The organism is Candidatus Poribacteria bacterium (assembly GCA_028820845.1).
Classification (GTDB): domain Bacteria; phylum Poribacteria; class WGA-4E; order WGA-4E; family WGA-3G; genus WGA-3G.
Genome location: JAPPII010000122.1, coordinates 1 through 105,974 on the forward strand (window position 1 = coordinate 1; position 105,974 = coordinate 105,974).

At 47.1% G+C, this 105,974-nt stretch carries 82 protein-coding genes and 1 pseudogene; 43 read left to right on the plus strand and 40 right to left on the minus strand.

What is annotated here, in order from left to right:
* The first annotated feature begins 80 nt into the window (after positions 1–80).
* The 11 genes from OXN25_23135 (at position 81) to OXN25_23185 (ending at position 17,233) form a co-directional block, all read left to right on the plus strand.
* Positions 81–536, plus strand: coding sequence for a hypothetical protein (locus tag OXN25_23135; GenBank protein ID MDE0427762.1), 456 nt, complete (start codon positions 81–83; stop codon positions 534–536).
* A gap of 299 nt (positions 537–835) precedes the next feature.
* Positions 836–3,559: a sigma-70 family RNA polymerase sigma factor gene (locus OXN25_23140; protein MDE0427763.1), complete on the plus strand. Its 2,724-nt coding sequence runs from the start codon at positions 836–838 to the stop codon at positions 3,557–3,559.
* Positions 3,560–3,561: 2 nt separating this feature from the next.
* On the plus strand, positions 3,562–5,403 hold the full coding sequence (locus tag OXN25_23145; GenBank protein ID MDE0427764.1) for an ABC transporter ATP-binding protein: 1,842 nt from the start codon (positions 3,562–3,564) through the stop codon (positions 5,401–5,403).
* A gap of 15 nt (positions 5,404–5,418) precedes the next feature.
* Complete coding sequence (locus OXN25_23150; protein MDE0427765.1) at positions 5,419–7,260, plus strand: ABC transporter ATP-binding protein; 1,842 nt, start codon at positions 5,419–5,421, stop codon at positions 7,258–7,260.
* Positions 7,261–7,301: 41 nt separating this feature from the next.
* Positions 7,302–8,555, plus strand: a complete 1,254-nt coding sequence (locus tag OXN25_23155) for an ABC transporter permease (protein ID MDE0427766.1) — start codon at positions 7,302–7,304, stop codon at positions 8,553–8,555.
* A gap of 103 nt (positions 8,556–8,658) precedes the next feature.
* Positions 8,659–9,438, plus strand: coding sequence for a hypothetical protein (locus OXN25_23160; protein ID MDE0427767.1), 780 nt, complete (start codon positions 8,659–8,661; stop codon positions 9,436–9,438).
* 190 nt (positions 9,439–9,628) lie between these two features.
* Positions 9,629–11,878, plus strand: coding sequence for a BamA/TamA family outer membrane protein (locus OXN25_23165; GenBank protein MDE0427768.1), 2,250 nt, complete (start codon positions 9,629–9,631; stop codon positions 11,876–11,878).
* 15 nt (positions 11,879–11,893) lie between these two features.
* On the plus strand, positions 11,894–13,069 hold the full coding sequence (locus tag OXN25_23170; protein MDE0427769.1) for a PA14 domain-containing protein: 1,176 nt from the start codon (positions 11,894–11,896) through the stop codon (positions 13,067–13,069).
* On the plus strand, positions 13,070–15,529 hold the full coding sequence (locus OXN25_23175; GenBank protein MDE0427770.1) for a BamA/TamA family outer membrane protein: 2,460 nt from the start codon (positions 13,070–13,072) through the stop codon (positions 15,527–15,529).
* 135 nt (positions 15,530–15,664) lie between these two features.
* Complete coding sequence (locus OXN25_23180) at positions 15,665–16,339, plus strand: DUF4159 domain-containing protein (GenBank protein MDE0427771.1); 675 nt, start codon at positions 15,665–15,667, stop codon at positions 16,337–16,339.
* Positions 16,340–16,459: 120 nt separating this feature from the next.
* Positions 16,460–17,233, plus strand: coding sequence for a phytanoyl-CoA dioxygenase family protein (locus OXN25_23185; protein MDE0427772.1), 774 nt, complete (start codon positions 16,460–16,462; stop codon positions 17,231–17,233).
* A gap of 59 nt (positions 17,234–17,292) precedes the next feature.
* Here OXN25_23185 and OXN25_23190 read toward each other — a convergent pair whose 3' ends face one another.
* From OXN25_23190 to OXN25_23225, 8 genes are all read right to left on the minus strand, one after another.
* The gene (locus OXN25_23190; GenBank protein ID MDE0427773.1) at positions 17,293–18,111 is read right to left on the minus strand and encodes a LamG domain-containing protein; all 819 of its coding nucleotides are present in this window, start codon (positions 18,109–18,111) and stop codon (positions 17,293–17,295) included.
* Positions 18,112–18,172: 61 nt separating this feature from the next.
* The gene (locus OXN25_23195) at positions 18,173–19,003 is read right to left on the minus strand and encodes a LamG domain-containing protein (protein MDE0427774.1); all 831 of its coding nucleotides are present in this window, start codon (positions 19,001–19,003) and stop codon (positions 18,173–18,175) included.
* A 535-nt stretch (positions 19,004–19,538) separates the two neighbouring features.
* Complete coding sequence (locus tag OXN25_23200) at positions 19,539–20,051, minus strand: GNAT family N-acetyltransferase (GenBank protein ID MDE0427775.1); 513 nt, start codon at positions 20,049–20,051, stop codon at positions 19,539–19,541.
* 2 nt (positions 20,052–20,053) lie between these two features.
* A complete protein-coding gene (locus OXN25_23205; protein ID MDE0427776.1) occupies positions 20,054–20,800 on the minus strand; it encodes a LamG domain-containing protein in 747 nt (248 codons plus the stop codon).
* Between the two features lie 26 nt (positions 20,801–20,826).
* Entirely contained in the window at positions 20,827–21,663 is an 837-nt protein-coding gene (locus tag OXN25_23210) for a phytanoyl-CoA dioxygenase family protein (GenBank protein ID MDE0427777.1), read from the minus strand.
* A 38-nt stretch (positions 21,664–21,701) separates the two neighbouring features.
* Complete coding sequence (locus OXN25_23215; GenBank protein ID MDE0427778.1) at positions 21,702–22,097, minus strand: NUDIX domain-containing protein; 396 nt, start codon at positions 22,095–22,097, stop codon at positions 21,702–21,704.
* A gap of 12 nt (positions 22,098–22,109) precedes the next feature.
* Positions 22,110–22,865, minus strand: coding sequence for an SDR family oxidoreductase (locus OXN25_23220; GenBank protein MDE0427779.1), 756 nt, complete (start codon positions 22,863–22,865; stop codon positions 22,110–22,112).
* Positions 22,866–22,880: 15 nt separating this feature from the next.
* Positions 22,881–23,669, minus strand: coding sequence for a phytanoyl-CoA dioxygenase family protein (locus OXN25_23225; protein ID MDE0427780.1), 789 nt, complete (start codon positions 23,667–23,669; stop codon positions 22,881–22,883).
* 244 nt (positions 23,670–23,913) lie between these two features.
* Here OXN25_23225 and OXN25_23230 point away from each other — a divergent pair, with 244 nt between their 5' ends.
* Positions 23,914–24,732: a phytanoyl-CoA dioxygenase family protein gene (locus tag OXN25_23230; protein MDE0427781.1), complete on the plus strand. Its 819-nt coding sequence runs from the start codon at positions 23,914–23,916 to the stop codon at positions 24,730–24,732.
* A gap of 8 nt (positions 24,733–24,740) precedes the next feature.
* Positions 24,741–25,634, plus strand: a complete 894-nt coding sequence (locus OXN25_23235) for a hypothetical protein (protein ID MDE0427782.1) — start codon at positions 24,741–24,743, stop codon at positions 25,632–25,634.
* Between the two features lie 24 nt (positions 25,635–25,658).
* Here OXN25_23235 and OXN25_23240 read toward each other — a convergent pair whose 3' ends face one another.
* The 4 genes from OXN25_23240 to OXN25_23255 form a co-directional block, all read right to left on the minus strand.
* Positions 25,659–26,135, minus strand: coding sequence for a hypothetical protein (locus OXN25_23240; GenBank protein MDE0427783.1), 477 nt, complete (start codon positions 26,133–26,135; stop codon positions 25,659–25,661).
* Positions 26,136–26,385: 250 nt separating this feature from the next.
* Positions 26,386–27,120 carry a Uma2 family endonuclease gene (locus OXN25_23245; GenBank protein MDE0427784.1) on the minus strand — a complete coding sequence of 245 codons (735 nt, stop codon included), beginning with the start codon at positions 27,118–27,120 and terminating at the stop codon, positions 26,386–26,388.
* 27 nt (positions 27,121–27,147) lie between these two features.
* Entirely contained in the window at positions 27,148–27,330 is a 183-nt protein-coding gene (locus tag OXN25_23250; protein MDE0427785.1) for a hypothetical protein, read from the minus strand.
* A gap of 77 nt (positions 27,331–27,407) precedes the next feature.
* Positions 27,408–28,118, minus strand: a complete 711-nt coding sequence (locus OXN25_23255; GenBank protein ID MDE0427786.1) for a hypothetical protein — start codon at positions 28,116–28,118, stop codon at positions 27,408–27,410.
* A 711-nt stretch (positions 28,119–28,829) separates the two neighbouring features.
* On the opposite strand from OXN25_23255, the pseudogene ftsH reads away from it, so the two are divergent.
* From ftsH to OXN25_23290, 7 genes and pseudogenes are all read left to right on the plus strand, one after another.
* Positions 28,830–30,422, plus strand: a pseudogene (gene ftsH, locus OXN25_23260) (ATP-dependent zinc metalloprotease FtsH).
* Positions 30,419–31,243 (plus strand): dihydropteroate synthase, encoded by an 825-nt coding sequence (gene folP / locus OXN25_23265; protein ID MDE0427787.1) that lies wholly within the window; start codon positions 30,419–30,421, stop codon positions 31,241–31,243. The pseudogene ftsH and the gene folP overlap by 4 nt, the downstream one beginning before the upstream one ends.
* Positions 31,244–31,247: 4 nt before the next feature.
* Entirely contained in the window at positions 31,248–31,640 is a 393-nt protein-coding gene (gene acpS, locus OXN25_23270) for a holo-ACP synthase (GenBank protein ID MDE0427788.1), read from the plus strand.
* A gap of 67 nt (positions 31,641–31,707) precedes the next feature.
* Complete coding sequence (locus tag OXN25_23275) at positions 31,708–32,805, plus strand: hypothetical protein (GenBank protein MDE0427789.1); 1,098 nt, start codon at positions 31,708–31,710, stop codon at positions 32,803–32,805.
* A gap of 53 nt (positions 32,806–32,858) precedes the next feature.
* Positions 32,859–33,299 carry a glycine cleavage system protein H gene (locus tag OXN25_23280; protein MDE0427790.1) on the plus strand — a complete coding sequence of 147 codons (441 nt, stop codon included), beginning with the start codon at positions 32,859–32,861 and terminating at the stop codon, positions 33,297–33,299.
* 28 nt (positions 33,300–33,327) lie between these two features.
* Positions 33,328–34,167, plus strand: a complete 840-nt coding sequence (locus tag OXN25_23285; GenBank protein MDE0427791.1) for an ABC transporter substrate-binding protein — start codon at positions 33,328–33,330, stop codon at positions 34,165–34,167.
* 66 nt (positions 34,168–34,233) lie between these two features.
* Positions 34,234–34,365, plus strand: a complete 132-nt coding sequence (locus OXN25_23290; protein ID MDE0427792.1) for a hypothetical protein — start codon at positions 34,234–34,236, stop codon at positions 34,363–34,365.
* A 115-nt stretch (positions 34,366–34,480) separates the two neighbouring features.
* Here the strand turns inward: OXN25_23290 and OXN25_23295 are convergent, their stop codons facing one another.
* Complete coding sequence (locus tag OXN25_23295; protein MDE0427793.1) at positions 34,481–35,353, minus strand: SdiA-regulated domain-containing protein; 873 nt, start codon at positions 35,351–35,353, stop codon at positions 34,481–34,483.
* Between the two features lie 377 nt (positions 35,354–35,730).
* Here OXN25_23295 and OXN25_23300 point away from each other — a divergent pair, with 377 nt between their 5' ends.
* The 5 genes from OXN25_23300 to OXN25_23320 all read left to right on the plus strand — a co-directional run bounded on the left by OXN25_23300 (position 35,731) and on the right by OXN25_23320 (position 44,559).
* Positions 35,731–37,146: a beta/gamma crystallin-related protein gene (locus tag OXN25_23300; GenBank protein MDE0427794.1), complete on the plus strand. Its 1,416-nt coding sequence runs from the start codon at positions 35,731–35,733 to the stop codon at positions 37,144–37,146.
* Positions 37,147–37,217: 71 nt separating this feature from the next.
* A complete protein-coding gene (locus OXN25_23305) occupies positions 37,218–39,782 on the plus strand; it encodes an SPFH domain-containing protein (GenBank protein MDE0427795.1) in 2,565 nt (854 codons plus the stop codon).
* Between the two features lie 54 nt (positions 39,783–39,836).
* Positions 39,837–41,141 (plus strand): hypothetical protein, encoded by a 1,305-nt coding sequence (locus tag OXN25_23310; GenBank protein ID MDE0427796.1) that lies wholly within the window; start codon positions 39,837–39,839, stop codon positions 41,139–41,141.
* Entirely contained in the window at positions 41,077–43,287 is a 2,211-nt protein-coding gene (locus OXN25_23315) for a M6 family metalloprotease domain-containing protein (GenBank protein MDE0427797.1), read from the plus strand. The genes OXN25_23310 and OXN25_23315 overlap by 65 nt, the downstream gene beginning before the upstream one ends.
* A gap of 219 nt (positions 43,288–43,506) precedes the next feature.
* Complete coding sequence (locus tag OXN25_23320; GenBank protein ID MDE0427798.1) at positions 43,507–44,559, plus strand: hypothetical protein; 1,053 nt, start codon at positions 43,507–43,509, stop codon at positions 44,557–44,559.
* Positions 44,560–44,635: 76 nt separating this feature from the next.
* Here OXN25_23320 and OXN25_23325 read toward each other — a convergent pair whose 3' ends face one another.
* The 3 genes from OXN25_23325 to OXN25_23335 form a co-directional block, all read right to left on the minus strand.
* Positions 44,636–46,600, minus strand: coding sequence for a DEAD/DEAH box helicase (locus tag OXN25_23325; protein MDE0427799.1), 1,965 nt, complete (start codon positions 46,598–46,600; stop codon positions 44,636–44,638).
* A gap of 98 nt (positions 46,601–46,698) precedes the next feature.
* Positions 46,699–48,039 carry a trypsin-like peptidase domain-containing protein gene (locus tag OXN25_23330; GenBank protein ID MDE0427800.1) on the minus strand — a complete coding sequence of 447 codons (1,341 nt, stop codon included), beginning with the start codon at positions 48,037–48,039 and terminating at the stop codon, positions 46,699–46,701.
* Between the two features lie 75 nt (positions 48,040–48,114).
* Positions 48,115–49,608, minus strand: coding sequence for a M28 family metallopeptidase (locus tag OXN25_23335; GenBank protein MDE0427801.1), 1,494 nt, complete (start codon positions 49,606–49,608; stop codon positions 48,115–48,117).
* Positions 49,609–49,860: 252 nt separating this feature from the next.
* Between OXN25_23335 and OXN25_23340 the strand changes: the two genes are divergently transcribed.
* From OXN25_23340 to OXN25_23375, 8 genes are all read left to right on the plus strand, one after another.
* A complete protein-coding gene (locus tag OXN25_23340) occupies positions 49,861–50,814 on the plus strand; it encodes a 50S ribosome-binding GTPase (GenBank protein MDE0427802.1) in 954 nt (317 codons plus the stop codon).
* A 17-nt stretch (positions 50,815–50,831) separates the two neighbouring features.
* A complete protein-coding gene (locus tag OXN25_23345; GenBank protein MDE0427803.1) occupies positions 50,832–52,376 on the plus strand; it encodes a VWA domain-containing protein in 1,545 nt (514 codons plus the stop codon).
* A 237-nt stretch (positions 52,377–52,613) separates the two neighbouring features.
* Positions 52,614–53,810 (plus strand): amidohydrolase, encoded by a 1,197-nt coding sequence (locus tag OXN25_23350; protein ID MDE0427804.1) that lies wholly within the window; start codon positions 52,614–52,616, stop codon positions 53,808–53,810.
* A 91-nt stretch (positions 53,811–53,901) separates the two neighbouring features.
* Positions 53,902–56,202 carry a tetratricopeptide repeat protein gene (locus tag OXN25_23355; GenBank protein MDE0427805.1) on the plus strand — a complete coding sequence of 767 codons (2,301 nt, stop codon included), beginning with the start codon at positions 53,902–53,904 and terminating at the stop codon, positions 56,200–56,202.
* Between the two features lie 346 nt (positions 56,203–56,548).
* Positions 56,549–57,838: an anaerobic sulfatase maturase gene (locus tag OXN25_23360; protein MDE0427806.1), complete on the plus strand. Its 1,290-nt coding sequence runs from the start codon at positions 56,549–56,551 to the stop codon at positions 57,836–57,838.
* A 285-nt stretch (positions 57,839–58,123) separates the two neighbouring features.
* The gene (locus tag OXN25_23365) at positions 58,124–58,354 is read left to right on the plus strand and encodes a hypothetical protein (protein MDE0427807.1); all 231 of its coding nucleotides are present in this window, start codon (positions 58,124–58,126) and stop codon (positions 58,352–58,354) included.
* Positions 58,348–59,121 (plus strand): sugar phosphate isomerase/epimerase, encoded by a 774-nt coding sequence (locus tag OXN25_23370; protein MDE0427808.1) that lies wholly within the window; start codon positions 58,348–58,350, stop codon positions 59,119–59,121. The genes OXN25_23365 and OXN25_23370 overlap by 7 nt, the downstream gene beginning before the upstream one ends.
* Before the next feature lie 15 nt (positions 59,122–59,136).
* Entirely contained in the window at positions 59,137–60,246 is a 1,110-nt protein-coding gene (locus OXN25_23375; protein MDE0427809.1) for a hypothetical protein, read from the plus strand.
* A gap of 21 nt (positions 60,247–60,267) precedes the next feature.
* On the opposite strand, the gene OXN25_23380 is transcribed toward OXN25_23375, so the two are convergent.
* The 4 genes from OXN25_23380 to OXN25_23395 form a co-directional block, all read right to left on the minus strand.
* Complete coding sequence (locus OXN25_23380; protein MDE0427810.1) at positions 60,268–60,927, minus strand: Uma2 family endonuclease; 660 nt, start codon at positions 60,925–60,927, stop codon at positions 60,268–60,270.
* Positions 60,928–61,134: 207 nt separating this feature from the next.
* Positions 61,135–62,382: a dockerin type I domain-containing protein gene (locus OXN25_23385; protein MDE0427811.1), complete on the minus strand. Its 1,248-nt coding sequence runs from the start codon at positions 62,380–62,382 to the stop codon at positions 61,135–61,137.
* Between the two features lie 125 nt (positions 62,383–62,507).
* A complete protein-coding gene (locus OXN25_23390) occupies positions 62,508–64,139 on the minus strand; it encodes a hypothetical protein (GenBank protein ID MDE0427812.1) in 1,632 nt (543 codons plus the stop codon).
* A 158-nt stretch (positions 64,140–64,297) separates the two neighbouring features.
* Entirely contained in the window at positions 64,298–64,468 is a 171-nt protein-coding gene (locus OXN25_23395; protein MDE0427813.1) for a hypothetical protein, read from the minus strand.
* Between the two features lie 103 nt (positions 64,469–64,571).
* On the opposite strand from OXN25_23395, the gene OXN25_23400 reads away from it, so the two are divergent.
* From OXN25_23400 to OXN25_23415, 4 genes are read left to right on the plus strand one after another with little or no spacing between them, the layout of a single operon-like run.
* Complete coding sequence (locus tag OXN25_23400) at positions 64,572–66,008, plus strand: ATP phosphoribosyltransferase regulatory subunit (protein ID MDE0427814.1); 1,437 nt, start codon at positions 64,572–64,574, stop codon at positions 66,006–66,008.
* A gap of 26 nt (positions 66,009–66,034) precedes the next feature.
* Positions 66,035–66,814, plus strand: a complete 780-nt coding sequence (gene hisG / locus OXN25_23405) for an ATP phosphoribosyltransferase (protein ID MDE0427815.1) — start codon at positions 66,035–66,037, stop codon at positions 66,812–66,814.
* A gap of 13 nt (positions 66,815–66,827) precedes the next feature.
* On the plus strand, positions 66,828–68,159 hold the full coding sequence (gene hisS / locus OXN25_23410) for a histidine--tRNA ligase (protein ID MDE0427816.1): 1,332 nt from the start codon (positions 66,828–66,830) through the stop codon (positions 68,157–68,159).
* Positions 68,160–68,181: 22 nt separating this feature from the next.
* Complete coding sequence (locus tag OXN25_23415; protein ID MDE0427817.1) at positions 68,182–69,366, plus strand: metallophosphoesterase; 1,185 nt, start codon at positions 68,182–68,184, stop codon at positions 69,364–69,366.
* 202 nt (positions 69,367–69,568) lie between these two features.
* Here the strand turns inward: OXN25_23415 and OXN25_23420 are convergent, their stop codons facing one another.
* The 7 genes from OXN25_23420 to OXN25_23450 form a co-directional block, all read right to left on the minus strand.
* On the minus strand, positions 69,569–69,967 hold the full coding sequence (locus tag OXN25_23420) for a hypothetical protein (GenBank protein MDE0427818.1): 399 nt from the start codon (positions 69,965–69,967) through the stop codon (positions 69,569–69,571).
* A gap of 20 nt (positions 69,968–69,987) precedes the next feature.
* Positions 69,988–70,224, minus strand: coding sequence for a hypothetical protein (locus OXN25_23425; protein MDE0427819.1), 237 nt, complete (start codon positions 70,222–70,224; stop codon positions 69,988–69,990).
* 235 nt (positions 70,225–70,459) lie between these two features.
* Positions 70,460–71,227, minus strand: coding sequence for a site-specific integrase (locus OXN25_23430; protein MDE0427820.1), 768 nt, complete (start codon positions 71,225–71,227; stop codon positions 70,460–70,462).
* Between the two features lie 123 nt (positions 71,228–71,350).
* The gene (gene holA / locus OXN25_23435) at positions 71,351–72,766 is read right to left on the minus strand and encodes a DNA polymerase III subunit delta (GenBank protein ID MDE0427821.1); all 1,416 of its coding nucleotides are present in this window, start codon (positions 72,764–72,766) and stop codon (positions 71,351–71,353) included.
* A gap of 29 nt (positions 72,767–72,795) precedes the next feature.
* Positions 72,796–72,981, minus strand: coding sequence for a zinc ribbon domain-containing protein (locus tag OXN25_23440; protein MDE0427822.1), 186 nt, complete (start codon positions 72,979–72,981; stop codon positions 72,796–72,798).
* Between the two features lie 16 nt (positions 72,982–72,997).
* Positions 72,998–75,433: a YdjY domain-containing protein gene (locus tag OXN25_23445; GenBank protein MDE0427823.1), complete on the minus strand. Its 2,436-nt coding sequence runs from the start codon at positions 75,431–75,433 to the stop codon at positions 72,998–73,000.
* An 80-nt stretch (positions 75,434–75,513) separates the two neighbouring features.
* Positions 75,514–76,443, minus strand: coding sequence for a hypothetical protein (locus OXN25_23450; protein MDE0427824.1), 930 nt, complete (start codon positions 76,441–76,443; stop codon positions 75,514–75,516).
* Between the two features lie 510 nt (positions 76,444–76,953).
* Between OXN25_23450 and OXN25_23455 the strand changes: the two genes are divergently transcribed.
* The gene (locus OXN25_23455; protein ID MDE0427825.1) at positions 76,954–77,691 is read left to right on the plus strand and encodes a hypothetical protein; all 738 of its coding nucleotides are present in this window, start codon (positions 76,954–76,956) and stop codon (positions 77,689–77,691) included.
* 21 nt (positions 77,692–77,712) lie between these two features.
* Here the strand turns inward: OXN25_23455 and OXN25_23460 are convergent, their stop codons facing one another.
* The 5 genes from OXN25_23460 to OXN25_23480 form a co-directional block, all read right to left on the minus strand.
* A complete protein-coding gene (locus tag OXN25_23460; GenBank protein MDE0427826.1) occupies positions 77,713–78,870 on the minus strand; it encodes a threonine synthase in 1,158 nt (385 codons plus the stop codon).
* A gap of 17 nt (positions 78,871–78,887) precedes the next feature.
* Entirely contained in the window at positions 78,888–79,826 is a 939-nt protein-coding gene (locus OXN25_23465) for an ornithine carbamoyltransferase (protein ID MDE0427827.1), read from the minus strand.
* Between the two features lie 1,045 nt (positions 79,827–80,871).
* Positions 80,872–85,452 carry an NACHT domain-containing protein gene (locus OXN25_23470; GenBank protein ID MDE0427828.1) on the minus strand — a complete coding sequence of 1,527 codons (4,581 nt, stop codon included), beginning with the start codon at positions 85,450–85,452 and terminating at the stop codon, positions 80,872–80,874.
* Positions 85,436–85,723, minus strand: a complete 288-nt coding sequence (locus tag OXN25_23475; GenBank protein ID MDE0427829.1) for a BrnT family toxin — start codon at positions 85,721–85,723, stop codon at positions 85,436–85,438. The genes OXN25_23470 and OXN25_23475 overlap by 17 nt, the downstream gene beginning before the upstream one ends.
* A gap of 373 nt (positions 85,724–86,096) precedes the next feature.
* A complete protein-coding gene (locus OXN25_23480) occupies positions 86,097–87,167 on the minus strand; it encodes an Ldh family oxidoreductase (GenBank protein ID MDE0427830.1) in 1,071 nt (356 codons plus the stop codon).
* Between the two features lie 285 nt (positions 87,168–87,452).
* On the opposite strand from OXN25_23480, the gene OXN25_23485 reads away from it, so the two are divergent.
* The 4 genes from OXN25_23485 to OXN25_23500 all read left to right on the plus strand — a co-directional run bounded on the left by OXN25_23485 (position 87,453) and on the right by OXN25_23500 (position 93,467).
* Complete coding sequence (locus OXN25_23485; GenBank protein ID MDE0427831.1) at positions 87,453–89,894, plus strand: DUF1592 domain-containing protein; 2,442 nt, start codon at positions 87,453–87,455, stop codon at positions 89,892–89,894.
* Positions 89,894–90,922: a hypothetical protein gene (locus OXN25_23490; GenBank protein MDE0427832.1), complete on the plus strand. Its 1,029-nt coding sequence runs from the start codon at positions 89,894–89,896 to the stop codon at positions 90,920–90,922. The genes OXN25_23485 and OXN25_23490 overlap by 1 nt, the downstream gene beginning before the upstream one ends.
* 15 nt (positions 90,923–90,937) lie before the next feature.
* A complete protein-coding gene (locus tag OXN25_23495) occupies positions 90,938–91,987 on the plus strand; it encodes an SMP-30/gluconolactonase/LRE family protein (GenBank protein MDE0427833.1) in 1,050 nt (349 codons plus the stop codon).
* Positions 91,988–92,126: 139 nt separating this feature from the next.
* On the plus strand, positions 92,127–93,467 hold the full coding sequence (locus OXN25_23500; GenBank protein ID MDE0427834.1) for a DUF1552 domain-containing protein: 1,341 nt from the start codon (positions 92,127–92,129) through the stop codon (positions 93,465–93,467).
* A gap of 264 nt (positions 93,468–93,731) precedes the next feature.
* Here the strand turns inward: OXN25_23500 and OXN25_23505 are convergent, their stop codons facing one another.
* The 8 genes from OXN25_23505 to OXN25_23540 form a co-directional block, all read right to left on the minus strand.
* Entirely contained in the window at positions 93,732–94,871 is a 1,140-nt protein-coding gene (locus tag OXN25_23505) for a hypothetical protein (protein MDE0427835.1), read from the minus strand.
* A 400-nt stretch (positions 94,872–95,271) separates the two neighbouring features.
* Positions 95,272–96,213, minus strand: a complete 942-nt coding sequence (locus OXN25_23510) for a Uma2 family endonuclease (protein ID MDE0427836.1) — start codon at positions 96,211–96,213, stop codon at positions 95,272–95,274.
* A gap of 175 nt (positions 96,214–96,388) precedes the next feature.
* A complete protein-coding gene (locus tag OXN25_23515; GenBank protein MDE0427837.1) occupies positions 96,389–98,299 on the minus strand; it encodes a hypothetical protein in 1,911 nt (636 codons plus the stop codon).
* Between the two features lie 137 nt (positions 98,300–98,436).
* Complete coding sequence (locus OXN25_23520) at positions 98,437–100,569, minus strand: FG-GAP-like repeat-containing protein (protein ID MDE0427838.1); 2,133 nt, start codon at positions 100,567–100,569, stop codon at positions 98,437–98,439.
* Positions 100,559–101,392 (minus strand): formylglycine-generating enzyme family protein, encoded by an 834-nt coding sequence (locus tag OXN25_23525; protein ID MDE0427839.1) that lies wholly within the window; start codon positions 101,390–101,392, stop codon positions 100,559–100,561. Before OXN25_23525 ends, OXN25_23520 begins: the two co-directional genes overlap by 11 nt.
* Positions 101,364–102,488: a tetratricopeptide repeat protein gene (locus OXN25_23530; protein MDE0427840.1), complete on the minus strand. Its 1,125-nt coding sequence runs from the start codon at positions 102,486–102,488 to the stop codon at positions 101,364–101,366. Before OXN25_23530 ends, OXN25_23525 begins: the two co-directional genes overlap by 29 nt.
* 103 nt (positions 102,489–102,591) lie before the next feature.
* Complete coding sequence (locus tag OXN25_23535) at positions 102,592–103,398, minus strand: LamG domain-containing protein (GenBank protein MDE0427841.1); 807 nt, start codon at positions 103,396–103,398, stop codon at positions 102,592–102,594.
* A 159-nt stretch (positions 103,399–103,557) separates the two neighbouring features.
* A complete protein-coding gene (locus OXN25_23540; protein ID MDE0427842.1) occupies positions 103,558–104,343 on the minus strand; it encodes a LamG domain-containing protein in 786 nt (261 codons plus the stop codon).
* Between the two features lie 306 nt (positions 104,344–104,649).
* On the opposite strand from OXN25_23540, the gene OXN25_23545 reads away from it, so the two are divergent.
* Positions 104,650–105,870 carry an ABC transporter permease subunit gene (locus OXN25_23545; GenBank protein MDE0427843.1) on the plus strand — a complete coding sequence of 407 codons (1,221 nt, stop codon included), beginning with the start codon at positions 104,650–104,652 and terminating at the stop codon, positions 105,868–105,870.
* Positions 105,871–105,974 lie beyond the last annotated feature (104 nt).

A 105,974-nucleotide genomic window follows, 5' to 3' on the forward strand; every position in this document is an offset into this window, starting at 1 on the left:
CCATAGGATCGGTGCGGTTAGAAACCGCACCTACCGGTGGAGTGCGTAAGTCCTATTTAATATAATGAAAGGAGTTTTCCATGCGATTCACTGGCATTCTCACACTGCTCTTTCTGCTCCCCTTTTCTGCCGCGGCGGGGACATTTATAGAAACTTTTGATGGTAAAGATATGGAGGAGTGGCGAGAGCTCGTTCAATTGAATAAGGTTCCTGGTCTTTGGGAGACCGTTAATGGTGAACTTGAGGTCGTCAATCGTGAAACCTCTCTGTACTTTCTGATAACTGGAGATGAGACGTGGGAAGACTATACCGTCGAATTTGATGTCAAGCCGACCAAAAAACACGGTATTGGCGGCATCGCGGTTGCTGCACGGGTGAACGGATCTTCGGTAGTTTACTGCAGTGTTCGCGATGTAGTGGTTCTATTTGATAACATTATTGTCACCGGTGATAGCATTCCAAACAAGGGTAGGAGGTTGTCGGTAACATCCAGAGGAAAACTCGCGACAACATGGGGGAATTTAAAGCGGTTTTAGGAAGTGGCATTGGACAAAAATTCAGAATATTTTTATTTTTTTTAAATTATGCAACCTTTTTGCCTTAAGATGGTATCTTAAGGAGTAACAGGTCACCTTTATGTTGGAGCGCGATGCACATCGCATCTGGGCGAGTACGCCGCAAAACTTTTAGTTTGCGACACACGGAGGCATAGCCTAACGGGCTATGCTACGGAAGAGCGTAAGGTGAAAAAGGTTTCGCAGATTGTCGCAGTCATGCTAAAATTAGGGGAATATAGCCACAATCGAATCTATTCGTTAAACCATGGAGTCTTCTGATGGAAAGAGAAAACGATGTTCAACTGATTTATAAAATTTTGTCCGGAAACGATGAGGCGTTCGCGACTTTAGTGCGTAGACATCAGAAGGGTGTTCATGCGCTTGCGTGGCGGAAAGTCGGTGATTTTCATGCTGCTGAGGAGATTACACAAGACACATTCCTTCAGGTCTATAGGAAACTCACGCAGCTCAAGAATCCCAAGCAGTTTTCGGGATGGATGTATGTCATTGCCAGTCGATTGTGCCTTAAATGGATTCGCAAGAACAAAGTTGTCACGCAATCGTTCGACGACACGCACACCGGAGAAATGGAGAGAGCCTCTTATAACCGTTATGTATCCGATCAACGTGAAATGGAGGATAGAGAACATCGCCGCGAAGTTGTCAAAACACTTTTGTCAAAGCTGCCGGAGAGTGAACGCACAGTGGTTACGCTCCATTATCTCAGCGAAATGAAGGTAAAGGAAATTGGGAAGTTCTTGGGTGTATCGGCAAACACGATTAAAAGTCGGCTGCGCCGTGGGCGCAAACGCTTGCAGGAACAAGGGGAAGAAGTCCTGGTTCGCGAAACACTGCAAGGTATCCAATTCCCCACCGATGTAACCGCGCGCATTATGCGTCAAGTCGCTGACATGAAACCGGCTCCCGTTCCGGTTGGAAAGCCGTTGTTGCCGTGGGCAGCTCTCGGTACGGCTGCGGTTCTGGTACTGTTGATATTCGGGGCAAGCCATCAATATCTAACTCGATTTCAGAAACCTTACAGTTTCGAGGCGGAAGCTGAACCGACGATCGAAATTATTGATACACTGATTGTTCTTGATACGCCAGCGAAACCGGCTGTGCGAAATCAGGTCGGACACGATGCGACCCCCGGTAAAGACAGTAGCACGGGTACGCAAGCCGCTGATACAACCACGACATCTGCTGCATCAACGGATGCCAATACGTTTTCCAAGGCGCAGTGGACGCAGAGCAATGCACCACCAGCGGGTTATGTCCGTAATATCTTCGCCGCATCTGATGGGAATCTCTATACCGTTTCTCCCACAGGTATTTACAGAGCGTCAGTAGACGAAACGCGATGGACGCGCGTCAATACGAGTGTCCCATACACTTACGATCCGATGCCGATAGTAGAATATAATGGAGCCCTTTATATTGTTTCTGAGGATGAGATATTTACGTCAGTGGACAGAGGTGACACATGGCAGACTTTGGGGCCCCGACCAAAGGGCCGTACCGTTGGATTTGTAATCACTGATGCTTCTGAACAGCAAGGCGTTCCTATAGGTATGATAATGTATCTTGCTGTGAGAGATACGGGGATTTTTCGATCGACAGACAGAGGAACGCAATGGGATCCTCTTAACAGTGGCTTGGCAGACAGAATCATCACTGCAGCGGCGAATATTGACAAAACGGTGTTTGTTGGGACAGAGAGCGGTCTCTACCGTATTGAGTCAGAGACTTGGAAAAAACTACCTCTCGGCACTTCGGATGCTGTCTGTTCTTTGACGGTATCTGGTAAGAATCTTTATGCTGGTACATCTCCTGAAATTTTGGTTAGATACCCGCTCCCAATGGACGTATACGAGGCGGTGCAGGAGAAGGAGGATAGGGCGGTATATTCGGTTCGGAGTTTCCGCTCCGCGGATATGGGTGCCTCGTGGACTGAAATCATGCATGCCCATACATCTCGACCGATGATACTACCCTCGGGTGTAATGGTTTTGGATGTTGGCGAAACGCTTTTGGTGTTAAGTGCCTTCCCATCTCGATCAACAGATGGTGGGCAAACGTGGACAGAACTCAAAACCGATACGCATTTTATGACCGTTAGTAGTCTGGGAGTTGCGGCGATCAACGAACGAACGTTTTACAAAGTCGGGGTCTTTGGAATTCAGCGCACTACCGATGCCGGTGAGTCGTGGCACCTATTTATGGACGGGATGCTGGGAACGAGAATGAGGGAATTGGTTGCCTTCAACGACAAGTTATACGCATTTACGGGGTATGAGGTACATGAATCAACCGATAGCGGTGTATCTTGGAGGAAGGTTCGGATTGATGGCGAGAATAACTCTGGTATTGGGCACAAGCATAATTCAAAACTGTTGGTCGATGGTAACACATTGTATTTTGCTTTCCTCGTAGAAGATGCGTTGCGAGTTTGCCGTTTATCTGAAGATGGTAGGACGCTGACCCCAATTCAGGGTGTTCCTGCTTTTGATGAAACCTTGTCTCTTAAGTTGTGGGAAAACGATGAAAAAGTGAAGGATGCTCAGTCATCTGACGGCGTTGACATGAGACATATCGTTTTTGAAGAAGAGGTAAGAGGTCAAACGACTACTATCAGTGATGGGACGTTTTATGTGGAATACAGACGCAGGCTTTTCAAATGGAAACCCGGCGATCCACAGTGGACCAATATGGGATTAATCGACACCAGTCGACTGCTCGGTGACGATTTCAGAAACGGGTTCAAATTGGCGGTTTTGGGTGAAACCGTAGCACGTCCGGTCATCGTTAAATTCACTGTGGATGCGACTACGGTTTATGGTATAAGCGATGAAGGTACTTATCGTTTGGATGCACAGAATCAATGGGAAAAAATTTCTTCAGGAACGTTAGGCGAAGTTGCTGCGCTTGTTGTGATGAACGATAGGCTCTATAGTGCCAGCGCAAATGAGGGGATATTTCATATTTCGCTGGCAGAAGAATAGTAATGGACTCCAATTCTTCCGACTCCCCCAACACAGCATCCGTATCCCGTCCATCGGCGGTAAAGACGCTCCGTCGGTTCTGCTTCGTCGCGTGGCACGCCAGCCCGTTCGGCGCGATTATGCAGGCAATCATAACGCTCATATACGGGTGTATTCCTGTTGGCATACTCTGGGCAAGTCGAGGGCTCGTGAACCTCATTGCGGCGATTCTTGCCAACGAAACAGTACCGAGTTTACGTACCGCAGCACCGTGGGTGATCGCATTGGCACTTCTGGCGATCCTCAGAAATGTTACTGGCACTTATGATAGCTACTTGCGCTGGAAGATGCAGGGACGCATTAAACTCCACCAGCAGCGCGCCCTGATAGAAGCCGCGACGCATATCAATTTCGCGCTTTTTGATCAACCGCAGACCTATGATTTGATACAACGGGCGCGGCAAGCACTCGGCCATCGCCTCACCAATGTCTTGCGATTCGTCACAGAGATCGGACAACTCCTTGTAACCCTTGTCGGATATGGTGTGCTTTTGTGGATCGCGGATCCCCTGCTGGTGCTTGTGGTCGTGTTACCCGCCATTCCTTCCGCATGGCTCAAAGTCAGATCCGCCGAGAGCGGATATATTCACGATTACGATGCGACACCGATCCGTCGCATGATGGCGTATACGCTCAGTTTATTGCTCGGTTCATCCTCTGGACAAGAAGTGCGGCTCTATGGACTGAAGGATCACTTTTTTGGACGCTGGCAAACGAATCACCAAAAATGGCGAAAAGAATCGCTTGCCAAAGCCTGGCTACAAGCAAGAGCTTCCATCGGTACAACCGTTGCTGAAGTGCTTGCCTATTCAGTCGCGATTTTCATACTTGCAGCTCGAATTGTGGATGGACAGTTAACCATCGGCGATTATGTCGTCCTTATCGGTGCAGCAGCGACTTTTCAAGGAAATCTTGAAAGTTTGCTTTCAGCGATAGAAGATACCCTGCAAGATTTGCCGTTGCTCCGAGATTTGCAGGCCTTCCTCGAACGCGCAAAGACCGATCGCAGTCAGTCAGGAGATGAGACGTTTCCACAGGCCCTAAAACACGGACTGGAGGTGCGCAACCTTCGGTTCCGATACCCAGAAGGGGACGAGGACGTGTTAGAGGACATAAACTTTCAAGTGCGTCCGGGTGAGATCGTCAGCATCGTTGGTGTCAACGGTGCGGGAAAGTCAACGCTCATCAAATTATTGCTCGGTTTGTATCAGCCCGATGCGGGGACTGTCCACTATGATGGCGTGAACGTTACTTCGATAAACCCTGAACAGGTCGCACGGAACTGTGCCGCTGTTTTTCAGGATTTCGCACGATTCCATAGACCCCTTCGGGAAGAATTGAATCCAGGGCCCCCGAACTTTCACATTGACGACGAAACGCTCCGGCGCGTTATCTATGAAGTCGGACTTGCGGATCGTTTTCAAACCTTTTCACGCGGTTTGGATACGTTTCTGAATCCGTCACTCGGTGAAGAAGGGACAGGTGTCGAGCTCTCTGGCGGTGAATGGCAGAAAGTCGCGCTCGCGCGCGCTTTGGTCCGAAACCCACAAGTCCTTGTGCTTGACGAACCGACTGCCGCCTTGGACCCACAAGCTGAGGTCGAACTCTACCAACGTTTCATTAAACTCGCAGCAGGACGCATGACATTCCTGATTTCGCATCGTATCGGATCCGCACGGCTTGCAGACCGTATCTTGGTATTAGATGCGGGTAAAATTGTTGAAGACGGCACACACGATGTCCTGCTTGCCAGAAATGGACGCTATGCCCAATTTTTCAGAGCACAGGCACAATGGTACCAATAAAAAGAGGATGCCCCAATGCAAAACACGAATGGGAAACTGAAAACTTGGGGATTAGCTGCTAAAGAAAGTTTCCTCGCTTATGTCCGAACGCTGGTTATTATTTGGCAAAGCGGACCTTTCGCCGTCTTGGGCATGACGCTTCTTACCTTATCGCTTGGGGTTGTCCCGGCGTGCCAGTTCTTTGTAACAGAGCATCTCGTGAATGCAATAACTGCTGCGATAGGCGACGCAAACTGGTGGCGAATGGTCCTACCGTGGCTCATCGGATTGCTAAGTTTACGCATTCTTAGCGTCGCTGTTGACTTACTTCGCGAACCGTTGTATATCCACTTAGGCGAAAACATTGAAATCTGGATTAATGAGAGCGTTACTCGGAAAGTGGATACGACAGAACTTATCGACTTACAGACCGGAGAATTTCAGAATGCCCTTGAGCGGGCGCGTGGTGTCTCCGGGCTTGCGCTTCAGGAAATCCTCTGGTATTTCGTTGACAGTCTTCAACAATTCATCAGTATTGTTACACTTGGGATTCTGCTCTGGCGGTACCATCCGTTGTTGGCACTGCTGCCCGCTTTAACGGGTATGGCTTCTTGGTGGAGCGATGCGCGTTTCACGGTAGACCTTTACGATTTTGATGTAGAGCAGACACCACAACGCCGAGAACGAGATGCGTTAGAAGGAACGCTGACCGACCGTGGCACCGGTAAAGAAGTTCGATTATACCAAGCGCAGGACTTATGGATAGAACGGTGGCATAAATTAGGACAGGGATTGATAGACGGACAAATGGGAATCCGACGACGTAAATTTTCAGTCTGTCTCTCCCTTGACATGACTCGCGGGTTGTTATATGCCGCCTCACTTATCCTTTTGTTGTTTGAGGTCTTTCGTGGCGATTTGACGGTTGGCACTTATATCGCTGCTGCCGCTGCTCTGGTTCAATTGGATGGTATTTGGAACGAGATAGCGGGTCGATTTCAAGGGATTGTAGAATTGATGCGTCCATTGTTTGGGGACCTGTATCAGTTTTTAGATAGAAAGTCCGCGAAGATGACTCAGGAGCGTAAGGACCCATCGGACACGAATGGCAATGAATTAATTGGAAACAGGGCGGTTCAAGATATTGGGATAGAAAACGTTTCATTTTCGTACCCAAATTCGCAAGAACTTGTGCTAAACCATGTAAACTTAACATTGAAAAAAGGGGAGCGCGTCGCACTTGTTGGACCTAACGGTGCTGGGAAGACCACATTGGCACGCCTACTCTTAGGACTCTACCATCCGCGCACAGGCACGATTCATATAGGGAATGTCCCTTTAAACGAAGAAAATCGTCAGGAGTGGTTGATGCAGTGCAGTGCTGTCTTTCAAGACTTCACGCAGTACCATCTCACCGCACGTGAGAATATTATCTTTGGTGACTTGGAACACCCCGAACGCATGGAAACGGCATCTGTTGCTGGTGGTGCCGCTACAGTTGTTGACGGGCTTACAGAAAGCTATGAGACTGTCCTCGGCCCTACCTTTGGCGGACGCGATCTTTCTGGCGGTGAATGGCAACGTCTCGCAACAGCGCGGAGTTTTATGCGCGAAACACCTTGGCTGGTTGTCCTTGACGAACCGACTGCTGCCCTTGATCCGCTCGCGGAACAGGCGGTTTATGAACGGTTTATTGAGCGGAGTGCCGGACGGACATCGGTGCTTATCTCGCACCGCCTCTCTTCTGTCCGCACCTGTGACAGGATCCTCGTCCTGGATAACGGCAGAATTGTGGAAGACGGGGACCATGAAACATTATTGGCAGAAGATGGACTGTATGCACAGTTTTTTAAAGCACAGGCGCAGTGGTATGTTTGAGGATATGTTCCCCAACAGGTGCGGCAAGGAGGAACAGAACATTGAAATTCTACGAAGGATTTTCAACAGGACTCTCTGTTATTCGGCAGGAGAAATTGCGCTCAGCACTCACAATGCTCGGCATCGTCATTGGCGTTGCTGCCGTCCTCGCCATGCTCGCTATCGGTGATGGCGCGAAACGCATCGTCATGCAAGAATTTGAAAAATTTGGCGGTCACTTTACGGTGAGACGGAATCCTTGGATTTGGCGTGGTGACCGCGTCTTCCCAAACCGTAGTGGTGAGTATATCAAATACGAAGACATCCTTGCAATCGAGGCTGAATGCCCGTCTGTCGAATTTGTCAACCCCAGTGTGTCTTCTGAAATCCTTGCACAAACCAGTGATGGTGCCTCGAAATGGACAGAATGCGAGGGCGTTAGTTCCCACTTCCCAACTGGGATGAAGTGGGAAATTAAACACGGGCGTTTCTTCTCCGAAAATGAGTTCAATAACCGCAGAAAAGTCTGTTTGCTTGGTTTAGAAGTCGCAACGGAACTTTTTGGAGATCAGAACCCCGCTGGCAAAGAGATCAAACTCTCGCTTCAAGGTGGCAGACCTAATCGTTTTCTCATCTTGGGCGTAATGGCTGAACGCGGCACAAGCCTCCAATACGGCTTCAGCTGGGACGACATCGTTTTCGTCCCTTTGACGACTGCACAAGACAGGTTTAAAGGAAAGCACTATGTCAACTATATCAACGTCAGGGCAATAGACGCTAATTCTATCGAGAAAGCCGCTGAAGAGGTCAAAGCCGTTCTCAGAAAACGCCATCGCAACCAAGACAACTTTTTCGATATTAGTTTCGCGACCGCAGCCGTCCAAGAACTCGATAAGATTAGTCGCATTATCAAAATTATGCTGAGCAGTATTGCTGCGTTTTCGTTGTTTGTTGGAAGCGTCGGCATTATGAACATGATGCTGGTATCAGTAAATCAACGCACCCGTGAAATCGGCATCCGTCGCGCCATTGGGGCAAAACGGAGAGACCTTTTCCTGCAGTTTTTGATTGAGGCGGTTGTGATGTGCGGTATCGGGGGTTTATTGGGTATAGGATTCGGCATCGGTATCGGATATGCTTGTTCACACATCGCTGTCAAAATCGTTAAAGTGATTCCACACTGGCCCGTTGCGCTTTCACTTGAATGGATGGCGGTTTCTGTTGGCATATCAACCTTCATCGGTATTGCCTTTGGACTCTATCCGGCAGTAAGAGCCTCACAAATCTCGCCTATTGAGGCATTGAGAACGGAATGAGTTATTCGGCAACTGCCTCTTTTCCCTCTTAATGTAAACGCGCTTCCCTAAAAATTCGTTATACTCTACATAACAAGAATTTGATGAGGGAGCAAGAAAATATATGTATCCTATGAAGATTGATTTCAAAGCGAGGCGTAATGCCAACAAGCGCGGTTTCTGCGTAAAGAAACCGCGCTTCGTCGTTGCTATGGTTGTTGTTTTAAGTTTCATTTGCGTACAGAGCGTGCCAGCTCAGAAAATACTCATAGAAACAGGGTTCGAGGACCATGTGCAACCCAATGCGGAGAGTCCATTTCAGCCCTCTACGAAGACTGTTAAAAATGGGGAAAAATCACTCGAAATTTTCTCCGAGGTGGAGCATGAACTTCATATATCAGGGCACCCTTTGGAAACTAATGAATCTATCGTCTCATTTGAATTCTGGGTCTATATTGAGAGAGGCGAGCAGTCTTTTGCTGTCAGCATGCATGCTGCTGACAAATCGTTTGACAATAATGCTGGCGGTCCTTATATTGAATGGTATGACGGTGATATCCGCTACCACGTCCATCAGGGGGATCCGTGGCGCGAAATTGTCGCCTACCCCGTCAATAAATGGCATTACGTTCGGATTGTTGCCAATTTTAGGGAAGATGTATTTGATTTTTACACGGGCAGGGACAGAGACGCGGCTTTGGCTTCGCGACTGAAAAGAAATCTTGAATTTCAGGACCCTGCGACCGCACCCCGACCAAAATGGTTTCTTATTTTCGCATGGGCGATGGATGCTCGCGGTTATATGGATGATTTGCTCATCTATGAGGGCGATGAACCCATAAGTCTTGCTGTTGAACCGACTACAAAACTGACAACGCTCTGGGGACGACTTAAAAAAGAATAAATTGGAAATTATTCAATATGGCATTCCCCGGGAGTGTGGTCGCTTGCGGCACATTTTTCAGACATCTGCCAAAATATTTACACATCCAATCCTTCCGTAACGTTTGACAGGAAAAACCTTCATCTGTTAAAATAGACAGGACCAGAGAAAGCGATTGCAAGTCGTTTCTACCCGTGAATAGGAGACCTCGGTGAAAGAGAATATATTCATTTTACTTCTGCTACTTTTAACCACGCTTCCACTCGCAGCAGCTGAATCTCCAAATGGAACAATCCCTTTCGATTGTCCTGATGTACCAAATCCCAAATTCCAATTCCATTTCACGCGTGAACTGATCTCACTTGCCGTTACGACCTTTCCGTTCAACACAGTCGAAAACATCTACATCCATATTTACGACGATAAAGCGGATATTTTTCACAAATTCGTTCAGTATTACGTAGAAACTTTGGAAGCAGAAAACTGGCATAATTCGCATGAAGACAGTACGACGCGCCTCTATATTCTGGAGCGACCGACCACAGTCGAAAACCAACAGGCGGATAACGCCGTTTTAGGGCTCTTCGCGCTTGTCCAAAGCGACAATGATGTATATCTCCTAAACATTGTTGGCAATGTTCCACTGAGACAGGCGCGGAAACTCTTGACGGATTTGGGGGACATCGGTATTGATATTTCTGCACTGAAGTCGATCGGCGAACTCTCACTCCCGAAACCTGAAGAGCCATCAGCAGGGATGCCGTTGCCTACGTTGTTTCGGATGCGTAAAGACTCCGCCGGTGCCAACAAAACTGACAGTGCTCTGTTTTCTACTTCCTTTGAAGAGAATCATCAGGGGCATTGGACCTATCGTGGGCATCCAATAGAGCGTATTCAAATTCGATCAAGCGACATAAAACACGTTACTGTGGTAAGTAGTGGGTTGAAAAATGGACCCGAAGACATCACCGGATTACTGGATGGTTTGTCGTCAAATACCGACTCCCGTGAAATACCGAAGTTCATTGTGCTGCCATCAGAAAAAACGATCACAATTACGGCAGGCAACATGTCAGATGAAACGCAACCCACAACGCTTACGAAGGTATTTCAGACAGGAGACGGAGACCCAATCCATGAGATCGTAATTCGAGGGAACCAGTACACCGAGGCTAACACGGTTAGGGCAGCACTTGAAAAGGGACCTGCAAAAATTGGGGCAGCGGTTGACGCACTCTCTGACGCAGTGCCAACTTTTGAAAGGGTAGAATTCCTAATTGAAGAGGTAGATTCGCAACGGACAGCGATAATTACGGCAATCGAGAAACCACCTGCCTTGCGATTTTATACGGACGGAGCACCGCACCTTGGATTCAATCGCGTTACGGGATGGGAACTTGGCGCAAGCATCGAATCCGGTTTTCGGGTGAGGAAAGAACACAGTTCAGCCTTTACGTTCGGTTTTTCTTCTGAATCCGCTGGAGAGGATAACTCGAAATTGTTCGGACGGATCGGGTACGGACTCAGCGACAAACAACCCTACTACCGGGTTGGGGGCAGAGCTGTTTGGGAAGAACCCTATTCATGGCAGCTCGGGTTAACCGCCCAATTCCAGCGTGCGACGAGCATCACCGCTCCCGATCTTTTCTCTCACTATAACGATACAGCGACATTGCTTCTCCGAATGTTCGGAGTCCCAGATCATCAGGATTACTATTTGCGACACGGGGTTGAAGTCGAATTGGAATGGAAAGCGGTTTTCCCAATGCGTCCACTCCAATTTCTAAGACTCGATCATTCGTTTAAGTTGATTTTACTGGCTGAGTCACACGACAGTTTGCAAAAAAGCACAGATTGGCATCTTTTCAACTGGGGACCAAAATCAGAGGTGCGCGAAAATCCACTGATAACACCGGGTCAAATGCGGAGTGCCATGTTCCGATACGATTTTGATACCCGCAACAATTATTTCGGTTCACACCATACTTTTTTCGTTGAGCATAGCAATCCAGCATTCGGTTCCGATTTCAATTGGACGCGTTTTCAAGCGCATCTGCGGTATGCCTATCCGCTCGGAGACCACCAAATCCGAGCCAGAGCAGTCGTCGGCTCCGCGACAGCACCACTCCCGATTCAGCGGCAATTTGTGATGGGGGGTATCGGAACGCTTAACGGCTATCCCCTTTATGCCTTTGCTGGTGATGCTGGATTTCTTTTTAACACGGAATTTATCTATCAGTTGTTTAGTTTTGGAAATCAGAGTCTCTCCGCCGCGTTCATCTTTGATGGCGGACAGGTCTGGAACCTCTCTGAAAATCAGCGGCGTTTTGACCCAAAAGGGAGTGTCGGTATCGGTTTACAGTTTGAGACAGACGTTGATATTTTCCGGTTCAACGTTGCGAAAGCTTTCGATGCTGAGCAAGAGGTTCGGTACAATTTCATGTTCTTCTACAGTTTTTAGTTGAGGAATAGGAGAATGCCGAAACGCACGAATCATGCCTTGATAATATCCCTTGGGATCCATATCGCAGTGATGTTAGCGGTCTCTCCATTTCTCGTGAATCACTTCGATGTAGAGAAAGAGCACATCTCAGCCGAGATACTAAAGCCAGAACCCGAGAAACAAATCAGAAAGCGGGTTTTACCCATACGTACGCCCTTAATACCGCAAGCGAGCGAAACGGAAGCGTCTGACGCTTCCCCTGCTTCACCGACATACTCGCCAGAGGTAAGCGTACCGAAGGCACCAGTTCATGCCGATGTAACCCCTGATGTTGTCACACATACCGATGTCCCGCAAACAGATGCCCCCAGTCCTGTGTCGAATGCCAGTTTCGGGGAAGATGGAACACTGGTGGGTCCCGTTGTCGTTGATGAACAGCGTGGTGCCGGTGTCGGTAGACCCGGACGCGGACAGGGAAGTGGAAACAACGGTATTGGAGATCGTTTCACTCACGGAACAGGCGCAGCAGATGCCGGACTTGGCGTGCTTGACGGTATAGATGTAGGACTCGGTATCTTTGGTACAGACGTAATGCCTGGACACGGTTTAATTGGACAGGTTTACGTTCCCGGTGGTGTAATCCAGCAGATGCCTAATTTCGATCAGTTGACACCCGTCTATACCTTTTTTACGCCGAATCTTGATATATCGGAACGAGAGTATACCCAAGGATTTCCGACCCCGGAAATGCAATCTGTTGTTGAGGATTTTGCAATCCGTTTTCGCGGTGAGTTAGCAATTGATACGCCCGGGGATTATGTCTTTGGACTCTTGTCAGACGATGGGTCGAGGCTTTACATCAACGGGACACTGGTTGTAGATAATGATGGCATTCATCCGCCGATGGGAAAAAAAGGGAAAATAACCCTCGAAGCAGGCATGCACCCTGTGGAAATTCACTACTTCCAGGGCCCGCGATACTCTATCGCGCTACAGTGGACCTATCAGCCTCCAACCGAACCCTCTTCTGGAATGGGTTATCGAATCTCGGTAACAACACCCTCACGGCGTTGGAACTGGGAATCAAACATACCCGGAAGGATTGTCCCACCCGAGATTATATATCCTCCGGGCAAGCCTCGTATTCCAAAGGCACTGCAAAAATTGCAGCAGCGTTTGAAGAACATTGAAAACACCGGTGAACAGTAAATGCGATATGCCACTACAAAAATATTAATACTGCTCCTGCTTTTCGCTATCCCTACAGTCCATTCACACTCAAACAACGGCACTGTCATTTTTGACGCGCCGAATGTGCCGTCATCTGAATTTCAGTTTGATTTAGACAAACGCGTCATCGAACTTGTGCTGGAAGATCCAAACGCCCCTATTGCTCCGTTATTTCGTACAGTCGATAATTTGCGCCTCCGGAACTACCGAAGTCGATCTGTCAACTTTAAGGAGTTAGTCCAATATTACGACGAAACGCTAAAAGACCGAGGGTGGAACGCGTTAGGACAAGGATTTCAAGCAGATGTTGAAAGCGGCAATTTGTATCTCTATATTCTCCAAGGAAATGAAACTATTAAAGGAATCTTAGTCGCTGTTAGAAGCGGCGACGGTGTGTACCTGATAAACATCGTTGGTGAAATCCCGAAAAAACGGCTCGGTGAACTCCTGCTAAATCTTGATCAACTCGGTATCGAAATCCCTGAATTGGGGTTAGTCAAACCTCAAGACCTCGAACTCGCACTACCTCCACCACCCCCACCGTCTGAGATAACCCCATTAACACCAGAACCGCCGGTTACAACCGATGTTGATGGAAAGGCAACGCTGTCTTTACCCAGAACCCCAGAGCCTAAAAAGTCTTGGAATTGGAATTTAGACGGTAGACCAATTCACGATGTTCGACTTGTAGGTGTCAATGAAATTGAGGGTTCCAATATCATGAAGGTCCTCGAAAACGGCTCTGGCGACATTACAGCGGTTATGCCAATTCTTACCAACGTACTCCTCAATAGTTCCAAAAAAGTATCTTTACGCGTTGAAGAAGCGGATGCTGAGCAGATTGCAATATTTACTGTTGGAGATTTGCCTGTTACGCGGACAATTTCCGTCTTGGAATCTCTGACGATTTCTGGATCGCGTGGGGACCAAATTCAGAGATCAATAGCTGCCAAGTCGATTTCAGGGGACACAGACACGCCAGCAACACCGACCCGTTTTCTCGCTGCTGATGCGCCAATCCATGAAATCCACATTCGAGGGAATCAGAAGGTTCCAGAGACACGCATTCGACAGACGCTTGAAAACGGTTCCGAAGACCTCGAGCAGGCACTGAAATCTCTGTTTAAGGTGATGCCCTATTTTGAGGAGGTCCGTCTGCAAGTCGGTGAGGAAAGCGCAAAGTATATCGCGACAATTACCGTTGATGAAAAACTGATCTCTACCGACCTTTATCTCGGTCTCAACCCAAGGGCACGTCTGGGGTTTAACAGGGTGACGGGGTGGGAAGTCGGGACTGGCTTTGAAGTCGGAAAACGTAAAGACATTGGCCCGCTTTGGATGTGGAATATCAGAGGTTCTGAGACCGATCAGACCTCAAAACTCTTCGGGAAACTGAGTTATGCGTTCGGAAATCCGCATTACCATTACCGTCTTGGCGGCACGGCGAATTGGGGAACACCGTACGTCTGGAACCTCGGACTTACGGCACAAATTCACCGATTGACAGATGTCGTTGCGCCTGAGCATTTTCTTGATTACAACAACGGATACAGTATTTTGCAACGCGTTATTGGGGTCCCTGACTTTCAGAATTACTATCTACGACAAGGTACTGAAATCGCGTTGCAGTGGGCACCGATTATGCCGAACCACTGGTTCAGACTGGCAGGGGTTACGGAATCGCACGCCAGTCTACAGAAAAGCACGGATTGGTTTATTGCTAATTTAACATCAAGCCTCAGCATCAGAGAAAACCCACCCATAACCCCCGGACGTATGCGGGGGGTCACCTTCCAATACGATTTTCATAATCGAAAAAATACGCTCAGTTGGCACAATACGCTGTTCGTTGAACACAGCAATTCCGCTGTCGGTTCTGATTTTGATTTCACACGTATGCAATTACACTTTCGGTATGCCTTCCCGCTTGGATATAACCAAATCCGTACTCGGTTGCTATTCGGATTTTCCAATGCGTCCCTTCCAATCCAACGCCAATTTGTGATTGGGGGGATGGGTGGACTCAGAGGTTATCCTTGGTATAGACAAGAAAATGCGTCTGATGGTATAATAACCTATGAAAGTGGACATACGACTTCTCCATACCCATTTACGGGAGACCGAGGCTTTCTGCTTAACGTTGAATATCACTATCGTTTGTCTAACCTATTCAGTTGGAACATTGCCAAAGACATGTTTGCTGTGGTCTTTCTTGACGAAGGGCAGGTCTGGGATGTATCCGATGGCGCGTATGCCTTTGATCCGAAAGGAAGTATCGGCATAGGTTTACAGTTTGCCAGGGCGAATTCTGTTACTGTTGTTAACATTAACGGTTTGAGTTCAAATGCAAACGATTTTATTCTCCGATTTAACGTCGCCAAAGCCCTTGAGTCTGGCAAAGGTATTCAAGTTACGACGGCTTGGTATCATAGTTTTTAGCCGTTGTCAGTCAGTAAAGCGTAGACTGATTCAACCAATTCTCCAAAAGTCAGAATCCTTAATTGCATCTTCCTAAAAAATATGCGAACTCTCCTGTTATTAGTTATCTGCGTTCTGATATTCGCGCCCATTCAATTGTTGAATTCAGATGGAGATAGCGACCTCTTCACCTTCGTCCGATTAAGATATGGGGGACAGCTGACCTGGCGGAGCAGTTGGCGCGTCGATTGGCCCGCCTCCGACCGGAATTTCATCTGGCAACTCCGTAAACAGACAAATATTAATGCTGCACCGCGTGAGAAGATTATCGACGTGGGCGCAGTAGAACTGTTTGATTATCCGTTTGCTTATATGCTGGAGGTCGGAAGTCTGAGGCTCAGCCAGAACGAGGCGGCAAACCTGCGCGAATATCTCTTACGCGGTGGATTTATCTTTATTGATGATTTCCATGGACAGCGAGAGTGGCGGCGGTTTTACACCGAATTTAAAAAGATCTTCCCGAAACGAGAACCCGTGGACATTCCTATATCGCACCCTATTTTCCGATGCTTCTTTAAAATTGATGAACTCATCCAGATACCGGGACTCCGTTCATTTTTCAGTGGACGCACCTATGAGCGATTTGACGGCTATCCTGCATATTGTCGTGGGGTCTATGACGACAGAGGTCGCCTCATGATGATGATTAACTTCAATACCGATCTCGGAGACGCATGGGAACATGCCGCTGAGGCTTTCTATCCGCGCGAATACTCGGATATGGCACTCAAAATGGGTATCAATGCGGTCATTTATGCTCTGACCCACTAAGACCAATTCCGTTAAACTTTTTACATCCGTTCGTGTCTAAAATGTAACATCTTTTAGGGCAGATTTTCGTATCTACACCGATAGAACTCCGCTACAGAAAATCAGGGAGGCAATAAAGATATGCTAACGCGCAAGCAGAAGTTAGATTTCCATGAGAACGGTTATATTTCTATCCCAGGTGTTGTGCCGCAACTGATGGTGGACGCAGCACGGCAGGCAATCAACCACTCCATCGGTTCGGTTGGCATGCACCAAGGCGACTTGGAGCGGTTCCGAGCGCAATCCTACTGCAACGAGATTCGGGAAGCCCCGGAACTTGTGGATCTCTTTGGTAGAACGCCGGTTCGCCAAATTGCCGAATCGTTGATGGGTGAAGGGAACGTCCAGATCCCGAAATCTGCACAGATAGCACTCCGATTTCCTGGACCCTTACACACAGACCCGAACGAACCGGGCGGACATCTTGATGGACTCGGAAGCGGGACAAATGGGATGGCGAAAGGGGTCTATCGACGCGGGTTTACGGCGCTTGCTGTTATCTACCTTGCGGATGTGCCAGAACCGTATAGCGGAAACTTCACCGTCTGGCCGAAATCGCACAGTTTTTTTGCTGACTATTTCAAAAAGGAAGGGCATGAAATCTTAGCGAACGGGATGCCAAGACCGGAACTTCCTGAAGGACCCAAGCAGATCGTCGGTAAGGCGGGAGATGTTGTCCTAACGCATCATCAGATTGTTCATTCCGCAGCACCCAACGCCGCAGCGAATATTCGCTATGCAGCCATTTTCCGTTTGCGCCACGTTGATTGTGAGCAAAACGGTTACGATGCTTACACTGATATTTGGAGAGAGTGGCCCGGAATTCAAGAGGTCGTGGCGGCATCTGAGGCATAAAGTCGATATTCACAGAATGCAAAAAAATGGGCGGTGTTGTATCACCGCCCATTGATTTTTTATCGAATGTCCTTTAGATCCCCCCAAGTGGTGGTCAGTTTTTCCCTCGGGTCAATCTCAAAGGGATTCTCGGTTCCCTTAGCAAGATGTTCAATTTCTTTCTCAGTGAGTGCCCGATGGAACATGAGGTACTCGTCCATGATACCGTTAAATGCCCATGTCGGTCCCGTCGCTGCATCGAACGCTGCGGCTTCCGAACCGATTCCGATGAACCCGAAGCGCGGGAGTCCTGCGCCGATAACCTTGGTCGTAGCGGCTACACTACCATCTAACTCACCATCAATATAGGTGCGTTTCTCATCTCCATCAAACCATGCGACAACGTGATGCCACTCCTCGTCCGCAACCTCTGTTTCGCCAAACCAATCGTGTATCGGGCAACAATGATCGAAGGCAAGGAAGGTCGTTCCGATATTCGCACCGACATCATCCCCCACCGCGAATCGGAAGAATTCACTCCGATCCCAAGACGCAATCATGCCTCTTCCAGGGGCATTCACCCATGCTGCAATAGTCAGTTCTGGAAACGGGTCCTCGTACATGTGATCCCGTACAGAGATATAATCCGTTGCGACACCCGGAAACTCCAGACCTTCGGCGACCTTGCCTGGCACTATATCGATGTTGTTCCCCTTGATGAGTCCGTCATTTCCGTTCCCGGATACATCAAGCACATCATCACCTTTGATGGTATCTTTGTTGAAACTGTAGTAGATGATGAGATCTTCCTCACTGACCCCTTGGGCATTGACTGTCAACGTCGGACTCACTAAAATCAACGCTAAGGTCAAAAATCCTAACACAAGAACGATTTTCATTGACAACCTCCATCTGTAAAAAATGGGCAGTGTTATGTCACAGCCCGTTGGTTTCCTATTCCTATCTATTGGCTTTAATATGACCCCAAGTTGTACTCAGTTTGCCATTCGGATCAACAGCAGTAGTGTCTGCGAACGGATCTTCGGGACCAGTCGCGAGGTGTTGAATTTCTGCTTCAGAAAGGGGGCGGTGGAACATAAGGTACTCGTCCATGATGCCGTTAAACGCCCAATTCGGTCCGGTCGCTGCATCAAACGTACCCGCTTCTGAGCCAATTCCGATGAATCCGAAGCGGGACTGTCCCGCGCCGATAACTTCGGTCGTTGCGTCGGTACTCGCATCCAACTCACCGTCAACGTATATCCGCTTCTCCACGCCGTCAAAGACTGCGACAAGGTGATGCCACTCGTCATCCGCAACATCTGTCTCGCCATACCAATCGTGTATTGGGCAACAATGATCGAAAGCGACAAAAGTGGTCGCGGCATTTCCACCAACGTCATCACCAACAGCAAAACGGAAGAATTCGCTCCGATCCCAAGACGAAATCATGCCTCTTGTGGGTGCTTTTACCCAGGCTGCGATGGTCAGTGCTGGGAATGGGTCAACGTACTCATGGTTCCGTACCGAAATATAATCTGTCGCGGCACCCGGAAAGGACAAGCCTCCGGCGACTACGCCGTCCACGGGCTCGATGTTGTTCCCCTTGATAAGTCCATCGTTTCCGTTTCCAGAGACATCTGCGACATCATCGCCGCTGAGCGTGTCTTGATTGAAACTGTAGTAGATGATGAGTTCATCAGTACTAACGCTCTGGGCATGACTCGTTGCGATGACTCCTGTTAGCATCAAGCCTAACATCAGAAATCTGAACATAAACGCTGTTTTCATCGTTAAATCTCCTTCTATCAATCGTATCGGTTCAGCAAAAATTTAATAGAAAAACGAACTTTTTCCGAATAAACCCGTCAAAATAAACGAAAGCAAACAGGAATATCCCTTGAGAATTTATAGGGTTCGATTTCCGATAGTCCAAAGTGCTATCTAAACAGATATAAGCACTTGGAAGTGTTGCTTCTAAATCCATGGGAACTGCTTTGTAGTGTTTCTATCCTACCACAGACCAGAACACTAAAAAGGGGTATCTCATGGATTTAATTATTGCCACAACTTATAGACTTTACGTTTACCTTTTTATCACGTTCGTATAGAAGGACAAACCGCGAAGTTAATAACAACTACCCTATTTTGCTAAATAATAAATCAAGCCTCTATTTTTGTCAAGAAGAAATTCAGAATTATGAGTTGAGGGGCATTATTTGCAGGTATTTCGTAGCGTAGACTATTAGTCTGTGCCATAGTAGCCACAATCTAACAGATTATGCTACAAAATCAGTTCAGCACCGCACGGAGGGTCACACCACGTTTAGGAGTCATCTGTCAGGAATTTTTCCAAATAGAACACATCACAGAATCTATCCTCAAATTTTACATGTTTTTTGGCGACACCAATTTTCTCAAAACCGAGATTGCCATAAAATCGGAGTGCCCGCGTATTATCTGCTAACACCTGAATCGAGATTTTCTCAAAGTTCTTCGTCTTGGCAAATGTGAAAGACGCTTCAGCCAGGGACCGTCCAATCTTATGCCCACGAAAGTTAGCATCTATCCACGTCCCGACTGTTGCTACATGTTGCATTGAATCAGTATACTGTGCCAAACCGTCCAGTTCAATGACTTGGATGCCGACAATCTGAGTGTCTACTTCAGCGACAAACATCGCGCTCCGTGGACACAATCCGTTGATAAAGTTGCGCTCGTCTTCTTCTGTGAAGGTATTCGTTAGCGCAGTATATCTCGCTTCAAGGATAACTGAGTTAAGTACAGAGGCGACAGGTTTCGCATCCTCTGGAACTGCTTTTCTAATGATGATGTCCATTGTTATTGCGTTTTTAATCTCCCCCATGTCGTTGTAACTTTATCTGCCGGTTCAACGGAGAGTTGGATTCCGTTATCCATATCGCTTTGGATTTCATCCGCCGAGAGTGCAACACTCAAAATCTGAAGTTCATCGATGACACCGTCGATACCGTTGCCAATTCGGAGCGGCGCGTCATTGGTTTCAGGATCTTTCGCGAAATCGCCAGAGTTTTCTTCTTTGCCATTAACATACAACTTGAACGCTTTTTTGTCGTAAACTATTGCAACGTGATGCCACTTTTCGTCAACGACATTGGTCGTACTCTCCAATTCAACAGCATCCGTATTTCCATCACTCGCAAAGATACCGTAGATTTTGCCGCCCCACATTTTCAAAGTGTAGTTTCGGGTAAGCCGATCATTTCCGACCTGTTTGTAGGCGATATTCTGCTCGCCACCGCCCGTGTCGTTCAGGAATTTTACCCATGCAGCGACTGTAAACATTTTCAGATTTAACGTGTCTGTATGTTCAACTTCAAGGTAAGTCCCGGGCTTGAAGCCGACCGCCTTTCCAAACTTACCATCAACCCATTCCAGTTTTCCATTAACAACACTCGCAGTATGCTCATGCCCTGAACTATCAACCGCTTCGTCGCCTGTTCCCTCATCAAAGAACCAGATACCAACAGCATCTGGGTGTTGCGCAGAGACAGGCAAATAGATCGCGAAAATGGAGAGTAAAGTGATTAAAGATAAACAATATTTCATCCAGTTATCCCTCCTATAATTTAGGTTTAAGAATATCCACCCACACCCAATAGCATCCGTTCTTCCAGATCCGCATCTTCAAGAAAAGCGTGGGTTAAACCGTCTTTGGGTTGTGGACCACCGTGTGGCGATTTCCGGAGCCATGTCGGTGTATAACTCAAAATCAACATTCTCCGTTTGGCATTGAGCGTTGGCAATCCTCGGTGCCAGAGATTTCCATGGATTAGGACACCGCCACCGGCTTTCACCCGTAGTTCGACTTCCCCTTCTACCGGTCCATGAGTGTGCGGTGTTGCCTTGTCTAACCAGTTGTGTGAACCTGGGACGACGGCTACTGCGCCTGTGTCTTCGTTGAGATCGTCAAGATAGATAAGAGAATCCATACAGTGTGGACGTGAGAACCACGGAGGCAACGGGTTGGAAACCACTCGTAGATGTTGATGCCACGGGGTTTGCTGTTCTCGATCCTCACCGGAATAAGTGATACGGGCACTCAAACCGCGCAAACGCACCAAGGGTCCCATCATTGCACGGGCAATTGATAAAGTCGGTTGAAACTTAAGGAGTTCTAAGAACACTTCATCTTTATCCATCAAGTGTCGCGGGATGAACCCCCAACCTTTCTTTCCAGCGATGGCACTGTCCCGTTTTTCCCACTCTCGTTCTTCCAAACGTTCAAGAGCATCTCGCAATTTTTCGAGTGTCTCACCTTGAAAGAGGCCTTCCCGAACGAGATACCCTCTCTCTGCGAAGGTCTCCAACTCTTCTGGCGTGGCATGCACGTCTATCTCCCAATCCTGGCCCGTTTCCCCGTTGGGATTGTGCTGGTTTAGGACTTGGTATTGGAGTTTGTGTCGTTCCATATTTTCCTCTTAAGTGTCAGTATTGATTTCGGATATAATCAGTTACCTTCAAGACTTGTGAATAAATCGCGATAGACAGGCAAGGCAAGCTCCAATTTCAAGGTTTCGTTAATGCTAAACCATCCAATCCTTGCGTGCTCTTCTGGTTGTAAACACTCTGGTTCGCCTTTCCAGTCCTTTACCACAAACACATAGTAGGTGTGATCGTTATTGGAATCATATAGCGTTGAAATGTGTTCAAACCGAATAGGTGTAACCCCGATTTCTTCCTGCAATTCTCTGATGAGGGTCTGCTCCAGTGTTTCGTCACTTTCGCAGTGTCCACCGATCATGTCCCAGACGTTCGGATAGGAAGTCCTGCGCTTAGCCCTTTTGCCTAACAGTATTTTTCCGTTCCTGAACAAGATTCCGAGAGCGCAAACTTTTATTTCCATGGAATGAATTCCTTAAATTGTAGGCATCACATTCCCACCGCACACCGGAATATAAGCACCCGTGATGTAGCTTGCAAGGTCTGACGCGAGAAAAAGCACGGTATTGGCGATTTCTTGGGCAGTCCCACGCCGTTGCATCGGCACTTTGCTCCAATAGTGTTCGTCGGCCGCTCTCGATTCACTCTTTTCGCTGATTGTCCATCCCGGCGCGACTTGATTAACAGTGATACCGTGCGCGCCTACCTCTTTAGCAAGGACTCGCAGGACACCGTCCATACCCCGCTTGCCCGATGTATACGCGCTCTGTCTCTCGAAATTCTGCATTGAGCATTCCGTGTTAATACTGATAACACGTCCCCACTTGGTTTCAATCATTGCAGGAACAAACGCTTGTGCCATATACACATTATGCAGAACGCACGATTGGAACTGACTTTCGTAGTCTTCTGCGGGCTGCTCTAAAACAGAAGTCCAACTGTACTGAATGACGGCGTTATTAACGATGATGTCCGCCGTGCCTAATTCTTTGAAGACAGTATCACGCATAGCGTTTATCGATTCCTGATTGGTGACATCTGCCTGCACAGTGATTGCCTTTACACGTCTGGCAATAATTTCGTCTTGAAGGCGACGCGCTGTCTCGACATCCCTATGGTAGCAGATTGCAATATCCGCTCCAGCTGTCGCCAAGGTCCTGACCATAACACGCCCTAACGCACCTGAGCCACCTGTAATCACGGCAACTTTCCCGCTCAGATCAATCGGAATCATTTTTACCTCCGTTTATCTTTGCAAGAAATCGGTAGGAATGCGAGACATCGGGTAGTTTGCATCCTCGTCGCGATTGGCAATAGTTTCTGGTATCTCACGATCCCAGTAGTCCGGGACAGTGTTAGGGCGACTGTGCCAAGCAAGGATGAGAGTCCGTCGAACATCGGTATAGTTTTGGTGGGCAGAATGTAAAATCCGCGCGTCTGCCATTACCAACGAACCCGCTTTCGCACAGACATCTACCTGATCCGGATGATCGCTGAACATCACCGGATGATCCGCATCAATGAACCGTGCCCCTTGTTCGTGTGCAGGCACTAATATGTCGTGTAAGTCGATGCGTTTACGATGTGTACCTGGGATTACTTTCAAACAGCCATTTTCCCGCGATGTATCGGTGAGATAGTAATTAAGAAAAATCGTCTGGGGCCACGGCGCGCAGCTGAGTGGATCGTTCCAGCGCATCCAGTCTTGATGCCAATAGAGTGGGGGGCCTCCGGATTCCTTCGTCAGAATAATAATCCCGCCGGACGTTACAAAATCTCCAAACCCGATCTGTTCAAGGGCATCACATGATGGCTGCCATTCCAACAATTTTTGAATATGTGGATTATCTTCACCGCGGACGTTGACGTGCTGTCCTTGATAGATGACATCCTCCGGTTCCACGTGTCCTGCGATAAGCCGTTCTGACTCATCCCGAAGTTCCTGTAAGAACTCTTCTGTCAAAACATCGTCAACAACGCAGAACCCCTCTTCAATCATCTGCTCTCGTTTTTGTAGTGCGACTTCAGGGGTCATCGCTCACTCCTTTGTGTATGAATACCGTTCTGAAGTTAATTCTATCCAATAGCCTGCTATATGCAAGTTTATGTTATTCTATACGAATTCGCACGAGAAAACAACAATTTTTCCAAAATCCCACAAATCCTTGAATCCTGAAAATCCTGATTCTGACAATTGAATGGCTCCGATTGCTTGGGTAATGAATCTTGACTTACTTCACTATTTTCTGCTATACTTTCACAAACAGGAGGCAAGGCAGATGAAAACGACAGGAAAAACAGTAAACATTCCCATACTGGAAATCTCTGCACAAGAGCGCGCTGAAAACAGACTCACACCCGAAAGCGTTGATGCCGGGGCGCGCCTCTTACGCGAGGCAGGATTGGTGGTCATCGAAAGTGTCCTTCCACGTGATTGGATAGCAAAACTCGATATTGCTATGGAAGAAGTGCTTAGTAATGAAGAGAACGGGCATGAGGGTGAACACCCGATGCTAAAGATGCCGTTCATGGACCCACGTATTATTGACAACCCGTTCGCAATGCCGATTCTGAAAGCTGCTATGGGTGAGAAAATTTTTGCGTATCTGCCTTATGGCTGTAACTCGACGCGTCCTGGTAGCGACATCCAGTGGATTCATCGAGATTCAGGACAGCTCTTTCCTGAACTACCCTTCGCGCTCCCTGTTTCAACGATTGTGGTTAATATTCCGCTCGTCGATTTTACAGTAGAGAACGGGGCAACGGAGGTGTGGCCCGGTTCACATCTCATTATTGATGATCCTGCTGTCCGTAATTCTCCATACAACGTCTGCGATGAGGAACGCGCTGCACGACTTCCATCTTTTCAGTTAGAGATGCCCGCAGGTTCAGTCGTTGTCCGCGATATGCGGTGCTGGCATCGGGCAATGCCGAACCGTTCACAAACCGTCCGACACATGCTTGCACTCGTCTATTTCCGAAAGTTTCACCACTCCCCGGACGCGCCAGGAATCTTCAGAGCACGTGTCCCAGAAGAGATATGGAGCAACATGTCCGAACAGACGAAAGAGGTATACCGGTTTCAAACGCACGATTGAGGAGAAATATGGAACGCACGTTATTGATTCATCCTGAAATGCCTGAGCTTGATAGGGAACACGGCTTCTCGAACATCAATGGTCCCTCGCTGGTCCGTGTGCCGGAATGGGTAGAGAATCCGTTGGGGAAGTATTATCTCTACTTCGCCCACCATCGCGGTGCCTACATCCGATTGGCGTATGCCGATGCGATTGAAGGTCCTTACACCGTCCACCCTCCGGGTGCTTTGCATCGCGACGATACTGTCTTTCGAGGATGTGACCATATCGCTTCGCCGGATGTACACATAGACGAAGAGAATCGACGCTTCTTTATGTACTTCCACGGAAATCCCCGTGGTGGGCAAGTAACCTCTTGGGCTGTCTCTACAGACGGTGTGGATTATACCGCCTCAGATACAATGGATAGACGCAACAGAGCCTATTTTCGTGTCTTTTGGTGGAACGGACACCCGTATGCGACGTATCACGGTTGGATAAGCCGGGCAGAAACACCGGAGTGGACAGCATCGTTTATCGAGCGAGACACGCCGCTCTTTCCGCGCAAGTCTCCAACAAACAATACCGGTTTCCCGCGACACACGGCGAATCTCTTGGAAGGCGATACACTAACTGTCTATTATTCACTTTACGGAGACAGGCCAGAGCGTATCAAGAAAAGCACGGTGCAGTTAACAGACGATTGGAATGACTGGCAGCCATCTAAACCGATAGAGGTTATCGCGCCGAAACACGATTTCGAGGGAGTCGATCTGCCGATTAAACGGTCAACGGGTGGGTTAGATCGGGAACGTGTGCATGAACTCCGGGATCCGGCTATCTATTGTGAGGATGGAAAAACGTGGCTTCTTTATTCTGTCGCTGGGGAGCAGGGGATTGCGATTATGCAGATAACTGATTAGCTAATACCCCAATTAATGGGCATTTCATAACAAAGAACTTAACAATTCGTTCCAATAGTTTAAATGAGCTGTCTTAATGTCTGTGTTTCGGTCAAAATCCAACTGAAGATTTTTCGAGTAGCAATCTAAAAACAGTTTTGGATTGCTTAACAACCGCAGATAGTATTTTAGTGAGGGAAGGATACCGTTGACAATCACTTCGCAACCGTGCTGCCTATGAATTTGTTGGACTAATCGGTCTATTGTCTCCGAGTCATCAACGTTTGGTTCTGCTGTGGTAAGTAGATAATAGCGACAGACAGAGGTATCAGCAAACTTCTGGTATGCACCTTGAACGAGGTCTGGTGAGATCGGAATGTTGTGTTTAATTTCAACCGCTTCAAAGAAATCCCCATTTTCGTCTAAAACTTCAATATCTCCAATTCCGCCAGATTTAATATCAGATGTGGTGTGGCTCTTTAGTGGTGCGAGCTCTTTTCCAATATATCGCTCGATACCCATAAACATTTCATAAACGGAGTACATTGCTAATATTGGAAGTCGTGAAATATTAGCAACGGAGAAGTGGCATTTTAGAATATTTACTGTATTTTCAATTGTTATCGTCCGTGATAGAATTTGGTCGATCGGGAGGGATTTATCAACATTTTGGGCATTTTCAGGTGTGTATGGCATATTTTTTAAGACAAGACTTACGCGATTTATTGGAATTCAGGAGAATAAACAGATGCCGTAGGTCTCCCTATCAGGATCAGTCCTTGGAGCCTGACCGGAGGCGTTCAATTTCAGCTAACGCCCGGGCAAGTTCGGCTTCGGCGTTTCGGCGTGCTTGTGCTTCTTGCTGGGCTTGGACTTCAGCGTTTCGGCGTGCTTGCGCTTCTTGCTGGACGTATTTATTCGCCTGCTTGACGCGTTCATCAGGTGTCAGCAACCACTGCTCAATATCTGGGTTATACAAACCAAGAGAACCCTCGCGCTCACCTAACTCCAATCCTAACACCGCCGAGGGCAGCCGCTCATTCACGGGCTCTATTTCCCGGTATGTACCATCTACGAGATGAAAACCGGTGAATGCCACCGCTATCTGACCGGAGGGATCGTAGATGAAATATTCTTGTACCGCAAGTGTTTCGGCGTAAAGGTGCTTTTTGCCTGAAAGGTTGTGCTGATACGTACTGCGACTTGATACTTCTAATACAAAATCCGGGGTGTGCCCTTCTTCCCATGTCTTATAGGTGTTCCTCGCTTTTTTCCCTACGCCGAATACCACAAAGACATCGGGGGAGACACACTGCTTTGGGTCCCCTTGAACGTAATACATCATTAGGTTGCCTGATATATAGACATCTTTGTCATTCTGGAAATGATCCTCGAGCATCTGAATGAAAGCCATCATGAATTTGCGGTGTGTGTCTGTTTCAGCCATCGGCTTACCATCCGTTTCAGGGTAGATGAGAGTGGGTGCTGCTTTTATGCTTCGCTGCATCGTTCATCTCCTTTTAATCGTTAATCCTTAAGAACGTTTCTCAATGAGTCTTCCAACAAAAAAGATTAAAACACCCAACGTCAGGAAGCCTATTTCAACGCTCATTGCTTTGGATTCACTGTAATTGAAGGGATTGGCACAACCTAAATAGAGTCCGGCGCCTAAGCATGCGATCCCCATCAGTTCCAAAGTCTTACCGATATAATACACAAATTCTCCAATACTCTTTGTATCGTGCTTTATTGACGGTAATAGGGGTTGGGTAACCCAACCCCTGCGTTAATGACTTAGTAGAGACGCTTGACGTGTCCCCACTGGATTAATTTTTGGTGTCTGCTGGGTTCAATCCGGGCTGTAAAGATGAGATCCGGGATAAAATCGTTGTCCTCCGTGTAGCCTTCTGGAACCCAACCAATTTTATTTTCGAGATGCCCGCCATCAACATCGTGGTAAGCAATGTCGAATCCAATACTATTCCCTTTTCTCGCGAGATCGTCAAGTCGGAAACTCAACTCACACGTCTGTCCATCATTTCCCCATGCCACTCGCGTCAGTGGGTACTTTAACGTATCCATCTCCTTTTGAATCGGAATCTCAAAACGGTAGAGCGCATCCTTTCGTCCTGAGTGATGTGGGTCTATGTGGAGGATGAGGTGGTCTTCACGAAGGAGTTTGGTCTTACGCGTTTCAAGTTGGTCGTCCAGTATTTTGATGGCGACATACAGGAAACCGTTCCGCCAAACCGCCGCAAAAGAGCCGCTGAAATCAGGAGACTCAGGCAAGTGTTCGCCAGTAATTAGATTTTTGTCTAATTTTCCAGGGATGACCTGCTCCCAAACCGGATCGTCGAGGTAGCCATCTACGATAGGCGCGACTGAAACGAAGTCTGCATTGTATTGAAAATTTTGAAGATTCGCCCCCGTGATATGCCCTAATGCACAAGGCACTGTTAGGAATAGGAGGCTAACTACCGCAAGGATAGGTCTATTAAAGTTCATGAATTCCCCCTTTTTAGGATAATTCATTGGATCGGGCTCGCTTAGATAAGAGAGCCGTATCCCTCATTTTCCCGCCCTCTATAGTCAGAGGATTTCAATAGGTTTAACTTTGTATTATTTTATATTGGCAATGTGTGTTGGAGATTATCCGTTTTGATGTTGATTAACAGTTCTGTTGCATCTGTTTCTACGTTCCTTCGTTAAAAGTATACCGTAAATCCAATTATTTATCCAGTTAAAATTACACGATATGAGCGCGAAACCCTTAAAATAGTCGTTTTTTGTAAATTCGGTTGAAATTTGAAAAAAAATCTGTTATACTTTTAAACATGTTTTGAAATCACATTTTTGTCCGAGATCAGATTTTAAATAGAGAGGCACTTGGTTGTGAACAAAAATACAAGAAGCATGGTGATTTGGTGGCTGATTATTGCGGGGATCGTTGTCTTCGGCATCTATCAGTTATTTAACCGCAGAGACCCCGTCTATCAGTTGGCGACCTCTGATTTTCACCAGTATATAAAGCGCGGACCAGATCTATTTGATGGGTATCTGCTGTTAGATCAGGAATGGGTTGAGGGACGTTTTTACGCAGAGAGTGTGAACCAAATACGCAGTGACATCCTGAGTGCCGTGCCGCTTGAAGAACAGGAAACCCATTTTCCCCCGAATTGGGAAGGCGAATTTAGAGCAAGCCGTGATGCACTTGATGAATATGACATTCAGGCAAAACTTGATGAATATGGTATTGACTATAACGTCAAGCCGCCATCTAAGTTTCCTCAAGGGTTGATTATCTTCGGGACGACGATCATACCGCTTCTCATCTTTTTAGGGCTGATGATTTTCTTGTCACGGCAAATGCAAGGGAGCGGAAATCGCGCCCTCTCTTTCGGTAAAAGTCGCGCAAGGCTCCATTCCGAGAATCAAAACAAGATTACCTTTGAAGATGTCGCAGGGGTTGATGAGGCAAAAGACGCACTTGAAGAGGTTATTGAGTTCCTTAAAGCACCGAAAAAATTTGAACGTCTCGGCGGTAGAATTCCTAAAGGAGTCCTACTGATGGGACCCCCAGGCACGGGGAAGACTATGCTCGCGCAAGCCGTCGCAGGCGAAGCGGATGTCCCCTTCTATAGCATCAGCGGGTCCGATTTCGTTGAGATGTTCGTTGGTGTTGGTGCCTCTCGTGTTCGGGACCTCTTTGAAACGGGAAAGAAAAACGCGCCGTGTATTATTTTTATTGATGAACTCGATGCAGTCGGCAGACACCGAGGAGCAGGTATCGGCGGCGGACACGATGAACGTGAACAGACTTTAAACCAACTCCTCGTTGAAATGCAGGGGTTCGACGCATCAGAAGGTGTGATTCTCATCGCCGCAACGAACCGTCCCGACGTCTTAGATCCAGCACTCCTACGTCCCGGTAGATTTGATCGACAAATTGTCGTCGACCTTCCCGATGTTCGCGGAAGAGAGGCAATCCTCAAAGTCCATACAAAACAGCCTTATAAACTTGCCGAAGATGTCAATTTGGATCTTTTAGCGAAGGCGACACCTGGCTTCTCCGGGGCTGACCTTGAAAATATGGCAAATGAAGCCGCACTCCTTGCAGCAAGACACGACAAAGAACAGATTGACATGCTCTGCTTTGACGAGGCGAAAGACCGAGTCCTGATGGGACCAGAACGCCGAAGCCTCGTGATTAGTGAGGAAGAGAGGCGCGTTACTGCCTATCACGAAGCCGGGCATGCGCTTATGTTACATTTCGTGCCAGAGAGCGATCCGAATTATAAGTGTACGATTGTTCCCCGCGGTAGAGCACTCGGTGTCACAGCAAAACTTCCACTTGAAGAACGCCATAACATGAGCAGAAAACGACTCCTCGCTCACATTATTTTTGCACTCGGTGGTCGGGTCGCTGAAGAAATTATTTTTGGTGAGCAGACGACAGGTGCGCAAAATGACTTTGAGCAAGCGACGAGCCTCGCACGTCGGATGGTTACCCAGTGGGGCATGAGCCACATGGGACCCCTCACTTTCGGCAGACGCGACGAACAGGTCTTTCTTGGCAAGGAATTGGCTGTCCATCAGGATTATAGCGAAAAAACTGCTATTGAGATTGATCAGGCTGTCCACGATATCGTCATGGAGTGCTATAAAAAGGCACGTGATATTTTGGAAACCAATTTGGATGGATTGAAGTTACTCGCAGATGCGTTATTAGAACGTGAAACGCTTGTTACTGAAGAGATTGATGAAATCCTCGGACCCCGACCTCAACTTCCCGCGAAACCGATTATATGATTTGTCGTGGGAAAACACTCACTTTAGGTAGAAATACGCATGTGATGGGCATCTTGAACGTCACGCCGGACTCTTTTTCCGATGGCGGACGCTATCTTGATGTCCAACAAGCGGTCGCGCATGCCGAGACGATGATTGCTGAAGGTGCTACCCTCATCGATGTCGGTGGCGAATCTTCACGTCCAGGGGCATCACCAGTATCGGTTGATGAAGAATTAGCACGGGTCGTTCCGGTCATTGATGCACTCGCTGATACTGTGGACGTTTTCATTTCTGTTGATACGTCCAAAGCAAAGGTGGCGCAGTGTGCACTTGAGGCAGGCGCACATATTGTTAATGACATCACTGCCCTGAGTGGCGATCCTGACATGGCGGTAGTCGTCGCTGAGATGGAAGCCGGTGTTGTTCTGATGCACATGAATGGGACACCGCGCACAATGCAGCAGGCACCCGAATATGAAGATGTCGTTAACGAGATTCACGCATGGCTAAAAAAAAAGATTCAGAATGCTGAGGCACACGGTATCGCTGCCGAACGCATTATTATTGACCCAGGCATCGGTTTTGGTAAAACGACAGCGCATAACCTTCAGCTCCTGAAGCGTCTTTCGGAGTTTCAAGTGCTAAACAGACCGCTGCTTATCGGCACTTCGCGTAAATCGTTTATCGGCAATATTTTAGATGTTCCGATGACGGAGCGCGTTGAAGGCACAGCAGCGACGGTGTGTTGGGCAATCGCACACGGAGCAGACATTGTCCGTGTCCATGATGTAAAAGCAAATGTTCGTGCTGCACAAATGACGGATGCCCTCTATAGATAGATCGATGCATCAGCAAAAAATTCAGGGAATCGGTATTGATATTGTTGAAGTGGAACGGATTCGAGAGGCATCTCGTCGATGGGGGGCGCGCTTTGAACAGCGGGTTTATACGCAACAAGAACTCGCGTATTGTGGAGACGCGCCGAGCCGATATTGGCGACTCGCTGCCCGTTTTGCTGCAAAAGAAGCAGCCCTGAAAGCACTCGGCACAGGTCTGATTGCCGGTATGCGTTGGAGAGACGTAGAGATCAAGGCGAATGCTGTCGGGAAACCTGAACTTATTTTGCACGGCGAAGTCCGACGGTATGCCGACGCACGGAATATCAATTTAATATTCGTTTCTATGTCCCATACAAATGTGTATGCTGTCGCGCAGGTAACCCTCTGCTCCGCTTGATTCGGTGTGCGTTCCTATACCCAACTCCCGTATTTTTAGAAAGTTAACGTTTTGGTGTGAGGTAAAAGTGAAATACATTCACAGTTCAGTTGTCCTTGTCTTCTATTTTCTCGTTTGTAGTAGTGTCGCTTTTGCTGAGAACATGACCGCCACAACGAATGGGTTTCTCAAGCAGCTCCTCGGTGCCGAATATCACGGAATGGGAGGCAGCTTCGCGGGTGTAACCCGTGGAGCAGACGCACTCGGGAACAACCCCGCGGGTATCAGTACCCCAGCCGGAAACAGGTTTGTCGTTCATACAATCCGTTTTCCACGCACGATTACCCTTCTCGCTAAACCGAATGACGACGCTACTTATGAGGACTACAGTCGGTTTGAACAGCGCGCCTCTGGCATTGAAATGCTCAACTGGGTCTTTCCAATGGGTAAATTCGGCGCATTTGGGTTCGCATTTGCTTTTGGGCAAGAAGGTTCCTTTCGACGCGTTGACTATCTTGGAAAAGCGGTCAATAGTTTTCCCGAAAATAATCTCGCTATCGGTTTCGGCTATGGGGTAAATATCCTTCGCAACACTGTTATCGGGTTTGACGCGAAATGGCTGCGTTCAAAAGTTGTTGATGTTGACGCGAAAGAGCATCTCGGACACGGTTATGCCTATAACGTCGGTATTATTCAGCAATTTGACAGTGGAATCCACATCGGTATTGCGGCGCGGAACCTAAGCAATGGGCTCTCCTTTTCTAATGTTGAAATTCCTGATAGAATAGAACGCACAATTGTTGTTGGTATTGCCTATCACCGCGAATTGTCAAACGTATCATTACGGGTCGGTTTAGACACACATCCACCCTTCCGCGATGGCATTCGGGCAAATGTCGGGGCAGAACTGTGGTATAAAAATTGGATTGGTGGTAGGATTGGGTATCTCAGGCACACTGAAAAACGCTACGCCTCGGTCTTTCTACTTCAAGACGCTGCCTTTGAAACGCAGGAACGACTCTGGAAGGCGGAAGGGATATGTTTCGGGCTGGGTGTCCGAGTCGGCGGCATAACACTAAACGCCGCTTATGTCCCGCAATTCAAACCTACGGTAGAAGAATCAGAACGCCTTCATGTCGTCCAAGGTGAAGCTGTTTATACCTTTTCACTTGGACAAACTTTTTAGCAACGCAAAGACGCGATTCTGACTTATGTCTGACGAATTCGGAGGGATTCGCGATGAATAATATTGAGATAAAATATACAATAACACATGAGTGGGCTGAGATCCTTGATTCAAAGGAGTGTAGCGTCGGGATCACCGAGCGCGCCCAGGAAATCTATAGCAACATCATTTTTATTGAATTGCCGTCTCTTGGTGAATTTGAGCAAGACGAGATTATGGGACACCTCGAAACCTCTGATGGCAGAAATTTCTATATCCACGCACCTGTCAGTGGTGAGGTTTATGAGGTCAACACCGCTCTTGAGGATGATATTGAACTCCTCAACCGTTTCCCTGAAGGTGACGGTTGGATTTGTAAACTCCGTATTGAGAATCCAAGTGAGATAGAAGCACTCCTCACACTCCCTGAATATGAGGCGTATGAGGAGGAAGAACTCAATGAAGAGGAGTACCTACCAGAAACTGATTTTTACGAAAATATTGAGGATTATTAGACACAAATAAGTCTTGAGAAGGAACCCTATGTCACAAACAGAAAAAATTCGGATTGGACACAGTCCCGATTCCGACGATGCATTTATGTTCTATGCTCTTGCCAAAGGGCTGATTTCAACTGGACCCTTTGAAATTGTTCATGTTATTGAAGATATTGAGACTTTGAATCAGCGGGCACTCGCTGCTGAACTCGAAGTCACGGCAATCTCTGTTCACGCTTACGCCTATGTCGCCAAGGATTACGCACTGATGCCCTGCGGCGCAAGCATCGGAGACCGATATGGACCGCTTGTTGTTGCTAAGGCACCGATGGATACCCTTGAAGGGAAACGCATCGCTATTCCAGGCAAAATGACGACTGCTTACCTTACATTGAGCCTTTTCCAACCTGATTTTCAGGCAGAGACTCGTCCCTTTGATAAAATATTAGATGCCGTTCAACAGGACGAAGTGGATGCCGGACTCATTATTCATGAGGGACAATTGACTTATGCCCGTGAAGGGCTTCACAAGGTTATCGATTTAGGAGAGTGGTGGCACGAGGAAACAGGACTTCCCTTACCCCTCGGTGCGAACGTCATACGCCGCAACCTCGGCACTGAGAAAATTCGCCAAATAACAGCACTGCTCAAGCAGAGCATTCAATATTCACTTGAACATCGAGCGCGTGGGTTAGAATACGCTATGACCTATGCGCGTGACATGGAGACCGCACTGGCTGATAAGTTCGTCGGGATGTATGTCAATGACTATACCCTTGATTATGGTGAGAAGGGGAGAGCTGGGGTCCGAGAATTGCTCCACCGCGGCAACGACGCAGGGATCATTCCGCATCGTGTGGAGGCAGATTTTGTCACACTTGAATAGTGAAGATTTTAATCTCCGTCAGGCGAGGTTCACGCCTCGCTACTTTCCTCACCTAAAGAAAGAACTATGGACGCGAAACGCCGCAGATATTTCCATTTAGAAAATGCTGATGGTAAAAAACTTGTCTACGGTGTTCTCTATGATGAAGGAAATGTACAAGTCCTCTGGCGGGTAGACCAAGGCTACACGGCAGAGTAGTATTCATCTCTAACGCTCGTCCTTGGCTTGATGCCGGACATCGTTGCGCTTCGTTTTGAAGATAGCGATGGATAAAACGAAAAAATAGGTGTGCCGCTACAGGCAGACCGAGCGTCTAACGCAGCCTTCGATCGGCTAATTTAATAATCTCTCCATTTTCCTGAGCGATATACATATAGCCCAACCCATCCAATACAACGCCTTCTTGTTCATCACCGGGTAAGAGGTATTGCCCCAGGATTGTGCCTTCCTTTTTCAGTTCCACCAACAAGTTGCTTGCATCGCTGACTAAGACTAGGTGATCACCTTGTGAATCATAAGCCAACCCTGAAATATCAATGAAATTCATCCGGTAGGCGTTAATAATAGTGCCTTCTGCCTTACGGGCTGTTCCCGAGCGAAGCGGAACACGCACTTCACATATAACCGAGGGTTCATCCTGCGGTTTGAGGCTAAACGATTGATTGCCAACCCAGAAGGTCCCTCCTTCGGGGTGCGAAGCATCTGGGACAAAGGCGATCGCTTCGATACCCATACCCCCTTTTTTCAAGAGCTGTTCGCCTTCAAAATTCCTGTCAATCCTGAATTCCCGCTGAATTGTCAGTGTCTCTGCATCCAATTCTAAGATTGCTTCGTCATCTTCAACCACAGCGTATAGCATACCCGTATCCGAGTTCACTGTAATGCCTTCAAGGTCGCGTTCGCTCAATCCTTTCGATTGAACCAGAGTACCGTCTAACCGAACTTCATGAATACTCCCAGAATCGTCGGCGATAAATAGGCTCCGCCGGACTGCGTGATAAGTAATACCTGAAGGCTCCGCAATTTGTGATTTTGTGATATTACCAACCCAGCTATACGGGAGCGCAACTGGACGGGACTCCGCCGTCTCTTTCGTCGCTGACTCTTCCAGCTGAGTAAGAAAGTAGACAAGACCCGCACCGATACCTGTAATAAAAATGATTAAGAGCACTCTTTTATAGGACATGTGGATCCCTCTTTCCAGTTGACGAGGTTTCCTAACCCCGTTTTTCACAATCTCGTAACGACTGTAACTTTAACTATAAAAGCATTCTCTACAGGCTTTACAGGTACTTTATCATATTCTTTCTGACTAATTCAAGAGAAAACGTAAAACTTAAGAGCTGTTTGGTTTTCAAAAGGAAAAGTATTTTTTCCTTGACAAACTGTGTCTGCTAATTGTATTTTAATTAAACTTGCAGTTTGGTTCACAAGCGACGCGATGACGCGCTACCGTCAAATTCGCGTGTTTTGGTTAGCTGATGTATGCGCTTTCTGAGAGCACTTGTGAAATCGAACCGCTATGCTTTCGTATAGCGGTGATACCAGAAATAGGGATCGCTTATGACTAACATGCCGAGGCTCGTCGTTGAAGTTTTTGAACATGTGAATTTTCAAGGACGCAAAGTAACGCTCATTGAATCGGTGCCAAATACAGGCGAAATCGGGGCACAAGACATTATCTCCTCGATCAAAATCTATAAGGGCCCTGGGTTCAACGCGTCTCCAAACTATAAAGCTATCTTCCATGAGCATGAAGACTATAAGGGTCGCCGGTTGGTACTTCCACCCGGATTTTATCCGAATATCCACGATATCCCCTACAATTTCGGGGACGCAATCACGGCTATCAGTTTTAGTCCATCAGCGCATCCAACACCGCCTGAATATGGGGCTGTCCCAGTTATCATCGAAGTGTTTCGTAATGTAGACTATAGCGGACAGCGGAGTGTTATCATGCGCGATGTCAGTTCAATGTTTGACATCGGTATGAATGATACGGTCTCCTCCATTCGTATCCAGCGCGGCCCGAGTTTTCCATTCAGCGGATGTCATGTTGTTTTTTATGAACACGTCAATTTTGAAGGACGTCGTTTGAATCTGAATTTAAGTTCACGAGAATTCCAGTTAGCACTTCGCAATCTTAGGGATCTTCCACATTCGCAGTCATTTTCAGATATTATTTCCTCTATAAAGATTGTTCCATTAGGTGTATTCCGAGTCTTGGTTGTTGTTGGCGATAATAGATCGGGCGAGCCAGCAGTGTTAGAATCGCTTACCACAATCGAAGGATTAGAATTCCAATTCACTACTGTGCATATCAACGATAATCCTGACAATCATGGGGATGCCAATAATGCCGTCAAACTTTCAAGCATTGTGCTTTCAGATTATGATATCGTCTGGTTTACCTGGTTCGCAACCGGACACGACGGTGAATATTTCCTTGAAGATGCTGATCAGGCGATTCAAGACTTTGTTCGTAAGGGTGGGATCGTCTGGGCTTCCGCAATGGATAATAATATCATACCGCCCGATGGAGTCCATACTACTGAACCGCAATGGCGTGGAGACTGGCTTCCTGTTGATCGACACCCGATACATGTTACGAACTCTAACGATAGCAATGTGCGGGTTACGGATGACGGGCAGAAAACCGGCATGTTTACTTGGCCCCATAAGGTTAATGTTGATACGCTCGTAACCGACGATCACTGGGTGACAAACGACAGAAGCTATCGGAAATTAGCAGTCAGAGAGGATAACGGGGACGCTGTGAGTCTACAGTTACAGTGGGGCGAAGGCTATTATGTCACTTTTGCTGTGGACACTCGCGATGCATATCGCACAACAATAGCGAAACCTCTTATTGAAAATACTTTGTGCTACTTAGCGAATCTCGCATGGCAGACTTCTCCGCGTCAACCGCTCAAGGGGCGTTACCGGACGCACCTCAGCAGCGATACAATCTTCCGGTGAAAATTTGTAGGCACGCTCGCACAAGACACACTAGTGCCTCTGTTCTATTCTATACATTATAGGAGAATTGAATGCGTTTCATTGCTGTTATTGTCTTCTTGATCGCCGTAGCCATTGCTGTTGGATGGTTTGCCTTCAAAAATCTCGACAGTTTTGGGCAGAGCGGAGTGATGCGTATACTCGGATTTACGCTACTCGTCCTGCTCGCTATCTTGGCGGCATTTGTTGCTATGGTCATCCGATACCGGATACCTAAAGCTGATGTCGCACTCGTACGGACGGGTGGTTCCAAAGAGAAAATCAGTATTACCGGCGGTCTCTGGGTTAACACTATCATCCATGAAATCAAGGAAATTTCTCTTAATACCATGCGAATTGAGGCGATCCGTGAGGGACCAGAGGCGTTGATTACCTATGATTTCAACCGGGGTGATGTAGAAGTCGTTTTCTATCTTAAAGTTGAACCGAATCAAACCGATATTTTGCGCGCAGCTCAGGCACTTGGTGATAAATCTATGACCCCTGAAACTGTCCGTGAATTGATTGAACCTAAACTTGAAGGTGCTTTACGGAGCGTCGCCGCCGAAAGCGAAATCCAAGATCTCCTCCAGAAACGTCAAGAGTTTGGGGATAAAGTTCAAGCAGCATGCGGCGAGGACTTGCAGATCCAAAACGGTTTGACGCTTGAGACTGTTTCGATTATCCGAGTAGATCAAACGCCTGTTGAAACGCTGGACGCTGAAAACCGGTTTGATGCTGTCGGTATTCGTGAAATTACCGAAATTACAGCCGAGCAGGAACGAGAAAAAGAACGTATCGTTCAGGAAAAAGAGGTCGCTATCGTTCAAATTGAAGTTGATGCCCGTATCCAAAAACTTGAAGCAGAACAGGAACAGGCATGGGCTGAATCCGACCAACAAAAGAACATCGCTATCTATGCCGCTGAACGAGAAGCGGAAACTCTCAAATTCCAATTTGAGATGGAACAGGGTGTCCAAGAGCGCGAATACGAGATGAAGCAAGAAGTGGAGCGCGCCCGTATCACCCAAGAACAGATCGTCCAAGAACGCGAAATTGAGATGAATCGCGACATCCAAGTCGCTCAAGTCCAACAAGAGCAAGTCGTCCAAGAACGTGAAATTGAGAAAAATCTCATCGTCGAAACACAACAGATTGAGCAGTCGAAAGTTGTACAACTTGCCGAAATCCAACAACATCTTACCGTCCAGATGCAGAAAATTGAACAGGAACAGACGATTGCTGTTCGTGAGATAGAGAAGGAACTGGCGGTAGAGAAGGCGCGTATTGCCCAAGAAGAGGGTGTGTCTTTACGAGATATCGAGCGCGAATTAGCGGTGCAGACGGCGCGCTTCAGTCAAGAGCAACAAGTTCAACAGCGTGAGATTGAGAAGAATCTCGTCGTGGAAACCGCACAGATTGACCAGATGCGACAAGTTGAACTCGCTGAGATTGCGAAAGTGTTGGTGGTCGAAGTGACACGCATTGCTCAGGAACAACAGGTATCAATCCGGGACATTGAAAAGGAACTCATGGTAGAAAAGGCGCGTATTGCCCAAGAAGAGGGCGTGTCTTTACGCGATATCGAGCGCGACCTGCTGGTGCAGACGACCCGCTTCGGTCAAGAGCAACAGGTTCAGCAGCGTGAGATTGAGAAGAATCTCGTCGTGGAAACCGCACAGATTGATCAGATGCGACAAGTTGAACTCGCTGAGATTGCGAAAGTGTTGGCGGTCGAGGTGACACGTATCGCACAAGAACAACAAGTAGAAATTCGTGATGTTGAAAAGGAACTCATGGTAGAGAAGGCACGTATTGCCCAAGAAGAGGGTGTGTCTTTACGCGATATCGAGCGCGACCTGCTGGTGCAGACGACCCGCTTCGGTCAAGAGCAACAGGTTCAGCAGCGTGAGATTGAGAAGAATCTCGTCGTGGAAACCGCACAGATTGACCAGATGCGACAAGTTGAACTTGCCGAGATTGCGAAAACACTAACAGTCGAGCAGTCCCGAATCAATCAGGAATTACGTGTCGCTTTAAGCGATGAGGATCGGAAGATTGACGTTGCCAATAAGCAGCAGGTAACCGCACTTGCTGAGAAGGAGCAATTAGTTGCTGAAGCCGAACGTATGGGGGCGGAAGTGAATGTGACTGCCATGGAACAAGTCAAAGAGGCTGAATGGCAGCGTGAGGTTGCGATTATCGGTGCCGAGGCACAAGCACAGCCCATTGAACGTCTCGCCGATGCCGTACTTGCTGAAGCGAGAGCGAAAGCACAAGGCGAGATGGCTGAATATGAAGCCCGAAATGTTGCTGAACAACGCGTCCTTGTCCAAGAGGCTGTTATGGAACTCATTGACGAATTCCCAGATATCGTCGAACAAATGATGCGACCCGTTGAGAAAATTGATAGCATCAAAATTTTGGACATGGGAAACAATGACGGCACAGGTGGCATTAATCGAAGCAATATGGGTAGACTCGCAAATGCATTACTCGATACAGGTGCTATCTCTCCGATGCTTAAAGAACTCTTTAACTTCGCCGATGTCGATGCGCAGCAGATTACTGATAAAATCGCTGAATATCTGGCGGACCTCGTTAATCGTCCCGATTGATTTTTAGTGGCTATCGGCTGACCACTGGGAACCGACCCCCATAGGAAAAAGACCATGCGACATCAGAAACAGTTGACATCAAGAAGGCGACCCAGACGCCAGCGATGTCGCACCTGCCGATCTGATAATGGTAAACGCTTATGTCCAGCACTCAACGGTATGTTGATCTGTCCAGAATGCTGTAGAGCCAAACGGGCAAAGATTCCGGGGTGCGACGAGAGATGTCAGTACTATTCACCCCTACTTGTGTCAAGTAAGACAAATCGACCCTTGGATTTTCCTGTCCATCGATGTCTTGTCAGCCGTTCTCAGGACACTGGTATGCTAATCGTGGTTGGGACTCGAAAACGTCCAGACGGAAATTTGAAGGCGATGTTTGTCTTGCTGGATCTGTGGAAAAAAGGGATTCGAGACTGTTTTTTTGATGCCAACCTTTCTGAGAAAGAGTTTGAACGTGTCTCGCGGAAAATCGCAAAGCACTATAATCTCTTAGAATCCACCGATCCTGAAGATGCGGACGAACCCGAAGAACTCGTGCGGCTGCCGAAAGATACACTTGTCATTGAGGCGAATGCGGCAGTTCACTTAGATAAGGGTGTGAGAATTGTGGAGCATGAGGAAGCTTCCGAGGGCTTTGCTATTGACAGTATGCACGGTGCCCGCGCGATTCATGAGATTTACATCCCAAAGATTGGAAACTGGTACGTCTATCTTCGTGTTCTCTTTGGAAGAGGCGACGATTCTTATTGGATCGGTATGGACGACGCAATCGCGCACCCTTGGGATCGAGATGGGGGTCCAGGGGCAATCCGGGTTTGTCCAGAACCAGACGATACCACGAAATGGGGACGTTGGCTCTGGCATACCGGTCTCGAAAGCGTGGTGAGCAGCGGCGACAGGCAAGGGAACAGACCCGCCTTTTTCCGTGTTGAACGCACCGGCTACCATCGCCTTTGGTCGAAAGGTAGAGAGGACGGTTCGCGTCTCGACCAGATTTTGCTCACTCGCACCCGCGATTTTGATCCTGAAGTCGAGACAGACGGTAGATCGCTCCCCATTAGACATTCACAACAACTTTACGAGCCGGTTTCCATCTATGAATCCCAGAAATTAATTCGCCACGCCGTCCAAATTGCGACCGCTGTTAAGACCGAATTACCGTGGGAATTTAAATACGCGCTTCACGATGTTTGGGGCGACATCACCCAATTTCCTGAAACAGAAGGATCGCTCTACAAATGTCCGAAATGCGAAGCGGATCTGCCACAGCAGGCGGTTGACCTCATGATACAACATGCCCAATCCGATGACATCCAGTTCTACATCTTATGCCGGAAGTGCGGGGGTGAGTTTGATTAAGTCTTTTGGAAAGCTCCTTTACATCTTTCTTCAGTTCATACCTATGCAAATTTTTCAGACCTTTATTGTTTGTGTCACAACCATTATCCTGTTTTCTACACCAAGTATAGCTGCACCACCGAACCCTTATCTCTATTTCCATGAAGATTCCACAAGTGGTGAGTTAGTCCCCAAAGCACCTCAAAGTCGGGACGAATTTCTTGAAGCACTTGATGGGTGTTGTTTGGCACGGGAGCAAGGCATCTTACAATCCGATGGCATAGAATACGTTCTCGCCTTAAAGATAGATTTTGCCGACATGCCCGGAAGTAGAGAGGGCGCAGCATTTGACGCATATCTCTACGCCTCAGAAGGTATTTCCCTTAAGACCTATTATCGAGAGAACTCTTATGGGCAGATGGACATACAGCCCGGGCCTATGGGAGGCGTTGTCCCCACTGGTAATACGTGGGTTCGGGCTAAAAAACCGATGACATATTACGGCGAAGGTGCTAGAATCGTGGAACGCTACCGCGAATTGGTTCGAGAAGCATGCGAGGCGGTGGATTCAACCGTCGATTTCTCGCAATATGATAGAGATAACGATGGAATTGTTGACCATGTTTTCTTAATTCATGCTGGTAATAATCAAGCGGCATCTGGTGTTACTGATGACATCTGGTCTATTCTAACAAAAGGTGTTAACGGGGTTTACGACGGTGTTCGCGTGGATACTGCTGCAGTCGTCGCGGAGGAACCCGATCTTGAGCATCCGCATTTGGGAATCTATTTTCACGAGTTTTTCCACGATTTCGGGGCACCCGATGTTTACGGATTTAGTTTCACGGACGCTCGCGATCACAAATGGGGCTTGATGGGTGCCTTCGGTCCCTATCAAGGTCCAGACGGTTTGGGGATTAGACCCAGTCATATCTCAGGATACCTCAAGTGGGATTTCGATGCCAGACCTGAAAACGGACGCCTCGGCTGGATTCAACCGGTTCAGATAACACGGAATCAGAAAATTGACGTACCCAGTTTTGAACTGATGCCGGGATCTGATAAACTTTTTAAAATTGATATTCAGTCATCAGCGCGGACGCTTCGCGGTGAAGCCACGGAATTCTTTCTCATAGAAAATAGAAACAAAGCCTCAGGCGCAACTTTTGATACCTACCTACCTGAGTCTGGTCTATTAATCTGGCATATTGATGAAACTGAGACCTATCCGCTTGGAAGTTTCGATGCTTCTCAGCAGATATGGCTCGAAGACCCAACTGATCCTGAGCATCTCGGCATCTCTCAGCAAGATGGTGATGAATTTATAGACTTACAAGCCATTACTGACGGGGCTGCTTATTCCGCAGACGATGGTCAGACTGCCTTTACCCCAGGGACTCTCCCGAATAGTAATGCCAATGATGGCACTGTTACCGGTATCTCTATTACGAACATTGGACCGGAAGGGTTAACGATTCCGATCTTAGTTTCGTTCGGTGATACTTACGAACCAAACGATACGTTCGCAAGTGCATTTCCAATCGCTTATGGAGAAACCTACGAATCCTTTCTCTTCAGTCTGACGGATACACGCGATGTATACAAACTCGAAGCCGTCCACGGCGTTACTATTTTGGTGACACTTGCTGACATCCCGCCAAACAAAAATTATCGTTTATCCCTTCAGGCAGAGACAGGCGAGGTGCGTGCTATAGCCGAAAACGCTACCGACATCGCTGGATTGAGAATCCTGTATCAACCGAATACGACAGAAATATTCTATCTTGTTGTAGAATCGGATGGGAGTTTCAGCAGCACCGATTCCTATCGGCTGCGTGTAGACCAACTTCAGGCAGAACCCTTTGCGCTTACAGAGATGCGCGTCTATCCAAATCCACTCCGTTCCGGTGAGGACGTGGTAACCTTTGCTTATCGTTTGTCTGCTTCCCAAGTTGCAGATAACGTCAACCTTGAGATTTTTATTCCGACGGGTGACCTCGTTTATAGTGAAACGCGCGAAAATGTAGCTGCGCAAGGGAAGTTTGAATGGCGCGGCACAACTCGCAACGGCACACCCCTTGCATCAGGCATCTATGTTTACCGTGTTTCTGCTCGGCAAGCGGATCTACTCGTTCAAGAAATTGGAAAGTTAAGCATTGTGAAATGAGTATTGCAAATTCTTCGCACATATTTCTTGACTAAAAATTGCAGTTGTGCTAATTTAGTCAATAAAATCAGTTTTAGGCACATCGTCTATCCTTATCCTGATGTGCTTGCAATCAGCTGTAGGTGCTTCGCGCAAGAATGACTTGAATGCGCCACAGAGTAGGATATGAAATATAAACCTGCCATTTATAGGATGGTAGCCCAGGAGGCAATATTATCAATGAAATGGATGAATAAATTCACAGTACTCAATCTCCTCTTGCTATTTGCTCTCGCATTTAGCGTCGCAGGTTGTGGAACAGCACTGAGCAGCTTGTCACCCATTCAACCCGTCCATAACATAGCGGATGCCATGGCGGAACAAGCCGCAAAGCCGGACGAAGAGATAGTCGTTCCTGCTGTTCCCTCGGAGGACCTCGCTAAACCTGTGTTGAACAAGTACGGTATGGATACAGTCGGATTCCGTGTTGGAAAAGCACGCAATGCCAATATGGAAGCGATAACCTATATTTTCGCATTTGACGAATACGCACACGCCAACGACCAGTGGAGCAGCTTCCTCAACGAATGGACAGAAACCCAAGTCCAAATCGAAACCGGAACCGGTGAAGATAGGAAGGTTGTTGACATCGTCATGATGTCTGATAAACCCGACCTGTTTGAAGTACAGTCCAGACAACCCATCCTGACGAAAACACGGGATGGTATTACCGTTTCTATCGCATATTGGCGGCGGACGGATCTCGACCGGAAATACAACCGTGGCAACGCTTTCTCGCCTTTTTATGAAACGGAGGCTCTTTCCCAAAGCGACAAAACTGATGTGTTTTACGTCAAGATTACTAACAATCGAGAACAACACATCATCTTTGATGTGAAAAAATGCACGATTGTTGACCAGGGTGAGAACGTCTATAGCGGGATGAATTATGACGACTTAGAGGAGCGTTTCACATACATGGCGCGCGCGACAGGCCTCTATGTAAAAAATGGTCTTGAAATAGCACGACGGATCTTAATGGAGAAACGGATGCCTATCGTTGAGAAACAGGTGGGAACGCGCCGAACAGGTGTCCAACCGGGTGAAAGTGCTGAAGGTTTCGTGCCGTTCACCCAAATAAAGTTGAATGCTACTGATTTAAAGGTTATCCTACCCATCGAAAAGGCACCGCCGCCGGGAGGGGCACAGCGTTATCAAACGATAGAATTTGAATTCCCTTTCATGCATGATAGAGGTATTCGCACTGCGCAGCCATCCCCGAGGCGTTATTAAATCGCTGAGATAAGTTGTGCTACGTGTTATCTACACATTTTAAGATGCCCGCGGTCCCTTGTGCTGTGGGCATCTTTTATTTTTCAACAATTTCGCAGTTTGGCAGCGAGTCCAAAAACTGCTTTCCATAGTACCGCGTCTTAATTCGTGGATCAAGAATAACGACAATCCCTGTGTCTGTTTGCGTCCGGATGAGTCGTCCAAATCCCTGTTTTAGGCGTAATATCGCTTCCGGTAAGCTAAATTCAAAAAATTCGTTTCCACCGCTCTCCTTAATCTGTTTCACGCGTGCCTCCATTACTGGATGCGTCGGCACCTCAAACGGAAGTCTTGTAATGATGACATTACTGAGTGCCTCACCGCGGACATCAACCCCTTCCCAGAAACTTGATGTTCCGAACAGCACCGAATCCGTATCCTCACGAAACGCTTGAAGCATATCGGTCCGTGAGAGTTCCCTGCCTTGTTTGAAGCCGGTAATCCCAATCTCTTCAAGATCGGGAGCGACCGCATCGTATACTTCATCCATCATTTTGTAACTTGTAAATAGAACGAATGCTTTACCGTGCGTCAGTTCCAGATAGTGTTTGATTTTCTGGGTTACTATCGGTACAAATTCACTACTATTTGGATCCGGCATGTACCGCGGGATATGAATCTGAACCTGCTTTTTGAAATCAAACGGTGAGTGCACAAGTAGTTCACGACATTCATTGATTCCTATTCGATTTTTAAAGTAAGCAAAATTGCGGTTTGTGGAGAGCGTAGCACTCGTCATTACAACACTATTTTTTATGCTGAAAAGATGGTCCTCTAATATCTGCTTTACATTCGCGGGGGTGGCATTCAAGAGAACCCGTGGTGTTCGGCCACGCATCGATATTTCAGCCCAATAGACATAGTTTGGATCGTCCTGTCGGATTATCATATCTAATTCGTCGCGGAGCCGTTGACAGTAACTGTGATGCGCCGTGATTTCTTGTTCCTCATCCTCTGTGGAAGCACTGTTCTGAAGATCTTTCAATGTCCGTTCAAGGTCTGTGAGTGGTGTGTCAAGGGAATTTCTGACGAAGTTGCTTTCATGGATACGCTGTGTGAGGGAAGTACCGTAACCTTGATCATCAACTTCGTGAAGGGCATCAATAATTGTCTGAAAAAGAGTGTTGGCTTGCTCACGTGCTTCCTCGACTTGAGTCGTCAATTGTTTTGACTCGAAGAGTTTTGCCACACTGGAAAGCGAGTCGAGGAGCCACTTAACGCGGGTGTTACTAAAATTAACGCTCCCATGGTTAGTCGCTGTCGCTTCTAAATGGTGGGCTTCATCGATAATGAGGTAGTCGTATTCAGGTAAGACACCCAGTGCTTCTGTGCTCTCTTTACGAATCGCGAGATCGCTAAAGAGGAGGTGGTGATTCACAATCAGTAAGTCTGCATCCTGCATCTCTCTTCGAACATTAAAATAGAAACAGGTATTGTAGGTCTCACACTGCCGCCCGAGGCAGTTGTCTCTGTCGGATGCAACTTTATCCCAAACTTGAGAGTTTGGTTGCCACGGTAGATCTGCTGTGCTGCCATCTACCGTCCAATTCACCCATTCCTCAATTTCTGCAACTTCTTCGACTTCTTCCAATGTATCAAACAAACCCCGTTCATAATTGCGTAAGTTTTTAAGTCGTCTTCGCGAGAGATAATTACGCCGTCCCTTGGCAAGCACCACATTAAAATCGCGGGGGAGTATCCGCCGCAAAAATGGAATATCTTTTGTGACCAACTGTTCTTGCAGACTGATAGTATTCGTTGAAATAACGACTTTCTGCTCCGCTTTAAGCGCAAGAGAGATCGCCGGTATCAGATAAGCAAAACTCTTACCTACACCTGTCCCGGCTTCAACAATTAGGTGTTCAGCGTCTATGAACGCCCGAGCCACCTCGTGTGCCATTTGTAATTGTTCTTGGCGGAACTCATACCCGTCCAGGTGTTCTGAGATGAGTCCGCCCGGACTAAAGATTTTTCTGAGAGTAAGGGGGCTTGATGTTGTCATGGCCTATCTCTTATTGGATATTACCGCTGCGCGAATCAGTTTCTGGTGAGAGAACAACAAAAAATTAAATTGTGTCTCGGGCGATCCGAGGACTCCATTTAATCGCTGAGGGTCATTGTTACCTTATCTGTACCGTAACTATTTTTAATCTCAAGGATAACCTGTTCAAGATCAACACCTACTTTCTGGAGAAGGGCATCAAAATCCTGGGCACTCCTAACGTTTTCACCATTGACCTTAACGATGAGAGACCCTTGTGGAATTGGGCTATTTACCTGAACCCTGTCAACAATAACACCGCGATCCTCTTCGGTTAAATAAGTATATCTCTCGAAATCACCCTTTTCCAGCTTTCGGACTGTTAGACCGAGGCGGCGCCACGCCACGGAGTTGTTTTCAAAAGGTCTGCCCGCTTGTAAGGCAGGCATTTCTGCTATTGTTACGGTGAATATCCGCTCATGTCCCTCTCGGAGGACGGTAACCTGTGAACTCTTACCGACTTGCGAATCAGCAATCCACATTTTGAATTCGTTGATATCGTCAACTTTCTTCCCATTGTACCCAACAATAATGTCGTTTCTCTGTAATCCACCGAGATGTGCAGGCATATCTCTTAGAACGCTCATAACCCGAATCCCTTGTGTTGCGGGTTGCATGCGAATGCCGAGAAAACCGCGAATGATTCTTCCGTTTGCAATCAACTGCGTTCCAATCTTTTCCACAAGGTTGCTGGGAATAGCAAAGCCCGCACCTGCTCTAACGGCGTTCGTCGCGGGCGTATCGTCGGGGCGTCGTATTAACGCATTGATCCCAATAACTTCGCCGTGGATATTCAGTAATGGCCCCCCACTGTTTCCCGTATTGATCCAAGCATCTGTTTGAATAAAATCTTGGTACCGAATAAGACCGCGCTCCGGCAGAATAATACGTTCTTTCCCACTTACAATACCGGTCGTCACTGTATGGTTGAGCCGGAATGGGTTTCCGATAGCAATAGCGAACTGACCAACTTGCACCTGCTCAGAATCTGCTAATTGAAGGATTGGAAGTTCTTCTTTTGCATCAATTTTTAAAACAGCAATATCGGTGTTAGGATCCGTCCCCGTTAATTTGGCTTCAAATGGGTTCCCGTCCAGCAATTGGACGTGAATGACTGCCGCATCCCTCACGACATGGTAATTCGTCAGAATATAACCGTCTTTGCGAAAAATAAATCCGGAACCTTCTTGTTGAAACCGGTTTCCTTCGCTCCAGCGTTCGACACTCACACCGACAATAGCAGGTTTGCTTTGTTTGGCAATACTTACGAACGCATTTTCGATTGAACTGAGGAGTTCAACATTTGTAGGCTGTGTGGTGCTACTACAAGAAGAGATGATGACACTCACGCTAACAAGGAAAATTATCAAATGAGAATAGACACTGATATTTTTTTTCATGGCATTCTCCTGTCCTATCTTTATCTCTCTATAGCGTATTTTAGCACAGTTTCTCGGAATTTGTCAAGCGTTTCACTACCTCAGAATCGCCAATTTCTCCAGATAGGTATAGGTCTCACCTTTGGACGTAGCCGAGATATGGCACATATAAATTCCCGGAGACACGGCTAATCCGTAAGAGGTCTGCTGGTTCCACCACGTTCGCCATACCCGCGGATCTAACCGGGCAGAAACCCCTTCAATCCGCTTTATCAGATTGCCACCTGAATCATAAATCACCACCCGCAGGTCTGTTATAGCCGCGTTGGCTTCGACGCGAAATTCGGTTAAACCGTCTGAATACGCCGGATTCGGAAACACAATGACCGTTTTCCACGAAAAGGCTTGCGTTAAAATAACGGATTCTGAAACTGAAACCGCGCCAAGTGGATAACGTGCTATGGCTTGAAGAACGTTCACCCCCGGTTGCAGTGGCACTGTAGCCGTATAGGTTTGCGTTTCTCGGTTAAGTGATGCTTCCGCGCGACTCGGATGGATAACAATGTCAATCGGAAAACCTGAATGAAATGTCCCCGTAACCTCTAATTCACTCTCTTGGGTCGTTGGTGGCAGTCGTAGCGTTATCTGTGGCGGCTGCCGCGCCGGATGAAACGTATCCGTGAGAAGGCTATCCATTGTAACAAGCACGAGTTGTGCCACCTTTCTCACTAAATTGAAGTTCACTTTATCAGCAGTATCAGCAGATGTATGATAAAAGGGATTGGCATCGTAATTCTGTGAATCTCGCCACGGTGTGGAGCTCTCAGTTAAAGTAACCGCATTGTAACCGCTATCCCAGAAAGGTTTATGGGAAGAAATATCAACGAATTCATCTTGGGTGCGACGAATCTTCAAGCCAATGTCGTACCACGCATTTGCGATTGTAAGGGCGCGCCCTATCCATGCTGAATCGTTATTGGTGATAATTTCAACGAGATCGCTTTTCCAATTGAAACCCAGCATGTCTAAGTTAAAAACACCGACAATGTTTTCACGTTGACGGTCGGTATCTGCTCCAGTGCTTTGATCTATAGCAGCTGCCTCTTGAACATAATGACGGCTGCCAAGAAAGCCGAGTTCCTCACCGCCTAACGCGACGAATCTTATCTCGTGATCGTATTCATATCGGCTTAAGAGGTGTGCAATCTCCAACATCGCTGCAACGCCTGTACCGTTGTCGTTCGCACCGGGTGCAGTAGAGGCTAATGGGTTCCAATTCGGCTCGCGCACCGCCTGCGTATCGTAATGCGCACAGATGATAAAGATGCGGTTACTGGACGAAAGTGGATGCCGAGGTAGGACAGCCACTATATTTTTAACGCCACCAAAAACCTGTTCTGTGACCTCTATGCGTGGTGAGCGGCGAAACGCATTGGTAATGTAACGCACTACGTTATCCGTCGCTTCACGGTGGTGTGTGCTGCGTGTTCGGAGTGCCCCTGAACGACCAATGTTCTCCTGCAGTGCTGTCACCCGCGCTTCAAGTTGCTCAGATTGCACCAGGGTGAGTAGTTCATCACCGCGGGACAAAAGGGGATCGTCCGCTGCTATTGTAGTGAAAATGGGGATAGAAAAAAAAACAAGAAAAATGGCGTATCTGCTTACTCGCGTTCGCCAGTAATCTCTTAATTGACTTGACATAAGAATAAGAATCTTGTACCCTATTTAACAGTTTCTTTTATTTTAACAGAATTTATTGCGATTGTAAACAGAGATAACGTTTTACTCCTGTGAAACCGAGGTGTGCTAAGCCAACCCCTATGGCGATGGAGATAGACGAAAATGCCAGCGAATCTACCCCCAACCTACTATAAACTCAAACACCAGCATGAAGCCGCCAAAACAGATGAAGAGCGACTCAGTTTGTTAGAGGAGATGTTGCGCATCATCCCTAAACACAAAGGCTCCGAAAAGGTTGTTTCTGACATACGCCACCGTATCGCGAAAATCAAAAAAGGACCAACCGCAGCAGGTGGCAAAGCAACTGGTAAGAGAAACTACAGTGAGCATATTCCTAAGCAAGGCGCGGGACAGGTCGTTCTCCTTGGACCTCCAAATGGTGGTAAATCGCAAATGCTCGCGAACTGGACAAACGCTAAAACAGAAGTTTCGCCGACACCCTACACAACGACAATGCCGACGGTCGGAATGCTGCCCTATGAAAACATACAATTCCAGATCATTGATACCCCTTCGATTACGCCAGATTTTGTCTTGCCAACAGTATTGACGCTCACCCGTAATGCCGATCTCCCTTTGCCTGTTATCAGTCTTGCAAGCGACAATCTCTTAGACGATCTTGATGTCGTGGTAGCACTCCTTGATGAGGCAGACCGTGAGATACCAGAGAACGGAACCCTTATTGTTGCTAATCAACTTGACGCTTCTGGCGCGGAGGAGAGGCTTGATATTCTCAAAGAATTTTATGGAGACGTATATCGGATTTGTCCGATTTCTGCTGAAACTGACGAAGGCAAAGATGCCTTATTTCAAGAAATCTATACGGAATTAAACATCTTACGCGTCTATCCGAAGGCACCCGGGAAACCGATAGAACACGATGAACCCATTGTTCTCCCTACAGGGGCAACTGTCCTTGATGCCGCGCGCAATTTACACAAAGATTTTGCTGAATTTAAGTTCGCACGGATATGGGGACCCGAATGGCACGATGGACAATCTGTCAGTCGCAATGATGTCGTTTACGATGGAGATGTCGTCGAATTTCATTTGTAGTTATGTCGGTGGATATAATGAGAAAACGAAGCAGAACACCCCTATATCTAATATATTCGCTCTGTATCCACTTTCTACTCCTGCTGGTAATATGGTGGACGGTTCCTGAGCAAGTCCCAACCCTGCCATTCCATGGAAAGATAGAGGCTTTGATAACTCACATTGAACGACCGCCTCTGCCACCCAAACCGCCTGTTGTTGAACCTGCTGTCCTTGTTGTGGTGGAAGAAGAAACCAAACCGCCACCGCCACCGAAACCTAAAGCCGGTTTAAATGCATCTTGGCAAACTGTAAATCGAGACGCAGCAGACCTTCCGAAACCCGAAACACGTAAACAAGAGGGATTAACCCGATCGCAGGAATCCGCCGGGAACGATTTGTTGCAGTCCAATCCGGTAGTTGGGAACCCTATAGCAGTGAATGCTTCCAATCACACGGTAGTTGTGACACCTACATCAGAAACGGAGTATGTCGCACCACAAGGCGAAACAAAACCTATTGCTTTAGGCACGAATGACACCTTAAACAGCAATTCGCCAACGATCAATGCCCCGAAGATTCACTATGGGAGTCGTCGTGGGGACGCACTCCAAGCCACAGCCATGAGCAATTCTTGGGGTGGTGGCAGCTCCGCTAGTGGCAGTGTTGGTGGTGTTTTTGTTCAGATGATGAAGGATGTTGCCCGAACACTCGCTGACGCAACCACAATGCAGAAAGTTGATGTCATTTTTGTTCTTGATGAAACCGAGAGCATGCGCGACAATATCCGAGGTATCCGTGCTTATGTCGATTTTCTTTTTGACGCATTTGCGCGTGAAGGTCGTGATGCGACTTTCGGATTGGTGACATTCACGGATAACGTAAGAAGAATTGGACACACCGACGATCTCGGCGCCTTCAAAAATTGGCTCTTCCACATTGGCGTTGATGGCGGCGGAGACATTGCTGAGGCAGGTCTGGATGCGATTATGACCGTAGTGCAGGAGATGGAATTCCGAAAAGGGGCACAACGCTTCATTGTGCTGGCGAGCGATGCTGCTTTCCATGATGCCGATTATGACGGTAGGTCGGCATATAGTTTGGATCAAGTCATTGAGGCATTACAAAATGAGCGGATTCGGGTTGATGTTATTGGACTTGATTATCTGCCAATCCGACAGATTGGATTGGCAACAGGCGGAACGTGGCGTGCCATCCCAGGTCGCGGGTACCTTGAGTATATTCCGCCGCTAACCTTAACTGTTAAATTGTTCTCCAAGTTAGGGACACTTAAACTTGAAAGCGAGCGGATTGACGATAAGATTACGGTCTACATCAACAACCCACCGCGTCCGAAACAACTTGCTTTAACGTGGAAGGTACTCAATCCTCTCGGAGAAAAGGTTTACGGACCCATCACAGAAGAGAAAATTATACCAAATGACGGCTCAACCGAGGTGGAATTGACGCCTAATATTAACACCGAACTATTTCAGAGAATGCCGGGGGTTTATACCTTCATCTATCGTCTCGAAAATGAACACGGGCATCAAAGCATCTTGCGGCGTACATTGACATTCTAACTTTTGTGCGAAGCTGCTATCTTTATAGCATAATTTTTTGAGATTGTGTCTCTGCGTGTGCAAACTGAATGAAGTTAAAAAAAATAAATCGGTAATTGACGGGCAATGAATTGCCCTACTACAAACGGACTGGTTCGTAGTAGTGCGATTTATCGCACGTTCAGAAATTACCGAATTAAAAAATTAATCTTCATAAAGTTTACGCTACAAATCGCATTCATATTGGAAGAATTAAAAATGAAAGACCTAATCTTTGAACAGTGTCGCTATCATTTTGACGACATCGTTGCTATTCGACGGGACATCCATCAGTACCCTGAATTAGGGTTTGATGTACACCGCACTGCCGGTATTGCTGCGGACGCACTGCGTGCACTCGATATTCCTGTCAAGACCGGTATCGGTAGAACAGGGGTCGTTGGGGATTTGGAAGTAGCAGGCGCATCGAAACGTATCGCACTCCGCGCAGACATGGACGCGCTCCCGATTCAGGAACTCACAGATGTTCCTTATAAATCGAAGATTGATGGTAAAGCGCACCTATGTGGACACGACGCGCATACTGCAATGCTCATCGGTGCGGCGCGAATCCTTTCGCACCTCCGAGATAACCTGAAAACACACGTTAGGTTTATCTTCCAACCCAGCGAAGAAGTAGCACCAGGGGGCGCGCCTGCTATGATAAAAGACGGCGCATTGGAGGATGTAGACGAAATTTATGGAATACACGTCTTTCCGCTCTTTGCCGTTGGGGAGTACGCCACCTGTGTCGGTCCGATGCTCGCACAATCGGACACTTTCCAAATTACGATCACCGGTAGCGGTGGACATGCCGCATTCCCACATATCACTGTGGATCCAATTGTGATTGGTGCGCAGTTCGTGACAGCCGTACAGTCAATTATTGCCAGAAATGTGAATCCCTTGGACGCTGCGGTCGTCAGTGTCACACAATTGCACGGCGGAGATGCCGACCTTCAGAATGGACTCGCCGGTGCTGCGCTGAATGTCATCCCGCCTAAAGTACTCATAGGCGGCACGGTGCGGACGCTCCAAACATCGGTGCAGAAAAATATTCGAGGACAATTGGAACGACTCCTCGCCGGAGTGGCGAACGCACACTCTGCATCTTACACATTCGACTATCACGAAGGCTACCCAGTGACGTACAATCATGAACCTTGCGTTGATACAGTCTTATCGGCAGCGAAGGGGTTAGTCAGTGAAGATAACCTCATATTCCCAATGTCTCCAGCATTAGGCGGTGAGGATTTCAGTTACTACTCACAAAAGATCCCGGCGTGTTTCGTAATGGTAGGTGCAGGTAATGAAGAGAAAGGGATTGTCAATATGTGCCATCATCCACAATTTGATATTGACGAAAACTGCATGATTTACGGCATGGCACTCCTTGTAAATCTCATTACGCATTAAACATTTATAGAAGGGATTTCCGAATCCCGACTCTTCGCTAAATAGCCCTGTCTACTATGTAGGTCACAGAATAGAATAAATAGGTCCCACAATGCAACGATTACTCAGTTTCCTTTTTCTTCTAACACTATCGCTTTCAATTATATCCCCCAACGCTTTCGCACAGATCGAGTTCACACCAAACAACCCGACAGTAATTCCTATGTTGGATCCCGTTGAAGCCGCGCATGACCATTTCCACGAAAGACGGTACGCCGAAGCAATCAAGGCGTATGAAGAACTCCTTGAAAAGGGGATTCCAAAGGGTGGTGATACCTATACACCGCTTCGGCAGAGCCAGAAGGATTCTATCCGATTAATGCTCGGACAAAGCTACAGTAAAGTCGGAGAGGATCCGGCTGCACAACGAATCTTCAGAGAGATCGTTGATGAAAACCCCGATGGATCTTATGCTACTCAAGCCGTCCATCGTTTAGGAAACCTCTTTTGGCAACGTTATCAGTTTCGACAGGCGATTTTACAATGCAAGCAGATTTTGGATCAGCATCCTAATACGGCTGCCGCTGCGACAGCCGCCTATCTCGTTGGGCAATACCAACAGACAGAGGGTAAAACCGAGGAAGCGATGGAGAGTTACAAGTACTTCCTCGACAATTTTCCCGGTTCTCCGTATCGCACAAGCGCAGTAAATAGTCTTATTCGGTTGTATATCGCCAATGCCCGTTACACAGAAGCCGAAGAGCTTATTCAAAAGCGGTTGCAAAGCTACCCAGGCGATCTTATGTTGTTAGAACAGTTAGCGGAACTATACCAGCAGCAAGGGGAACATCCGAGGGCAATCGAGCTCTATCGTCAGGCGATTGAAAGGGATCCGAGCAATACCAACCTTCGCAGAAAATTAGGTGATCTTTACGCTAAGATCGGTGAGACCACGCAAGCTGTAAATGAATGGAAGAAAATAGTAGCAAATGAGACGAACCAAACAGATCAGCATCAACGACTTGGGGCAATCTATCTTTCTCATAAAATGTATGGAGAGGCAATTGCAGCGTATCGTCAAGCTATCCGATTGAATCCTCAAAATAGTTACCTCTATACACAGTTGGCAGCCGCATACAAAATTCAGGGGCAAAATGAAGATGCCGCCAAGGTTTATATTGACGGTTTGCAACACGTTGGACTCGCGGAGAGTCAGCGTGAACCGATTTGGGAGGCAATGTTTGAGATTTATGAAGGCGCACATCATAAAGCATTGCAAGACAAACTTATCGCGCAACTTCAGAAACAGCATCTACGCGAATCAGAGAACCCGAACGTCACTATGACGCTCGGAGAACTCTTTTTCCACGCTGGTAGAACAACGCAGGCACTCGAAACGTTTAGGCAACTCCACCAAAATCATCCGACTCACATTGACATGACCTTGGAGAGATATGCCGAGGTGTTAGCACGCAACGCCAGCCCACGAGCTGCGGATTTCTACAAAGCAGTCATAGATGGCTCCCGCAATAGGACACGCATCAGAAATGCCTATTCCAAACTCGCGCTGCTCTACCAAAAGATGGAAAAATGGGGAGAGGCTATCGCGCTCCTGAAGGAACTCGTCGAAAATCGCCAAGCCTCTATCCAGAACAGGCTGCTACTCGGTCAGTTGCAATTGCACGGCACCCGAGAACCCAAAGCCGCTCAGATAACCTTTCAACCCTTAATTACGCAACGTTTAGTGACTCGCCAATTGACGGAAGCGCAGTTAGGCTTAGGAGAATGCCATATTTTACTTAAACGCTACACACTCGCCAGAGAAGTGCTTGAACCCATCGCCAATAGGATTAACCGCTACCAAGCGACGGCTCGAAAACTGATGGGTGATTCCTATTTCTTTGCTGTAGACTTTGATCAAGCCCTCAAGGAGTACAATCAGGTCATCCAGATATCAAAATCCGACCGACTCACGAATGATGCGCTTGAGAAGATCGTCCTTATTCAAAATCATCAGGACTATCTCAAAATCCCGCTTACAGATTACGCAACGGCTCTGCAGCTTCACCTGAGTGGTAAAACAGAAGCCTCGCTACAGCAGTGTGAAGGAATACTCGAACTCTATCCCCAATCCAATATCATTGATGATATTTGGTTTCTTATGGGCAATATCTACCGTGAATCGGGAAAAAATACCGAAGCAATCAATGCCTATCAGCAGGTCATTGCACGCGAAAGCCCCATCGCCGCGAAAACACTCATAAATATCGCCGAAATTTATCGACAGCAGGATGATTTGGCTAACGCCACTGCTATCTACACAAAGCTTATTACGGACTATCCTGAGAGTGTCATTATTGTTCAAGCACGCCAACAACTTGATAAGATTAACAAGATGCAGCAGAAAAGGTAATTATCGTAGCACTATGTAACCTGGGCAAGAAAGCTCGAACTTGTTCGGGGCTGCGCACTTACTCCAAACAAGTAATGATTCTGATTATCGATTTTTTTCTTGTTGATTTGTCTATAGTGTGCTACACTTAACATAAAGAGGAAGCCCGGATTTAGTCTGGGAATAGACTGGATTTAGTCTGCGGATAGACTAAATCCATAGCGCAAGTCGCGTGTGGACTTGCGGGACAATGTATTACATTTCCATTCCTCGTATTACATTCTTGTTCGGGAGTGTTTCACTCAGATACGTCCCAACAAGTTGGAGCATCCGAAAAAATACCGAATATTGTCGAGAGGACAATCAAATGGTTCAACCCAATACACCGCGCGTATTTCATGTGATGACAAAGCCGATCGGGCCGATATGCAACCTTGATTGCGAGTACTGCTTCTATCTTGACAAAGAAAAGCTCTACCCTGAAACACGCTCTTTCCGCATGACGGACGCAATTTTGGAGGACTACGTTAAGCAATACATCGAAGCACAACAGGTCAACGAAGTCACGTTCGCATGGCAGGGCGGTGAACCCACACTCATGGGGGTGGATTTTTTCCGAAAAGCCGTTAGGTATCAGCAGAAATACAGACGACCCGGCATGCAGATTCAGAACTCCTTCCAGACAAACGCGACGCTCCTTGACGACGAATGGGGAGAGTTTTTCAAGCGAAACAAATTCTTGATTGGCGTAAGCATCGACGGACCACCGGAAATTCACGATAAATATCGCTATGATAAACGTGGGCGGTCCTCCTCTGAACAGGTCATCCGAGGATTGCGTATCTTACAGAAGCACAAGGTTGATTACAATGTGCTGTGTGTTGTTAACAAACATAATGCTGAATACCCCAAAGAGGTCTACAACTATTTCAAAGAGCTCGGGGCAGAGTTCATGCAGTTTATTCCTGCCGTCGAGCATTTCGGCGGGAAAAATGTATCCCCGCGCTCCGTCACAGCGCGGCAGTACGGCAAATTCCTGTGTGCAATCTTCGATGAGTGGGTCGTAAACGACATCGGAAAAATTTTCGTCCAGATTTTCGATGTTGCATTGGAAGCGTGGTTAGGCTATAACCCCAGCCTCTGCGTGTTCAATGAAACTTGCGGCGATGCACTCGCAATTGAGCATAACGGCGACCTCTACTCCTGTGACCATTTCGTTACGCCTGACTATCATATCGGGAATATCGCAGATAGCACCATCGCCGAGATGGTGGACTCACCTTTCCAACGCAAATTCGGCACGGATAAACGAGACACCCTCCCAGAATACTGTCGCAGCTGCGAAGTGAAGTTCGTCTGCAATGGCGGCTGCCCAAAGAACCGTTTTATCAAAACGCCTACAGGTGAGGACGGCTTAAACTATCTATGTGCCGGTTATAAACAATTTTTCAATCACATTGACGAACCGATGAAGATGATGGCTTCTGCCCTTCAGATGGGACGACCGGCGAATAGTATTATGCCTCTCATTCGCCAGCGTCAGCAGGAAAAGACGCGCGCGATTCCCGTCGCAACTTCACAGAAAGTCGGGCGCAACTCACCGTGTCCCTGCGGAAGTGGACGAAAATATAAGCAGTGCTGCCTAAACAAGAAGTAACCCCTTTATTTTTCTCAAATCTGCTGAAACAAGTGTTGCTCGTGTGCGAAATCGGGTAAGCGCAGGTGGGCATCATGTGCCAACAGAAGATGTCGTGCGCAGGTTTTATCGAAGCAAGCGTAATTTTTGGTATACTTATAGAGATTTAGTAGATCAGTGGCATCTATACTACAATTCTGCAACGTATTTTCAGGAAGTTGCCGTTGGTAGGATCGATGATGTTACGGTGATAAACGAAGGTTTATTTGAACTTTTTGTGCAAGACATTAATAATGGAGGCACCTAATGCATCAAGACAAATCAGACCCTGTTGATATCTACGAAGAAACGCTCAAGTTTTCACGCATTGGCAATCGTGCAGTTAAAAGGGCACAAGAGGAAAACCGCAAAAAAGGGATTCCGAACGTGTACGATTTCAATGGACACCTTTACTATGAACTGCCGAATGGTAAACTGACAACGGAAGATCCGTATCCTTTATCAAGGGAAACGGATTCGGATGAGGAAAAATGTTAACTATCTGTTACGACCCTTACTCCGGCACATTAGGCAGATTTACACGCGCAGAGATTTTTAATCTCGTTGCCGAAGCAGGCTATGAAGGCATCAACATCCCCGTAAATGCTGCGTTTCTCGGTGAACTCTCAATCGCCGAGATAGACGATGCCATCCGTCTTGCAGAGAAGCATAATCTTGTTGCCCCAACAATCGGCTTTGGCAACCATATTTTGACAACCCCTGCCAGAAAAGACGAGGCATTACAGCACTTTGAGATTGTCCTTGAAGTGGCACGCAGATTCAACGCTGAGATTATCGGCGTATGGGTGAATCCGTCAGAGGGTGTATCCCGACAGGAATCTCTGGACGCACTCGCCGACAACCTCTCGCAGATGATACCCCCTTGCAATGAGAACGGAATGAAAATCGCCCTTGAGTTTGAGAAAGGCTGCCCATTGGATAACTATCGCGAAGGCGTTGCGTTTATTGAAGACACGGGATTGTCAGTCTATCTAACAGCCGACACATATCACCTTTTCAACGACAGCGCAGAACCGAAGACAGCAGCACACGCTATGAAAGCCTGTTTGGGTGATGTACATGTATCGGGAAGCAATCGCGGTGAACCCGGTGGCGGCGTTTTCGATTTTGAGACGTTTGCACAAGGTTTGAAAGAGGTCGGCTTTTCCGGTCCGTTGGTCGTCCAGTACAAGATGGAGGATGTCGCGAGCATCACCCGCAGCTGCGAATTTACCAAGAAGTTTCGGACAATGATACAGTCATAAGAGAGGAGTTGTGGAATGAGAAAGATCGTCTTTTTATTTTTTGCTGTTACCCTAATAATTGGATCTGCTTATGCCCACGTGACAGATCACTCAGCAACGGAAACCAAAAGTTTTCAATTCGTCGCACATCACGAGACATCCCACGATACACAACTTACCAGTGGACAGGGCGCGCTTAAGTTCAAAGTCCTCTATACACGCGATCATTTTCCAACAGAAGTGGTTACTGCAATTGATAAAGCACACGGCGGTTTTGACGTAGACCGACGGGATGGAAAAGGGGAGACCTACTTCCAACTACCCGGTGTCGGTATCATCGAAATCAGTGCCGATCTGAAAACAACGCGGCTGATTGAGACGCCTGCTGCGCTGAAAGATGCCAACGCACATTATGTCACCGTCTGGTCAACAACTGACGGGATGCCCTACCTCTCTTTCCCAGCAAACGATGTCGGTAAAATCTTCACAACAACATTAGACGGGAAGCTGGTGCATACATTGGAAGCCCCAGACGCAATGACGGATTTCGAGCATCAGGCAGTCAATACCTATTTTAGTGAAGGCGGAGCGTTCGTCCCTACCGGCGTGACACATGTTGATGGTATGCTCTACATTACCACCGGCTACTCTGATTTGGATTACATCTTGGGAGCGAAACTCACAAGTCTTGACCCACTTGAAGCGAGTTGGTATCCTCTGGCGTTCGGTGGTAGAGGCGATGAACCCGGGCAATTCGGCACGGGACATCATATTACAGTACCTTATGGCACAAATCGATTGGACGCTTCTGACCGAGCAAATGCAGAGATCGAACGCTATGCGCCAGACGGCACCTATCTGGAGACGCTTCCACTTATCAAGGGCTCATTCCCATGTAGCATTGATTATGAAGCAGGATATGCCGTTGTCGCGTGCCTCTACGGACCGAATAAAGAGAAAGGCGCGCCACTCTATATCCTCGACGGAAATAACCTCGTTTCAACTGTTATGTTAAAGGAGGAACTCGGTGTGGAGACTTTCCAGCATTTGCACGGCGCAGTGATTCGCAAGGTTGATGGCAAGTTTTACATCATCGCGCAATCGTGGAATCCCGGGGATATTATCGTTTTGGAACAAGTGATGTAGGCTATCACAGCAATAGATTTTTCATCGTCCGCGTAAGCGTTCCAATTCCGCCAGTGCTTTGACAAGCTCGGTTTCTGCGGTTTCTGCGCGTGCTTCTGCTGTTGCTAACCCCTCCAGTGGCGGTTGCAGCCATACGCCAGTACTGGCATCATAAAGACGTAATCCTCCATCATGATCACCTATGTCCAACCCTAACACGGACGAACGCAACCTATTTTCCACAAACGCCAGGTGATCATATACGCCATTTACGAGACGATACCCTTGCAAACGGGGTACAACCGCTCCATACGGCACATAGATATAGTATTCCTGTACACCAAGCGTCGAAGCGTACAATGTTTTCTTATGGGTCAGATCGTGTTTGTAGGTACTGGAACTGGCGATTTCCAAGACAAAATCAATCGGGGCTTCTTCCCAAAGAAGATACGTCCGCCTCAGTTTCTTAGAAATCCCGCGAACCACAAACACATCCGGAGCAACAGACTTCTGAATATTGCCCTCTTCATAGTATACTAAGAGATTACCGGATACATAGACCTCCGGGGAATCCCGAAAATGATGTTTAAGTGTCAGAATCATATCCATCATCAAATCGCGATGGAGATCCGTTTCAGCCATAGGTTTACCGTCCGATTCGGGATAAACGACTGTCGGCACTCCTTGTATTCTTTCCCGCATCGTTTTATCTCCTGAAAAATTTGATTTCTGTGGTATTTGGTACTATATATGTTAACAGAAGCAATGATACAAATCAACTCATTCAGTATTGATTTTTAACATCTATACTATCATTTTTATTCTCGAACTCATGTAACCCCTGTCTTAGATGGCTTAATCTGCACGAAAACGGACAGTTTTTAGCAACCGTGTGCACCGAAATTGGACTTATGGGGCTTTGTCGGCATCTGTGCTAAAGAAGCGTCCTGCCTCCTTAAGCCGCGGTTTGCCTTTATGGAAACCAAAGATTCCGAGGTTATTTTCCGTGCTGCTATCCATCTCGTGAATCTTCCACCCATCCTTCGCTTCTTTCATTAAATAGAGGTGGGTTTCGCCGGGGAACGCGCCTTTGTAGCAATTGTAGCCTATAGCACTGGCTTCAATTTTGCTCCCTTTATAGCGAATCCAAAAATCCTTCAACTGATCGTTTGGTCCCCATTTGGAACCTTTCGTGCCGATACCGATCCATAATCCTTCGATAGCGATTTCAACATTCCGCCAACCGAAGGCGATTGGCACCGGTTCATTTCCAGCAAAGATTGTGCCGAAGGCAACTTTGTTGTCACTCGTCCGAAAGGTCTCCCCAATGGCTCCCATATCGTTGTCGTTAAAGGCTTTGTAGAAGTCACTATACACCTTTTGAATCGCTGCTTTTTCTGCTGCGAAGTCAATAGGAGGTCTCGCAGCGGTTGAGGCGATGGGATTTTCTTCAGGATTGACAGGGATAACTCTGACTTCAGTTTCTCCCTTATCAACTCTGACAATGTCAAGGTGTTGAGCAACCATGACCAAATCTAAAATATTGACAGATCCATCTTTATTCACATCCACGCGCGGAGGGGTTGGAGAAGCTCCTGTAAAATTACCGGCTACCAGCGTTAAATCCAGAATGTTTACCTTTCCGTCTTCATTAACATCTCCGATTGATGGTAATTGGATTGTCGTAATATGTCCATCCCTAATTGCAACTGCTAATGGTACTCCTACACTATTGGAGAGTATCACGCCCATTAGTTTAATGGTTGAATCTTTGGTCTCAATCACTTCAAATGTTAATGTGGCGAGCGTCCCTTCGCTAGAGGAAACTGTCCCAAATAAGGATGTTGCTGCAATATAAACAGTATTGTTAGAGACTATCGGAGATAAAGTGAAAGCACCTGCTGGAAGGTAATCCGCATTTGCTCCTTCAATATAGCGGAGTGCTGTTGGATCAAAACCAATAGTCAATTCATATCCGGCAACATCTTGAGCATTCGATATTTGAATGTTTACATTCATCCGTTCGCCAACTGCAATAGGATCAGTTTTTGTGAATTCTACATGGACAAGAGACTCACTGTAACTCATCTTGCTAAATTCTTGGCATATCATAAGAGTTAAAAAGAAAAACAGAATCTTTCCAAAAAACTTCTTCATAAAAAATTACTTCCTTTCAGAATCAGATGTTACACACTAAAATCATATTTCGCTCAAACTTTGGTGTATTACTCAATTTATGTCGTCTGTAGACAAGTAGATTTTTCCTAAGACAACCGTTCAAGTTACTTAGTTTCATCATATAAAAGGGTTAGACTATTCTCACGCGGGACATACAAATACGCACTTCTGCCCGTAAAGTACTGCGCATACACATTTTCCCAATCACTGTTTGTCAGTTTCCAGCGCGGTGCGGGACCGAGTTTAAAATAGACAATATCTGCCTCTCCAAGACGCTGAAACGGATAGTCTCCAATCGGCGCACCGCGGTGCTGGGATACGAAAATCACGGCGTTGTGAACCTTCTGTTCTGCCACCATAGGTGGTAGTTTCTGATAGACAGGACTCCAATTCTGATAGACCTGCCCGATGCGGACGTAACTCCACACAATATTAACGCTGAGTAACAAAAAGCAGACCCCAACACCAATCGCAAGTCTGCGCCTCTCGGGTAGTTTGAACCGCTCGTAGAGAATAATCATCCCTCGTGCTACCAATGGGATGAAGCCGAGGAATGTCGATTCAGTATAATAGCGAGCGTTTACCGGTGTGAACCCCCACGTTGAACCCTCAAAATAGAAAAACGCATAAAGCAGTAGATTGCCGACGAGCAGCGCGAGACATAGCACATCGTATCTATTGCGCGACGGATGGAAGAAGGGAACAAGGACGAGGCACCAAGGCAGAATTAATGGTACAAAAGCGACAAGCCATCCGACTGACAGTTCAACTTCTTTCAACAAATCGTGATGATAACTTCCCCAACCGAGCGCGTTGAAACTGATACACGGGAGAATGTGTCGCCATGTCCTTTCGATTGCCCACGCTGGCGTGAAAATAAACGCCTGTTCGATATTCGGTTCGTAACCTTCCATCCGAGCTCCGAATCCGATTTTGTCATGAGGCTGCGCAACGGTATGTGTGAACATAAACGGATCTTCAGTGAAATGCGCGTTCCACGCCATACAGACACCCAGCAGCACAAGGAATGGAATAAAGAAGAAGCCAAAACGTTTCATTGTAGAGAAGAATGCTTGTCGATTTTGCCATTGGGTGAAAAGATGATAGATCGTTAATCCGCCGCCGACAACGCCGAATACGACCGCAGAGAGCGGACGTGTATTAAACGCATACCCCAACGCAAATCCTGAGAGCAGTGGATAGCCGATGCGAGCAAGGGGAGAAGCATCGCTTTGGCAATTCAAGGTCTTGAGAAGCGCGAATAGATAAACGGAGAGATAGAAACGACTCACAGGTTCACTGAACCACGTTGATCCCATACCGAGTGTCGCTGGTGAAATGAGTGCAAGCACTGCGGCAACAAGTGCAAGTCCGTTATGGATGTCTCCATATATCTCTTTTACAAACAGATAGAGAAACAGCAGCGCACCACCCGTTGCAAGCGCAGGAATCAGCCAAGGTGCGTTGATAAATACACCGAACATTAGCATCAATGCGTTGCCGAATGGATATTTTGAATACCATTTACCGTTGAGGACATTAATATGTGGGGAAGAGGAAAAGCCGTGTTCCGGTGGGGCAGGAAACGAGAGTTTGCCTTCAGTAAACAACTTCGCTTGGAACAGATATGAGACGGTATCCGGTTCAAAGTAAGAGAACTGAAAGTAGATACCGCACAGAATCACCGATAGCAGCACACCGAGTAGAGAGATGATGAAAATTGGTTTAGTCTTCATTAAGTTGCCCAAAATCAGGAAAAAATTTGACATTCGCCTCTTAATAGGATATAATACCATTAAGCTCAATTAAAATCATTGACTTTTTAACAGCAAGTTTCAGCTTGCAAACGACGCTTAAAAATGCTTTACGCTAATACTTTTAATATACATCACCATCATTCGCACTTCTGAGTAGAGCGGATGAGGGAATATGTATAAACATCATTGATACGAAGCAAGTCTAACTTGTTAGGATCCCAGTAAACGAGCCGCTCTCCTCCGTGCTGTGCTGTCAGTGCGCGTGAGATACAGAGTTCCTGTTTACTGGTTTTTTTTTGATTTTTCATAGGGTTTTAGCTCTAACAATCCATCCTGCACCGGACGTACCAAGCAGAAGTAGATAGTTACAAAAACCCTCTTAACTGATAACTGACAACCGAGAACTAAAACATGGAAAAATTTGATAAACCTGCTGGAACAAGTGATTTTTTACCTGAACAGATGGCTCAGCGAAATTTCGTTGAAAAAATTGTTCGTGAGACCTTTGAAAATTACGGATACGCACAGGTTCAAACACCCCTGTTTGAATCTTTTGCCCTTTTATCTGCCCAATCCGGTGAAGAGATTCGACACAAGATGTTCACCTTCGTCGGCTCAGATCGAATAGATTACGCCTTGAGACCTGAGATGACCGCACCCGTATGTCGCCTCATCGCGAATGGACAACTTGGACACCTCCCATATCCGTACAAACTCTACTACATTGGGCAGTGCGTCCGACAAGAACCAACTACAGATGACACCGAAGTAAAGAGGGAATTTCGACAGGCGGGTGTTGAACTCATTGGACCGGCTTCTGCCGATGCCGATGCAGAAATTATTGCTATCCCTATGCGTATCCTCGAAAAACTTAACATTTCACACACGAAACTAAAAATCGGTAACACTGGAATCTTTCGCGAGATTTTCAAACAGGTCGCACTGGATACTAAGGATCACGGTGAAATTATATGGGATCTTGACTATCTTGCACGTTTGCGTGCTGAAGCGCGATTTTGGGATATCGAAACACTCCGCGACGCGCTTAATATGCTGCGAAGATCACAAGGAACTGACTACGAAGGGGCCTACAAGATTGAAGCCGCTATGATTCAGGAATTAACCAACAGTAATATTGCTACGGTCGCTGAAAAGTTGCCAGTCATTGCTGAGGAAACCTATAAAGCGAGGTGGCAACGCTATTTCAATATTTCTGAGGCGGCTGCAGAGGTCTGTATAAGCGTCTCGAAAATCTCTGGTGACAAGGATACGGTTATGACAGCGTGGGAAGCATGTTTCAGTGGGAAGTTGAAAGCTGCACGTCAGGAACTTCTTGTGCTCTGTGAGTGTTTGGAAAACTACGACATTACAGATTTTGAGATTAATTTAGGGATTACGCGCGGGTTTGATTTCTATACCGGCACGGTCTTTCAGATTGAATTGCCTGACACACACCGACCACTCTGTGGGGGTGGGAGATACGACAAACTAATTGCGTCTTTCGGTGGCACACCAACACCGGGAGCCGGGTTTGCATTCCAATTCGATGCGCTTGTGGAAGCGTTTACCGACACGGGAAAGACAACTGTCAACGGAAGAAAAGACTATTTCATCGCAGCAGAAACACCAGAGCAGGCTGCGGAAGCACAACGCCTCGCTGAAACATTACGGAAAAACGGTAAGAACGTAGAGGTCGATTTGATGCAACGTAACTTGCAAGCACAACAGGATTACGCCAACCAAGCAAACTACGATTACCTCATTCGTTTAACCGCTGATGAATCGATCCGCCGAATTCAAATCAAAACGGGGGACACACAGGTAGTCACTATTCCTGACCTTCTATAAGGGAAATAGAAGAAGGAGAATTTATAATGCAAACGGAATCACAGAGGACGCTGAACCTGCTTTTGCCAAAGGGAAGTCTGCAGCCGGAAACCCTTGAAATGTTTCAGCGTGCCGGTTATGAACTCAACGGGTATACCGCAACTGACCGATCCTATCGTGCAACCTTCCGCAACGATAGCAATTTTCAAATCAAGATTTCACGTCCACAGGAGATACCCGTCTACGTCGGTATGGATGATTTTTACGACGTAGGAATTACCGGTCAAGATTGGGTTGAAGAAACCGATGCTGATGTTGAAGAAATCTTGCCTTTGGAATATGGACACATTGACATTATCCTCGCTGTTCGTAAAGAACGAGACGATCTCAACACATTCGAGGATTTGGTGAATCTTGCCGATAGGGACATCCGCATTTCCACCGAGTACCTGAACATCGCCGAGAAATATATCCTTGAAAAGACAGAAAATAAGATCGCACCGGCAATTTTAACACCGTGGAAACGGCTGAATACGACCGGTTCTTATCAGTCACCAATCACGCTTATGTTGTCTTTTGGCGCGACCGAGGGGAAACCACCAGAAGAAGCCGAGGCGATCATTGACAATTCAACGGCATCGCGGCGGACAATCAAGGCAAACGCACTCAAGCAGATTGAACTCTTACGCGAATCCGAGTCTACGCTCATCGCGAATCCGAAGGCACTCAGAGATTCGTGGAAACGCGAAAAGATTGAAGAACTTAAGCAGGCATTACAAAAAGGGCTGCGCAGACGAAGGAGTCAAGCACTCCCCGGACACATTTAAGGAGCAATACATAATGGCTACCTCTTTTATTAAACCGCGCGTTCCGAGAGGGATGCGGGACATTTTACCGGAGCAGATGATCCGCAGGCAATATGTCATAGATGTGATTCGCGGCGTGTTTGAGGAGTTCGGGTTTGAGCCTTTACAAACGCCGGCTCTTGAATTATCTGAAGTACTCACGGGTAAGTACGGACCGGATGCCGAAAAACTCATCTATCAGGCAGGACACATCGGTGGAAAAGAGGACATCTCCCTCCGATATGATCTGTCGGTACCGCTCTGCCGAGTTGTCGCTATGCATCCGCAATTGCCGAAACCCTTTAAGCGGTATCAGATTGATCCCGTCTGGCGCGCAGAACGTCCGCAAAAGGGACGCTACCGCCAATTCTTTCAGTGTGATGCGGATACTGTTGGAACCGAGAGCATGCTCGCTGATGCTGAGAATGTCAACCTCATCTATCAAGTGCTAACTCGACTTGATTTCAAACAGTTCGAGATTAATATCAATGACCGAAAACTCATCACCGGCATTGGACAATTTGCGGGTGTGCCTGCGGAACAACTTGGTGGACTTTATCGCTCCATTGATAAATTGGATAAGATTGGACTCTCAGGAGTCAGAGCGGAATTAGCGGAAAACCAGATCCCGGAACCCGTTATTGAGAAACTGCTCGCGCTGCTTCAAATTGAAGGTGACGCAGAGACAGTCCTGAATGCACTCTCTGAACAACTCGGTGATTCCGAAGTCGCAAGCGAAGGAATTGCGGAATTGGAAGAACTCAGCGGTTACCTCACAATACTCGATGTTCCAGAGGAATTCTATAGAATAAACGTCTCAATGGTGCGTGGGTTGGAATACTACACCGGCCCGATCTATGAGACGGTTGTTGAAGAACCGAAAATTGGGAGTATCACTGGTGGTGGAAGATACGACGAACTCATCGGGAGCTTCAGTCGGCAAAGTTATCCAGCAACAGGCACCAGTTTCGGTATTGAACGTATCATTGACGTGATGGAAGAATTCAGTATGTTTCGTGCTGCTGTGGGAAAGACAGTAACACAGGTCTTAGTGACTATTTTCGACGCGGATCTCGCCGAAGAGTCTCTGAAGTTAGCAACGCTTCTGCGCAGCAGCGGTATCCGAACAGAGGTCTATTGTCGCCCGACACGTATCAGCACACAGATGAAATATGCCGATAGCAAAGGTATACCGTGTGCCGTTATCCTCGGATCCGATGAAGTAGAAGATGGCAGAGTCGCGGTTCGAGACCTCGCGAGTAGAGAACAGCAAGTTATCCCGCGGGAGGAACTTGTTGAATACATTCAAGCATTATTAAGAGTGTGAAAAGTTTGTTCGGTCAGAAAAAATGAAGAAGTTTTATCAGTGCCCTAATCTCACCCGTTATATTCTCTTGCTCTTTTGCATCGTTCAAGCGGCGCAATTGACAGGTGCAGGATGTAGTCACACCAAACCGTATTATCACCCTAACATTCCCGAAATCGAGAGAAGTAATACTGAAACGGAGGGTGTGCTTCGCTATCGGATTTTACTACTCGGTGATGGTGGGGAGCCAAAGCAGGGTGAACCTGTTCTGCAAACGCTCAGTGAGTGGGGTGGAAAAGACGCTACGAAAACGAGTATTATCTTTTTAGGGGACAACATGTATCCTGAAGGGATGACAGCACGCAGAAAACATGAAGCCCCGGAACGACTTGCCCCGCAACTCTCGGTTATCAAAACTGCTGGTGTACATGGGCTGTTCATTCCTGGAAATCACGATTGGGCAGGTGGAAAGGCGGAGGGATATAGCGCGCTTCTCGCACAAGAGCAATTTATTAACGATGCCTTATCGGGTGAGATAAACTTTCTGCCGTCGGGCGGATCACCCGGGCCCGTTGCCCTTGAACTCCCTAAAGCCAACCCCGCAGTCCGGCTTATTGTTCTAAATACGCAGTGGTGGCTCCACCAACATGAAAAGCCGGAAAAATCACCTGAGAAGATTATAGAAGAACTCGTAGCACTCTTAGATACCGAGTTACCTGTTATCGTTGTAGGACACCATCCATTGGAAACTTATGGACCCCACGGAGGCTTCTTTGATTGGAAGTCTCACCTTTTTCCCCTCAGGGATGTAAAAGAATGGCTCTGGGTTCCAGTACCTATACTCGGTGCTGCATATCCTTATTGGCGGAAATACTTGTACAAATCCGATCAAGACATACGCGGCGAACGAAATAAAAATATGGTCAGGCAGCTGAACAGCGCATTGTCCACCCGGAAGTCCACTAACCATCCCTCACTTTTAATCTATGCCTCCGGGCATGAACATTCTTTGCAAGTCTTGAAGGGTGATATTATGGACTACCTTCTTGTCAGCGGGGCCGCTGCAACTCGAAAAGTTACGGAAGTGTCGTCTGGAAAAAATACTTTGTTCGCACATCAACATACGGGTTTCATGGCAATGGATTTTTTCACCGATGGGAAGATTTTGCTGCGTGTAGTTGAGCCCGAAGGTAAAGATGTAGTCTTTCACCGATGGCTGACTTTTTAGGCTTTAATCTAAATTTATAAAATTACGCCAAAAAAAGGCTTTCGAGAATGCCCCTAAAACGCGTTTTTGAGACAGCCCCTGTATAGAACACCCCAGAGTTGCACAATCGGCAAATTGTTGCTGCAATATATCATATTCTCGGCAGACAATAGGCAGGACAAATATTTGCCCTGCCTAATTTTAGGATTCCTTACTTTGTGAACTAATTTTCTGCTTTGGGATTCTGGCGAGCGTACCTTAAGAATTCCACATCTCGCAGATACGGCTCTACTTCCTCCAATTCAAAACGAATTTCTTGTAAATCTCCGACAATCTGTTCCAAATCCGAATCCACCTTTTGGTAGGTTTTTTCGGCTTTGTCGGGTTTGTATCCTGATACACGCAGATAATACGATGTTCCGAACCAGACACATATTAGTGTGGTGACTGTTGTTGTACCCACAATAATTGCCACAACGGCGGTAACCGCAACCGTAAACTTGATGACGAAGAAGAACACCAGTCCGATAAAGATAAGTAGTAGTAACATCCCCATATCTGTTCCCCTTATCTTGATGACGAAGAAGAACACCAGTCCGATAAAGATAAGTAGTGGTAACATCCCCATATCTGTTCCCCTTATTATGTGTCTACGCCTTTAGCGATTTTGATGAGTCGTTTGACTTCTGTTTTGAGAGCCGCGATTTCTTGCTGGGCATTATCGACTTTCTGCTGTAGCACTTCTATATCCCGTTGTGTCGCGCCTGTTTTCAAGCCTTTTTTCTTTGCAGCGTAGGAGGTGCCCATCCAAACGCATCCGAGCGTTGTTATCGCAACGCTTCCAAATATGATAGCAATAATCAGAACAACTTCTCCCATTTTCAAATCCTCCAACTGTTGAATAAAATATAGTCTTGCTTATTAGAGTCGGTAGGATACAAAAAGGATAGTGAAAAAGTAAAGCGTATATTAAATTTTTTACAATTACTTAGAGATTGTAAACCGGCGAGGTTATGAAACCTCGCCTACCTATTTTTAAGGGAAGTTGGCGAGGTTAGAAACCTCGCCAGCGATGATGGAGTGTTTTTAAGTCTGCTCTTGTAATTTACTGCATTTAGACGAATCTTGATGCAGTTTTCTTGCTTGGGGATTGCAAAGGTTCTTGGAGTTCTTCTTTCTGAAGGAGTCGGGCGACATCATAGCCTCTCCGAAGCAATTCGACCAATAGCACGTCATCCGTGGCTTCGTTCACTGAAGGTGACGTTTTCGTACTTATGTCACCTTCGCTGTGCACTGACATCGCCTCCGATGCCTCGCGCACACTCGCGTAGTTCACACCGAGATACCGTTGTGTTGTCATGACACTTTTATGCCCCAGCATCTCCTGTACAGCGTAAATATCGCTTGTCTGTTCGTAGAGACGCTGCGCATACGATTTCCGCAGCGAGTGTGTACCGAGTTTACCATTCAAACCCGCATCCTCAAATGCACGCTTGAGTACATCGTGTGCTGCTTTACGAGTCATCGTCTGCGAACCTTGTCCGTTCCGGGACGGAAACAGCGGACGGGTAGGTTTGACGTTGCCATAGAGTTCAGTCTGCCAAGTGATAAGATTCTCAATTGCCTCTCTACCATCTATATTCACAGGCACGGCTCTGGATATCTCACCACCTTTTACAATGTTCCGATCAAACAATAAATCCTTAACAGGCTTACCGTTTTGCCACACATCGTTTACTTTCAACGCCAATAGTTCACTAATCCGTCCGCCAACGGATACCCCTAACATGAATAGACTCTGATTCCGAACGGCGAATATACCATCAAAGGCATCCGATACTTTTCGGATTTCAGCATTATCTAAAGGTCTTGTGCCTTTCATTCAAAGAACCCCTTTTCCTCATGAGTGTATACTTTTTAAAACGGAATAAGAGGCTTGTTGGTTTCTAAACCATATAGGACTTGCGCCCTTCGCTGGTAGATGCGGTTTGTAACCGCATTGACCCTATGGTGGTGAGTGTCCCCTTCTGGCTTGCCGGTTATCGCACAGTTCATATACTAACTGTTCCAGTGTACATGTTGCATCTACCTGACTCGTTTTCAATTCGGTGTCTATTTCTAAGGTTTTCTCAAGTGCGGTAGCAAGCTCTTCCGCTGTAAAGGCGTGGAGTGTCTGAAAGATTTTATAAGCAACGTAAGGGTTTTGTTTCAAGATGTTATGGGTAGCGGATTTGGGTAAGAGGCTCCCAACTTCTTCAGCAATCGGTTGGAAGATATTTTCTATAAAATTCTTAAGGGGCATCCGACCACGAAACGGTCGCAATTCTTTCTTCTCAGCGATCAACTTGGCTTGGAGCGCGAATCGGAATTGGCGAGCGATCGTGGAATTAACAGGAATTGGTTCTTGACCGCTCGACAAAACGTCGTGAAGGCTCTTCAACGCCTGTTTCGCTGAACGTTTTCCGATCGCATCGGTTAAGTCAAAAATACTGTCGTACATATTCTGAGTTACAATGTTCCGAATATCTTGCTCATCTACCTGACGTTTATCACCAACGAAATTGATAATCTTATTGAGGGCTTCAGCAATAGTGTGCATATCACCGCCAGTGCGATTCCGAAGCTGCGTAAAGGCGCGAGGTGTTATCTGTTTATCGTGTTCGGAGAGTTTTTCTGATACTTTTATATATAACGGATCTCGATTCACAGACGGACCGGCTTCTATTGGCGCGAAGGGTCTGTAGCGTCCGACATCATCAATAGCTCTAACAAGTCTATTCCGTTCGTTCACTGGACCTCTTACCGTGAAGATCAAGACACTATTCTTCGGTAAATCTCCCTGAAGCCACTCGAGCATTAATTCAACATCGTCAACAGCACTGACATCCGTGGAGTGTACGTCCAGTTCTTGCGCAATTTGCGGTAAACGTTCTAAGAACTGACGTTCTTCAGCAGATAATCTCGTTTCCAGCTCATTGACAAGAGCATCAACCGCATTTATGAAATCAAGATGCCGTTCGGCAACCTGTTGTGGCGTAACGTCCAAAAGTTTTGCCAATGTAGAGATACATTTTGAGGCGTTCGTGGTCTCAATTTTAAACGCGTTTCGGACGACTGTTATCGGTGTTGAACGTTGTTGTGTTTTAAATAAAGCTGCGTCCTGGACGACAACAACCCGCCATTCTGACATGACAGGATAGGTATCTACCTGACTGAGGATCTCTTGGGTTGTAACATCGGTACCTTCCAAGAAGGAGAGGTTGAAATCCCGTGTTTCAGGCGTAAGGAGATGATCCAGCATCTGTTTAAGCGTGCCTTCAACAAGGAAACTCTCCTCGCCACAAAGCAGGTACACCGGGAAAACTTTATTCGATTGGATTTCACGAAGGATGTTGGGTAGGGGTTTTCGCTGTTGTCTCATGCGGACAAACTGCCGCCGATTGGGATCGCTCAAGTAGCGTTATCGCCAGCAGTCTCCTGTTGCGTCCCAGTGGTCGCAAACGCCGAGAAGCGTTTCGTAGCGTCCTCTGCGCCGCAACGTGGGCATTTTGTTATAGATGTATCGGTATCACTGACACGTTGAAGCACTTCAAAATCAGTTGTGCAGTCATTGCATCGGTATTCAAAAATTGGCATCGTTGTTCCTTTCCCTTCAAGCGACGACGGGACGGATGATCAGTTTTATCTTGGTCCCTTTCGGTGGTATCACATCGGTGTTAACGCGGTATGTCCGGTCATCGGTGCCGGTGGGTAGGGGATGATTAAAAAGTGAATCCGGGTCGCGGTAGACAGCAATAATGTTGTGAAAGAGTTGGGCAGTGAATTGATTATTGCGGAGCCGTCCACCGTTGAAAATCCACGATGTCTCTTGCATCGGCTGCTCCGTGAAGGCATTCCATATCAACTCTCTTGCTCGGCGTGAAACAACTTCGTCGCCACGACTCCATTCCACCCAGATTTCAACCGGCGACCCCGTGGGAGGACGTGGATCACCTTCGACTGTGAGATTCATACCTGCATCATAATCCAAAGCACCGAGTGCTGCAAATATATGAATGGGTTCTGCATCAATAATCAAGATACTCTCATGTGTTTTTCCAAGTGTGCCGCACGCAAAGAATTCAATATTGATATCGCCACCCACAATGTTGATTTCCCCTGGAATCGTTACTTCACGCTTGCTGGTGTCAAAAAGCACATTGCCGAGTTGGTAAACAGTTTCGCTCACTTTTGTCGGGTTCACTAATTGGGCATCCGTTGCTGCAGTAGACTGCGGATAGACAGTGAGTTTTTCCGATGCGGTGTTATCTTTTTCATTCGTATCGGCGACATCTATGCGTGCCACAACTTCTGTTTCGCCTTCTGTTGTCGGCACCCAGTCCGCCGAAACCACAGTCTCTCCGAGTTTTGGTGTCCAAAGCACTTCAGTTGTAGCGACCTTTTCGTCCTTCACAACGAATTCTGCATTTAGAATCCCGTTGAAAGGCGTTCCAGTGTTCCGAAGCGTTGCACTCAGCCTAACGGGTTCGCCGACCCGCGGCGAGGGCGGGGAAAACCGAAGGCTCTGCGGCACGATTCCAATGCTTGGTCCCGTTGGTCCTACCAAGGCATGGCTCAAAGTCATTACTGAGAAACATGTGGATAAAAAATCGCTTTCAGAGCCGCGCCATCTTCCATCAGGTTCTTGCTGTGTGACCATCATCTGCGCGATCTCGTCATACCAGTTATAGCCAGCGAGTGTGTCTACAGTCGGTGGAATATCACAGAACCTTTGCAATGAGAGTAGATAATAATAAAGCCAGGAATTAGACCCCGGATTCCGAGTTAACGTCCAGTGCTTTTTCACCCATGCGATGCCTTTCTGAATCTGTGAATCATCAACACGGACACCACATGCCCGGAGTGCCCACAATCCAGTCGCGGTCATGCTTCCATAGACCCCTATCGCCCAAGGCGAGCCTTCGTCGACTAAATTGTAGAGCCAACCTCCCGTTTCAGTTTGATTGCGGCGTACCCACTTTTCGGCGCGGTTCCATGTATCCTGTGGAATATCAAGTCCCCACTGCTTCGCGGTATACAGCGCATAGATAACCATGTTCATGTGCGCACCGTCCGCAGAGAAACCGTATCCCCAGCCGCCATCGTCCCGTTCATCCGCGAACTCACTCCCCAAGACAGGCAGCTGCTTTTTAACCAGTTGGTTAACAGCGAATTGCGTTCGATCCCTATACGCTTCATCTTGGGTGGCAACTAATACGGGGATAATTACTGCGAATTGGTAGACAGCGAATTCATTCCAGTTCTGTTCAATCAGAAATTCTAAGCCTTCTTGAACTGCAGGGTCTGATGGGGTGTGTCCGGTTGCGAACAGCGTCTGGAGTGCTAAAGCAGTTTCTTGCGTCTGATCCTCACCGAAGTTCCATGAGGGCCCGGGAATGAAATTTTCTGCTAACCCTTTCAGACTCGCGCCGCAGGTGATGCAGAGTAAAATAAGCTGATTTTCAGTGCCACACTGTAAACAGGTACGGCTATGTTTGCCGCGTTGTGCCTTTATCCAAGTAATCCCTTTCCTGATTGTTTCCTGAATTTGATCTGGTGTAACAGCAGGGAACGTCCGCTTCTCTGCGACAATTGTCGCATGCGTGATGTTGTTTTCTGCGTTCGTTTCTTCAATATGTTCATCACCTGTAGGGTTAACAACGGCATAAATCTCCGTCTGACCGGGTGGCGGTTGCCACCTCGCTTCTACCCGATCTGTCCTGCCCGCTTTCAACTCTAAAATAACATCACTACAGAGAATCTGGAGCGGTTGTGTCGCGGGATCCCCTTCGTAAAGGTCAACGACCAAATCCTCATTCATTGTGGGGGTGCCTTCACCGATATTCTTCACTTCGACCCAGATGGTAATTTCTTCGCCTTCAACCGGATAGGAATTAGAAAAAGTGATACTCTGGGCATCAACATGGAAATCTGGCAATTCTGCAAATCCGCTCGTTGCAAAAAAACCGGCAAAGAAGATTCCGATTGTTAATTTTAATAGCAAGTTCGGAAAACTTACATGCTGTGCCAAAACTGAATACTTAATCATGTTGTACCTCAATATGTGTCTATCGGACCAGATTCACGCCTATCCTCTACGAGGCAAATATCACGACACAATCCCGCGATTTAGTTTCCTGTCCAATATCCAACGGAAAGGGAAGAAGGCTGTGGAATAGGGTTCTTGAATAGTGCTTGACCTGAGGCATTCCATTTACTAATCTCGCCTTGGAAGGTCTCACCGAGCAGGTCTGCTATCCAGATACCATCGTCCGCCGGTGAAAGTGCTATTGCCACGATTGCCATTCCCGCTAAAAATTCATTCTTTTTCGTTCCATCTGGTGCCAAATTTATTAACAGAGATTGTTGAGAAACGACCCAGAGACTTCCATCTATCGGATTGATACGTGGAGAGGTCGGATTCGGAATATCTGTAATCTTTACAAGTTCTGCCCCAGTCGGGGATACCCGCATAAGCACACTGTGTTGGCTATCAGCAATCCAAGCGTTGCCTTCGTAGTCAACGCTTACACCTTTTGGTTCACCCATCGATGGCGCATCTGCGATTTTATTGCCAGCAGCGTCGTAACGTGCGATTGGACCTCGGGCGTTTGTTATCCACGCAGACCCGTCTTTAGGATTGACTGCCACAGCCGGTTCGTGCGCCGCTATTGCCGCAATAACTTGCGTTCCGTCGCCGGATACTTTTTTAACAGCATCAAGTCCAGCGATCCACGCTGAACCGTCTGCCGGATTAATGGCGATCTGGTTCGGACGCGTAATGTCTGGTATCTCGCTAAAAGCACCACTGTTTGGATCATAACGATAGACAGTATTTGCCGCTGAAACCGCAATCCAGACGACACCATCTGCTGGGTTCACTTCTGCAGCACTCGCTTGGGTTAAATTCGGGATAACTGTCGGATCTGCCTGTCCATTAGCATATAACTTATAAATCGTCTCCCCACCGCTGACAACCCAACATTCACCGTTATATTGTCCATAACTGGTAGCAACCGCCAGCCCTAACACCATCACTACCAAAAACAACTTCTTCATCAGTTATATCTCCTCTTTTGCTTTGTGTGCGCTCCGTAAGCGCGCAATGTATAATTCGTTAAGTGCGCGCTCTACGCGCCACTTCTATTTATAAATCTTAACATAATTTCCCTTAAATTCGCAAGAAATTTTATAGGCGCGTTTGAGAGATATACAATTAGAAATAGTATAAGTATAGCAAATTTTGTGCCGATTCTGAAACAATACGTGAGTAGACGGTTTTGGAAAACAATCCAGACAGTACTGCACAAAATAGGGCATGCTTTATACCCAATTGCACGAAATCGGGCAGACTTGAAAACCTTTAGTAATGGCTCTATATTGCTCTGCTCTTGACGCTTCTTGTTTTGCCAGTCCTGTACTATATCGTCGAATTAAGCTGGTTGGCAAGATTCCAACGACAAAGCGGAAAATTATAGGGATATGTAAACTTTTTTGAAACTTTTTGCGTTGAAAGGTGTCTAATAGGGTAAGAAAAGCAAAACTTATAAATGAAGCGAGGGGATCAAGATGAAACGTACGCATTTCTATTGCCTAACTTTAGTGGTAGTCCTTCTATTTGTTGGGATTAGTATGGTAAGCATGGCTGAAGTGGCTGTCTTACAGGTAGAGATTTCGGATGTCGTCAGCAACAGGGATGCACACCAGATTCGGCGTTTATTAGAACCGTGGGCTGATGCCGAAGACATCACCTTCGAGATACCTGTTGATAAGAATGGAAGAAAACGGATTTTTAGTACCCTTGTGAAGATTAAACCTCGCCAAGGGGTCTCTAAATACAGTGAAACCCATACGTTTGATGTCTATGACATCATGCGTCAACTCAACGACTCGCGTTTCCGAGGCAGGCATGGGCTTGGGTTTTCCCGCGTCCTTAAAAGCGAAGCGACCATTCGCGGTGATCTATTTGCGCATCCCGGTTTCGCTCGGAGTTATCTCCGAAACGTACCATCGTGGCGACGCTGGCGACCGGATACCTCGAATATCCACCATGCCATGACAGCTGGTAATGAAGAACAGAAGTTCGTCTTCAGTGCGAATCCTGAATTCGATCGGCTGCGACTTGATGCAGCGGATAACGATAAACCCGTTGAGGTACAAGGCGTAATCACTGGATTTGACGGTCCTTACCCAATCGTGTCGGTACGCAAGTATGAGGTGGGCTATCACTTGAGGACAGGAGCATCGGAAGCATCTGAAACGGAGACAACGGGGAAGCCGACTTACGACTATCTTGAGGAGCGTTAGCGAACCGCGAACCGCGAATAACTACTGATACCCACCCGTGTTGAATAGCACAACGCGCTCGGAAGGTTCAATCATGCCTTTTGAGACGAGTTGTTTGAGTGCTGCGACTGTCGCTGCGCCTTCGGGACACGTCAGGAGCCCTTCGGTTGTTGGGAGCAATTGCATTGCCTCATGGATGGCTTCGTCCGTGACGGCAATCGCGGCACCGTTGCTTTTACGTATCGCCTCTAAAATCAGAAAATCCCCGATCGCTTGTGGCACACGCAAACCGCTCGCCACGGTCTGTGCATTATGCCACGGCGTTGCTTCCATTGCACCTTCTTCCCATGCCTTGGCAATCGGCGCGCATCCTGTCGATTGCACCGAAATGAACCGAGGTCTTTTCTCGCCAATCCAACCGATTGCTTCCAACTCCGCAAAGCCTTTCCACATCCCGACGATTCCTGTGCCACCACCGGTAGGATAGATGATGACATCTGGCAGCTCCCAATTGCACTGTTCCGCAAGCTCAAACCCCATCGTCTTTTTACCTTCCACACGGTATGGCTCTTTCAGGGTTGATACGTCAAACCAACCTTCTTGTTCCTTCCGCTCTGCCACAATTCTGCCAGCATCCGTAATTAGACCGTCAATCAGCGTAACGTTTGCCCCAGCAAGTTGACACGTCTGCTTATTGAAGGCGGGTGTATCTTGTGGCATGAAAATATGTGCGGCAATACCCGCAGCAGCGGCATAAACCGCAAGTGCCGTCGCAGCGTTGCCAGCCGAAGGGATCGCTAATGCTTTAAGTCCGAGTGACTTCGCTTTGGATACCGCCATCGCCAAACCGCGCGCCTTGAAGCTGCCAGTAGGCAGCCGAGATTCATCTTTCACCCAAACTTCTCGGAGTCCAAACTCCGTCCCTAACCTTTTCGTATGGACAAGTGGTGTCATTGTCTCTCCGAGCGTCACGATGTCTTCAGGTGTTGCTATCGGTAGGAGCTCCCTGTAACGCCAGAGCGAAGCAGGGCGGGATAGAAGCGTGTCGCGCTGCCATGTTCCTGCCAATGCTTCAAGGGCGTAACGGGCAAGTAGCGGCTTTCCACAAGTGGTACAGACATTCTGTGGTTCGGTGTGTGGATAGGTTTCACCACACTTGCTACATTCCAGATTTTTTAGCGTTTCGTTGTGAGTATTCATCAAATTTCGGTTATGGATTAGGATTCTTCAAGCAATTTGAGACAGATCGCTTTCATACTATGGAGACGGTTCTCCGACTGGTCGAATATAATTGAACGTTCATCGTTGACGAGTTCGCCTGAAATTTCATAGCCGTGATGCGCAGGAAGACAGTGCATAATCCGACATTCATGCGCTTGCAGTAGTTTGGCGTTCAATTGATACGGCATCATCTTTTCTAACCGCCGTTTCCGTTCCTTTGCAAAAGCCGGGTCTGTAAAGAATTCCATGTCCACCCACGTATCCGTATAGACAATATCGCTTTCAGCGATGACCCGCTCCAATGAACGCTCAACACCTGCAGCATCGGTGTCAATCGGCTTATAGAGTCCTTTCCGCGAAGCCTCGTTCCACAACTCTTTATCAACAGCGGCGGGATTTACCTCTGGTGCGACGACTGAAACCTCAACGCCGACCTTCATTCCAGCAGCAATCAGCGAATTACAGACGTTGTTATGCACACCGATAAAACAGAGTTTAACACCTTCGAGTCTGCCGAGGTGCTCTTGTATTGTCATCAGGTCACCGAGAGCCTGTGTCGGATGGTATCTATCGCAGCAACCGTTAATTACAGGGACGGTTGCAGCGGCTGCTGCCTCAACGAGTTCGGCGTGTTTCAAGAAACGGGCTAAGATAATATCAACGTACGCTGAGAGGACGCGCATTTCGTCGCCGAGATCGGCTAACGCAAAGTTGGTCGTCCGCCAATCGAGGTAGTGTGCATGTCCACCGAGTTGTGTTATGCCAACCTCACCTGCGCATCGTGTCCGTGTGGAGGTCTTTTGGAAAAGCAGGCAGAGACTTTTCCCACCGACAGCGTGTCTATATTTTTCGGGATGGTTTTTTATTTTCAGGCTGTTTTCAACTGTCTCAAGAATATCCGTTTCTGACCAAGGTTTTAGCGTAATCAGGTGCATAATTACCTCCACAGCAGGGTCTCTAAAATTAGAAACTATAATTATACACAACTTTCCAACATAAGTCAAATGTTTTCTATAGCCGTAGGGAATCAACGGTATTCATGCCTTATGGCATGAACCGGGGTTCAGCGGTGTCGTGATTCATAGTTTTCATAGTTTTCATAGTTTTCATAGTAACGTTTTGAAAATTGTGCCTTTAAAACCCCCATAAAGTCAGGTATGACGTGGGTTTGTCGGCTTCCTATGAAAAGGTTGTTTTTTTGCTGTTACTATGAATCCGCATTTTTCGTTTCTCGGAACTACCACGGTAACGCCACGGGTGACGTGGGTTTAGACGATTTTTTCCTGTTAGGATTTTTGGAGGGTTACTATGAAAGTAACGAACATGAATATAGTATTAACTTAAAGATATATTTCTTCGTAATTTCCGCTAAAAATGTTACACTGGTGTAACATTTTGTGTGTGGTGTGTAACGTCAGAAAACTTAGTGGCCGTAAGGGTTCGTTGACGTTTAATTTTCTCTTGTGAAAAAAATAATTTGGCGAAAAGTGTAACATTTTTTTGTGGCTATTGGCTGTCGGCTATTGGCTGTCGGTCGTCAGTATTTTGTAGATTGATACGATATTCACCTCTTTGGAAAGTCTTATGATATATTATACTATATTTGCTAAATTTTGTCAAGTTAAAATGTGTAAGTGATTTATATTCTTGAGGGTTTAGGGTCAAAAACTTTACGCACCCGACATATCACGCCTCTGACGTGAGGATGCCTTAATTGTCTGAATCAGGATTTACAGGATAGGAGGGAATACGTCTCTTTGCTTCAGGGGAATGCCATAAGGCATTCATACCGTTGATTTTGGAGTGTTATGTGTCGAATTGTCTGAATCGCGGATTTTCGCGGATTACACAGATTTCGCGGATTTTAAGTTCTTTTTTATTTTTAGATGCTTCTCATGGAAGTTAAGAATTTCAAAGTAGAATTTTAAGGTGTTAATCTCCCCGATTTTCTTAGGCTTCATGAAATTGCTGTAAACTACCTCAATCCGAAGATGGTTTCCACCAAGGGGCGAGTCGCGGCGTTGAACCTCCTGAAAGTTTCTCACCTCGGCAGTAATCCTTAAGTTTTCTCCCAAAGATTTCAATATTACGTTTCGTTTTTTGGGAGTTTCCCCATCGGTGCCAAAATCGATCAACGAGAGCAGCGAGTCTGGGATCGATGTCTTGTGATTGCTCACGGAACTTCTTGTGTTCAATTTCACGCCACCATCGGGCAGTAGGTGAGAGCGCGGGCTTTATTTGCTCAAAAACCGCAGAGATTTTGAACAGATCGCGTGTTTGTAGAGCCTCTCTGTAAACTTCTCGGCAACTTCGTTCCTGTTGTGCCACTTCATAACCCCAGGTAGCGTGCTCACGCACCCAAAGGCTTGAGTCCTCTGATTTCAACCGTTCAAGTTCCTTAATCGCTTCGGCGTTCCCAAACCACGGTAAAATCGAAACACCCAAATTGCGTTCCTTTGCATAGGGACTTGCCAAATACGCCTCTGTTACCAAATTCCATAACTCTTCTTCGCCTTTTCCTGCTAAAGCAGCAAGTGTCATGAACATGATTTCTTCGTCATTTAGACATTCCTCAAGCAATGCGAGCCTTAGGTCTTGATGCCCAGGTAAGTTACACTCCTCAACCCGCCAAAGTTGTGCAAAAAAAGATTCTACGCCGCTGTATGTGTAAAAAATTGTCCTACTGCCTTTCGCTTTTGATTGGCGGTAATATTGCATTGCGGTAGTAGGTTGGAAACGCAACAGCAAGCAGAGGATATTATCCATGAATTCATACAAACCTCGGCAATACCATCCCGATTTGGAAAGTAAGGTGAAATATTCATCCGCCAATTGTAAAAAGTCGCTTGTGTTATGTGATGCCCAAGTCTGAAGAACTTCTCGGTTGACCGTAAACCGTAATTCCTCAGCAGAATTGCGATTTATCTCATCACTTTGGAGAATTGCACACCTCCTCTCCATAAGTTCTTTCCCCCATCGTGCCAAGTCGTCACGTCGTTGTGGTGCACAGAGGAAAGATCCCACGATTTCTTGGGGTAGCACAGACACTAAATCTTCATAGGAGTACGAGTTTTCGCCTTCATAAATAGGAGCACTAAAAAACCAACCGTCTTTAAGAAACAGATGTTTTCTCACTTCTTTGTCAGTGAAGATTTCTGATAAAAATCGGTTTGAATCCAATCTCGCTTTATTGAGGAAACAAAAAGTCATGGTTCGTAAATCGGATTCTCTTTGTTTTAGATTTTCAAATGCCCATGTTACTGTGGTTTCATCATTATCGGACGCACATAAGTATATCCACGACCAGAAATCTCCCTCCGTAATTTTTTCCGACTCTGTATCAGAGGCAAATTGGTTACTGGGCGAGGCTTCCAATTTCCGCTGTACAAATTCCACAATTGACTTTGGTAATAGTGCCTCAAGCAAAATTGATGGAGCCTCATAAAAAATTGATTTTCTGAGTGACTCGTGTGAAGCCAAAAATTCAAACCAACCGGTTAACTGCTCTTCAGAAGCAGAGAAAAGAAGAACTTCCGTTAACAAAGAAGTTAATAATTCAACATCTGAACGGAAATCTTTACCTTGGGCCAGATTCTCCTTCATTTCAAGAATGGCTTCCGTAATTCTTTCGCAATCGTCTTCTTGAAAAATAAGTCCTTCGGTTGTAAGAAACGTATACGACGGGTATTTGGGATTTAAGGCGGTAATCTTAAAGTCGCATGCAAATTTTGCATAACTCTCAAACTCATATTTAGCGATCCATGGAATTAAGCTTTCGCTTAGTTTTAGTTCAGCACTAGTTGAGATATGGCATAAAATCCTCTTGAGTTCATCCTGATCTTCGCCGCACAAACCAAGCAAATCTTTACGAACCGCTAAACAGTCAAGTCCATAATACCAGCAATTCGCATTAGTTTCTGGTGATTTACTCGTTAGCAGCTGTTCGTGGTTACGTATGCGATCAATAGCGACATTAAAGCGTGGCACGTTCACTCCGTTAAAATGAGTCTTTAGTCGTTCAACTCCTTTCAATAGAAATTCATCGGCTTGAGGTCGTTCTTCTAACGAACATAGATCATCCAAGAACACTTCGGTGTAGTTCCATCGCATCAACTTGCCGAGAGTCTCATCAAATTGTGCTAGTCTACTGAGGCCTTTGCGAGACCTTGTGTTATTCTGCAGGATTCCATAGCAACGCGCAAGAGCCTCTAATAATTGATAATCTGGTCGTTGGGATAAAACTGAGATTGCCGCGTCTAATAATCGGAATTGTATATTATCCTTTTCCCGAGGAGACCGCTGCCCCTCAGTATGTGTATAAACAACGTCTTCCGGAGTATCATCAGTGTATGTAGGCAGAAGCCATTTGGTAAGACGCGCTGCCAAGCGATTAAGATCGCCTTTCTTGTTTAACCAAGTTTTCGCCAAAGGCTCAATGAGTGTATCTTCGTAATTTAGAGAATTGTGATGTCTAAATTCAAATTCAACAACTTGGGCGTAAGCATCGGTATCTTTTTCTGCCCAAAAGGATAACCGATCGTCGGTAATTTGTGCGTTGTGACTATGAAACCAAGCAAGCATTAAAGCAGCTCGTTTTTGTGAGCGTTGTTCCTGTGAAAGATTAGTATTTGGAAATATAGCAGATAATTGCAAGGCAGCAAATAGTGCCTCTGTTCTTACATCTTCCTGAAGGATAGGCTCAAGTTCTTGCTGAAAACGCTCAAGTAAATCTTCAACTCTGGTAGACTCCACACTGTCAAAAAGACTGGAGAGATAAAGTGCCCAACAAAGCAAGACGTGATCAGTATTTAACTTTACATCAAACTCCTCTGCATTCCTTACAATGCCTTGTTCGGCTAAGTCGAGGCGAATTTTAGAATAGTCGGAAAAGCATTCTTTTAAAGATTGACCCAGCTTCTCCGGTGCAGCATCAATTTTGTCCCACTTTATTTGTTTCGCTAGATGTAAAAAAAAATTTTTAGGATCCTCAAGACGGAACCAACCGAGTTTTTCTTTAACCTGCGGGTCTGAGTGTTTAATTTTGTCGGACAAATCCACTAATAAAACCATTTCCTTGGTGACAACATCAAATGAACCGAGCTCATCTCGTAACTCAGCACATCTCTGAAAATACCGAGGAATTCTTGCAATGTCCTTTAATGAATCTGGTAAATCATCAAGTTGGAGCCCTTTTTGGGTGAGTGCCTTCTGGAATTCAAAGTCATTAAAAGGATCAACAGAAATTTTATGGCAGTCTTCCGGCAAGTAACTCTTAAAACTTGGATAGTTATCCAAAGAACGGATAGTTAACAAAAAACGGACTCTATCTGTCAATTCGTTACTATGCCTAAAATATTCACTAAGAATTCGCTGTGCTGCCTCAATTGCATTCCATTCATTGACACCATCCAGGACAATAAGCGTTTTACGCCAGATTTTTGCAGGCTTATTTTGCAGCTTGGTGATTTTCGCTTGTGCATAAGACGGGTAGATTGAACTGAAACAGGTACACAGCAAATGAGATATAGACTCGGCACTCTTCCAATCTTTACTGTCTAACCAAAAAGTGACAATATTTTCGTTCTCACGAATTGTATTCATACACTTGGCGGCAAGCCACGATTTTCCATACCCTTCCTCACCTTCAAGACAACAGACGGGGTTCCATGTGGTTTCCCACCAATCCAAGATTCTTGATTCTATAGTTTCTCGTTCTATTGCTTCGGACAAATTAATCGAATTGAAACCTGTGTCCGTGCTAAAACGCTCAAGTAGATATTCTTCAATATCCTTTTGAACATGCTTTTGGGTTTGAATTCCGTCCTCTAATTTGCTTCGGACACCCTTCACTTTCTCTTTGGTCTTTGAATCATCCTTTGCTTTTTGAATCCAAGCCAAGAATTCCTGACTGGTATTTGAAAGGTCGAAGAAATGGCGGATATCCTCCCAGAAGGTAACGCATAATGCCCCGAGGTCCGATAGTTCGTCAGAAAGTTCAAGCGTAACAATATCCACGCTAGTTTCCCTAGCAATGGCATCCAATTCATAACTCAACTGCTCTGTATCGCGAGAGACAGCTAACACATAGGTTTGAAGATTTAATGCTCGATCTCGCCTCGCTTGACCAATATCCCCCTCAATTGTTTTAACATCAGGAAGGTTTCCTCCAGTGTATCTCTTCGCTTGTATTGATACATTATGAGACACACTTCTAGCATCGCCTCTTGGTTGATCCCCAGATCTCGCAACTACAAAACGGTCTTCGAGAAATGATGTCAGCAGTGTGGCAGTAAGTTTTTCAAAGTCTGCAGGTTTCATTGACTGAATGAGTTCTTTTAGTTTTCGCCAACCCTGTTCTGCCGAAAGCGCGTTGCCTTGATCAGCTGGTCTATTTTCGCTTGAGGACAGATCCTGGGGTGATTTGAGATTAACCTGAAATTCCACCTCGTGGGTTTCGTCCCAATAGTCAGCAAGGCTATGCGTATCCCAAAATTCACCGATCTCCTCTGGCGTTGCATCGGGAGGGGGCATTGGATCCCGTTTTTTATTTTTGTCTTCCATAATTCCTTCGCTCCGTTTTGTCCATATCCCTTGCGCTGACAATTAACGCCCGATGATTTGACTTTAGGATAAGAACAACGATAAGATAACGGCCCGCGTCCGTTTGTCCCATAGCCGAGTAGACATCTTCCCCTGGCCGATCGCCTTTAGAGACGAAACGAAAATATGGGTGATTGGCTAAAACTTCCTCAACTTCGGTTTTTTCTACATCGTGCTTTATCGCTAATTTTTCAACAAATTGTTGTAGCCATATAATCTCATCAATCCGCAAATTCTTGCTCCGGTTCCGTATTGGCGTTCCGACAACTCGCTTTCAGATTTCCTCGTACTATATTGATACATTCTCAGACTAAGTAGGCAGAATCAGGCGAGTGCTATACACTTTGCCGGTTCTCTCTTCTTAAAATATTATATCACATTGGCTAACGTCTTTGCAATATTTTACGGGTGTGTAACAGGGCTATTTAGTTTTAAGAGATAAGTTTACCTATGTGAAGGTTAACTATGGATGGATGCCAGAATTTAAATGTAATACAAGGAATGGATTTGGTCTATTCCCAGACCAAATCCGGGACAGCGCACTTTTCCCGAACAAGTTCGGGCATCCTGACATCCATTAATGGGAGGTAGTTGCAAGGAGGAATTCATTGCCGATCCCACGGAAGGTCAACACCTAATTCGTCAGCAAGTGTTTCAAGTTCCCGCACGGGTTCTCGGTGGAGCGGTATCCCGTTTGCCCGGCGTTCTTGGGTGAGTTCCCATTCAATCTCACCGGGAAGCGTGACGCGCGTAAACCCGCTACGTGGCGTAGCTCGCCGCGTCATTTGAATCTGTCGATCAATCTCGGCTTTAAACTCTGCGAGGGAGGTAAAACTGGCGATGTTAATCGCAAAGAAAAAGTGTGAAGATACGCGTTTCTCAAGGGGGGCATCGCCGGGCTGATAGTGCTTGTTGATACCCATCAACCCACCGCTCAATGGACCGCATAAGACATCCATCACAATCGCAAGCGCAGAGCCTTTAGGACCCGCAGCGGGTAGGATAGCAGCAACCTTGCTCGGATCATCCGTCTCATTGCCATCGGCATCGAGTCCCCATCCCAACGGAATTTTCTCCTGATAGAGTCGCGCTGTCCCAATCCTTCCCGCGGCAGCGGCACCGCATGCCATATCCAGGATGATGGGTGGCTCTTCGCCTGCGGGTATCGCGAACGAGAGCGCGTTGTTTCCAATGGAAGTGCTTCTGGCACCATGGACAGCGACATTCACACCCAGTCCATTCGTCGTTGCAAAACCAATCATATCGTGCGAAACGGCTCGCATTGCATGACTGGAGGCAGCCCCAAAGTGATTGCTATTGCGAACAACAGCCACGCCAATCGAAGCAGATTTCGCCTTCTCAATCGCCATATTCATTGCGCGGACACCCACAAGGTGTCCTAACCCACGATCGCCATTCAGTAAGACAGAAGCGGTATTATCTTCAAGCACTTGTAGTTCCGGGATCGGATTTATATCGCCGTTGATGATACCGCGAACATAACGCGGGACAGCGCGTGTCGCGTGCGAATGAACACCTCGTAAGTCCATCAGTACCTGCATTTCTGCAATGGTATCCGCATCCGATTTAGCAACCCCTACTTTTTGATACAGTCGGCTACAGACGCTTTGCAACGCCGATGCCTCTACGATTACCTCTTGCTCGTGTATATTCATGGCTTAAGATCCCCCGAAAATATAAAGATGTTTGGATGGGTCTCCGTGCCCGTCTGAATCAGAGCACACAGGGCACGGAGACCCTGCGAAACGAAGAGAGGACAAAATCAATATCCGGTGCCCCTATTTTAGCAGCCTCAGTTTTAAAACGCAAATTTTGCTCAGAACTTGACTTTGCGTTCTGTGCTATGGTATTATAACTATAGAGAAGAACGTTTGTAATAGTCAAGACACATTTGTTTATAGCAAACAAGATCCGACCCTTTTAGCACAGGGAGCAGATCAATGATTCTGTCCAATTACACCCTACGATGTCTTTGTCTGATTTTGATGCTGGCACTCGTTGCCTTTACCGCCAACCCCGGTGAAAAGGATACCACCGATTTTTCTAAAAATGGCGCGCTATTTTTAGAACAGTACTGTTTCAGTTGTCACGCGGGTGACCAACCCGCCGCTGAACTCTCCTTGGATTCATACACAGATAACCCTTCCTTGATTAAGGATCGTGAGGTTTGGGATCGGGTGCTGGACATGGTAGAAACAACGCAGATGCCACCAGAAGATAGCGGACAGCCATCAATAGAAGCATTGGAATCTTTTGTTGCGCATATTGAAGCCATCTTTGAACACGCAGACCGCACGGCAAAACCGGATCCTGGACGCGTCACAGTCCGTCGACTCAATCGGGTTGAGTATAAAAACACAGTCCGAGATCTGCTCAGTGCCGATTTCAATCCGACGGAAAATTTCCCCGCCGATGATGTCGGACACGGATTTGATAACATTGGCGATGTCCTCTCTATGTCACCGCTGCTGATGGAGCGCTATCTTGAAGCCGCGGAGGCAATTGTTTCGCGCGTTATCGTATTGGATCCGCTGCCTCCCTCCAGATCCTACCGAAACGGAAAAATTCTTGAGCCAACTCACGATGATGTTCCTGATGAACGCTACCGCCTGCTCGATCCAACCGCCGCAGAGCCGTGGAAATCCGGTCCGTTTACAACAGGCGCAGACAATTTCAACATAGCACCCGACGCAGAAATTATCTACCACGCAGTGCTTTATGCTGAGACGGAGAGCGACACCCCTGTAGAGGTTGTTTTATTCATTCAAGGCGACGCATTAGCGCACGTAACCCCACCGGAGAAACTTACACGTTTAGTGGGTGTAGATCCGACAGTAGACAATAATATCAAGGTTTTGAAGGCTTTTAAGATTACCGCTCGCAGCCCCGAAAAAAACCGGACGATTAGAGTCCATCTTACCGGTATTCCGAACATTGAAAACGTCGGCATCGCGATGCTGAAGCCAAAAGAAGGTGAACCAGACGCTAAACTTCAGATTCGCGTGCTCTGGTCAAAGGGTCCCTTAGAAACCAGACCTAAATCTCATTTCGAGATTCTGGCATGCACACCCGGAATTTCCCAAGCCGAACAGACCCGCGAGGTGCTAACACGCTTGCTCCGCCGAGGCTACCGCCGTCCACCGACCGACAACGAAGTCGAACAACTCGCGCAGTTTGCAGAATCTGTTCAAGTGGACGGAGTGCCGTGGGAAGCGAGTATCCAAGAAGCGATTAAAGTTATTCTCTGTTCACCGAAATTCCTCTTTCGATTGGAACTCGATGACCGTCCACAAACGCCAGAACCGCATCCGATTGATGAATTCCAACTCGCTTCTCGGCTCTCCTATTTCTTATGGAGCAGCATGCCAGACGACGAACTCCTTGAACTCGCCGAGAAAAAACAACTCACCATCAATCTGGAAGCCCAAGTTAAACGCATGTTAGCTGACGCAAAGGCATCTGAATTAGGGAGCAGTTTCGGGTCCCAATGGCTTCAGATTCAACGATTGACAACGGTCGCGCCGGATCTCGAAAAATTTCCGTATTTCACTGGCGGCTTACGCTTGGCTATGCAAAAGGAGACCGAACTTTTTGTTGAATCGATCTTTCGAGAAGACAGGAGTCTGCTTGATCTCATTGATGCCGACTATACCTTCCTTAATCAACCGATAGCGAGCCACTACGGTATCGTGGATACACAAGGAAACTGGAGAGGACATAAGAACCCTGTCCCGGGGGGTGAACGGATTCGCGGTAGATCGTTCCGGCGCGTCAAGTTACAAGGCACCGCACGCGGTGGCATACTTAGCCACGCCAGCGTTTTGACCGTGACCTCTAACCCAACGCGCACCTCTCCCGTCAAAAGGGGACGCTGGGTGCTGGAACAGATACTCGGTACGCCGCCACCGCCACCGCCACCGGATGTTCCAGAATTAGAAGAAGAGGGTGAGGCGGTTCATGGGACTACGCTCCGAGAGCGTCTCGAACAACACCGGGCGGACCCCGCATGTGCTAACTGCCACGCGAAAATGGACCCCATCGGGTTCGCGCTTGAAAACTTCAACGCAATCGGCGCGTTTCGGTGGAAAGATGGCGAACAGGCTATCGACACAACGGCGGTATTACCGGATGGAACGGTACTACAACACGGCATAGTAGACCTGAGACAGGTCGTCTTGGATCGAAAACAGCAGTTCTTACGCGCTTTGACAGAGAAGATGTTAACCTATGCTTTGGGGAGAGGTTTGGAGTATTACGACCGACCGACTGTTGAACGTATCGTCGCACAACTCGAAACCGAAGACTACAGAAGTTCGGTACTGGTTACAGAAATCGTCAAAAGCGACCCGTTCCGGTTGCGACGTGGCACAGAGAGCGAGTGATGGGACGTATTACAACGCATATAATTCTTTTTGTTATCATAATTCTCCAATCCGGCTGTTATGCACTGCCTTATGAAACACCAAATCAGAGTCCTATTTTACGGTTGGAGGAAAAATACTCTGTTTATTTGGACGCTACATGGACGACAAAACAGGCAGACGCGCTTTTAAGAGCCTTTGAATCCATACCCGGGGTGCTGAACCTACGTTTTTCTCAATGGCGCATAAGTGACAAGAACTTGGAAAAGGGTATTGAGATTGAATTTAAAGATAAGTTAAAATTCGTTACGATTAGTAGATATATCTTTCCCGTTGAAGAGGATCAAGAGGCGTTGTCACCCGGAAAGGAACTATATTCTGCTGTCGTCCAATTCCTAACGGAGAATGGGACAAACAGAGCTGTAATAGAATTAATATTACAAAAAAGGTATGGTATATACGTACCCGCTTATGATTCATTGACCGAGGGCACGCCAAGCAAAACATCAAAACGCTATTCAAATTTTGAAAATGAAGATCTGATGGTCATTATATCGGTATTTGAAGAATTCCCGCAGGCACTCCATAAAATACCAAGATTAGAATATATAGTTCGTAGAATTGATAAGGGCGAAGAGGAAGATGAAAGAGGCATGAGTTATGCTCGGACGGGTCGTGGTCACATAGAGTTTGCTGAATCCATTTTTCGCCGCCGTAATTCTAATACGACTCGGCGCGTAATTGCTCACGAAAAGGCACATTTTATTTGGGCTTTCGTTTTTAATAGAGAAGTTAGAGCGGATTGGGCGAAACTTGGGGGATGGCATCGAGATGCAAGCGAATCGGGTTGGTCAACAACCCAAGAACGATCAACGTTTGTATCTGATTACGCTTCTGAAAAAAATCCAAATGAGGATATGGCGGAAAGTATCGCACATTATCTTATATCGCCCCATAGACTCCGTTCTTGTTGCCCTGAGAAATATGAGTTTATTCATGAGCGTATGCTTATGTATACCGAAGGATATGAACCGTCTAATGTTATGTAAATCTGGGAGATGTTCATGAGCACACCAAAACAATTTTCACGGCGATCATTTTTAAGTGGTTTAGCGGTCGGTGCTGCCCTACCGTGGTTGGAAACGATAGGTTCCCTTACAGCTTGGGCAGACACGTTCCCGGACGGGAAAACGATTACCCGTTACCCCGATCCAGCCGTTGAAGTAATAGACCCGCGTTTTGCAAAATATAAAGTTGGCAACGCCGTTGTGGAACGGTTATGGACCGGGGCGCGCTGGTCAGAGGGACCCGTCTGGTTCGGCGATGGTGGCTTCCTCCTTTGGAGCGACATCCCGAACAACCGGATCCTGAAATGGCAGGAAGCCACTGGCGCAGTAAGCGTCTATCGCAAACCTTCTAATTATACAAACGGACACACACGCGACCGACAGGGCAGACTCATCAGTTGTGAACACGGCACGCGACGTGTCACACGCACTGAGTATGACGGAACGGTTACCGTCCTCATAGACAACTTCGAGGGCAAACGCTTCAACGCCCCAAACGACGCAGTTGTCCATCCTGATGGACATATCTGGTTTACGGATCCGGGATACGGTATCCTTACGCATTATGAAGGACATAAAGCAGAATTTGAACTGCCGACTTCCGTTTATCGCCTGAACCCAGACACTGGCGAGGCAGTCGTTGTGACGGAGGAAATCGAGAGACCGAACGGCTTATGTTTTTCACCTGACTATGATAAACTTTACGTTGCTGATACCGGTCCACCGAAAAATATCGTTATCCATGATGTTGTAGACGGTGAACGCTTGGCTAACAAACAGGTGTTCGCTGATATGGCACCCGGTGCCGCTGACGGTCTTCGATGCGATATTGACGGTAACTTGTGGGCAGGCACAGGTTGGGTCGGCGAAGGCTACGACGGTGTGCATATCTTCGCGCCAGACGGAACGCTTATCGGTAAAATTCACCTTCCCGAGATTTGTGCGAATATCTGCTTCGGTGGCGTAAAACGAAATAGGCTCTTTATGGCAGGCAGTCAATCTCTTTATTCAGTTTATGTCAATGCACAAGGGGTGCCGTACTTTTAAACGCACGCTAAACACTTGACACGTTATAAAAAATAAGATATAATTATGTTATAGGCATTGTGAAACGAGAAATTGGACAGGGACAGCAGAAGATTTTCGCAAGTCTGCTGCTTTAACTGTGAGGAGTTGACGAAGGATTATGAGCATCTCAAAACAACTTTCACGTCGAACATTCTTACGCGGTCTCGGTGTCAGTATTGCCCTCCCGTGGCTGGAAGTCATGGGTCCTATCACATCGTGGGCGAACGCGCCTACGAGCGCACAGACAGTTCCGAATCGGATGGCTTTCCTTTACGTGCCGAATGGAAAAATCATGGAGGATTGGACACCGACGCAGGTAGGCACTGACTATGAACTCACGGATATCTTGAAACCGTTGGAAAATGTAAAGGACAAAATGCTGGTACTCAGTGGACTGACCGCTGACAAAGCACGCGCGAACGGGGATGGTGGTGGCGATCACGCCCGAGCGATGGCTGCCTTCCTGACAGGCGCACAGCCCCGTAAAACCGATGGTGCTGACATTCATGCCGGTGTTTCTGTTGACCAAGTCGCTGCATCGCACGTCGGCAGACGGACCCGGATGCCTTCGCTTGAACTCGGAATTGATCCCGGCAGAAGGGCAGGCAATTGCGACTCCGGTTATAGCTGCGTCTACTCATCAACGTTGTCGTGGCGTTCTGCTACGCAGCCCCTGCCTAAAGAGGTAAACCCAAAACTCGCTTTTGAGCGTCTCTTCTCAACCCTTCCAGATACAGAACGGGAAGAACGCGATCAGCGGCGCAAAAGCGTCCTCGATTTCGTGATGCAGGACTCAAAAGACCTGCGCCGACACGTCACAGGGAACGATGTCCGCAAACTTGATGAGTACTTCTCCTCTATCCGAGACATTGAATTGAGAATCGAAGCAGCTGAAAAATTTCCACCGGTTGAAAGCCCAGACTATACCGTACCGGAGGAAATTCCAGAAGATTATCAGGAGCATCTGCATCTCATGATGGACCTGATGGTACTCGCATTTCAGGCGGATATAACCCGTGTTACGACCTTCGTCCTCGCAAATGAGGGAAGTAACAGACCCTATCCGTTTGTCGATGTCTCAGAGGGGCACCACTATCTGTCACATCACAGTGGCGATGAAGAGAAGATAGAAAAAATCAAGCGGATTGATGTTTTCCATTCCGAGCAGTTGGCATACTTCTTGGAAAAACTCGCCGCAACGTCTGAAGGCGATGGATCGCTCCTTGATCATTCGATGATTCTGTACGGTAGCGGAAACGCAGACGGCAACCGACACAGCCACCACGATCTCCCCATTATACTCGCAGGCGGTGGTTGCGGCACGATCAAAACCGGACGTCACATCCGTTATCCAAAAGAGACTCCCCTGAACAACCTATGGCTGTCAATGCTCAATCGTATGGATGTTGAGGTGGCACAAATAGGCGATAGCACTGGTAGCTTACAAGGACTTTCTTAACACCTAATCGAAATATTACTCCGTTGGGCGAGGATGGCTTCGGCTTTGTGCCTCGCCCTTTTCTGTTTGGCAAACATACCCTCTAATATAACCTAAGCTGCCACGATGTAGTATAGACTGTTAGTTTGGTTTTCCTAAGGTGATCCAGTCTCAGCGATCTTCATCAACGTATCCTCGTCCAAATCAAGGTCCACATCTTCTGAAAAAGGTTGTGGCACCTTATACGGGGTTTTCGCGTAAATCTCAACGATATTCTCGTCTGGATCATAGAAATAAAGTATTTTTACCTTTTTTCAGCGTGACGGGAAAGTCCTCTTGGTAGTCATCAGCACCCCGATCAAGGGGGTTGTCATGAACCAATTTGCCGTTGAGCCAGACCTTGACGGCATCATCGCTCCCGACATACATTGTAGTGTTCTGTTTGCGGGGCGAATTGAAGGCGATCGAACCGTAAGCGACGTGGTTATCTATATCGCCGCTGCCCAAGCCAATAGCGTTCACCGTCTCTCCGATGTTATTACCTCCTGTGGATCCGAGTTCACCCGGTGTCCACGCCCTGTTTCCGACCAGGGCACCAGCCTTTACACCATTTTTGGCAATTTGCTGCTCTTTCACGGCTCCGCCGCTGGCGGCCGCGAGGTAATCTCTTCCTGAAATAGCGGCAGCTTTACCGCCTTTTTGACCCGTCGAGACAATCATCCAGAGCCAAGGCCCCTCTATTTTTGGACCCGCTCCAGTAGCAGCTATTCCTTCCTCAACAAGTTCCTCCTCAATTATCGCTTCCTCAGCAAATCCTTCCTCAACAACACTATACGCCGTGCCATCTTCAAAACCAAAAAAGCCGCCCCAACGCCTGCCTCCACCATCATCTTGAACGGCAACAAGCAACACATTCCTTCCGCGTTTCAGCGTAACAGGGAAGGCTTCTTGGTAATCGTGAGCATAATTCCAATCAAGTTGATCGTGGACTAACTGTCCATTAAGCCAGACCCTGTGATTATCGTCACTCCCGGCGAACATCAGCGTATTTTGTCTCCGAGGTGAATTCAAGATGATCGACCCGTAAGCAACTTTGTTACGACCACCTGTAAACAAAGCATTATAAGCATCTATATTGATATTACCTGATTGTAGTATGAGACCCTCCAGTACCCGCAACATTCCGCTGATGTTATCAGGATCTGTTGCTGAGATGCTATGGGGAAACCACTGCGCCCCCGTGTCTCCGAGTGCTGTGTAAGCCGTTGCGCCATTTTTGGCAATCTGATTCTCTGTCACGGCTCCGTTGGTGAAGGCTGCGAGGTGATCCTTTCCTAAATCAGCATCAGTGGTGTCTTGACCCATTGGGACAATCGTCCAAAGCCAGGGACCCTCTATTTTCGGACCTGGTATTGGTTCTTCCATTAGTTGAGCCATTCCAAGGAAACAAGGACATACTACCATTAGAACCGTAATACAAATTAAAGGCAATTGGAAATAAAACCTCATCGGTAATTTTTCTCCTTTTAAAATACTATAGACATTAACTTATATGAGGGTAGTTCATTATTCTAAGCGCGTAAATAGCTTGCCGTCAGCGTCCCTTCAAGGAGGGAATTGGGTGTTAAATCCAGGCCCCATCTGGATTCTCAGCGAAAATATCATTACTTAGGCAAAGAAAAATATGAGAATGGGTTTCATTATCACAAATTTATTAGGATAATGGGTCTCATTATCAAAATAAGAATTAATTTTACACTTCGCATCGGGTACGGTTAGATGAGGTTTAAATAAGCATTTCTCAAAAGAATATCAGAACAGACACCTAACCTCCCCGGAGACGTTCTAATTCAGCCTCTAAAGCCTGTCGTCGTCTCGTTTCTTCTTCGGCACGCGCTTCCGCTTCTATTCTCAGACGCTGTTCCTCCATTCTTAGACGCTCCTCTTCTATTCTCAGACGCTGTTCCTCCATTCTCAGACGCTCCTCTTCCATTCTCCGATGCTGCTCCTCCATTCTCCGATGCTGCTCCTCCATTCTCAGACGCTCCTCTTCCATTCTCCGATGCTGCTCCTCCATTCTCAGACGCTTCTCCTCTATTCTCAGATGCTCCTCTTCCATAGAAGTCGTGATTAGGGTGCCGTCCGGCAGATAGGGACGTAAGAGTCGCACTTCGTTAGGCAGGATATCCTCCCAGCGAAACAAGAGATTTAACGTCTCGCTGAACAACCCCCCTTGCGTGTCCGGTAGGATTTCGCTGATGTCACCCGATGAACTTCGCCGCCACCCTCGAAACTCCGGCGGCTTCTCCATTTCAGGCTGATGGATGAAGTATTCTGGAACCCCCATGTCCATCAAATACAATTGAACTTTTTCATTCCGGTCTTGATTCGCCGTTGAATCCGAAAGGAATTCAAAAACTGCGGTGGGAACCGCACCTTCGGACCACGTGTAAAAACTGCGCCGTTGCGGAAATTTATCAACGCCTAAGACAACATAAACATCTGGCGCGACGACTTTTGTGAGGTCGCCTTTACGATAATAGATGAAATTGTCAACGCCAACATAGATATGCGGATTGATTGCAAAATATCGATAGAGTTGGTCAAAAAAGTTAGAAATCTGTTCCGCATGGTATCCTGTGGCAGCCATAGGTTCATCGTCCTCGCCGGGGTATCCTTCAATGGAGATCGTCGGTTTCCCACTCGCTTTTGGAAAGACAGGCATATATTTTCTCTGCTTGAATTCAAAGTCTTTGAGAGTCTCCATAATTTTTTTCCTTGTGGGAGCCTAATGGGTTAAAGTGTTGAGCTCGTTGGTATTTGGAGAGTGTTCGAGTTTGATGTTTCGCGCACGCCAACCGCTGTGCTATTTTCATGTAATTTTAGCAAAGTGCGTAGGGTTTGTCAAGTCAAAACCGATAAGATAAGCAGCAGGAGATAGGTTACCAATCCTTAAAGGGGAATATCCGGGTCTCTGTCGCCATTCCGTAAAAACTCCAGAGACTCCCCGCCACGAACTCGCCGAGAATTAATCCGAGGAAGAAAGGTGCTGCTTTCCGATGTAATTGTAACCCGCCTTGTTTGATAATCAACCATTTTGCAACGGTGCTAATCACAAGCGAGATCCAAAGCCAGTTCATGCACCAATCCGCCGCACCGGAAACAGCATATCCTACAGCATGGAAAGGCCACCAAAAGAACCGCATCCGTAAAAACATCAACAGGAACGTGAACCCCATACCGATGCCCATAGCAGATACTTCAGGAATGTTCGGTCCCATCGGAAAGTTGAGTTGTTTTTGGAGCCTCTCGAAAGGATGTCGTGCAAAACCTCCGGCTGCCCCAAAGTGATACACATCGTGCAAGTATGCCCAGAAAGAACCAATTGAACCCACAAGTGCTGCTAAGAGCATTACCCATACCAACGGTTTCGGATTAAACCGTGCCCGGGAGGCAAGTTGGAAACCTTCTAACTGATGCGGCATTGGATGGCTACGGTGCGCTCGGTTAAAGAAAAACAGAAAGGAAAGTGCTGTAAGGTTGGAACCCCCCATCCCTCGCGATCCCAGAATCGTCGGTAAGGCATAGTCGGGTCCCATAAAATGGAGATCGTGCGCTGGCGCGCCTGATTCTACCCGCATCCGTGTGATTCCCGTTGACAACGCGAAATACATCGCGAAAAAGGCAATACCCAGCGAAATACTGATACCTATCTTTACAGAAAACGCTATAAGATAGACGCAGCCCAACACAATACCTATGATCGCAGTTCGGTATCGCATCGGTTCAACCGATTCGTCGAGGCTTGAGCGTCCCGTGAATACCTGTCTGAAAACCTCTGCGAGGTACTTTCGACTTGCCCATATCGCGAAAATCGCCAGTCCGAGATATGCGCCCAAGGACTGCTGCCGGTCGTACGGAAAACCAGGTAACCCGCGAACGCCAATGATTGCCCCGGCAACCCGTTGCATCTTGCGAAATAGATAGAAAAACCAACAGGAAAACGATAAATCCAGAGGCATAAAGAATCCGAGTCCAATGACGAACGGATAGATAGAAAAAGGTGTCCAACCGATCGCACTCCAAGGCTTGTCCGTGAAAAAATGGCTGATATTCCGAAACCGGACACCAATAATGGGAATCGTCGGAAAAAGATAGCTGAACCCATTCACAAGATTGAGGAGTGAGACGAGGATAAAGGCTGTCCAGAATACTCTACCCCGATAAAACTTCGCACCGCTGTCCCGCGTCATCTCTAACGGCAGTTGGATGATCGGATAGGCAAGTTTTTCGCGCTCCGTCCACTGCTTCCGCAACACAACGTTGATGCACAACATCACGAACACAAGCACTACAATAAAACTCGTCCACCACAGCGTCGGACCGAGCCATGCCTGTAGCACCTCTACCCGATAAAGCGTTGTTTGTCCTTCGTAAAACCCCTCTAATATACCCTTATCTTGGACAGTGCCCCACGTTGGCATGTATCGGTGGAGAAGTTCCCGCCATTCGTTTTCAGGCGTATCGTACCAGAAAACGTGTCCAATCATCGGGATTAACACTTGTGTATGGTCGTGTGAGGCGATAGCACTCGCCATACAAAGCATCACGTAAATAACAAGCAGCTCGCCGTGGGTCATTGCCCACTGCCGCTTTATCCGCCGGACGAGCAGGTTCAGGAGCGTAATCACAAACACAAAGAAGACGGCGTTGAAAAACAGGGACATTGTCGTCGGAAAAAGCCCCCACCAGACCATCTCCGTATACATAATCCAATAGCAGTTGATTGGGATAAGGATTAGCGATACTATAACCGATTTTAAAGTGACACCACGGGTTAAAGTGTCAGACATTTCGTTCTCCTGATGGTAATCGTCTGAACTGTGATTTTTGTGATTCTGTGATTTCTGTGATAAGAGGGACTTCTTGTGTAAAAATTCCCCAGTATAAAATTACCGATTTGCATAATTTTTAAATCAATCCATGTTATCTATTCTGTGGCCGCTCGGAGCATCTGTACAATGTTTAGGTTTCCCTTTGATTCTGCGAGGGTCAATGCCGTATTCCCCTGTCTATTTTTTAGGGAGATATCAGCACGCTGCTCAAGTAAAAGTTGGACGATATCTGGAAGCCCTCGCCACGCTGCATACATCAACGCCGTTTCACCCGTTCGGTTTTGCGCGTTTACCGCCGCGCCTTTTTCAAGCAACCGTCTGGTTATCTCCAAGTCTCCTATTTTATGGATACTAAAGATTAAGGGTGTATTGCCGTTGGTGTCCGGGACGTTCACATCTGCTCCATTTTCAACGAAAAACAGTACTATCTCCGCATACCCCTTTTCTGCAGCAATGTGCAACGGAGTCCTGCCGAGTGCATCTTTTATATTTACATCTGTATTCGTGCTACGAACCGTTGCAATGTCGTTTGTCCACACGGCTTTAAGAAGCGTCCCTTCCGGTGTATCCGAAAATTCGGAAATAACGTGTTCTCGATTTACCGGTAGATTTTCAAAAGTTTGCACGACACCGCTCTGCCATCTCACCTCAAGTCTATCAACACTGGCATTTGCCCCTAAACCGAAGTGGAGGCGGGGGTCATGACTCGATAGATAACTTGCCCCTGGATTTACCTCTTGGACCTGTGTCCGTTCACCTGCCCTCAAGGTGACGCGCGTCCCAACCCCGTCGCGACTGCTGATAACACCGACGGTCTTAATGCGTATCCAATTATGCGCTGGCGTGCTGTCGTTTCGTAATAAGGTGATAGGACCATCAGAGTGTGTGACGAGCAGGTCCACATCTCCATCATTGTCATAATCGCCGAAGAGCGCGCCTCGACTCACCGCTTTGCGTTGAAAATAAGCACCAGCACTTTCGGAAATTTCTTGGAAAGTAGCGTCTCCGCTATTCCGAAAGAGTTGATTGGGTTGACGATAGGTCAAAACATCGTGTGTCTCCTCAATATTGTCGATGATATGTCCGTTAGCGATGAAGATGTCCCGCCAACCGTCGTTATCTGCATCAAAGAAGCCTGTGCCGAACCCGACAAAGTGGAAGCTCTCTTTACCGAGATGTGCCTCGTAAATAACATCTGTAAATGTGCCATCGCCATTGTTGCGATAGAGCGCATTGGTTTCATAAGATAAGTTTGTGACAAAGATATCCATCCACCCGTCACCGTTGTAATCGTCAGCAGCGACACCCATACCCGCCTGTGCAATACCGTCGAAACTGTAGGCGCATCCGGCAAGCAGCGAAATTTCGCTGAATGTGCCGTCCCCGTTATTGTAGAAGAAATCGTTTCGGGTATCGTCATTGGCAATATAAAGATCAGAAATACCGTCATTGTTGAAATCGGCTGAAACGACCCCTAATCCTTTACCGTGAAACATGCCACCAATCCCACCTACACCGGCTTCTTGACTAACGTCCGTGAACGTTCCATCCCCATTGTTGCGGTAAAGTCTATCAGGCGCGCCTTCAAATAAAGAAGGATGGCAATAAGTATGTGTGTTACCTTCTCCGCACGGACGATACGTAACATCGCGTGCATACACGAGGTAGTTAACAACGAAGAGATCAAGGTGTCCATCTCGATTGTAGTCGAGAAAAGTCGCGCTGCTGCTCCAGCTCGGATCGCCGACACCCGCAAGGCGTGTGACATCCGTGAACGTTCCGTCCCCGTTGTTGCGGTAGAGCACATTCGCACCGACATTGGTTACATAAATATCTACGTTCCCATCGTTGTTATAGTCGGCGCAAGCGACTCCCTGTCCATAGTTACCTCGGTTACCAACCTCAGCGGTTATAGTGATGTCAGTAAATGTGCCGTCACCGTTGTTTTGATAGAGCGCACTGGAGACCTGTTTCGCTGAAGCGGATGTGTCCCAATAACCGCTGTTGACGAGATAGACATCGAGATAACCGTCGTTGTTTGCCTCAAAAAACGCGCCACCAGAGCCGAGGGTTTCCGGTAGGTGATACGCACCTTCGGCACCGTTGATATGTCGAAAATCAATTCCTGATCCTGCAGTCACATCGACGAATTCGACCGCAGCGGATGACAGCAATGAAAGGAGACATGTAAGGAATAGGACAAAGATAGATATATTTTTATTTTTCATTGAGAGAATCGGCATCTTTCGCCAGACGGAATCCGATAAAGCTGGTACCAATTTCTGGATATTGACCGATTCGTGTTGAACACCGCGCCAGCATTTCAGCGTTCAACCAGGATCCGCCTCTCACAACACGCCGGCTGCCAACCGCGGGGCCTGTTGGATTTCGATCGGGTGTGTGATGATAAAATGTTTCTGAATACCAATCCGCTACCCACTCCCACACATTGCCCGCCATATCCTGTGTCCCATAAGGACTTACACCTGTCGCGTAAGACCCTACGGGTTGCAAATGTGCATCCGATTGATCCCAAACGTTCGCGTGGATGTTTCTGCTCTTAATACGCTGTTTGAAAGTGTTCCCCCAGGGCCAGCGTCTCGCATTCGTGCCGCGTGCTGCCTTTTCCCATTCAGCTTCCGTTGGGAGCCGCATGCCTCGCCACGCTGCATAGGCGGCAGCAGAATGCCACGATACACCAACCACTGGGTGATCGGGTTTTGTTTTGGCAATCTCGGGCCAGGTGCCGAACCCGCCGCCATAACTGATGGGGGTGTGTTCACTACCAGCACCACCGGTTTCAAGCCAAAACCGATAATATTCGACATTGGTGACCTCCGTCTTACCGATATAGTAAGCATTCAGATAGATTTTATGCATCGGTGCTTCGTTCGGTAGGTCTGTATCGCTGCCCATAATGAAGGTGCCAGCAGGTATCAGGCAGAGATTAGGTTCTGCCAATACAGACGACGGATCCGCGAGAAAGGCGTAAAGTAATAAGCATAATGTAGGTAAAATATATTCACTTCGATTGTGATGTAAGTCGTTCATATTCTCGATAGATTTTCTCGGCTTCTGACTGTGCCCCGGAGCGTTCGTATGCTTTAGAAAGGTTCAGGTAGAAACGCGGTTCGGAGGGCTGTAAACGGATAGCGGTCTGGTATTGTTCAATCGCTTCGGGATACTGTTCTAACATTAAATAGGCACCCGCTAAACTGTTACGGTACGTTGCAACGTTGGGTTTTTGCTGGATCACCTTCTGGTACATTGTGATTGTTTGCTTGTAGTTCTGCTGTTGGAAGTGCGCGTATCCGAGTGCCTCATAGCCTCGGATCTCTTGTGGTGCGAGCGCGATGTAACGTTCCAAGGATTGCGTCCCCTCATCCCATAACTGTCGCTTCAATTGGAGTCTGCCGAGTTGATACCATGCCTCAGCGTTGGTAGGCGCCTGTCGCGTAAATCTTTTCAGATGCGTTAGCTGTTCTTCCTCAACGGAAAGCGTTTCAAACCGTTGTAAATTTTCCCGTGCTGCTTCTATTTCACCAATGCGCCGATATGCCGTTCCTAAACTGAAATGTGCTTTGGCATGGTACGGGTCGATTTCAATGAGTGCTTTCAGTGTATCTATAGCCGGGGTCCACGCTTCCTTCTGAAGGAAAGCAGTCGCGAGTGTATAACGCGCCGTCTGTGAAACAGGGTTCAGCTTTACAGCCTTCTGAAGTTCTTGAATCGCAGCATCCGTTGAATTTTCACGGAAATGGACGATACCTAACAGGGTCCTGGCACGGGCATGATTTCCGTCGAGTGTTATCGCTTTCTGTAGAACGGCTTTCGCCTTTGGGATGTCTCCTAATTGGATGAGCAGCACATCGCCGAGTTCGCAATATGCCTCGATATAATTTTCATCTGCCGAAACAGCACGCTGAAACGCTTCGGCAGCGTCGCGATATTTCTCGAAGCCGCTGTAAATTAATCCCAAAACACAGTGCGCATCCGCCAATGACGCATCTAAGGCAACTGCTTTCTCCAAAACGGTTTGTGCTTTTTCCTGTTCTCCAAACGTAAGGGCGCGTAATCCAGCGTCATACAACCGCGCTGCTTCAGGATTATATCGAGGTGCGGCAATTGTGAGTGAGGTTTGTAACAATATGAGGAATACAAGGGTGGATTTGAAGGGTATCATGGAATTAAGGAAACGGTTGGGAGGGACGGAGTTTTAACTCCGTCCGCTGTTGTGATAAGTGGCATCGTTATCGCGACTTAATGTTTGCCCACGTCGTCGTTAGACGGTCCTGTGGGGTGACAGGTGTCAAACCGAGCACAGAGCCGAGTCCATCGTTCATTATGTTTTGGATATCGGCTTGTTCGAGCGACACATTGAAAATCCCGATCTCGTCCATGAGCCCTAATGCGATTCTTTCCGTCGGTGTTCCACCTAAATGCACATCAACCCCTGTAACACCGAAGGCACCCGTTGTATCCTGATCGATGTCAACTTCACCGTCGATGTAAAGGATTTTCTTCGCGCCATCGTAGGTGAAGGCGAGGTGATGCCACTGATCGTCATTGACAGTAGTCGGTCCGAAGAGCCAACGTGGATTCAGTTCCTGGCTACCCACTTCGACTTTCCCTTGGTTCGTATTTCTACCGGGGCCAAAGACGTTCAAGATATTGTTCCAACTTGTTGTAAATGCGATAACCATGTGGTCGTCGGCACAACAGCCACTGTACGGGTCACCTTTTCTTTGGAGTTTTACCCAAGCGACACCCGTGTAGGCTTCAGCAGTACTGTCTAAACTGGCTGAGTTCGCTACATTGGCATAGTCATCGTCTCCATCAAGGCTGAGTGCCATTCCCCATTTACCGCCGTCGGTAACTTCGGCACCGTTCATCAGTTCACCGTCGTTTCCGTTACCACTCGAATCGCTAACATCACCCTCGTCGAATAGCCAAACACCGACGGCAGTCGCACTGTCAACCGCGGCAAAACTGTGAAGCGAGATTAACACAGTCCCCAGAACCGTCAAAACGAGTAGCATTGTCCAATTCTTTATCATTTTTACAAGTCTCCTGTGGAGGATTTGCGTGAATTATCCGGACACGTTCCTTCCGTTAGTGCCTGCACTGGACAGGCGCAACTAATTTAGCATAAGCATCGAGTATCGTCAAGTGGAATTTTCAACCGCACCTGAAAATTCTGATTCTGACAATCTAAATTAATCGGCTTTCATCGCACCCCAAATCGTTGCGAGTTTTCCTGAAGGTTCTATATCGGCGGCGACTTTTAATCCTTGCGTCATGAGGGTGTCAATATCATCCTCGTCCAGTGCCACGTTGAAGATGACAACATCGTCAACAATACCACCGAAAAACGCACCCCACTGACCGTGTTGTCCAGTCGCTAAATAGATACCTATTAGAAAAGGTTTGTCGGTTAATGGATTCCTGCCTAAGTTTGGCGTAGTGATACCGGAACCGATCGAAACAGCGTCCAGATATACGCCAAATTCATCGCCATCCCAGGTAACCGCAACATGATGCCAATCTGTATCTGGCTTCCAAGGCGCATCTATAAAGTGAAGCGTGCCGCCTGGATCATGTGTGTGATGACGGATTGTCCCACCATCCCACCAAAATCCAGGTGCCCAATCGTCTTTGGTTACAACACCCATACCGCCAGCAGGAGGCTTGTCCAATTTAAACCAAAGCGCGATTGTGTGTTCAGCGCCAACCATTAAAGTATCATCGTGCGGAATTTCTACATAATCGTCCGAACCGTCAAGACTTAAAGCCTGGTCAAACTTGCCATCCACCCATTTTGCGCCGCCCTCAATCGTGGCATGATTGTTCTTCCCAGAGGAATCTTCGGCTTCGCCACCGCGCCCTTCATCAAAGAGCCACATCCCAACGCAATCTGCAAAATCAATTTCAGCAGTGCTGTCCCCTACAAACATCAGGCTAACAGCCATTAAGCTGACACATAATAGTTTTAAAATTTTCATTTTTATCCCTTCCTTCGTCATGTTCGATGCGAAAGTTAGCGAATTATCGACCGGCGATTCCTCAAAAATGAGTCTCACCGGAATTATCTTATCACAGGACATCATCATACCATTTAGATGTTCATTTGTCAAGTTGCACATTCCAATAACCCTGCCTGATTTCCAAAAAACCCTTGAATGTTTTCAGTGCAACATGTATAATTTTGGTGACTTCATACTTTTGCCACACAGAGCTTCCCGGTGTAGGCAACCCCACAAAACATTCTGAACTACCCATTTTTCTTAAGATCAAATAGAGGATTTTGGATGTATTCGATTTGGATAATTGCCGGAAGACAATTCACAGAAAATATTTTCTCTCTCCGTCTACTCATAGGATTAATCGTCTGCTTCGCGCTTTTTGTCTCCAGTACTTATGTACTCACAGAGGATTACGAAAAAAGACTCAGCATTCACAATGCAGCAGAAATCGAACATCGAAATGCGCTTGAGGCAGTGAAGGTCTATTCGCACCTGAAGGTGGACGTAACAAAACCGCCTGAACCCTTAAGTGTTATCTGCTTAGGAATGGAACGGCAGCTTGGAAGCTATGACAGCATTTCAGGTGAGGCGGAAACAGGCACACTCCGCCTGTGTCTCTCTAATTCGCTCCCTCGTGCAACTTTGCTTTTCGGAAAATACATTGGCACAATCATCAGTCTCTTGATTCCTTTGATCATCGGGATTTGCATGAACATCCTCGTCATCTCGCTTTTCGGGGCACTGCCTTTTGAATCGACCTATTGGCTACAGATCGGCGGGGTCATCCTGTTTTCAGTCCTCTATATTTCTGTTTTTGCGACGCTTGGGCTGTTCATTTCCTGCCTCACAAGGAATTCATCGGTCAGCCTTGTCCTACTCCTTTTGGTTTGGGTCTGTTTTGTGGTGTTTATCCCAAGGACAGGCGGACTGCTGGCGAGTCGGTTGGCAGCACTCCCCGATGAGAAAACGATAGCGAGACAGGCAGATGATACGATGCACGATATCCGTAAGCGATACGGTGAAGGTAGATTTAGCGCACGCTGGTCGCCGGGCGAACCACTGACCCGTTCTGCCAGAATCGGCGATGCTAAACAGGCAATTTACAATGAATACCGCCAACAACAACTCCATCAAGTGAAACTGGCACAGAATATATCCCGCGTATCCCCAACGGCAATCTATCAAATCGGCTGTGAAGCTTTAGTCGGGACTGGCATCAAACATTACGAGCGGTTTTTCAAGAAAGCTGCAGCATACCGGCGCAGCCTCCTACAGTTTACTTACGAAGAATATCCCTTCAATCCCAATCTCTTTCTGGAAGATGCGGAGAGGCAGCAATTGACGGAATTGAAAATAAGCTTAGACAAGATTCCAAAATTTGGCGACACCCTTGCTAATTTTTCCACTTCATTTGCCCAAGCGAGTTTAGATATCCTACTTCTATTTCTATTCAATCTCGTCTTCTTTATGGGAGCGTCTTTGGCGTTCACGCGCTATGATTTGTAAGGCTTTAATTTTATGCACCCTTTCAGTTCTAAAATTGTGTCTAATATAATTAATAGGACTTACGCAGCGTTAAATTTGAGTGAGGGTGATTTGAGTTGCTGGCA

Coding starts and splice junctions, on each gene's coding strand:
- OXN25_23240 (MDE0427783.1), bottom strand. CDS start 26,135: ATGGGTATCGAGCGATATATTGGAAAAGAGCTCGCACCACTAAAGAGC.
- OXN25_23390 (MDE0427812.1), bottom strand. CDS start 64,139: ATGAAGACTAAACCAATTTTCATCATCTCTCTACTCGGTGTGCTGCTA.
- OXN25_23235 (MDE0427782.1), top strand. CDS start 24,741: ATGGAACGCACGTTATTGATTCATCCTGAAATGCCTGAGCTTGATAGG.
- OXN25_23175 (MDE0427770.1), top strand. CDS start 13,070: ATGCGATATGCCACTACAAAAATATTAATACTGCTCCTGCTTTTCGCT.
- OXN25_23515 (MDE0427837.1), bottom strand. CDS start 98,299: ATGTCTGACACTTTAACCCGTGGTGTCACTTTAAAATCGGTTATAGTA.
- OXN25_23140 (MDE0427763.1), top strand. CDS start 836: ATGGAAAGAGAAAACGATGTTCAACTGATTTATAAAATTTTGTCCGGA.
- OXN25_23430 (MDE0427820.1), bottom strand. CDS start 71,227: ATGAAAGGCACAAGACCTTTAGATAATGCTGAAATCCGAAAAGTATCG.
- OXN25_23325 (MDE0427799.1), bottom strand. CDS start 46,600: ATGACAACATCAAGCCCCCTTACTCTCAGAAAAATCTTTAGTCCGGGC.
- OXN25_23330 (MDE0427800.1), bottom strand. CDS start 48,039: ATGAAAAAAAATATCAGTGTCTATTCTCATTTGATAATTTTCCTTGTT.
- OXN25_23495 (MDE0427833.1), top strand. CDS start 90,938: ATGAGCACACCAAAACAATTTTCACGGCGATCATTTTTAAGTGGTTTA.
- OXN25_23305 (MDE0427795.1), top strand. CDS start 37,218: ATGCGTTTCATTGCTGTTATTGTCTTCTTGATCGCCGTAGCCATTGCT.
- OXN25_23225 (MDE0427780.1), bottom strand. CDS start 23,669: ATGACCCCTGAAGTCGCACTACAAAAACGAGAGCAGATGATTGAAGAG.
- OXN25_23535 (MDE0427841.1), bottom strand. CDS start 103,398: ATGATAAAGAATTGGACAATGCTACTCGTTTTGACGGTTCTGGGGACT.
- OXN25_23490 (MDE0427832.1), top strand. CDS start 89,894: ATGGGACGTATTACAACGCATATAATTCTTTTTGTTATCATAATTCTC.
- OXN25_23230 (MDE0427781.1), top strand. CDS start 23,914: ATGAAAACGACAGGAAAAACAGTAAACATTCCCATACTGGAAATCTCT.
- OXN25_23340 (MDE0427802.1), top strand. CDS start 49,861: ATGCCAGCGAATCTACCCCCAACCTACTATAAACTCAAACACCAGCAT.
- OXN25_23440 (MDE0427822.1), bottom strand. CDS start 72,981: ATGCCAATTTTTGAATACCGATGCAATGACTGCACAACTGATTTTGAA.
- OXN25_23450 (MDE0427824.1), bottom strand. CDS start 76,443: ATGAAGAAGTTGTTTTTGGTAGTGATGGTGTTAGGGCTGGCGGTTGCT.
- OXN25_23480 (MDE0427830.1), bottom strand. CDS start 87,167: ATGAATATACACGAGCAAGAGGTAATCGTAGAGGCATCGGCGTTGCAA.
- OXN25_23395 (MDE0427813.1), bottom strand. CDS start 64,468: ATGAAAAATCAAAAAAAAACCAGTAAACAGGAACTCTGTATCTCACGC.
- OXN25_23135 (MDE0427762.1), top strand. CDS start 81: ATGCGATTCACTGGCATTCTCACACTGCTCTTTCTGCTCCCCTTTTCT.
- OXN25_23210 (MDE0427777.1), bottom strand. CDS start 21,663: ATGGAACGACACAAACTCCAATACCAAGTCCTAAACCAGCACAATCCC.
- OXN25_23415 (MDE0427817.1), top strand. CDS start 68,182: ATGAAGAAGTTTTATCAGTGCCCTAATCTCACCCGTTATATTCTCTTG.
- OXN25_23160 (MDE0427767.1), top strand. CDS start 8,659: ATGTATCCTATGAAGATTGATTTCAAAGCGAGGCGTAATGCCAACAAG.
- folP (MDE0427787.1), top strand. CDS start 30,419: ATGATTTGTCGTGGGAAAACACTCACTTTAGGTAGAAATACGCATGTG.
- OXN25_23420 (MDE0427818.1), bottom strand. CDS start 69,967: ATGTTACCACTACTTATCTTTATCGGACTGGTGTTCTTCTTCGTCATC.
- OXN25_23525 (MDE0427839.1), bottom strand. CDS start 101,392: ATGAACGACTTACATCACAATCGAAGTGAATATATTTTACCTACATTA.
- OXN25_23310 (MDE0427796.1), top strand. CDS start 39,837: ATGCGACATCAGAAACAGTTGACATCAAGAAGGCGACCCAGACGCCAG.
- OXN25_23445 (MDE0427823.1), bottom strand. CDS start 75,433: ATGATTAAGTATTCAGTTTTGGCACAGCATGTAAGTTTTCCGAACTTG.
- hisS (MDE0427816.1), top strand. CDS start 66,828: ATGGCTACCTCTTTTATTAAACCGCGCGTTCCGAGAGGGATGCGGGAC.
- OXN25_23190 (MDE0427773.1), bottom strand. CDS start 18,111: ATGAAAATCGTTCTTGTGTTAGGATTTTTGACCTTAGCGTTGATTTTA.
- OXN25_23355 (MDE0427805.1), top strand. CDS start 53,902: ATGCAACGATTACTCAGTTTCCTTTTTCTTCTAACACTATCGCTTTCA.
- OXN25_23295 (MDE0427793.1), bottom strand. CDS start 35,353: ATGTCCTATAAAAGAGTGCTCTTAATCATTTTTATTACAGGTATCGGT.
- OXN25_23195 (MDE0427774.1), bottom strand. CDS start 19,003: ATGAAAACAGCGTTTATGTTCAGATTTCTGATGTTAGGCTTGATGCTA.
- OXN25_23500 (MDE0427834.1), top strand. CDS start 92,127: ATGAGCATCTCAAAACAACTTTCACGTCGAACATTCTTACGCGGTCTC.
- OXN25_23280 (MDE0427790.1), top strand. CDS start 32,859: ATGAATAATATTGAGATAAAATATACAATAACACATGAGTGGGCTGAG.
- OXN25_23485 (MDE0427831.1), top strand. CDS start 87,453: ATGATTCTGTCCAATTACACCCTACGATGTCTTTGTCTGATTTTGATG.
- OXN25_23360 (MDE0427806.1), top strand. CDS start 56,549: ATGGTTCAACCCAATACACCGCGCGTATTTCATGTGATGACAAAGCCG.
- acpS (MDE0427788.1), top strand. CDS start 31,248: ATGCATCAGCAAAAAATTCAGGGAATCGGTATTGATATTGTTGAAGTG.
- OXN25_23315 (MDE0427797.1), top strand. CDS start 41,077: ATGCCCAATCCGATGACATCCAGTTCTACATCTTATGCCGGAAGTGCG.
- OXN25_23150 (MDE0427765.1), top strand. CDS start 5,419: ATGCAAAACACGAATGGGAAACTGAAAACTTGGGGATTAGCTGCTAAA.
- OXN25_23370 (MDE0427808.1), top strand. CDS start 58,348: ATGTTAACTATCTGTTACGACCCTTACTCCGGCACATTAGGCAGATTT.
- OXN25_23510 (MDE0427836.1), bottom strand. CDS start 96,213: ATGGAGACTCTCAAAGACTTTGAATTCAAGCAGAGAAAATATATGCCT.
- OXN25_23245 (MDE0427784.1), bottom strand. CDS start 27,120: ATGCAGCGAAGCATAAAAGCAGCACCCACTCTCATCTACCCTGAAACG.
- OXN25_23205 (MDE0427776.1), bottom strand. CDS start 20,800: ATGAAATATTGTTTATCTTTAATCACTTTACTCTCCATTTTCGCGATC.
- OXN25_23470 (MDE0427828.1), bottom strand. CDS start 85,452: ATGGAAGACAAAAATAAAAAACGGGATCCAATGCCCCCTCCCGATGCA.
- OXN25_23385 (MDE0427811.1), bottom strand. CDS start 62,382: ATGAAGAAGTTTTTTGGAAAGATTCTGTTTTTCTTTTTAACTCTTATG.
- OXN25_23215 (MDE0427778.1), bottom strand. CDS start 22,097: ATGGAAATAAAAGTTTGCGCTCTCGGAATCTTGTTCAGGAACGGAAAA.
- OXN25_23285 (MDE0427791.1), top strand. CDS start 33,328: ATGTCACAAACAGAAAAAATTCGGATTGGACACAGTCCCGATTCCGAC.
- OXN25_23350 (MDE0427804.1), top strand. CDS start 52,614: ATGAAAGACCTAATCTTTGAACAGTGTCGCTATCATTTTGACGACATC.
- OXN25_23290 (MDE0427792.1), top strand. CDS start 34,234: ATGGACGCGAAACGCCGCAGATATTTCCATTTAGAAAATGCTGATGGT.
- OXN25_23320 (MDE0427798.1), top strand. CDS start 43,507: ATGAAATGGATGAATAAATTCACAGTACTCAATCTCCTCTTGCTATTT.
- OXN25_23255 (MDE0427786.1), bottom strand. CDS start 28,118: ATGAACTTTAATAGACCTATCCTTGCGGTAGTTAGCCTCCTATTCCTA.
- hisG (MDE0427815.1), top strand. CDS start 66,035: ATGCAAACGGAATCACAGAGGACGCTGAACCTGCTTTTGCCAAAGGGA.
- OXN25_23365 (MDE0427807.1), top strand. CDS start 58,124: ATGCATCAAGACAAATCAGACCCTGTTGATATCTACGAAGAAACGCTC.
- OXN25_23375 (MDE0427809.1), top strand. CDS start 59,137: ATGAGAAAGATCGTCTTTTTATTTTTTGCTGTTACCCTAATAATTGGA.
- OXN25_23170 (MDE0427769.1), top strand. CDS start 11,894: ATGCCGAAACGCACGAATCATGCCTTGATAATATCCCTTGGGATCCAT.
- OXN25_23540 (MDE0427842.1), bottom strand. CDS start 104,343: ATGAAAATTTTAAAACTATTATGTGTCAGCTTAATGGCTGTTAGCCTG.
- OXN25_23345 (MDE0427803.1), top strand. CDS start 50,832: ATGAGAAAACGAAGCAGAACACCCCTATATCTAATATATTCGCTCTGT.
- OXN25_23460 (MDE0427826.1), bottom strand. CDS start 78,870: ATGAATACTCACAACGAAACGCTAAAAAATCTGGAATGTAGCAAGTGT.
- OXN25_23455 (MDE0427825.1), top strand. CDS start 76,954: ATGAAACGTACGCATTTCTATTGCCTAACTTTAGTGGTAGTCCTTCTA.
- OXN25_23545 (MDE0427843.1), top strand. CDS start 104,650: ATGTATTCGATTTGGATAATTGCCGGAAGACAATTCACAGAAAATATT.
- OXN25_23465 (MDE0427827.1), bottom strand. CDS start 79,826: ATGCACCTGATTACGCTAAAACCTTGGTCAGAAACGGATATTCTTGAG.
- OXN25_23520 (MDE0427838.1), bottom strand. CDS start 100,569: ATGAAAAATAAAAATATATCTATCTTTGTCCTATTCCTTACATGTCTC.
- OXN25_23145 (MDE0427764.1), top strand. CDS start 3,562: ATGGACTCCAATTCTTCCGACTCCCCCAACACAGCATCCGTATCCCGT.
- OXN25_23425 (MDE0427819.1), bottom strand. CDS start 70,224: ATGGGAGAAGTTGTTCTGATTATTGCTATCATATTTGGAAGCGTTGCG.
- OXN25_23400 (MDE0427814.1), top strand. CDS start 64,572: ATGGAAAAATTTGATAAACCTGCTGGAACAAGTGATTTTTTACCTGAA.
- OXN25_23185 (MDE0427772.1), top strand. CDS start 16,460: ATGCTAACGCGCAAGCAGAAGTTAGATTTCCATGAGAACGGTTATATT.
- OXN25_23300 (MDE0427794.1), top strand. CDS start 35,731: ATGACTAACATGCCGAGGCTCGTCGTTGAAGTTTTTGAACATGTGAAT.
- OXN25_23200 (MDE0427775.1), bottom strand. CDS start 20,051: ATGGACATCATCATTAGAAAAGCAGTTCCAGAGGATGCGAAACCTGTC.
- OXN25_23380 (MDE0427810.1), bottom strand. CDS start 60,927: ATGCGGGAAAGAATACAAGGAGTGCCGACAGTCGTTTATCCCGAATCG.
- OXN25_23505 (MDE0427835.1), bottom strand. CDS start 94,871: ATGGAAGAACCAATACCAGGTCCGAAAATAGAGGGTCCCTGGCTTTGG.
- holA (MDE0427821.1), bottom strand. CDS start 72,766: ATGAGACAACAGCGAAAACCCCTACCCAACATCCTTCGTGAAATCCAA.